The following is a 115,343-nucleotide window of genomic DNA, read 5'->3' on the forward strand; positions in this document are numbered from 1 at the left end:
TGATCGATGAGGGCCATCTCAATTCCGGCAATCTCAGCATAATCAGACAACATATCGACCGATACAGCCTGACTGTACACCGTGTGGTGTGCTCCGCCGCCATAAATCCAGGCTGTCGCAGCCTGTTCCAGACTCGGATGTGGTTCCCAGAGTGTATGAGCAACCGGCAGATTCGGCAGATCCTGCGGTGGTGTTACGGTATCCACTGTATTCACCAGCATCCGGAAACGATCGCCCAAATCAATCACGGAAACATTCAGAGCCGGGCCAGCTTTCCCCGAGAAAATCATCCGGGCAATCGGACAGTCACAGCCAATCGTATGGCGATGGATCTCAATTTTCGGCCGGGCTGCCGCAATCGACGGGCAGACTTCCAGCATATGCGCTCCCAGAACCTGACTACGCTCACCGAAATTGTAAGTATAATCTTCCATAAAGGAGGTTCCGCCGGGTTTACCCTGTCCCATGACTTTCATAATCCGGGCCATCGCCGCAGTCTTCCAGTCACCTTCACCGCCATAGCCATAACCTTTTTCCATCAGGCGCTGTGTCGCCAGTCCGGGCAGGTTAGTCAGTCCGCTCAGGTTTTCAAATGTATTGGTAAAGGCTCCTGCACCTTTCTCTGTCAGGAACTGTTCCATTCCCAGTTCCAGACGCGCTTCCTGTTGCAGAATTGCCAGAGAATCCCGGTCATTAAGCAGGCTGGGAGCGACTTCATAATTTGATGCATATTCATCAACCAGTGCCGCAATATCACTGTCAGTCACCGCATTGACGCGCTCACTCAGTTCACCCAGACCATAGCCGTGAACTTCATAACCAAACTGAATCTGAGCTGAGACTTTATTCCCTTCAGTCACAGCGACCTGACGCATGTTATCGCCAAACCGGGCCACTTTAAGCTGCTGAGCTTCTGCAACTCCGACAGCTGCACGACACCAGTCATCAATTTGCCGGTGAACCGATGCATTCTGCCAGTGACCGGTCACGACCTTCCGGTTAAGGTTCAGACGAGTTCCGATAAAACCGAACTCCCGACAGCCATGCGCACTCTGATTGAGGTTCATGAAATCCATATCAATGTCTTGCCACGGCAACTCTGCATTAAACTGAGTGTGCAGATGAAGAAAAGGCTTATTGAGCTGGCTCAGGCCGGCAATCCACATTTTGGCCGGAGAGAACGTATGCATCCACAACACCAGACCGATACAATCCGGATCATTGTTGGCTCTCCGACACACTTCCAGAATCTCATCCGGTGTTTTAACGGTTTGCTGTTCGACAATCGACACAGAAATATCGGCAGACGCATTCAGCCCTGCAACCATATCATGACAATGGTGAGCAACACGCTGTAATACCTGAGGTCCGTATAAATGCTGGGAACCGGTGACAAACCAGACCTGTTTTTTATCGAAAATTTTCATCGTGTATCCTTATTTCTCATTATGTTCCTGCTGCCCGTAATAAGCATTCTTGCCGTGTTTACGCAGATAATGCTTATCCAGCAGTGTCTGATTGATTGCATGGACATCCGCATTGATTTGCAGCGTTTTCAGTGCCATGGCTGCGACCGTTTCAAGGACAACGGCATTATGTACTGCCTGATCCGGCGTTTTCCCCCAACTGAACGGACCATGTTCTTTGACAATAATCCCCGGAATCGCCAGGGGTTCCTGCTGTCCGATGGTTTCTACAATGACTTTCCCGGTATTCAGCTCATAGTCCTGCTGAATTTCTGCATCGGTCAGAGAGCGGGTACAAGGCACATGGCCGTAAAAGTAGTCAGCGTGAGTTGTTCCCAGTGGCGGGATCGGCTTACCGGCCTGCGCCCAGGATGTTGCATTCATTGAGTGGGTATGGACAATTCCGCCAATCTGAGGGAAAACCCGGTATAACTCCAGATGAGTCTCCGTATCCGAGGAAGGGTTTAACTCGCCTTCAATCCGCTGTCCGCAGAGATCCACTACAACCATATTGGCCGGAGAGAGGTCTTCATACGCGACGCCACTCGGTTTAATCACCACAAGACCGGATTCCCGGTCAATTCCGGAAACATTGCCCCAGGTAAAGGTCACCAGATCGTGTTTTTGCAAATCCATATTGGCCTGCCAGACCTGCTCTCTCAGCAAATCCATCCGGGTCTTCCATGCAGCATCAACGACAAAATCGGGTGTAAAAGAAACATCAGTGGTCATGCGTCCCCCCTTTGAGAAGATTCTGTGTCATTCGAACGTTCTACAGACAGTTGCTCCAGCGACTGTCCTAACGTACGGTACATGGCGTAGCGGCTTTCCCGTACGCCGGGTATTGCTGATTCAGGCACATAAGTGCGGCTGATCGGACTCGCCATTTGCTTTTGTGCTTCCTGAGCTGTCGGATAGACTCCAGCGGCCACGGCAGCAAAAATTGCAGCACCCAATGCACAGCACTGCTCTGATTCAGCCACGACAATTTCCCGGCCAATCACATTGGCGCAGGTCTGCATCACATAAGGCGATTTTTGCGAAATCCCGCCAATCGCCACGAGCCGGTCAACGTTAACCCCCTGATTGACAAAACAGTCCACTATTGCTTTAGCACCATGAGCCGTCGCCTCGACCAGCCCGGCAAACAGGTCGACGGCTGTCGAACCCAGATTCAGTTCAGCAATTGCGCCTTTAAGACGCTGGTTGGCATCCGGCGTCCGGCGTCCGTTATGCCAGTCCACCGCCAGCGCCTGATTTCCACCTTCATCCAGTGCAGCGGCTGCCTGAGTCAACTGCGGGATCAGGGCATTTTCAAAATCGGTCAGATCAAAACTGACATCCGGATGTTCACTCAGATATTGCTGAACCGGCCAGAGCAGCAGACGTTTATACCAGGCATAAATATCACCGAATGCCGACTGTCCGGCTTCCAGCGCTGTCATATCCGGTAATGCACTGCCCAGAACCTGCCCACAGATTCCTGCAATCGCTTTGTCCGCCACCTGCGAAGGCTCAACCATCAGAATGTCACAGGTTGATGTCCCGATAACTTTGACCAGATCATGAGCACCGGCACCGGCACCGACGGCGCCCATATGGCAATCAAATTCACCAACAGCGATGGCAATTCCTGCTTCCAGTCCCAGTTGCTCAGCCCATGCTTCGGTCAGATAACCGGCAACCTGATCTGCGGTATAAACGTCGTGATACATGCGTTCCCGCAGACCAGCCAGAGTTGGCGACACGGCGGTAAGAAATGCTTCTGAAGGTAATCCGCCCCATGATTCATGCCACATCACTTTGTGTCCGGCAGCACACATGCCCCGGCGCAGAACATCTGGGTGCTGATTGCCACTCAGTACCGCAGGCACCCAGTCACACAACTCAACCCAGCTATAGGCATGCCGGGCAACAGCTGCATCCTGTTCACTCACCCAGGCTGCTTTCGCCCAGAACCATTCGGAAGAGTAAATACCGCCGACATAGCGGGTGTAATCAGGGAAATCGCTGGAGTGTGCCAGTTGGTTAATTCGTTCAGCCATCGGAACAGAGGTATGATCTTTCCAGAGGATAAACATGGCATTCGGGTTATCGGCAAATTCCGGACGCAGCGCCAGTATTTGCCCGTCAGCATCAATCGGAGCTGGCGTTGAACCGGTAGAATCGACACCAATACCAACCACAGACTGTGCGATGTCCGGAGTTACCTGTGCAACCGCCGCCTGTATCGCCTGAGTCATCGACTCCAGATAATCCAGCGGATGATGGCGAAACTGCGACTGTGCCGGCTGACAGTATCTGCCTTCTTTCCATCTGGGATACTCCGCCACCCCCGACGCCAGCTCGGTGCCGGAACGGGCATTGACCAATAAAGCCCGGACGGAATCTGAACCAAAGTCCAGACCGATCACACAGGGCTCACTCTTCTGTCTCTTCTCCATAACTCTCACCATTTTCAAGTCACCAGCACCATTCAAAGATTGCCATCATTTAAAAGTGCAGCGAGTTCACAGCTCATATTCAGTGTTGTCAGTTATAGCGATGGAATGGACGAGGGAACATGAACGCCGTGGCTAAAAATATGGATAAAAACGCCACAACTCTTTTTTTGAGCTTTAGTTTAAAAAATACGCAATTATGCACTTTATGTCGAAATATTACGGAAACGTCATGTATATAGGCATTAAAAGCCTACTTAAATCGAGGATAATATCATTTTGAGATCTGGGTCATGTTGTCTCACGCTATATGCATGGACAAAATAGCTACCTTTCATTGCTGTGATTTTCATCACTTCAATCCTTATCTGCTTGTACAAATAATGTCCCCGAAACAACCCTACAACCAGTGGATGGAATAGCAACATGAAGACGATAAGAAAAACACTCGCTGTCGCCGCTCTAGCAGGTACTGCATTACTCAGTGCCTCTGCTCATGCTTTTTTCGGTAACGATGATGACACACTCAAACTGGGTTATCTTGTAAAACAGCCAGAAGAACCCTGGTTCCAGACCGAATGGAGTTTTGCTGAAAAAGCCGGAAAAGAGTATGGCTTTGAAGTGATAAAAATGGCGATTCCCGATGGCGAAAAAACCCTCAATGCGATCGATACACTCGCAGCCAGCGGTGCCAAAGGCTTTGTTATTTGTACACCGGATCCTAAATTAGGTCCGGCGATTATGGCAAAAGCCAAAAGCTACGATTTAAAAGTAGTTACCGTTGATGATCAGTTCCTCAATGCCAAAGGCAAGCCTATGACCAACGTACCACTGGTCATGATGGCTGCCAGCCAGATCGGCCAGCGTCAGGGTCAGGAACTGTATAAAGAGATGACCAAACGTGGCTGGAATCCCGCCGATAGTGCTGTCATGGCTATTACCGCCGATGAGCTGGACACAGCCCGCCGCCGGGTTGACGGTTCAATCAGCGCCCTGAAAGCTGCCGGATTCCCTGCCAATCAAATCTATCGTGTCCCAACCAAAACCAACGATATTCCCGGCGCACTGGATGCAGCCAACTCTCTGCTGGTGCAATATCCGAATGTCAAACACTGGCTGGTTGTCGGTATGAACGACAACACTGTACTGGGTGGTATCCGGGCAACAGAAGGTCAGGGTTTCGATGCACAGAATGTCATCGGTATCGGTATCAACGGTGTTGATGCAGTGAATGAACTAGCCAAATCTAAACCGACTGGTTTCTATGGCTCTCTGCTCCCCAGCCCGGACGTTCATGGCTTTAAGAGTATCGAGTCACTGTACAAATGGGTCAAAGATGGTGTTGCACCGAAGAAATTCGTTGAAGTCACTGATGTTGTCCTCATTACCCGGGATAACTACAAAGCAGAACTGAAGAAAAAAGGACTGTAATATCTGGCAGGTGGCACGTCGTGCCACCTTCTGAACCCACAGGAGGCCACTATGGCAGCATTGCCCTCTTCTTTAGAGTTTTGTCAGATTTCCAAGCACTTCCCGGGAGTGAAAGCCCTTTCGAACATCAGTTTTCATGTTCGCAGCGGTAGCATTCATGCATTAATGGGAGAAAATGGTGCCGGAAAATCGACCTTGCTGAAAATCCTCAGCGGACTCTATCAACCCACAGAAGGACAGTTGATCATTGATGGTCAGTCCGCTGTGTTCTCTTCAACCGTCGATGCACTGGATCACGGCATCGCCATTATTTATCAGGAACTGAATCTGGTCCCTGAGCTCAGTGTCGCTGAAAATATTTATCTGGGTCAGTTACCGACCAGAAACGGCTCCGTTGACCGGGAAACACTTCACCGCAATGCACGGGAACAACTGGCCCGGCTGGGAGAAGACTTCGATCCGTCCCGTCCGCTGAAGGAATTTTCTATTGGCCAATGGCAAATGGTCGAAATCGCCAAAGCGCTGAGTCGCAATGCACAGATTATCGCCTTCGACGAACCCACCAGTAGTTTGTCGCAGCGGGAAATTCAGAATCTGTTTAAAGTTATCCGTGAACTACGTAACGACGGCAAAATTATTCTTTATGTATCACACCGGATGGAAGAAATCTTCGAACTGTGTGATGCCATCACCATCTTTAAAGACGGAACCCACGTTCAGACTTTCGATACACTGGACGAGCTGACTCACGACCGGTTGGTTGAGCTGATGGTTGGCCGGGAAATCAACGATATCTATAACTATCGCGGCCGTGAATACGGCGCCAGTGGCCTTAAGATTCATGAACTGATGGGGCCGGGACTGAGCAAACCTGTCTCTCTCGACATCCGCCGGGGAGAAATTCTTGGGCTTTTCGGTCTGGTCGGAGCCGGACGAACCGAACTGACCCGGCTGATTTTCGGTGCGGATAAAGCCACTTCAGGTGAGATCTATGTTCAGGGTGAGGCGGTCCGTATTCAGTCTCCCGGAGAAGCGATTCGCAATGGCGTCACACTCTGTCCGGAAGATCGCAAAGCCGATGGTATCGTGCCGATTCTTTCCGTGCGGGAAAATACCAATATCAGCGCCCGGCCGGACTTTCTCAAATCGGGTGGACGGATTGATTTTCGCTGGGAAGAAAAAAACGCGGTCCTACAGTGTGAAGCACTGAACGTCAAAGCAGCTTCCCTCGACCAGCTACTGGGTGAACTTTCCGGTGGTAACCAGCAGAAGGTCATTCTGGCCCGCTGGCTCTCTACAGACATGAAAGTCATTCTGCTGGATGAACCTACCCGGGGCATCGACGTCGGGGCAAAATCTGAAATTTACGAACTGATCTTCAAGCTGGCAGAAAACGGCGTGGCCGTTCTGGTTGTTTCCAGTGATCTGCCGGAAGTCTTGGGTATCTCCGACCGCTTGCTGGTCATGAAAGATGGCTCAGTTACCGGAGAGCTGCAACGCCACCAGTTTGATGAACAAACCGCATTACGTCTGGCGATGTTGGGTACAAGCAACCCTGTCGCAGCATAGAGGAAATCAGTAATGGCAATTACAACCACCAAACCAGAGACCACTGAGACGAAGAAACCGAGCATTGATTTATCCCACATCTGGGATAAATTCGGCATGCTTATAGTTTTTGCAGGACTGTTTCTGCTCTGTGCTTTTTTCGTCCCCTACTTCGCCACCTTTATCAACATGAAAGGTCTGGGACTGGCGATTTCCATGAGCGGCATGGTCGCCTGTGCCATGCTATTTTGTCTTGCCTGTGGCGATCTTGACCTATCGATCGCTTCAGTGATTGCCTGTGCCGGTGTCGTCACCGCCGTCGCAATCAATGCTACCGGCAGTGTCACACTGGGAATTATCGCCGGGCTACTTTCCGGGGTATTCTTTGGTCTGATCAACGGATTCGTCATCGCGAAACTTCAGGTCAATGCACTGATCACCACACTGGCAACCATGCAGATTGCCCGGGGGCTGGGTTATATCATCTCTGACGGGAAAGCCGTCGGTATCACCGAAGAAAGCTTTTTTGCTCTGGGGAACTCTTCCATCCTCGGTATTCCGACACCAATCTGGCTCACGATTATCACTTTCATTATCTTCGCATTCCTGCTCAACCGGACAGTCTATGGCCGCAACACACTCGCAATCGGCGGTAATGAAGAAGCAGCCCGCCTTGCCGGGGTGAACGTAGTGAAAACCAAACTGATCATTTTCACGGTGTCCGGATTCATTTCTGCACTGGCCGGAGTAATTCTCGCCGCCCGGATGACCAGTGGACAACCGATGACTTCTGTCGGCTTCGAGCTGGTAGTGATTTCAGCTTGTGTACTGGGTGGTGTTTCGCTCAAAGGCGGAGTCGGAAAAGTATCCTACGTGATTGCCGGGGTCTTGATTCTGGGGACTGTCGAAAATGCGATGAACCTGCTCAACATGTCACCATTTGCCCAATATGTTGTCCGTGGGTCAATCCTGCTGGCTGCGGTTATCTTTGACCGCTACAAACAGGCTTCAAGAAAGGTTTAAGTGGTGCTGTTTCATCTTATGAATCATGACATTTGCTAAATGTGATTCGATGAACTGATGAAAGAAAGCCCCCGAAAGAAATCATACTTTCGGGGGCTTTGCAGTGGAAAAGTTTTAAAACAGTATTACCGCATTACCACTTCATTTCACCGGTTGCGACTTTGGCACCGATATCAAGACCACCGGCAGGAAATTCCGGATAAGCTTTCTTCATCGCTTCAATCAACTGACCGGAGTTTTTCGCTTTCGCCAGTTCAGATTCAAATCGCTGGATATAGTCACGGGTAAAGACAGCAGCTTTGCTACCTTCAGGCTCAGAGCCGACAAAATGGCCCGGAATAACACGCTCAGGTTGCAGCGCGATCATTGCGTTCATCGTGTCGATCCGGTGCTGTCTTGCAGCTTTAGTCTGGCTGTCCGCCATCCATACATGCAGGCCGTAAGAAACGGCAACACCACCAAATGCTGTTTTCACGGAAGGTGCCCATAAGAAAGCATCATCGGTATCCAGCGCTTTCACTTCGATCGCCTGACCTTCCAGCATGATTTTATCGCTATCCATCACTTGAGGAACAAAGACTTTCTCAGGTGCACCATCACCCAGAATTGGTCCCCAATAAGCAAGTTTGGCATCTTTGGTAGCTTTAATATGGTCAACAACATGCTGGCTGGCCATAATTTTTACATCAGGAAATGCCGCGACAATCGGTTCTAATCCGAAGTAGTAGTCCGGATCGCCACCACTAATATAAATAGCGGTCAGCTTTTTACCGCTTTTCTTGATCATATCAACCAGATTCTGGCCGTTTTTAGTATCAAACTGAGCATCAAACAGAATAGCGTCATGCTTACCGCTGACCAGCTCGGATGAAACCGGGAATATACCGCCATGCTGGCTGGCGTTATATGCCTGAACGTTCAATGAAGCTGCCTGAGCAAAACCACTGGCAACAACAGAGAGCAAAAGCATACCGAAAAGTGACTTTTTCATAAGGAACCTCTTTATATAAACTTTACCTGAAAACTGATGTAATCCAGTATATTCGAATGCTATTCGTTCAAATACATCATATTATTGACATGACTGTAGCATAAATCGAGCAAATCATATGGACCGCTTAACTGCACTAAAAGTATTCGTGGCTGTCGTTGAACAAGGCAGCCTGACTGCGGGAGCCGAACAACTGGATATGTCCCGCGCGATGGCTTCAAGATATGTGGCAGAGCTGGAAAGCTGGATGGGAACCCGCTTACTGCACAGAACCACCCGTAGTCTGAGTCTGACCGGAGTCGGAGAAGACGTTTTGGCTCAGGCCAGAGCCATGCTGGCTCTGGGAGAAGAGATGGAACAGATGGCAATTCATCCGGACAGTGCGCCGAAAGGATCGCTGCGGGTGACCTGTAGTTACTCATTCGCCGAAGACTTCCTGATGGCAGCCGCCGATGAATACCTGAGTCAGCACACTGGTGTAAGTGTCGATGTACTGGTTGTTGACCGCGCCGTCAATCTTGTCGAAGAACGGATCGATCTGGCGATTCGTATCACCAATGACCTCGATCCGAACCTGGTTGCCAGAAAACTGGGCACATGCCGCTCTGTGGTCTGTGCCAGCCCTGAATATCTGGCAAAACATGGTACACCCAGAACCCTTGAAGAACTTTCGTCTCACAACTGTCTGACTTATTCCTATTTCGGTAAAAGCTTATGGCGTTTTACCGGGCAGGACAGTCAGGATGCTATTCCCGTCGGCGGGAATTTAAGTGCCAACATTTCTAACCTGTTACTGAAAAATACCTTGCTGGGAGGCGGTATCAGCCTGCAACCTTATTACTCGGTCGCTCATGCGCTGAAAGAAGGAACACTGATACCACTGCTGACAGATTATGAGCCGAATCAACTGGGAATCTACGGTCTGTATGCAACCCGCAAACAGATGTCACCACTGCTGAGAAGCTTTATCGACTTTCTGGTTGAGAAGATGGAAAAAGACACCATGTGGCAAAAAACCGGGCCAGCTTAGATACGCTGACCCGGCAAACAAGAAGCAACTGACCGGCTTATCCGCCTGATACGCAGGTCAGTGACAAACTCAAATCTGACTGTATGCCTGCGCAATCGCCGCGCCAAGGCGGGCATTGTTCAGCACCAGCTGGATATTGGCATCCAGACTGTTACCACCGGTCAGTTCGCAGACTCTTGCCAGCAGAAACGGCGTCGATGCTTTTCCGACAATCCCTTGTTCATTTGCCTCATCCAGTGCCTGTTCAATTGCAGCATTAATGGTCTCAACCGGCATCGCGTATTGCTGAGGAATCGGATTAGCAACCACAACACCACCCTGTAAACCCATTTCCCACTTCGCTTTCAATGCCGCAGCGATTGCTTCAGCACTGTCTAAACGGTAATCCACACTCTGTTCGCTTTCACGGGTGTAGAAAGCCGGCAGACTATCGGTCTGATAACCGACAACCGGCACACCCTGAGTTTCGAGATATTCCCGGGTCAGCCCGAGGTCGAGAATCGATTTCGCTCCGGCACACACAACGGCAACATTGGTATTCGCCAGCTCCTGTAAGTCGGCAGAAATATCAAATGTTTCCTGAGCACCGCGATGCACACCACCAATACCACCGGTGGCAAACACTTTGATTCCCGCCATCTGCGCCAGAATCATTGTTGCAGCAACGGTTGTTGCTCCGTCCTGCTGACCGGCAACCATGAACGGAATATCCCGGCGGCTGACTTTCGTCACTTCGGTTCCGGCCTTGCCCAGATACTCAATCTGCGCCTGACTCAACCCAACCTTTAAACGCCCTTCGATAATCGCAATCGTCGCAGGTACCGCACCGGCTTCCCGAATCGTCTTTTCGACCATCAAAGCGGTTTCAACATTACGCGGATAAGGCATTCCGTGAGAGATGATCGTTGATTCCAGCGCCACGACCGGTTGATGAGCTGCCAGCGCCGTTGCGACTTCCGGCTGAATATCCAGATATTTTTCTAACATGTTGATTCCTCAATCAGGCGCATCACCGCCTTATCTGACATCATTGAATTGATTGTGGTTCCGGATTGCAGAGTCAGCCTCGCCGCTGCCAATGCAAACGCAACACGACGTTCCCATGCCCACTCATGCAGATAGCCATGCACCAGCCCGGCCATCAGAGCATCTCCGGCTCCCGTAACATTTTGAATTTGTGTTGCTGTGGCCGGGATGAATTCTCCTTTCCCTTCCACACTTGCATAAGCACCCTGCCCGCCGAGACTAATCAATAAATGCCGTACACCTTGCTCATGCAGTCGTCCGGCAATTTCCGGCAACTGTCCAACCCGCTCAAAACGGCAGCCGGAGAGTAACTCGGCTTCGGCAATATTGGGTTTAAGGGTATGAATCTGAGCCAGATAAGGTGCAATTTTCCCGGCTTTGACCGAGGAAACCGGGTCGACGAACAAGGGTTTGTCGGCATAGGTATGAAACAGATAATCGAGTGCCGATTCGCTGAGATTGGCATCAATAACCAGAGCTGAGGCCCGATTCAGCGTACCACTGCGTTGGGATAATTTTTCCATATCCAGCGCTTCGATCAGTGCCATATCGTTGAGAGCCAACTGTAATTCACCCTGCGGGTCATGAATGGACAGATAAGTACTGCTCGCCCTACCGGGAACCACCAGACAGTGATCCACACCGACATTGACGTCGCGACAAGAAGTCAGTAGCTGTTCTCCCCACAGATCATCCCCGACCGCTCCAATGAACTGGACCTTACTTCCCAGACGTCCCAGATTCTCAGCAATATTGCGTGCCACCCCGCCCGGACCACAGGCCAGAGCGCCCGGATTCGAATCTCCCATGACCAGTGCGGCGGCAGAACGGCCACACAGATCCATATTCGCTCCACCAAGGACTGCCACATATCGCTCCGGTGCAATAACATAGCCTTTGCCCTGAATATATCCTTTGCGGGTCAGATTCATAATATGTCCCGCAACAGCACTACGACTCAGCCCCAGCATCTCTGCCAGTGCACTTTGTGCAATCATCGGATCTTGTTGAATCAGTGCCAGTATCTGCTGCTCACGCTCAGTCACAAACTTTTGTCCGGTTAACAAACATAAGTTTGTATATTGCATATTTTACATACAACCCACAACAAATTTTCGCCAACAGAACAGCGATATGACGACAGGATCACAGCTTCATCAGGTATTCAGCTCCCGCAGAGCTGCTCAGTCTGCCTGATAAAGCTGCTGTGCGAGAGAAATGAACGCTTTCACAGCCGGGCTGGATTGATGGTTATCCAGAACAGCCAGACCAATGCTGCGCTTTACCGGCGGAGAAAGCGGGCGACGAACATAACGGGTCGAATCACTGTCCGGCAGCGATGACTCCGCAACGATAGAAACGGCATCTCCGCTTCCGACCAGAGAAAGAATACTGAGCAGTTGAGAAGTCCGGTAACGAATCTGCGGCCGCAGTTTTTCAGCATGAAACAGGCGTGTCACCAAATCTGCCGACCCGGCACCGGTCAGCACAAATGGCTCATAACAAAGAGAAGACAAAGTCACAGACTCTAACTGACTCAGTGGATGGTCCGACGGGAGCAAAGCGACCATCTGATCTTCCAGCAGCGGAAAGACATCCAGATCGTTTTCCGGCAGAACCACAAATCCCACATCGATCCGGCGCTCTCTCAACCACTGGATAACCTGCGCATCCGGACCTTCATCAACATGAATTTCAATCCCCGGAAACTGTTTCTGATACTGGTGGATCATATGTGGCAGCAAGCGAACAGATGAAGTCGGCCCGAACGAACCAATACGCAATGTTCCCTGTTTCATCCCCTGAGCATCAGCGGCTTCCTGACGCATAGTTTCTGCCACACCCAACAAAGTCCGTGACCGTTCCAGCAGGCGGATGCCGATATCCGTCAGCTCAACCCGGCTCTGATGACGGTGAAACAGCTTCACGCCTAGTTCATCTTCCAACGACTTAATCGCATGTGACACTCCGGACTGCGAAATTCCAAGCCGTTGTGCCGCAATTGTGAAATGCAGGCTATCAGATAAAACAGAGAAGATTTCCAACTGGGTTAACGTCATCATTCGCCCTCATGAGTAAATGCTCATTTCCCTATGAGCAATCATATCGTTGAATATATAAAACCATATGAATCAGATCTTTTCTATGATCTTAAGAACTCACGGTTCTACAACTAAAACACAATTACAATGATAAAGGAGTGACAGGAATGGTTCATAAGTCACAGCTCTCCACGGATGGCATCTCATCATTATGGCCGGAAATTAACGGCTATTTTTTATCTTTTCAGACAATCCCTGCCAGTTGCCGTCCACAAAACGAGACTCAGTACACTTACCATCAGCTATTATCCGGTTTCGACGGCACTATCAGTTGTGAAATCAGAGAATTTTACCGCTTCAACCTGAATCTTGCCCAGATGAACTGGCGCGAAACCCAAAGACCGGAATTCAAACTAATCTATCAGGCCTGTGAAGCCTGGTCACGCTTTCAGTACGAGCAGGCTTATACGCTGATGAGAACTCACTTAAAGCGTTTTCCGACCGATGTCATTGCACTGTACATCCTGCATATGTTTGAGTTTTGCACGGGCCGCACAACCCGTTTGATCGATATTCTGGAACATTGTGATGCCGCCCTGCCCCGAACGCATTACCTGTATCCTTTCTATCTGGCAATCAAATCTTTTGTCTTCTGTGAGTGCGGACGATACGAAGAGGCGTTGGTCACTGGCCGGGATTCGATTGAGACCTGTCCGGAAAATATTTACGGCATCCACGCCATCGCACATGCACTGCACGAGACCGGGCAGTGGGATCAAATCATTGCGTTCTTAAATCAACATATCGATTCATGGATTCACAATCCCGGCATGCGCATTCACGTCTGCTGGCATCTTGTGATTGCTTACGAACAGAACCACATGCCGGAAAAGGCACTGGATACTTTCCGCACCTTGTGTGAATTAAAAGAGACGCCCTTTGCCAAGCAAGATCTCGATGCAGTCGGTTTTCTCTGGCGCCTGCATCTGAAATACGCCGATCACTCTTTTCAGAAACAGTGGCAGAAGCTGGCAACACTCTGGACTGGTGTGATTGAAAATTCGGTCTCTTATCTGCACAAACTCCATGCTGCACTCTCATTTGCCGCGACCGAGCAGCCTTTTCTGATTGAGAAACTCATCGCTGAAAGTGATGGATTCGGCATTGATCCGCAGACTCATCGTACAGGTATCGCAATCCTAAGAGCCATTCATCAAATGACTATCGGACGGTATCAAACCAGTTTATCCGAACTGGAGCAGAGCCAGCAGCTCTGGCACCTCATCGGTGGCAGCAATGCCCAGCGGGATATTCTCCGCCTCACCAAAGAATACGTTTATCAACATGTTCAACTCTCCGTTGAAAGAGCGAGTTAAAAATGAGCCACACCACTGAACTAAACAATCTCCCGGCAGTTGCCGGGCCTCGTAATCTGGGGACATACCTGAAACTCGCACTGGTCTCCGTCATCTGGGGCGGAACCTTTGTTGCCGGTCGGGCCATCAATCCGGAAATCCCGCCACTGGTTTCTGCAACGCTCCGTTTCTTACTGGCCGGAGGCACGCTGGCACTGGTGTTAATCCTGACCGGAAGAGGCTTTATCAGAGTCACCAAAAAGCAAATTCTGGTGCTGTTCGGCCTGGGCTTCTGCGGGATCTATACCTACAACCTGTTTTTCTTTTATGGCTTGCAGCACATCAGCGCCTCACGGGCCTCGCTGATTGTTGCAGCCAACCCGGCGATGATCGCCATCGCTTCTTTTCTGTTCTACAAAGAGCGCTTTTCCGCCACCCGCTTGCTGGGCATCATTCTATGTATTGTCGGCGCAGCAACGGTAATTATCAGCAAATCACCTCAGCTTTTACTGGATGCACAGCAGTCAGGCATCGGTGAAATCATGATTGTTGGCTGTGTCCTCAGTTGGGTCGCCTACAGCGTCTTCGGCAAAAAAACCGTACAGGCCATCGGCCCGCTCTATACGGTGACTTACTCCGTCTTAGCCGGGGCAGCAATGCTTACGCTGACCACTCTTTTCAGCGGCCAGCTCCACAGCGCAACATTTGCCGCGATTCATGTTCAGGACATGTTCAGCCTCAGCTATCTGGGCATGATCGGTTCAGCGCTGGCGTATATCTGGTATTACAGCGGAATCGAGAAAATCGGCTCAACCCGGGCCGGCGCATTTATCGCACTCAACCCCATCGCCGCCGTCTCCCTCGGCGCAATACTGCTCGGCGAACGCCTGACGTTCCTGATGTGTGTCGGCGGCCTGCTCGCCATACTGGGAATTCTGCTCTGCAACCGCCCGGAGAAAAGTAAGAGCAAGGTTCAGCACAAAGTGGAAGATGAGTCAGTGTTGTTGACGCAGGGAAGGTAAAATGGTTTGGCCCGAGGTCAGTTAGCTATGGTTTTGGATGTGTTTCTTCTGTCATTTGTTGACCTATTTTTGCTAATGGCAGAATATGTGTTTAGTTTTGCATGATGTGTTCGGCAGAGAATATTTAAAAGAGATTCCAGGTCCAGCCAAACCTGGAGGCTTATTGCCAGAGAAGCTAATGAATATGTACGAATCAGGTCGCTCTCATTATTACAACGTAATCAAATAAACATACAACAATTTTGTTCAGGAGAGATTTCATGGACTCCCTCTTTTGTCAACAATAGTTCGTTATGTATCAGTTAAGAGTTAAGAATGAATAAACTACTTTTATTAATTTGCATTACTTCATTCAGTGCTTTCAGCAAAGATGTCAGTCTTGAAAGCATATTTTCTAAGTCTCCTGTAGAAGGCACTATTGTCGTTGAAAACTTGGACGGCTCTGAAAAATACGTATTTAATCCAGACAGAGCAAAAACTAAATTAGCAGTTGCTTCAACATTCAAAATTCCGAACACGTTAATTGGCGTTGAAGAAAATATCGTATCAAGTGAGTCCAGTGTTTTCCCATGGGATGGAAAACAATATGATATCCAAGCGTGGAATCATGACCAGACGCTAGCATCTGCCTTCCAAGTCTCATGCGTCTGGTGCTATCAAGAAATAGCAAAAAAAGTAGGTGCCGAAAAATACAAAACATACGTTAAAGCCATACATTATGGCCACCTGCCAAACACCTTCGATTTAACTCAATTCTGGTTAGACGGTACGCTTAAACTAAATGCTTACGAGCAAGTTGCATTTCTCAAGCAGCTATACCACCAAAAACTTCCATTCAGCACTAAGTCTTTTAACGTGCTCAAAGAAGTCATGCTTGCAGAAAAAACTGAAAATTACTCAATGTATGCTAAAAGTGGCTGGGCTAGGCGAGTGAAGAATCCTGTAGGCTGGTATGTCGGCTACCTAGAAACCAAAAATGGAACTTGGTTTTTTGCTACGAACTTAGCAATCAAAGACGTAAAACAATTAAATTTAAGAAAAGAAATATCCATGGAAGTTCTTGAAAAAATCGGGGTTATTTCGAGTGCATTTGAAAAAATTTAGCAGGGATGCAGCATATGAAATTAGTAACTGGTTTCCTACTGAGCAAGAATCACTTTTATGGGGCGGGCACAGATTCGGTTGGCCAGTTCGGGCTAGTGCAATAATCGACCGTAGTGAGTTATCTAATATTGAGTTTTACACGTTAATTGAAAATTGTAATGTTCTAGGTTTTATTGAGCTTCAGAAAATCAATGAAACTGAAATGCGTTTGTGCCGGATTGCCGTCTCACCTCATCACCGAGGACAGGGTTTAGGCAAAAAGTTGGTTCAGTTATCATTGAATGAAATTAAGCATAGAAACTCATATAAAACAGTAACATTAGCTGTGTTCACGAAAAACAATGTGGCATATCACTGCTACCAATCTTTAGGTTTTACTGCTGTCGATAAAGAGCCAAAATGCAAAGAGTTCAACGGTGAAACATGGCCTTTGGTACAGATGGAAATCACTTTATAACAAGCGTTATATTCCCTGTAAGTTCTCAAAACAAATCGCTGTGGGAACCAATTCGTGCAAGTTGTAATTGCCCATCAAAAATGCGGTAAATAAGTACTAAATCTGGTTTTATATGGCAGTCACGAAAACCGGCCCAACTCCCAGTGAGTGCGTGGTCAACGTTGTGAGGTGCAAGAGTTTCACCTCTTTGCAATTGTGAAATAATATTGCCGATCTCAATGATGTCTGGGATCGGCATTTTGGTCATTGTCTTAAAGTCTTTTTTAAACTGGGTTGAGTATTCAAGGCTATACATTTTTTGCTTTGCCTTCGGTCAGGTCGTTGAGCATCGCATCAACGGACTCGGCTTTATGACCTTTACCTTCGACCAGCTCTTTCATAGCTGCAGCAGTGACCTCGTTAGGCTGTGCCACACGGAGTTCGAAAGGAATACCACCGTGGTTGATGACTGCTTTGGCAAACAATTTAATAGCTTGTGAGGTGCTTAAACCCATTTCATCACAAATGCTGGTAAACGCAGCTTTGGTGTCATGGTCTATGCGGGTGCTCAACATTTCTGTTCTCATATTAGTACCTATTTGCATACAATGTAATACATAGTCATACAAAAGTATAAATGCACATAACAAACGAGTAAAGTACAAGCCAGCTCTGGTGGGTTTGGTGCGCTCAACCCAAATCAATTTCAATAACTTCATCTTTTATTCGCTCCTGCTCATGCCTTTTTGTTAGGGAACAACTAAAAATTTCTCCATGAATTTTTCCCTGAGTTCTGCGGGTTCAAATTCTTTCTGTAGTTAGAAAACCAACGAGAACCTCTGCTCTAAGGAAGAAATCCATGGACGGATTTCTAGGTTTTTCTGAGTCAGGACGACTCATAAAAACCGTTCCTGACCCGCAAGTGCCCAAGCCAAGCAAAAAAGATTTTCTGGTTCCTCTTCCATCTTTGAAAGAGGAACTGGCGCACATAACACTGAGACTACTGAAACTGAATAACTAAATTGTGCGTCATATTCCGGAACCAGAAGCAGGGAGAATCACCAATCAACAACCAAAAAATAGGCCGCAACAATTGCGGCCTATTTCAATCACCTACAGAGATCAGAAAATCCTTTCAGATATCCGTCACCAATGCTTTAAACGATGGATTCAGCACCTCAGTGATCACTTTAACGAACGGCGCTCTCAGCAGGCTGAAATGATCTGCCCGACTGGGGATACAGTGAAGATTGGACAGTTGTTCCTGCCATGCTTCTCTGACACCGCTTTCCATATCTTGTGTCATCACCAGATTGACCTGCACTTCCGGCAGAACTGCCGGCTGATATGGTGTCCGGAGATTGGTGACGAAGACATGGAAGATGCCGTCTAAATCATCAACACTGGCATTTTTGGTCAGAATGCCCTGCTCAACCAGATAACGATGGACCAGTGTTAAACGCTCTCTCTGCTCCATACCTTTCAGGTCTTGTTCTGTCAGGCCTAAAGCAGCGCCCTGTTTCTCAAACTGTTCAATGAGAAGCATCAGTGCCGACAAGTCACTGTATTCCTGCGGTGTCGCATCCGGTGCTTCAGAGTCAGCCACAGTCAGAGACGCAACTTTGATACCTTCGGCTTCCAGTAATGCAGCCAGTTCCAGCGCAACCCAGCCACCAAATGAGTGACCGACGATATGGATCGGGCCGACACATGCTCTGGCTTCAAGCGCCTTCAGGTAGAAAGATGCCGCCGCCTCAACCGTTGTATGCGGAATATCACCACCTTTCAGGCCGCGAGGCTGGAAGCCGAGTACTGTCCAATTGGCTTCCAGTGACTGAACCAGCCCCAGAAAGGCACAGACATTATCACCGGCTCCCGGAATACACAGTACTGTCGGGCCGTTACCATAACCTTCCTGTAAAGTGACGATCGGATCATACTCGGCATTGCGCATCACTTTCCCGGCTGCATAGTTTTGCTCCCGGTCATGTAGATCTTTTGAAATCGCCTGCCCCAGATAACCAATATAAGGTTCAACAATCAGGTGGTAATGGGTTGTTCCCTGAATTGTCGTCGGCCGGATGGATGTTTCAGGTAAGAAACCATTCCAGCGCAGATAAGGCACAACATCGGCAGCCTCACCTTCCGGACGCAGCTCGGCAACGTACAGGTCGATATCAACCGGCAGATTTCTGTACTCATATTCAGCCCGGATCAGCGCCTCCCGGTGCAGCATCCAGTTCATGAAGTAAGTATCTGTCCAGCCAGCGGGCAGCATGCCCATATCTTTGGCCATCCGATAGTGATCTTTCCAGGTCATCCCGTCTTCCAGTGTACTTTCCGCTTCTGCCAGACCATAGATGTCATAGGCAAGACCATCGTAGATCTCCTTACTCATCAGCAGGATTTTCTGCTCTTCGGTCAGCACTTCCTCACCGACATGACGTGGTACGATCGCTTTCTCTGCGGTGGTATCAATCACACCAATGTATTCAATCTCCTGATCTTGTCCCAGCAGTTGCAGCGCAACTTCATAAGCCAGTGTTCCTCCCAGAGAAATTCCCGTCATCCGGTAAGGACCTTCCGGCTGGGTTTCACGGATAATCCGCACATACCGGGCGGCAGCGCCCTGAACGGTATAGAACGGCGGAGTGCTGCGATCCGGAGCCACCAGCCCGTAAACCGCGATATCCTTATCGATATAGGAAGTCAGCAGTGGCGAGTAAAGCATTTCCCCGCTGGCTTCCGGTACGATAAACAGTGGCCGCTGATCACCGGTGACCGGACGAAGTGCAACCGCATGTTCAATCAGCGTTGCGGAACTCCGCTGGATGTAATCGGCAATATCAGCCAGCCGGGACGCGGAGAACAGTGTCGATAATGTCAGCTCATAACCGTGTTGGCGGGCCTCATTAAGGAACTGAACCGCGACCAGCGAGTGTCCGCCCAGCTCGAAGAAGCTGTCGTTACGACCAACTTTCTCCACCCCGAGCAGACGTTGCCAGATCGCTGCAATGGTTTCTTCCACCTCACCTTCCGGCGGAATATAGACCTGAGTGACAAAATCAGCGGCATCCGGTTCGGGCAGTGCTTTGTGATCCACTTTACCGTTCGGTGTCAGCGGAATGTGTTCCAGTTTCACATAAGCCGCAGGAACCATGTAATCCGGCAGACGGGCAGCCAGATAAGCCCGCAGTGGTGCGGTCTGAGCATTACCAACATAGTAAGCGACTAAGCGCTGATCGTTATTCTGCGTTTTGGCAGCTATGACGATCGCTTCATCAACGCCATGATGGGTGCTCATACAGGTACTGATTTCGCCCAGTTCGATCCGGAAACCACGGATTTTCACCTGGCTGTCATTCCGGCCCAGATACTCCACCGTACCATTTTCTGACCAGCGCCCTAAATCGCCGCTCCGGTACATCCGGGCTCCGGCTTCAGAAGAGAACGGATCATCGAGGAAACGTTCGGCAGTCATCTCAGGGAGGTTCAGATAACCTCTGGTGACACTCTTGCCACCGATATAGATTTCCCCTTTCACGCCCATCGGCACCGGTTGCCGGTATTCATCCAGAATATAGATGCTGGTATTGTCGACCGGTTTTCCGATATGCAGTACGGCATCTGTCGGCAGCATGGTTCCCGACGTTGCAACCACAGTGGTTTCCGTTGGTCCGTAGTTATTCACCAGCGTAAACGATGTCTCCGGATGCGGATGATGATTGAGGCGATCGCCACCAACCAGCAGTGTCCGCAGTGTCGGATGGTCAAGTCGTCTTGCCAGCACCAGTTCAGCAATCGGTGTCGACAGGAAACCGACTTCGATCGGTTGTGACATCCACCACGCCAGCAGTTGTTCCGGATCGCGGGAAATATCGAGTGTCGGCAGCATCAGATGTGCACCGGTGCAGAGTGGCGGCCAGACTTCCCAGACTGTTGCATCGAAACCAACCCCGGCCACACTGGAAACACAGGTTCCGGGCTGAATACCAAAGGACTGATTATGCCAGTGAACCAGATTCGCCAGATTCCGGTGTTCAACCATGACGCCTTTCGGTTGTCCGGTCGAACCGGAGGTATAAATAATATAAGCCAGATGATCGGGGCGGATATGACCAGACTGCGGATTGTGTTTCGGATAGGCACTCCACAGAAACGCATCGGTACACACGTTAATCACCTGAACTTCTGTCTTACCGATAATCGTTTCCGGCTCAAGAATACCATCCGACAGAATCAAAGTCGGCTGACTGTCAGAAACCATGTACTGCAAACGATCAGCCGGATAGGTCGGATCCATCGGAATGTAACATCCGCCCGCTTTGAGCGTCGCCAGCATGGCAACCATCAGGTCGGTGCCCCGGTCAAAACAGAGACCAACCCGTTGATCCGGTGCAACACCCTGAGCCCGCAGATAATACGCCAGACTATTTGCTTTGCGGTTCAGCTCGCCATAGGTCAGTTGTTGAGATTCACTGACGGCAGCCATGACATCCGGATATTTATCAGCCTGCTTTTCAAACAGCGTATGCACACACACTTCGGTCACAGCAGATGTCTGCGTGGTATTGAATTGTTCGACCAGCCTGCGGTACTCATCTTTCGGCAGTACATTCAGTGAATGAATCGCCCGCTTCGGCTCGGATTCCAGTGCCGTTGCCAGCTCACGCAGAGCACGCATCACCATCGCTCCGATCCGCTCACAGCCGATACTTCCGTCGACCTGAATGTCCAGAGAGAATCCCTGCTGCGGATTATCGTTCACAGAAAGCGTGATCGGATAGTTGGTCCGTTCTTCAGTAAACAATAGGTTCATCGGTCCGGTATCAAGACCCATCTGACTGTTTCCACCATCGTAGCGATAGTTCAGCAAACTACTAAACAGTGGTGTCTGCGGTGCGACAGCACTACATTGTTGTGCCAGAGACAGAGAACCATGCTCGTATTCGAGAATATCAGCGAGATGTTTGTGGGTGTACTGAACTGCTTCCGCAACCGCTTCATCAGAAAAAGATAACCGTAACGGCAGGGTATTCAGGAACATCCCCAACACCCGGTCAGCACCTTCCCCGCCGGCCATACGACCGAACAGAACCGTACCGAAGACCACATCATCACGACCGGTTGTTGCCCGGACAACAAGTCCCCAGGCCAGATGGAACAGGCTGGCAGCACTCACACCCTGACGGCGTGCCTGCTCACGTAACTGCTGCGCAAGGTCATCGTCAACCGGGAGATGCAACTCATGAATCTCATGACCGTCGCCCTGAACATTCAGCAACCCAAACGGAGCGGAAGGCTCATCAATATCGCCCAGACGTTCTCTGAAGTAAGCGGCCTGTTTTTCCGGATCATTATCAATGCGGCTTTCAAAGACAAAGTTCCTGAACGGGAGCGGTTTCGGCAATTGATCGGCCTGATTCAGCAGATGTGCCTGAACCTCTTCCATCATCAGTTCCAGCGTGGTGTGATCCAAACAGAAATGGTGCATCAGCAGACACAGTAGCCAACGATCTTCAGCAGCATCTTCAACCTGATAGGTTTCAATCATCGGAGCCTTGTGAACATCCAGTCGAGTACTGGCCGGATCAAACCGCTGCTGAATCGCTTTGACGATATCATCCCCTTTGAGCGTCAGTTGCGTCAGTGGTAACACAGCATCCCGCCATACCACCTGAACCGGCACATCAAGCTGATCCCAAACGATACTGGTCCTGAGAATATCATGGCGTTTCACCACCGCCTGAAGCGCATCGACAAATTGCAACAACTCATGCTGAGTGGAGAACGCTTTGATCGCCCGCGTAATATAAGGGTCACCTTTCTCTTCCAGTAAGTGGTGGAAAAGAATGCCTTCCTGCAATGGCGCTAACGGATAAACATCCTGAATATTGGCGGCACCTCCGGGAACGGTCGCCGCAATGGTATCAATCTGAGACTGACTCAGTTCAACCAGCGACAGCATGTCCGGCGTGATCTGCGTACATTCCGCCGGAATCAGATTCTGAGGTACCAGAAGCTCGGGTTTCGCCGATGCCTGTTCCAGCGTCCGGGCAAGACCGGCCAGCGTCGGTGCGGTAAACAACGATTTAATTGCCAGATGATAACGGTGATGGCGCAGCCGCTCTATCAGCTGCACCGCAAGCAACGAATGCCCGCCCAGTTCAAAGAAATTATCGTGGCGTCCGACCCGGTCAACTTTCAGCAGCGACTGCCAGATCACTGCCAGTAGTTGCTCTACACCTCCCCGTGGTGGCTCATAGTCACGATGGACAAATGCAGATGCATCCGGCTCCGGTAATGCTTTATGATCAATTTTACCGTTTGCTGTCAGCGGAATCGCATCCAGCCCGACAAAGGCAGCAGGAACCATGTAGCTGGGAAGCGCTTCGCTCAAACGCTGTTTCAGCAATTCAATCGCAACCGACTCATTTTTCTGACAGGTGTAATAAGCGACCAGACGTTCGGCATTCTCACCGGCACCTGAGACTGTCACCACGGCGTTCTGTATTCCCGGACAGGCCTGCAATGCCGTGGCAATTTCGCCCAGCTCAATCCTAAAGCCCCGGATTTTGACCTGACTGTCGTTCCGGCCCTGATACTCGATAGTGCCATCTACTCGCCAGCGCGCTAAATCGCCGGTCCGGTACATTCTCGCTCCCGCCCGTTCAGAGAAAGGATCAGCCAGAAAACGTTCCGTCGTCATTTCCGCACGATTCAGATAACCCCGGGCAACACCATGCCCACCAATGTAGATTTCACCGGTAACACCAACCGGAACCTGCCGTTGTAGTTCATCCAGAATATAGATGCTGGTATTGGCAATCGGACTACCGATATGCAGGACTGCATCTGTTTTCCGTACCGTAGCCGATGTCGCAACCACGGCTGTTTCCGTTGGTCCGTAGTTATTTACCAGAGTAAATGTGGCATCTTCATCCGGATGACGAGTCAGTCTGTCCCCGCCAACCAGCAGATAACGCAATGTTTCCGGGGCAATCCGGCGGGCAAATGCCAGTTCAGCGATCGGAGTCGGCAGGAATCCGACTTCAATCGGCTGCTCAACCCACCAGTTGAGTAGTTGCTCGGGATCCCGGGACATTTCCAGCGTCGGCATCGTTAATGTTGCACCGGCACTCAGCGGTGGCCAGATTTCCCAGACAACTGCATCGAACCCTAAACCAGCAACACTGGACGCATAAGTTCCCGGCTGCATATTGAATGCCCGGTTATGCCAGTTCACCAGATTCAGCAACTGGCGATGTTCAACCATGACACCTTTCGGCACACCGGTTGAACCGGATGTATAAATGATATAGGCCAGATTATCGGGACTGAGATCACCCGGATCCGGATTTGATGAAGGCTGCTCAAACCATAATCCCCGGTCCTGTTGCAGATGAATCACCCGCGGACCTGCGGTCAGCACATCTCCCACCAGTGAATCCAGATCAACCACACCATCAGTCAGAACAACAGCCGGTGCGCTGTCAGAGAGCATGTATTGTAACCGCTCAGCCGGATAGCCCGGATCCATCGGCACATAACCACCCCCAGCTTTCAGCGTTGCCAGCATTGCGATCAGCAGATCCGGTCCCCGTCCGCAACAGATACCAACTCTGGTTTCCGGACCGACACCGATAGAACGCAGATAATGAGCAAGACGGTTGGCACGAATATTCAGCCCACCGTAGTTCACGGTTTCACCGGCACAAACCAGTGCGGTATGTTCAGGCTCATCGCTGGCCTGTTGTTCGAACAGCTCATGAACACATCGTGCTGCCGGAAAAGTTATCTGGGTCCGGTTCCATGAATCAACCAGTGTCCGCTCTTCCGGCATCAGCAGATGGTAACGATTGATTGCCGTCAGCGGAGATTCAGATGCGGCGGCAGTGAAGAAATACATCAGACGGTGGAAGTGAGAAGCCAGTGTCATTTCACTATACAGGGCGGCATTGGCATCCAGGCACAGTTCCAATCCCTGCTGAGGACCACGATCACAGATATTAATCGACAGATCATCAATCGGACCCAGTGTCAGATTATTCACATTGACCGGTGCATCCCCGAACTTCATTTCGTATTCAAACGGCAGGATATTGATATGCGTCGAAAACAATAAATCACTCTCGGTAATCATTCCCAGATCTGCGGCCAGATCTTCTCCTCGATAGCACTGATGCCGGACAGCGCCCAGAATACGGCGTTTCACCTGAGCAACAATATCGGTCAGAGTATCCTCAGATCCAATCTGAAGCCTGAGTGGCAGTACATTCGAAACCATACCGGGAAATGATCGCAGTGTTCTATTGGTTCGGGCAACCATCGGGCAGCCGACGACCAAATCTTCTTCTCCGGTAACCCGGTTCAGATAAATCGCAATTAAAGCGATGAGCAGTTGCGGAACCTGACTTTTACACTCAACAGCAAGATTCCGTAGCATCCGGTTGGTTGATGCCGGTAAATACATTTGCTGACGAATAATATCCGTACAGGTCGCTTTTGTATCAGCCAGGCTGACAGGAGCAGGCCTGTCTTGCAGGACATCCATCCAATATTCTCTGTCCCGTTGATAATTTTTCGACGTCTGATATTCACGTTCGATTTCCAGTGCATCAGACAACGAAATAAAATTGCAGGCAGGTGGCTCTTCTCCGGCTACGAGTGCTGAATATATCTCAGCAACCCGACTGGACAAAAGCACGCCACCAAAGCCATCCAGAACCAAATGGTGAACACATGCGTAATACCAAAAACGTTCCGGACCAAGTTGCAGCAATGCAAAAGAAAACGGAGGCCCTTGCCGGAGATCAAAAGGCCGGGCCAAATCATGATTAATCCACGCTTTAGCAGCAAATTGCGGATCTACTTCTGTCTGAAAGTCCAGAATCGGCAACTCCCAATCAGGAGCAACACCAAAGCGCTGCTTTGGCCCCTGAGCAGTCAGTTCAAAGACTTGCTGAAAGGTTTCGATCTCTTTGGCTGTCCTGCGGATAGCGATTTCGAAAATATCTGGCTGTACAACACCTGTTATTTCCAGATATTCGGTGATTTTAAATATTTTTCCATGAGCATCCGGATTTAACTCCTGAGCAAACCAGATTCCCCTTTGAGCCGAAGATAATGGAAGCGCCAAATGACTTTCTCCCTCTAATTGAATAGAGGATTTATGGTTATCATTCATATTAATATTCACTCACACATTCTAATGAAATAATTCTCAACGCACAGATATAAAAATGACTAATGTCAAAACGATGACAAATTTAATTAAATTGCCATTGCTTTACTTTGTATAATAAATCAACATCCAATTCAATCATGGTTATTTGAGTAAAATATTAAATAAGAAATAGGCAATAAATATAAAAAACAAACAAAAACAACCGATAAAACATGAAAATCAGTATTAATTTGATTTAATTTAATGAAATACTCAGTTATCAGTGTGATTTTTCTTTTTTATTTTTTGGTAAAAAATCAAATTTAGTAGAAAATTAACTGATAATTGAAACATTACTAGAGCATTAAAAACATCGTCCAAATACAGAAATAACCCAATAAAACATATACATAAGTCACAAAAATAAAATAGTCTCAAAATTAATACAATAATCGACGTGGTCCAATTTGTTTCAGATAAAAACCCATATATTATAAGAAAAAAGCTGGAAAATTTTTATACAACAAATTACAACAACCAGACATGAGATTTATTTAAAACATTAATTAAATAAACAAAAGCAAACAAAAATACGACAGTTATTTTTTAATATAACTGTCGATTGATAGATTGAAAATTCAATATAAAATTGAAATGATTAATTTGTTTTATATAGTCCTAGAAATACTATCTATTACAATGAGAACAATATATTCCCTTTAAATAATTTAATCTCTTCATAATACAACTTCTATTAATTGAGGTCCGGAACATTGCATTGCCTCCCGAAAAACCATATCAAATGACTTGCGGGTTTCAGTTCTCACTGCCCGGACTCCCATACCAGATGCAAGACTCAGCCAGTTGATCGATGGATTTTCAAGACTCATTAGAGATGCAGCAGATTGCCCCTGATGCATTGCACCAACCCGTTTCAGTTCATTATCCAGAATGTTATATGAGCGATTGCTATACACAACCGTCACAACATCCAGATTTTCTCTCGCCTGCGTCCAGAGAGACGGTAACAGATACATCGCACTGCCATCTCCCTGTAAATTGATAACTTTACGCTCCGGGCACGCAATTGCAGCACCGATTGAAACCGCCATCATACTGCCCAAAGCACCACCGGTCAGATTGAGATAATCGTGTGCCGCCGCAGTCTCCGTAATATCATAATAAGGAAAACCTGAAGATGCAGACTCATCTGTGATAATCGCATTTTCCGGCAAATACCGGGCAATGACCTGCATAACAAACTCCGCGTTCACATCTCCGTCAAGCGCATATTCGGGAGCCTTATGTCTGGTCCGGAATGGTTCGGTTTGGGTAGCACCGCAGGCATGAGCCAAATCTTCAAGCGCCTGGAGACTGTCTTCATGGGCTTCAGTCAAGCGGGTAAGGCGGCAACCTTCAGGTGTCAGCCAGCTTGGTTTATCCGGGTAGGCAAAAAAGCTGACCGGAGGCTTTGCTCCGACCAGAACGATTAACTCGGTTCCGGCCAGAAAATCAACAACCTGTTCAGAAAAATAGGGTAAACGCTCAACCGCGACCCGCCCGGCACCACGCTGAATACGGGGAGCAAAAGTATCACACAACAATCGGGCTCCGGTTTTTTCAGCAATCCGTCCGGCAGCAGTTAATCCCGGTTCCAGCAGTGCGGCGCCACGCATCAGAATCGCAGTTTTCAATCCACTGTTGAGCAGCTCCGCCACTCGATGAACAGTTTCAGCAGAGACGGTTGCTGGCGTTGACGGTGCCAGACACGAAGCGACACTTTCAGCTTCGTTCCATGCAATATCTGCCGGTAAAATCAGTGTTGCAATCTGCCCCGGAGACTCCGAAGCAACCCGAACGGCACGCGCAGCATCTGCTCCAACCTGCTGTGAAGAGGAAGAGGTATACACCCACTCAGAAACCGGGCGGGCAAAGCCATGAATATCAGAAGTAAGCGGCGCATCATACTGCAGGTGTGTTGTCGCATGATCTCCGACAATATTCACAATCGGAGAATCAGCACGTCTGGCGTTGTGCAGATTTGCCAGACCATTTGCCAGCCCCGGACCTAAATGGAGCAATGTACAGGCAGGCTTACCAGTCATCCGCCCATATCCGTCTGCCGCACCGGTAGCGACATTTTCCTGAAGCGCCAGAACCGGACGCATACCCGATACACGATCTAAAGCTGCAACAAAATGCATCTCTGACGTCCCGGGATTTGCAAAACACACTTCGACACCGTTTTCGACCAGTGTACGCAACAAGCTCTCAGCACCATTCATAGGACAACTTTTGACTACATCATTCATTGATGAAGACTCCTGATTGTATCCTGCAAGAGAGGTAAGACATAAATGCACCTCTTTATCAAAATTAATACATTCGATGCATGTTATTTCATAAATATGTGTCTTTACACCTATTTTGCACTGCTCAGAGCTGCAACCAGTTTCTATAAAAATACAGACCTATTCTTTGGATAAATAAAAAAGCCTCCCTACAGTAGGGAGGCTAATACAATCATGAACTTATCTTTTTAAATGTTACTGTCGGTATTCTCGTCCGACTGGCATTTCTTCTTCGAAATCACTCCGGAACGGGTTGATATCCAGCCCACCCCGGCGCGTATACCGGGCAAATACTGTGAGCTTTTCCGGCTGACAACAGCGCTTGATATCAGAGAAAATACGCTCAACACACTGCTCGTGAAATTCATTATGTCCCCGGAAAGAGATGATATACCGAAGTAGTTTTTCCCGGTCAATCTCTGCTCCCTGATAACGAATATAAACACTTCCCCAGTCGGGCTGATTGGTTACCAGACAATTCGATTTCAGCAGATGAGAACAGATTCTTTCCTCAACCACGGTCTCAGAAGCCGCACCTAAAAGCAGATCCTCATCGTACTCATAACTATCAATTTCAATATCAAGATCATCAATACATACAAAAGACCGATCCGAACGAATATCCTGTTCTTCATCAACCCGGCTCAGTTTCACCCGGACATCACCACCCGATGTTGCACTCAGATCCTTCGTCAGGGTTTCAATCAAGACTTGCTCTGAAACAAATGGCGTCTGATTCAGACTGTTCAGATACAATTTAAAAGATTTAGACTCAATCAGGTTTGGGCTGGTACATGGAATCATAAATTCCGCGACAGCAACCATCGGTTTGCCTTTCGTGTTCAGCCAGGAAAGCTCATAGCCGGTCCACAGATCGTATCCGGTAAAGGCATCACTGTCACAAGCAGTGATATTGCCACGCCCACGAGCCCGGGGAATCGGATCCAGCAGTTCCGGTGTATAGGTAGAAATATAATCGGTTTTTTTCCCGAGATTTTTAGAATAAGTTGTATCCATAATAATCCACTAACGTTGTCGTTTATTTATCGATTGATATATTTATTGAACAGAGCTCTGGCACCATATATTGGACCAACACCGATAATTGCATAGACACTTTTCACGACAACCTGACAGATAAACATACTCCATAGAACCGTTGGGCTGAGAATGTGGCTGAATGCCAGGTAGATGAAAATAGCACTGTCGATCAATGACGCAAAAAACGTACTGAAGAAGACCCGGACAACCAGCCGCTTTCCGTTAGTCAGCTGTTTGATTTTCTGCAACAGGTAAGCATTGACGTTTTCCGAAACAAAATAGGCGATCATTGAAGCCAGAAAAACTGAGTTAATACTATGAATAATCGATTGATAGCTCTCATTCACTACTTCCCAATCGCTGATCGTTGGTGCATAACCAGAAAGATTGAGCATAAACAATAGAAAAGCGTTGGTTACCGTCGACAGAAGGATTGCAGCCCGGGCCATACGCAATCCATAAAATTCGTTGAGAATATCGACCAGAATAAATGAGATTGGATATAAGAAGATAGCGAAGGGAACAATGAATCCGGAGTTTGCAATTTCAATCGGCTTTACACCGGTTACATTGGACAGAATAAAAACTGCTGAAAGAATCGTCGCAATGACGGCAAACGTAATCCAGTAAGATTCTTTCCTATCTTTAATGTCATAAGCTCCCTGAAATCCTTCAGCACTATATAGCTTACGGCAAATTTCTTTCGTCTCTATCGGGCTGAGATCCTCTGCGACTGTACTGTTGAAAATTTCATTGAGTGGTATTGATAACTGTTTACCTGTCGCCAGAACCATCACATTGGCAACATGTTCAGGATGACGGCTGAACCCGATCAGCTTGTACTTTCTATTTTGCATGTAATCGTTCCTCTCTGACACACCCAATCAATACTTCACCATTTCTGAGCACATAATTTTCAGACTCAATTTTCAAAGAATTTCTGGATGTTAAAATAACAAGATCATCAATATCGTTCCGTTTAAAACGTTCAATAACCAACAGCGCACCAATTTGATACCGGTGTGTAAATGGTGTTGTGATACTTAACCCAATCATGTTCGATTCATCCGAAAAATAATATGTTGTCGGATGACTGACAATTAACTCACCAATATATTTATCTAAGGAAGCTATTAGCTCTTTCTCATTAACAATGGGAATACATAATGGATTTTTATTCCCATCCGGAGATATCAGTTGATTCCGGTACTCGATCGCTTCCAGATTACTCTCTTCAATGACATTGCAGGTTGTACCGAAGAAACTGGCAATTTTTTCAACTGTCTGAGTCTGAATGCGGTCAACCTTACCATCCAGGATATTGTAAATTGTCGTTCTGGTTATTCCCGTACGTTCAGAAAAGGACTTCTTCGTTTCATTCCGACTTTTAATCGCATAAGAAATATTGTTTTTAATATTATCTATTTTGTCTTGTTTACTTAATTTCATGCACCGCCCAACCATACACCGAACAACAAACACAAATGAACAGCGAAATAAATAGTGTGATATAGATCAACATTAGACAACCAAACATTGAACATATTTGCCCGTTATTTGTAAAATAATCATAAGACTCCACTTCTTATATAATAAACAGCTAAGTTTCATCTATTGATTAATTCGCAAATTTATGATCAGTAATTATTAAAATCAATACAATATTAACAACAAAGCATTAATTACATAAATATCAATTAAAATAATGGTTAGGATATTATGGGTACAATGTCAGAATTAAAAGAAAATGAAAGTGGCGTTGATGATGTACTATTCTGGTGTCATGTAGTCAGCCAGTGCAGTGTGCCGATGGAAGGAGAACTTTCACCAGCCGAAAAAGATGCACTACACCGAGCAATCATGGCGCTACATACAACGACCACACTCTATACCAACAGTACGACAGAAACGGTCGCAACAGAGGTATAGAGATATTTTCATTGGCATGGGAGTGCTACACACTTCCAGAGCTTTTGCATACTCAAAAACCTACTGATATCTTCCACGAGATTAGTAGGTTCTTCCCAGCCTCACAGCATACTCACACAATATCTGCCATTTACCGTTCAGGATGCAATTTCCTGTTGCGGTTGTTGTTTCCGGGACCGGTAAGTCGCCACAATCATGTAAGTCACGGGGATCAGACATGCAGCATAAATTACTTTAAACCCGTAATTATTAATAATTTTGACAAACAGGTCTGTACTCGCGGACGTGCCAAAGAACAAGCCAATCCAGATAATCGTATACGAGATTTGTCCGATGGTTGTCGACACAATGCACCGGAACCACAATGGCGCAACAGCCAGCCGATAACGAATTGTTCTGAAAACCAGATTGTTGGTCTGATCCGCAACCAGCAGGCAAAGCGCATTGATCAGATAAAGTTTTGGCAGCTTGGTAAACACTTCCTGATAAGCAGGAGCCATATCAAAAACATGCGTTGTCAGATAAACCAGTGCTGAAGCAATCACCATGATGGCAGCGGCAACAAAAGTCAGCATACGTGCATAACGGTACTGAAAGATTTCATTGACTGAATCCAGAATGATGAAGGTCAGCGGAAAAATGAGAATCCCCGCTGGCTGGAAGGTACTGAGTACATGTACTGCATTTGGAGACATCGGAATAGCCAGCAGCAAAAAGCTCAGGTAGAGCGCAAATAATCCACCCAGCCAGAACAGATCATACTCCATCTTAGGGGGAATATATGCTGAAGCCAGCTCACGGATCCGTGCCCTGTCTTTTCCGTCAAACAACAACAGTATATTTTTTTGCAACATTTCGTTGGGTGCAGCTTTGAGAGTGGTTCCCGATTCAGACTGATAAGTAATGGAATCCGGTGAAGATTTTAAAATTTTAAGCTTTTTCATATTCATACATCTCTTGAGCAAGGATTGCTTCGATTTTTCCCAAAACTGACGGTTGAGAGAGTGTCATGTTTTCCAGACTGAGCCATTCCAGATGTGTTACCCGATCAATTCTCTGGGCAAGAACCGGACCACGCTTCCCCTGAACCAGATAAAAACCATCGCCCTGTTTTTTCGGAGCAATAAGCACAAGTACACCTGGGGGAAATGAGGGAATTGAAACCATTCCGAAATGTTCATCAGTAATACATATCCCTGTAGGTAACGTGCAATGTCCGGCGATACATTGCAGTTCAGGTAATGCTGCGTCATAAACAGGAAATACAGCCTGCTCAGCCTCTTCTTCCGGTCCCCCTTTCCCGGTGAGTAACCAGGCGTATGAGACTTTCAGATAAGTTGCTATTGAAGGCAGGTGTTTCTTCGGTGTTTGAATACGTCCCGTAATAATGTTGCTGATGTGTCCTTTACTGAGACTAAGCTCCTTTGCCATTTTTGAAGCATTGACTCCCCGCATCAACATCACTTCTCTGAGCCGTTCTCCCACATGTTCCATTTATGATACCAATTCATATTCCGCATATAAAACAGTTTTATATTAACATAAATGCATTGTATTTTAAAAACGTCGGATTAGAATTCAATTATCAGTATTATTTTTTAATACCAAACTTATAAATATAAATCAGTACTTCTATGTCAATGGCTATCAAACACAGTTACTTAAATACACTTGCAGCACAAGTACAATGTATTAATGAACAGTTATCGGGGGTGAAGCGGGAACGGCTTTCTCTGGTGAATACTGATCATGGATACCGCATCGAAAAGATGAATCCGAGTGCACACAACTCTACCATTCTGTTTCAGGGGAAGGGACGAGCATGCCATGTCTTTCTGAATGGCTATCAATCATTCTTTTTTACAGAGTAACGTTCCGTTTGAAAGAATGAATTGATAGCGAAAGGCTAACCCCGGCTATTGAGGCGGACAACAGGAATATCTTTTCTCACCAGAGAGCGGCTATTGATCGCTTTCATTGTGGTGCCTGCCAGAAAGGTGTCCCGGTGCGTATAATAGCTGTTGAGTGGATGGTTATAGGTTTGCGGTGCTCTCGGTGGAACACCGACAGACGCTTTTTGTCGCGAATGGGTGATCTGAGACTTAATATTCAGTATGTCTCCGATTTTCAGAGTCATCGGATCGATATGGTACTGAGGGTTTAAATCCAGCAGTTCTTTCGCCGACAATCCATAGCTCATAGCAATTTCAAGCCAGCTTTCCCGCCGGTTTGTCCCGGGAATACGCTGCACAGTATGAAGCACTTCTGCCGGGGCTTCCGTTTGTTCAGCCAGCATCTTCTCTGACGGACGCAACACAACCGGCTCACGTGTTATTTCCAGTAAAGCCTGAAGATCCAGTCTGACCGCATGTTTATCCAGCCAGGTCTCATTCAGAGCATCAAGCTGCGCCCGGGTGATTGGTTTTTTAAGGTAAAGCAGATGTTGATTATGAACATCCCGACAGCCAATCTTCCAGAAAACCAGCAATGCATCATGGGCACAGGGACAACCTCTGGCCTGATTGAGTTTTTCATGTCTGGAAAGTGTGGCATAAAAACTTCCCGACCCGCCCGGCATCAGATGATATTCCTGCACAAGTCTGGCCTGATGAAAATGGTAAATATATCCTTCCGTCGGCAGCCCCAGATGGTCACCAACCTGAACCGCTGGCTGCACCGGAATAAAAGCCTCCCGGACAAAGCCAGAACCAATCGGTTTCACCTGAATCGGGTGCGGAACGCTTACCCCTAACGGGCTGAGATCGTTAAACGCCATAATCCGCTTCGGATCATTATAAGCCGTATAGTAGGTATAGCGGGTTCCATACTCCGTCGTATACTGATTCTGCGGGCTGGTCGTCAACTCGGTCTCTTGCCCTTTCAACGCAAACCCATAACGGAGCATCGAACGCCGGGATTCATCCGAACAGGCGATTTCCAGATGATATTCAAACCTGACATTCGGTATCTGATCCGGACGTTCAGGAAGAGTCGGTGCTGCACTGTGAGAAGATGTTGAGAAAGAAGACTGAAGATGATTCGATTCTGCGAGGATATCGGCATTAATTTTTGATTGAATCATACGGGTTCACTGACGTTTCTTATTGATGAGTACTGTGTCTATTTTTAACCAACGCGAATGAAACGCTACAAGATGCTTATTCTACACAAAAATAAACCTATGTGTATGCAATGCTCAGTTGCAATTGCAAAACCTTGAACCAATGTAGCGATTCCGCGCTATTTCTATCAAACGTATCAATAATAACGTCAAATTGATTGATAAAGTCAAGCCAAAGCAAAATAACAACCGCTATGTAAAGAGATGACTGGTTCAGGACATCTCATGTCCTGAACCGGAAAACAGCATCATTTGAACAGGTGAAGGAAGCTGACACATCATCGCATGCGCAATCGTCTCAAAATCTTCCTGCGATATTTCAAACAGACCATAGCGAAATTTTGCGCCCCAGGATCGGCTCCCATCATGAAAATGCAAGACCGGTAAGAGCGGATAGATATCCGCCTGACAAGCCTCAAACCACTTCACATCGCGGCGATACGGGAGAAATCCGTTGCCCATATCAACCTGATATGGCTGTCCTTCCAGAACTTGCCCTACCGCCGTAAACGCCTGACACTTTTCCGGATAGCCAAAACGCTGCTTCGGTGAATAGTACACAACACCATCTCCGGGAGAGAGTCTTCTAAGCGGCGAGCCCTTACCGTGACAAACTTGCATGATTCCCCATTCACGCCCATTCCTGACATGATCGGCCGATGCAACCGCTATCCAGTAACGGCTCATTTGCCAACCGCATACCGGATTCGGTAACCATCCGGGTCGGAGACAGTAAATGCCGTCGCAAAATCCATCACTGCCGGTTCCTGAATCAGTGAAATATCATGAATCAGACAGTGCTGATACGTTTGCTGGAATGTATGCTGATCTGCAACAAACAGACACAACTCTCCCTGAGAGCCAGATGATAAGGCTGATGTTGGAGTTATTGGCGGAATCACAGCACTCTGCTTCCAGAGACCGAAAGATAAAGAGTCATGCACCAGATACAGCACAAACTCATTGGAAGCCTGAATCGGCTCACATCCGAATAGTGTATTGTAGAATGACTGACTTTTTTCAATATCGGCTACATAAAAAACCACTGTACTTCTTAAAACTGACATCATATCGCTCCTGCGCTCTTCATAAGTTACGCATAGCTTACTCAGACACAGTGACAGTTTTTGTCAGTAGCGGGTTTGCTTGTCAGCCACACCCTGAGTTGCCTGCCATGTTTTCAGTAAATCTCTCTGGCGGCGGGGATAACGCTGCTCCGTATCATGGAAAGTTCGGATCCGATCAACGCGAAAATGGCGGAATGCCTGACGGTTTTCACACCAGGCAACCAGCATATAGCAGGCTTCAAAAAAGCCCAGCAGCACCGGCCAGACACGGCGTGTCGTCAAGTTCTCCTGCTGATCGACATATTCGATTTCAATGATAGATTCCTGACGGATTGCCTGACGGATTTGAGCTAACTCCACCAGCAGCGGAGGCTTTTCTACACCCGGACCAACCCGAATCATTTCCCGCTCCAGCCGCCATTTCAGAGTATCGGGCAATATCGCAGATATCTTGGCAATTGCATGTTGGGCTGCCTGAGTCATGGCTAAATCATCCTGCCTTGTCACCCATTCCGCCCCCAGCAGCAAAGCTTCCAGTTCTTCGTAACTGAACATCAGCGGCGGCAGCATAAAATTCGGCTTGAGAAGATAACCCAACCCAGCTTCCCCTTCGATTTCAGCTCCCTGAGACTGTAATGTCGCAATATCCCGATAGATAGTCCGGACACTGACTCCCAGTTCACCCGCCAGTGTAGCCGCAGCAACCGGATATTTATGGCAACGGAGCAGTTGGAGTAAATCAAACAATCGTTGGGTTCGGGACATAAAAAGCGTCTTTCGTGGTTGTCGGATAGCAATATGCTAACCGACAACCTATCAAACATAAAAAGATTTAGTGATGAAGGAACTTCAGAAGGTCGGGCTACATTTTTCTATTGTGGCGACACATGATTCTCCTCCAATACGATTTCCCATAACTCTTCATCAAGCGGTACAACCTGAATGTTCACACCAGTCATCTGCCGGATCACATCAATATTGGTCAAAGTGTGCTGACTGGGCCGGGTTGTCGTGAACCTTCCGCTACCGGCAACGATCATCGGTAGCAATAATTGATCTGCGAGATGCTCTTCGATCGCAGCTCCGGAACGCAAATAACTTTGCAGCTTTCCGGCACTTCGTCTGGCAACCCGCTCAGCCGAGGTACCATACTGACCGACCGCTTCAAACATACTCAAATACGTCCCACAATCGATACTCAGATGCAAACTATTACCCGAACAACTGGACGTGACCCAGTGTATATCTGCCGCTGTTTCATCCCATCCCAACTTCTTTCGGGTGGCCTCAATCTCTCGTTCAGCAATATGAGACGGCAAATCACTCATTATGACCCTGATCCTCCGGTGCCCCGGCAATTGTGCGAAGTCGGCACCGGGCTGTTCAAGCTGAAATGGCTCAAGATGGCTTGTGGGAAAAAGAGACAGGCGCCATCTGCCACCTCCGGCCGGATTAAAACCAAGTGATGCCACCTGTACTTCACAATGTATTCCCATTTGCTTTAATACTGCGAGAAAAGCATCCTGAAAAAAAGTAAGCGACGGAGATAAACCATTATGTGTTCCCCCTTCAAACTCAACCGTAGCACTCTGTCCGGTCATTACCAATGGCAGTAAAATGGTCTGGCAGACCAATACCGTACTACCGGCACTGCCAACCGCAAACTGATACTCTCCGGGACAAATGGCTCCGGGAGCAAAACGAACAGATGTTGAACCCAGGCTGTCTCCTTCACATCTTGCCTGACTGATATCCTTCGCAGCCTGTACACAGGTCAGATGCTGGCGCAGTAAACCCGGCTTCTTCCGCCCGGCCCTGATATTACGAATTTCTACCGGTTGCCGGTACAACATCGATAATGTCAGTGCTGAACGCAACACCTGACCACCACCTTCTCCCTGAGAACCATCAATTTCAATCCACTTCATTCTCTAACCTTTCACACAAACAACCTGTTTCAGGGTATGAACGACTTCCACCAAATCATTCTGAGCTGCCATTACACTGTCGATATCTTTGTAAGCATGCGGGATTTCATCAATAACTGCGGCATCTTTCCGGCATTCCACACCTTCAGTTGCAGCAATCTGATCCTGTACGCTATACACTTTTTTAGCTTTGGTCCGGGACATGACACGACCAGCGCCATGGCTGCAACTATTAAAACTTTCCGCATTTCCCAGCCCACGAACAATAAATGAACGGGCTCCCATACTACCGGGAATAATTCCCAATTCTCCTTTCTCCGCCCGAACAGCACCTTTCCGGGTTACATAACAATCTTTGCCAAAGTGATGTTCCCGTGAGATATAGTTATGGTGACAGTTCACGGCTAAATCCGCCGTTTCAAAAGGAACCGGGATCGACTTCCGCAATGCCTGAATCGCGTTAAACATCATGATTTCACGGTTTTTGGCTGCAAAGTCCTGAGCCCATTCCACCGCTTCAACATAATCGTCAAAATATTCACTTCCTTCTTCCAGATAAGCTAAATCCATATCCGGTAAATTGATCTGATGACGTTGCATTTCTCTACGGGCCAGCTCAATGAAATAAGTCCCGATTCTGTTCCCGACTCCCCGACTTCCGGAATGCAACATAATCCATACCGCATCATTCTCATCCAGACACAGTTCCAGAAAATGGTTCCCGGTTCCCATTGTTCCCAAATGCTTCACATGGTTACTGTTGCGAATCGCCGGATGTTTTTCACAGATTCGCTCAAAACGCACTTCCAGTTTTTTCCATTCTCCGGCAACGACATCCGGGATATTGTGCCAGGAACCTCTGTCATTTTTCTTTCCCCGCCGTCCGGGAGTCCGGCCATGAGGAATGGCCGCTTCAAATGCATGCCGGACACCAGCCAGATTATCCGGTAACTGACTGGCTTTCAGCGTGGTCTTCGTTGCCACCATGCCACATCCGATATCCACACCAACCGCAGCCGGAATCACGGCTTTCACCGAAGGGATAACACTGCCAATCGTCGCACCTTTCCCCATGTGAACATCCGGCATCACAGCGATATGTGAGTGGACGAATTCAGTTCCGGCAATATTCATCTCGGCAACATTATTGAGCTGTTGTAATGCCTGATCTTCAAAAGGAACACCTTTCGTCCAGGCCTTAATCGTCGTCTTATTTTCTTGTTTAATAATGTTGAAATTCTTCTCACACATTGCCTTATTTCCTTAATACTGATATTCGACCAGCCGACCGAAAAAGAGAAACATCCGGTGACCGGGAATACTGCATAACCGGATAGGATACACTACAGCGTTATCCTCAGAGATGCTCCAATCACCACACATCATGACTATTACAATTGATATGCCAACTTTAAAAACAGAAACAAAAATAAACACAATGCATTGTTATTTAACAATTTTAATAAATTCAGCCTATTTTGATTTTTTTGTTATTAGTTTACGAACATATAATTTATTGATATATAGATATCAATATATCTATTTGGATAGATTAATTATGAAGAAAACAATCGCTGTCAGTTTGCTGGGAACCAAACTGGATTTTGTCGGGAAAGGAACGCATCGCTGGTCAAAATGGCGACCGAATATTTCGCTGGTCTGCCAACCCGATTTGGTCATTGATGAGCTATACCTGCTTCATGATAATCACAGCACCCGCAGAGCAAATAATCTCGCCGTCGATATTGAGACGATTTCGCCGGAAACTTCAGTACATCTGGTACAAGTCAACTTTGCCAATCCCTGGGATTTTGAAGAGGTCTACGCCAAACTGTATGACTTCTGTCAGAACCAGCATTTCGATATCGACCATAACGATTACTTGTTCCACATCACAACAGGAACGCATGTTGCCCAAATATGTAGCTATCTTCTGACCGAAAGCCGTCACTTTCCCGGCCGGCTGATTCAAACAGCACCGGACAGCACTCAAGAAGATAAGTCTGCCGGACGAATTCAAATCATTGATTTGGATCTGTCAAAGTATGATCAGCTTGCAACCCGTTTCGACAATGAGCACCTACAGGGGAAAGCGTTCCTCAAAGGAGGAATAGCCACAAAAAATGAAGCGTTTAACCGATTAATCTCCCAGATAGAGAAGGTGGCCATTCGCTCTAAAGAGCCTATTCTTCTGACCGGCCCGACCGGCGCAGGTAAAAGTCAGTTGGCAACCCGGATTTATCAGTTGAAAAAGAAGCGGGCGATGCTTTCCGGACAGTTAATCGTCGTTAACTGTGCCACGCTGAAAGGAGAAAACGCGATGGCCGCACTGTTCGGGCATACCAAAGGAGCTTTTACCGGAGCCGCCACGGCCCGTAACGGTTTTCTCCGTGCAGCGAATCAAGGTTTACTGTTTCTGGATGAAATCGGAGAACTGGGACTGGAAGAACAGGCCATGTTATTACGGGCAATTGAAAATAAGTCATTCCACCCGGTCGGCAGCGATCTGGAAGTTGAGAGTAATTTCCAGCTTATCGCCGGAACCAACCGTAACCTGAAAGAAGCCGTTGCACAGGGGCGATTCAGAGAAGATTTACTCGCCCGAATCAACCTCTGGACATATAACCTGCCAGCGCTGAAAGATCGTAAAGAAGACATTGAAGCCAATGTTGATTTTGAGCTGATTCAGTTCAGTCAAAAACAGGGAAATCATATCCGGTTCAATAAAGAAGCCAGGAATACTTACCTGTCTTTTGCCCATTCACCTCAGGCAACATGGCAGGGAAACTTTCGCGATCTGGGGTCATCCATTATCCGCCTCTGTACTCTGGCAGACTCGTCAAGAATATCTGCACAGGATGTAGAAGTAGAAATCATGCGCTTACTGTCAGACTGGCAACCTGATGAAAAAAGACAAAATCTGCGGCTACTAGAACGATTTTTCTCTGAAACACAGCTCAGTCAGATCGATCAGTTCGATCAACACCAGTTAAATCATGTACTGCAAGAGTGCCTCTGTCATCAAAGTATGGCATCGGCAGGCAGAACACTATTTAACGTCAGCCGAACGAAAAAAGCAGTCGCAAACGATTCAACCCGCCTGCAAAAATATCTGGCTAAGTTCGGGCTAAAATGGCAGGACATCCACATCAGTCATGATCCAGAGTAACCACTGAATGAGATAAACGGGCCGGAGATCTCCGGCCCTGAAAGTTAAAATACCAGCTTAGGGGCTAATCAATAAAACAGCCGTACTGTGCCAGTGTTTCACCACGTTCACCGATGATTAGCATACGATGTCCTTCGGTAAATGAAGGGTACTGCAGGCTTTCCATCTGTCCATTCAAAATCTCATCTCCAACAGTATGACGGCGATTCCGGTCATTCTTCCGGAACGTTTTTTCTTCTATGTGAAAAACCACCAGAGTGATCAATGCTCCATAGCTTCTGCCAAAATCACCGATAATCTTGCGAAAGTCATATCTCAGGTTCGTGGCATCCCAAACCACATCCTGTCGCTTAGCCAGTGCTGATTTCAAACGGTTACGAGCCAGTTGTAAAATCTGGCCCAGATTTTTCTGACTGGCCCGGCGACCATTGATCTCTTCCCGAATGTCATCCAGAGAAATCACCTGACAATCGGGCAGATTCTTTTTAATCCAAGTGCTTTTTCCACTCCCGCTAATGCCACACATGACATAAAGATTACTGTATGAACCGCAGTGGGCATATGTTTTGGCAATGGCTTCTTCCGGCTGGGTAATTTCTCCCCGGGCCAGCAGACTCACAGCATATCCATTCAGATACACCTGAGCCTGCTCAGACTGATGCGTCTGAACCGACTGCCAGATCGACTGAACCGGAGATACTTCCGTTTGCCACAAATCATAAGTTTCATTAAACAGACGAAACTGCGCCAGCAGATCAAGCTGCTTATCCTGGTCATCACAAGACCTGCCCAGCATGTCAGCCATTTCCATCCAGTACATCAGCTCAGGATCCACATCCAGTGCCAGACTCAGATAAGCCGCATAGTCCGCATTCCGGACAACCAGTAACTTCGGTCTCTGATGATAACCGACCAAGCCAAGTATCTGGTGAGCCACCGGGTAATTCAGCCCGAGTTTCGGTAAACGGGGAGCCAGATATCCGGCCCCTCGCTCTTCATGACCAGGAGACACAATCCGCTCCTGGCCGTTAATCACTTTCGTCCGTGTGGTTAAAGGCTTGGCGATATCATGAAACACAGCTCCCAGAATTAAAGCCTGACGCTTCTCTCCATCAATATGTTGCGCCTGTGACTGCAAAAGCCGGTATAGCGATTGCAGCACCATTTCCGTATGAATTGCGACATTACCTTCACCATGCCATTGTGAATCCTGAGGTGTTTCAGACAAACGGGACAACAGCGGGAAAAACACGCCCAGCCAGTCCAGACATTCCTCAAAATCCGGGGTTGCATCTTTGGTCAGCCCATTCAGCCATGACTGAAGTTTACTCATCCTGACCTCCCAATAACTGGTTAGGAATCTTCTCCTGATGCATCCAATGCTGTTCGGTCACAACATGATCTGTTCTGACCCATTTCGCCACACTATGAGCAAAGTTTTGATAGGTAAACCCCTCTGCCAGACGGACGACATAACCTTCCTGAGTCTCGGTATCCAACGGCAGCGACCGAATCAGTGATTCGTCCCATATGCCCTGATACAACACCTTAGGTGTCACGAGTCCCAGTCGTTCAAAAAACTCACAACTTTCCTGCCAGCCAAGACATATGTTTTCCTGATTCCACAGCGAAAAAGCCAGAAAATAATCGGGCAAAGATTCATAGGCAATTGAATGTCTGGCATAGACATTTTCACCACAGACCCGCCATCCCTGCGGAATCATATAACCAATCTCCGCCTGCAATGCTTTCACCCGGCTTCTGGACGGATGAAAACGGCTATCCAGTGAGCGGGCGTGGAGAAAATCCCGGTAGATTGTTGTGTTCTCTCCGTCCATTTTTTCGGTGACAACCACCTGCCGGTTTTCAAAACCAGACGTCCCCGCCTGAAACACATCGTCGTCAGTTGCTCCCGGTGACCACGGTAAATGCGGTGTCCGGGGATATTTATATCTCATCATCTTTTCCTTCATTCCTGTTCATTACATCGACAGTTCATGAGGCACAGCAAACCTGCTTAAGAATACAGGCGATTAATTTGCCATGCAGAGATGGTATTACATGGTTTGGCCCTCTCAATATCCGTAAGCCATATATACAGGCTGCGGATAGTTTGTACAGGCGTAGCATAACGGCATCTGCCTGAGATTCAGTTCAGATATATATCAAGAATTCAATTGTCAGATCCGACGTTCAGACAAACGCAAGAGATGTTTGAAAAGAGTGTGCTGTCAGTTTGCTTTTGCCAGCTCAGCAGCCCAGATCTGCAAAGGATAAAGCTGTGATTGTCATATTTTGTCCTCCGCATCGTTGTGAATGGTTGAATGAATGGTGTACCAGCGTGGATGGTACTCGACGCTGTAATAGAAATCAACCTCCAGAGAAACCGTGCATTTGCACGGTCGTTTATTCTCTGGCTAGTCAGGCCTCAAGCTCCTCAGCCTCTAAAATTTCGTCACCCACTTCAGTTTTTTATCACCGACGGGATTACCTTCGTTTTTCAGATTACAGAACTTATCAATCGTAAATTCCGGACTTAACCCGCCAGTATAAGCAACAGGATGTTTGTTATGTGTAGTGACATCCATCGTCGTCGCATCTGTTGCACCAATTTTTCTCACCTGCCGTGAATTAAAATCTTGCAGGCCTTCAATACTGGCATTAATTTTCACGTGGTATTCACCAGCTTTCTCAGCCGCCGTCACAGCAGTGCCGCGCATTTCTGTTTTCAGCCGGACCGGGAAATTTTTCTTATCCCATGCCACATTAAAGTCCAGCCACTCAGAGGCAGAATATGTGACAAAATCATTCGCAGCCCCGGTATCAGCCATCCCATCAGGAAGAAAACTATTCAGAGTCTCCAGACTTTCTCCGACAGCCTCTTTGTATTTTCCCCAAATTTCCTCTGCATTCAGACTAAGAATTGAGTCCCATTTCAGATAATCATCCATCATCAGGTAAGAAGCCCTGTTGGGCTGACCCACCGTATTCACCCGATCAACAATGAATTGATCGCCGCTGCCACCATGCAGTGCCGCGCCATGAGCACCTTCATCATCACGACTGCCGGCAACAAACCGCTTAAATTTATGGAACCAGTCTGCCGTATCCGATAATTCTGAATGCGTCTTTCCTTTCAGTTCAGCCTCATAAAATGCATTCAGTTCATCGAGCTGATAAAGGTTACTGTCATTATGAATATCTATAGCAATCAGCTCCAGATTATCCTGTACCATCTTCTTACTTGATTTTGTCTTCGCCCAATTTGCCGCAGTCCCCATACCTTCAACCGTTCTTTGTACAATGCCGGAAGTTGTATTTCCGGACTGAGGTACGCTCATTGAAGGTGCAGAATACTGAATTGCTGACCCGCTCCGTCCTTGCTTTTGCTGGATGACAGGCGCAGCCGAATCCCGGTTATCTTCAAGTACCATCTGGCGTGTCTGACGCCGGGCCGATCGTCGCTGTGACACATTCTGCTCACGTTTAAGGTTCATCCGATACATCATTATTTCCTTCTGTATTCAGTTCCGGAGACCGATCAATACTTCGATTCCAGTTCCTTAATCATGTTGTAGAGTGTTCTGACTACATACAGATTGTTATCGGATCCTTTATCAATGGTTGATATTTCTTCCGACATTTTATGGGCAGTTTCACCATAGACTTCCAAATCTTTCTCTTTTTTCTTCGCAGAGTGGCTTATTTTCTGGTAAAGCGTTTCTTCCATTTCAATCAGATCCCGGGCTTTTTGTTCCAGAAAATCAACTTTCTGACCTTCCGTTGTGAATGTCTCCCACTTCGTCAACCACCCCTGAGTGCGGTCCATACCATACGAGACCCGTTTCGCGCCGGGATGTAAATTCTCGTGCATCAGGACGTTGTGATATTCCAGCAGCAATGTCGTGGTGTTATCCCCGTTAAACCCTGACATGGTATTCTGCTTATGGTGCCCCAGTTCATGCAGAAGATTGCGTTCATAGTTCACCATACCTGTCGTGATAATCACAGCACCCAGATGGTGATTATAAGCAGCACCGCCAAGCAGACTCAGTAATAACTCAGCAGTTGCATCAACATATTCAGACTCTTTACCCGCTCCCACCTGAATCGATGTAAGAGATTCATCCTGCTCTTCTGCGCTTAATCCGATCACATGTCCCGGCGGATAATTCTTAAACTTGGTATTCGCCATCACGCCGGGTGGAACTTCAACTATTTTATGACCGGAATCCGGGAGGCCTAATCGTTGACAGGCAGCCCGAACCACAGCCGGATCGATGACCCGCTGGATAACAAAGGATGACAGCTGCATAGGCGCTTTTGTCTGATAAGCCGGTAATACATCATGATGCTGTGACACTTTGGGTTCTGCCGGGTGTCTTTGCAAAGCCATAGCTCCCATCTGATCGGCCTCATGTTCCAGAACCGGACTATCATTCACCGCGACCTGACCAACCGAAGTGGTTGCCTGAATCTGCCCTTTCGCCTGCTGAACCACATGCCCCAGCTCGTGAGGAAGATGCTTCTCCTGCCCGGAAGCAAGATGGATTTCACTCCCCTGCGCATAAGCGTGCGCCTGAACAGTTGCCGGTTTATCAGAGTTATAGTGCACTTTGACATGATCCAGACTCATTCCGGACAAGTTCTCCATCCCCGATTTCAACTGATCCGGCAGGCCGGTATGGTTCGGTTTCTGCTGGATAACCGGCACCTCGGGTTTCCGGTTATCTTCGAGTGTGGTCCGGTGTTTCTGCCGCTGTGCAGCCTGTTGCCGGGATAACGTCTGTTTGGATTTCAGTTCAGCATGACGCATACAACCTCCTGCTCAGTTGAGCTTGATGGTTTTATTATCTTTGAGAAATTCCTGCCGGATGCTGCCCAGCAACTCATCCAGATGGACAATGCGTTCTCCCCGGCGAATCGCCTGAAGTGCACACTGGCGGAGAATATTAACAATCTGTCCGCCGGTAACTTCGAACTCTGCCGCTATCTGCTGCAAATGAATCTCCGGACTCAGCTCGCAAACATTATGAAAAGCATTCCGCCAGAGCTGTAAACGCTCCTCAGGTCCGGGAATGGAAAACTGGATCATACTCTGGAAACGGCGGGTGAAGGCTTCATCCATATTAGCCTTAAGGTTGGTTGCCAGAATCACCGTGCCGGGAAAATCTTCGATGCGCTGCAACAGATAACCGGTCTGCTGGTTGGCATGGCGATCATTGGATGAGTTTGCCTCGGTGCGTTTACCAAACAATGCATCCGCCTCATCAAAAAACAGAATCCAGTCTTTATAGCTGGCCGCATCAAATACTTTGGCAAGGTTCTTCTCGGTTTCACCGATATACTTGGAAACCACCATCGAAAGATCGACCCGGTAAACCTCTCTTCCGGTCGATTTACCCAGCAGTGCTGCCGTCAGGGTTTTTCCGGTTCCGGGCGGGCCGAAAAAGACGGCACAAAACCCCGGTTTTACTTTCTGATCCAGATGCCATTCATGCATCAGGGTTGAACCGTAGGCCAGCCATGCCCGGATTTCTTCAACCTGATTCATCACCCGGTAATCAAGCACCAGATCATCCCATTGCAGTGGTGTTTCCAGCACATGAGCCGGAAAACTCATACTCAGTTCCGGGCGAATCTGCTCACCGGTAATCAGATAATTAAGCCATGACTCACTGACCTTAAAAACCCCGGCCCAGGCAGGTAAAGCCGGATCTGCCGGCAGAAGTTCGGTGACCTGCTCTGCCATCAGGCGGTGATGCGGAGAAAGGATATACATCACTTCCAGCCGCCACTGCGGATCATTGGCAGCAATCAGAAAATTCAGGGTCTGCCCGGTCGGAACAAAACCACCGAATGCCTTATCCGTGATACCGCCAAACTCACTGAATCCCCGCTCAATCAGTTGATTCATCCCAAACAGAATATCCAGCACTTCCGGCCGGATTGCAGGAGCCATTGCCAGATCGAGTGCCAGACGCTCGAAGGTGTTCAGTTCCCATTCCAGAATCAGGTTGGCAAACAGGCTCTCGTTGGGCTCGAGCGGCGGTGGCGGGATCTCCAGCCAGTGATTTTCGTGTCCGTCCTGTTTCAGATAACTACAGATCACCTGATTGATCACGGCCGACAACCATGCCATTTCCAGATAGAGTGCTTTTAAATTACGTTCCGGCGGGATAATCATCATCCCCTCCTTGTTGAGTACAGTCACAGAGGCTGGCCCTTAACCAGCCAGTTACGACAAATACATCATCCACAATTTGCCCCCTGAACAAACGGGCGGGTGACGCGCACCCGCGCAGTTCAGGGACACCGGCATCCCACTTCAGCCCGGTTATGCAGCGTAAGCAGCCGCTTTAGCGGCATCCAGTCCGGCTTGTAGTGAATTGAGTTTTGTCGTTGCCCGAGCCAGTTCAGCCTGCGCATATTCCAACTGAGTATTGGCCATATTGCTTGCTTCAAGTGAACTCTGATAATGGCTGACCGCCTGATGATAAGCTTTCTGAATCAGGGTTAGTAATGCCGTATCCTGCTGGCTCTGAGTAATGGTATTGAGCCGGGCAATATTCATCTCGGACTGCAGAGAAATATTGGCCAGTATCATTTTGACGGCCTGATACTCTTTCTTCGCCTGCACAACAGCCAAACGAGCCTTGACGACATTTTGCTGCGCCTCGGATGCTTCATCATCGCTTTTCGCATTTTCAAATTTATCCACCATGTCGGCATGATTTTTCTCAACGGCCAGCATGTCACTCAATTTGGATTGCACCTGTTTCTGCACACTCTGCAACTGAGTCATGGACTGTTCGACACTTTGCAATGCAGTTGACGCACGTTCGAAGAGTGTATGACTCTGCGCCTGATCAACATCACCACCGGTCAGCAGTGATTCAAGGTGAGCGGATTGCTGAAGTTCAAGATCTGAAATTGAGTAGGATTCACTGGCAGAAGAGACCGTGGCATAGCAGCTCTGTAAAGCTGTCAGTGTGGTTGCGATCGCCTGATTCGCATCGGTTGTTGCCTGTCCGAGCGTACTGACCAGTTCATCGGGAATCGCCTTATTGACAGACTTCTGCCGGTTGACAAAGTCGGTCAGTTTTTCAATCACATCCACAGAGAAAATCAGCTGATTGATCAGATGGGCGACATTCTGAGAGGTCGCGGTTACTTCTCCTTTTGTGGTTTTGGTCTGTTGATTGACAACCAGAGAATACTGTTTCAGTTCTGCAACCTGAGATGCAACCAGTTTGACCTGATTAAACTGACTCAACGCGGTGTTTTTCTTTGCTTCAGCGTCGGTGAGTAACTGGGCAAAGTGGCCCTGCTTATCGGTGAGCGAGTTGACGACGGCATTCATCTCATCAATCTGATACTGAACATTGGCAACCTGACTGGTCAATGACTCAATTTCAAGATTTTTTTGCTCGGCGATACCAACTTTCATTGTTGTTTGCATAGAATGGTTCTCCATATTATCGATTATTCCTGATCATCATCGGATTCAGATTTTTTGTTGGCCCGGCGAGCTTTCTTATCTTCACCGTCGTCTTTTTCAGCACTGACCGGTGCCGGTTTATCAGCCGTTGAAGATTGTTCCTGTGCCAGATAGTTTTCATTCGGAATAATAAGAATCGGATCAATGTCGAGCGCAGACAGTGATGAAGCATAACTACCCTGCGCAATGCCAGGAGCCGGTGTCACCAGAACTACAGGGATGTAAAGCATTCCCGCAATCAGCGGATTACCGAAGTTATCGGTCATATCACCGGACAAATCAGCGCTCATCTGATGGACAAGTTTGCCGTTTTTCAGTGTGGTTGACTCGATATGAGCCAGTTGATAGTTCGCACTGGACACCTGCATTGCAATCGACTGGTTAAAATAGAAATTCAGTGCACTGGTGCTTGCTGTCGGTAAAGGTGCAACCATCAGCCCACCGGTCAAAGGCTGGTAAGCAGGTAACAGCATGACCCGGAACTCAGGTTCCTGTTTCATGTTCATCGTGACATTAAAGGTGATCTCCCGGGAGTCTTCATCGAAGCTGATATTTTCTGCGACAGGAAGTGGCGTCAGTAATGTCACAGCCGGAGAAGCACTGGAAAGTACATTACTGTATGAACCGATGTATTTCTGATACGCCAGATCCAGCACAGCATACATATACACCAGATAATCACGTCCCCGTTCCAGAGGTTTCCCGCCGAAATCCAGACAGGTGTCGCATTTGAGAACGGTCTGATAATTCCCTTTGGCATCTTTGCTCAGAACTTCGGTAAAACGTTCTTTCTGGAATTCGGCAAATGTCGATTCAACCTGCTCCAGTTTAACGCTGGACTTTTTATCGGCACTGACAATGAAGACAAAATAATGTGGCGCAGGAGCCGGTAATGAACCATCGGTTTTGCCTAACTGTGCAGCACACTGCTCCGGTAGCTGACTGAATGCCGGGGTAAATGGCTGGAAACTCACCGTGATCTGCTGATCGCCCTGAGCAACCGCAGCCAGATTAAAGTTCAGCGTATCGTTGCTGGCCTGAACGGTTCCATCGATCGCACTTTCCGCCGACTGTGCATCTTCCAGAGCACCCTCGGCTTTTTTCTCGGTCTGTCTGGCTGTGGATAATGCCTCCTGATCTGCAACTCTGGCAGACGACAGCGCTTTGAACTGGGCCTGAGAAGCCGCCAGCAGCTTTTCCAGTTCGGCTTTAGAACGGGTTGCCGTTGATTCCAGTTCTTTGGCAATTACTTCTGAACTGGAAGACGACGCTTCCATTGCTTTCTGGGACGCGTATTCAGCCTGATTGGCGGTTTCCCGGATGAACGCATTGGCTTCCAGTGTTTTTTTGTAAATGTCCGTACCGTAGCAGGCAGCGGCGGCAATATTCAGTGCGCTGCCGATATCAGCAGCCAGTTTGGCAACTGCGGTGGCCGCTGTTTGAACATTGGTTGCTGCTGTCGCACTATTGCTCACTGTTGTTGCAGAATTGCTCTGAATCAGATGCGTCGATGCCACCAGATTGTTCATCAGATTGTCGTTTTTTACTCCCTGTTGGTTAATCAGCCGGACAGACTCCAATTGTTCACTGACTGTGTCCAGATTATCGGCCGCCGTCAATTGTGCGCCCTGTGCATAATACAGACTGTATTGGGCGCTCCGTCGCTGTGACGCCAGCTTCTGTTGCTGGGCATACAAGGCGTCAAGGGAAGTCCCTACAACTTCTTGCAAATGTTCCTGATACGAGTTCATAAGTTCACCTTGTCCTTCGTCGGTTCATTGATGATTCACAATTCACAGTACAAACGGCCAACCCGAAGGTTAAGTTGGCCAGGTGACGTAAATCGGTTTCTTCATCCAAGGTAACCTGATGATCGAATAAGACAGCGGCGCTCGCGTAATCAGAATATCGTAAGGCCGTTTTTCAACGATCAAGTCCCAGTGGTCCTGTGATTCGGTCAGGGTGCCATTCCTGACCAGCCAGTTACCGCGAAATCCGTCAATCGACGTTTTTCCGATAGCCGGCCAATAGTTGATCACAGCCTCGATCAGACTGTGAACAATGTCCGTTTCCTCTGCGGAGAGATGAATACCGGCTTCCACCGGCTCAGATAAAGACAGCCCACACAACACTTTATTCAGCAGCAGAAGATGTTCCCCGGATTCCTGAACTCCGGTCGCCAGGACTTGCAGGCAGTGGACAGCACGCCGCTGCATTCCGGGGGTGATGAATTGATTGTCCTGTGTCAGGTGCAGCCGTTCGAAAAAAGCCGGAATGAAACTCTGGATCAGCACCAGACCGGCATTCAGTACAGCCATCGGAATGGTCCGGAGCTGCTCTGGCTGTTCATCGGTGACTTCCCTCAGTTCTCCATCCCAAAGACTCGTCCGGGACAGCCCGGAAACAGAATCAGAAACTGATTCCGAGAGATGCATCGGTGATGCAGCGTTGCTTTGCGGAGCATTGCGTAACACATCGGCGAACTCCCGGACAGAGACTTCCAGAGCATAGGTTGTCGCCAGCCCGGATCGGGATAACTGCTCCACCAGCAACTGAGGCGAAACGGTTCCGGACTGCAATATTTTCCAGAACAATGCCGCCACCAATGCATCACCAGTCAAATCCTGCCAACGCTGACTGAGCCAGACATCCAGTACACATGACAGCAGATGCTGCTGCCGCTCAGCAACACTCATCTGCGGCAGATTCAGCTGCAATAACAGTTGTTCCAACACCTGAATGGTCTGGATCTCAACCTGAAGTGATTTGGGCGACCGTTCCATGACATCGAGCAAAGCCGCCAGTGATAAGTGCATCAGCAGGCGGTGATGAACCACCGGGAAGCGGGATAATCCGGAGATCCGCTGCCGGAAAGACTCCGGATAAAAGTGCAGCCAGTCCAGCAGAGCCTGTTGCCAGTCAATGTAGCGAGCCTCGGAAACATCCACCGGCAACTGACCTGATTTCAGCCATTCGGTCAGCCAGTAGGTCCATGCTGGCTGCCGTAAATACTGACCGGCGCTATCCTGATACCATTCTGGCATCTCACCCGTCATTTGAGTCGGCGTTTCAGTGCGATGATGACCTGCGGATATTTCAGGATGTCCGGGAGCTTTTACCTGCGGCATTGTTTTGGTCCGGACATCGGACATCTCAAATTCAGTGTCGTTTCTCACCGTATTCAGTTGTGCCAGCACCAGCATCCAGTCCAGACCTGCGGGAGCATCCTGAGGTCGTTGTTGCCGGATTTTCTGCGCCAATACCGACCATCGGACATTGCGCTGCCGGGCCCAGAGGCGTAGCAGTGACGTAACCCAGCCGGACAGCTCAACAGCAAATCCGATGACATGGTGGTGCAATGCCCGGTAAGCCCGGATTTCTCTGACCCAAATCTGCCAGAAACTCCGCTGAAGGCTCTCTGCCAAACCGCTCGGGCTTTTCCCGCACACCTCGCTGACACACTCCATCAGTGCCTGCAATAGTTGCCGGCGGCTTGATTCACGCCGGAGAGAAACCGGCAGTAATGGTGCCAGCCACCGTTGTCCTTCCGGATTGTGACTCAGGCGGATCAGCAAACTGACCGCATCTGGATGGTCAATGATTGTGGTCAGAATCACATCCTGAACCGGCTGATGCCCTGACGAAGGCTGCAACAGTTGCATCAGTGTGGCGAACACTCTCGTTGATGACTGACTCAGAGCCGGAAGTATCTGACCGGAATCGGATCTCCGGTCGGACAACTCCGCAGCCATACCATCGGCTTCAAACCATTGCCCGGATTGTCCGGTCTGAGATTTCAGTTTTAAATGAACAAATAACTCACGCCAGAAATGAGACGCCAGCCCGCTCTCCCGCTCTAAAACCACCAGAAACTGCTCCTGCCAGCGACTGACCTGCCCCGGCCGTTTTAACGGTTCCAGCAATGCTTCAACCATCAACGTCGTCAGCCACTCCATCGGGTCTGATGGTGGCAGATAAGCCAGATATCCCTGTCTGTGGTGCTGATGCAGCACTGTCAGCAGTTCAAAAGCCGGAAAGCCATCCTGTGGTGCTAACACACTCAGCAATGCCTGAATCTCACTCAGATTCAACCGGTCACAGGCCGCAAGTGACTGAACCAGAAACCGGCTCAGCTCGCCTGGTGCTTTTCCCTGCCATCCCTGTTGCCGGTACAGATGCAGGAAACTCCGGTGACGAATCTCTGGGTGCAGATGTAATATGGCAATCAGTATCCGCATCGGATCGACATCAGACTCACCACTTATCTCCTGTTGCAGGCGGAGCACACTACCTGCGTCGTGATCACTCAGTGTTGCCCGTTGCAATTCCTGAAGAATTGCCAGTAGTTCAAAATGGTGCGGAGTCAGTTGCCACTGGACCGAAGCCCGAACCAGCATCGCCAGTAACAGCGCATAATCCAGATGATACTGACGACTTAGCCCGGTCAGAGTAGTCTGCACCAACTGACGCCGGTTAAAATAACTGCCACTACTGGCCAGCAGATAATCCAGCAGAATTCGCCAGATGAGCTGCGGATCAAGATGCTGCTCCCGCAGCATGGTTTGCGTATGCCGGACATGGGTCCGGATAAAAAGCTGATCTCCCGGCGCAATTACTGCAACCAGCGTTTGTAGCTGTTCCTGATCGAATTGCTGTAGCAGGTGCAGCCGCACAGCTTCTGAGCGTCCTTCTGCCCGGATAATCCGGGCCGTTCTGGCGGCATCGCTACCGGCTAACCGGGTAAATAACTCATGCAGGTAAACCGGTCGCATTCCCTGTTGGTGATTAGTCTCCCGATGAACAGTCTCCCTGTGGTGCAGCATCTGTTGCAGCAGTTGCCACAGATCTGGCTCTTCTTCCGGTACCGTTGCTTTCCCGACAGGCTGTTCATGCTCTTCCAACAGGACCAGAACCTGCAAAAACCTCGGCCCCATCAGTCCCAGTGACAACATCTGGCGGGCAACATCACTGAGATTGTGCAGTAGAGCGGAGAAATCCAGCTGATAATGCTGAGCCATCTGGAACAATGTCGAGCGAACAAACTGTAGCGTATTAAACAACGTTCCCCGCTCAACCAGCAGATGAGTCAGAATCCAGTACCAGATATTGGATTTCAGCTCCCGGAGGTGTACGCCGGTAAATGGCTGCTGTTGCTGACTCAGCGCCAGATTATCCGCGTACCGGTGAATGAAATCGGCATGCCAGGGTTCCAGAATCTGGATTGTCCGGCGAATCCGGGATTCTCCCCACTGCCAGACAATCCTGCGCCGGACCACTGCTGAGCTTCCGACCTGACGCAACAGCTCAGCGACCGCATGCGGCTGTTGTTCAATCTGCTGATCAACCATGAATACCGGATTACCGAGTCCCTGCTCCCACCAGGGCAAAGTTCCGTGTAATAAGAACCAGCGTAGCTGTGTCAATGCCGACATATGCAGATCAAGTATCTGTAATCCCCGGGCACCACCGGAATACGGCAGCAACCGGTGCTGCCGGAACAGTTGCATCAATGCTTCCTCAGCTGCTTCTCTGACCCGCTGAGGCAACTCACGATCCAGATCCTGCAGGGCAATTGTTCCCAGATTTAATTCCAGCCGATCAATCCGCCAGATTTGAGCTGCCGGACAATGCTGTTCAAAACAGCGGCTCAGAATGCCGGGCAATACCTGATTACTCCACTGACTGAGAGCATTCTGCAAGGCAACCGCATCGTCACGATCATCAAAGCAGGTTTGCCACTGACACTGGGCAATAATGTGCTCATGCCGCGCCATAGGTGACCTCCTGTAATGCTGACAACGCCTGCTTCAGTGCCTGCTGACCATTCGGCTTGTCCGTTCTTGCCGGAGCCAGCGCATTACACAGTGAAGTATTGGTCTGATGAATCTGGCGGTTATACCAGGCGCAGTAGCGGGTAATCAGTGTCGCCATCTGCTGATAATTGCCCTGACGCCACTGCAAAACGACATGAGCGGGCCAGTGAAGCTGTACAATGTCGGCAAGAAAAGTATGGAACTGACGCTGCTGAGTCAGCACGACATAATCAGGAAATGCCAGAACCGCCTGTAATCCTTCCCCTCCATATCCGGCTGTTTTGGCCGCCTCCGCTGGTTTTGAAGACGATGCTGAAGCATCAGTTTCAGTCGGTGTCGGATCTGGTTGCAGCAAAGTTTCTTCAACCAGAATAAATCCCCGCCGGACCCGACCGAGCCAATCCAGTTGATCGATATACTGCTGTAACTGTAATGAACCGAAACCTTCTTCGCTCACCGGCAATACCAGCACCGGCTGAGTTCCGATCTGTACCACCAGCGCATCGGATTGTCTGAGTACCGAGATATCACGCAGGGCGTCCGCCATATCCGATGCTGTCCGTTGTTCCGGGAAACGCTCACCCTCTTGCGGATTCCCCGCCAGCCAGCTGAGAAAGTCCGGTACCTGTTTCAGGCGGACCAGCGTCACAGCCAGTGTTTGCAGGTGGCGAGCCACGCCAAGTAAAATGGCGCACTTGAGTTCAAATACGGAAAAGTCTGCATAATCCTGTTCGGTCAGTTTCACGAACTGGTTCAACGCGTTAGCGTCCAGCACGCCATCTCTCATCAGGGTTTTGTATTGCACCTGCTCATTTTCCAGCAGTTGTCGATTTCCGTCCTGCAACGGCAGTGATGCCGCAATCGCCTGACAACGCTTCACCACCTGATCATGATGAATTACCTGCTCCGGCTGCCCTTGCTTCGCGAGCATGGCCCGTAAGTGGGCTACTCTGGCCTGAGCCATCGCCGCAACCAGTGTCTTCTGATCAGCAAATCCCCGGTGATGAATCCCCCGCAGTAACGGAGCCAGTACGGCCGAATGCCGGGAAGTCATGAGCTGACGGTAGGTTTTCGCGTCTAACCGGTAGCGCCCCGGCGAGGTCAGCGGCTGTGCCCGGGAAAAGTCTCCCGCCTGATTGCGCCGGTAAGATAAAGCCTGCAAGTTTTGTAGCCAGACACCTTTGACGATGATCCGGGTTTTCAGTCGTCCACCGTACCACTGGCATCCGTCGATAATCTCATTATATTGATCTGCCGGTTCACCGTGACGGGCCAGTAAGTGACTCAGCATTGCATCCCGGCGCTGTTCCGCCTCTGCTGTGGTTTCAGTACAACGGGTCAGACCGTAATAATAGGTATTAAACGGATCACGCCGGAAACGCTGCCACACCAGTTTTTCCCGCTGTTTCGGGTCTTCCGGATCATTCGGATAAAAATACTGATAGCGGTTTTTTCCCTGCAATAACGCCTGAACATCCGGCACATCGTAGAGTGGCTGATAGAAGTAACTGCGGACAAATGTCTGGACGGGAATCGCCATACTCTGCGGGTCAGCATTGTCCGGGGTGTAACGCTGAATCAAAGCATTTTCCGCCGTCATACCCGTACCGAAACTGAAGGAAAACAGATGACCGAGATTCGCCAGTTGAGAAAACTGATTCGCGATCACCTGATCGAACAGTAGCAAATAACCTTTCAGCTGACGGGACTGAGCGATCCGGTAATCCGGTGTATCGGACTGCAATGAGTTGGCTCCGACACCATAACTTTCCGGAAATGTATTCTGGATCGAGTAGTAGCTTTCAATATTCCGGTAGCGTCCTTGCGGCTGTGGCGGTGCTAAATCTACACTTGCATCCACCGGACTTGCCTGATGGCTGGCGTATAACCGGGACAGAAAATGGGGAGAGTCGTTTGTAGCAGAAATATTCAGCGAAACCTGATGCCTTTCCATCTGAAAAGTATCACTTAGTGAAATCACTGCAATGTTGTCTGCACCGACAGAAACCGACTGGCGAGCCGGATCATCACTAAACGCCAGTTGCTCCACCACCGCAACACCGGGAACTTCACTGATCAGTAACATCAGGTCGACCAGAAGAACCTCCTGACGCTTATCGTCCAGTTCCGTTCCTGACGAAACAGATTCTGACGGCCCATTCCCGCAAATCCAGCCATGTTTCAGCAACGGCCCGTTCAGAATCGTATCAGTTGTATAACCAGCCGCAGTCAACTGCTGATATCCCTGCTGCCGGAATCGGGGGCTGACATAGTCAGCCAGTGCCAGTTCGATCTTCCCGCTGACTTCCTGCGGGTCGGCATCCTGCGTCAGCAGAACCTGTCCGGAAAGAGCAATGGCCTGCGGTTGCAACAGTACCGGTAACATAAAGTATTCAGACAGGTTGCGGTGCTGATTGAGTAAACGGTGAACCGCACGAATCAGGTTATCGGCAGCGGTCTTTTCAGCATTATTTCCCGTATTGCTACGTTTAGCGGAGTCCGTTCCAGACAGGATAGTCCCGGCATACACAGCAACCTGATACAACCCCGTCTGTTGTTTATCGAGAACCAGAGGTGTCAGATAGAGATTATCCACCGCATCGATCCGGTCCAGTACCAGTCGCCGGTAATCATCCACGGTCACAGGCGCGGTAGTCAGAATCTCCTCAGCCCGGAAAAACTGCTGCGCGTAATCGATTTTACCGTCAGCCTGAGTCAGTACATCGGCAATCGGAAAGCTATTCACATAGCCGAGTTCAGTCAGGGCATAACACACCTGATCGAGAATCGTCACACCGGGATCGCTTTCGTTGAAGTTACTCCAGACATGTCCCGCCAGAGATTTCAGCTGTTTGATACCTTCCTGCTTCAAAAAGGTAAAATCCTGCTGTGGCGGCAGTGGCCCGGCAGAAATACTGTTTTCCTGAACCAACTGCTGTAACGTTGGCTGCGAATTCATCTCACTCATGAATAAGCCTCCGTCAGTTGGTTCTGCGCAACACCGGACGATTCGCTCTCCGGAGAAACTGTTCCGGCCCGGGTCAGTTGAAAGGTGTGTTTCAGAGCCGAAACAAAAATCCGGTCCGGCGTTGCGGGCATCATTCTTTCCGGTGAGGATGAATCAGACGACGGTGTTGCGGTAGTTTTCCCATCCGATGATATTTTTCCATCGGGTGGTGTTGCACCATGAATGATCAGTTGCAAAGACGGTACGGCAACAATTCCGGTGAATCCGGCCAGAAAACGAGTCACTGCCGTCCGGCTCAAACCTTCTTCGATGCTATATTGCTGCTGCGGCGTATCAATCCAGGGAGAAAGATAAAGATTCATCCCTTCATTGAGGGTATTCAGCAGCTCACTGGCATTCGTTGTTGCCTGAATCACCAGTGTGGCAACTACTGACACGGGTTCATGTACGAGATTACTGACCCGGACCTGTGCCATCGCCGACGTCCGTTTTGTCAGTGCCGCCATCACCCGTTGTATCTGATCACGTGGTACTACCGGACGAAATGCATGGGCAGTCAGGGAAGACGAATAAGACTGAACCACACCCAGATGCACACTTCCCGGTAAATCTCCCGGAAGGCGACACACATAAAACAGCGACGGACATGCCTGTCTTGCCAGCAAAGCATAATCCCAGCAGGCAACCGCACGATCTTTGGTTTTCAGACGCTTGCTGACCCGCTCCCGGAAAACCGATGCCGATTCTTCGGCCCGCCCACCGAAAGAAGCAAAAGGCTGAACCACAGTAGCTAAAGCGGGATTTTTGACTGCCGGAGCGCTGATTTTTCCGGCATTCAACACCGGAGATTCTCCCGCAGGTAAAGGAATCGGTGTCTGCCGGGCCACTTCTATTCCCTGCGTATTACAATAGACGCAAGCCACCCGCCGGTCAGAAGACTGTGTCATCAGCAGCCAGACTACGCCTTTGGTTTTAGCATCGGCATCAGGAAACTGAGGCGGGTTCAACACGACATTCTGAGGTAAATCGATCTGTACAATACCGGAGCGTGTCAGACCACCAGTCTGATCCAGCAATACGGAAAGTGACTGCCATCCGTTTTCTCCCCAGCAATACAGTTCAACTACACTCGGCTGCGGCTCACTGTCGATATCCTGAGCCAGTTCAATAAACAGATTCACCCGACACGGCAGCAAAACCTGAGTCAGTTGCACATACAGACTATTGGCCGGACGGCTGACTCCGGCATACAGCGCCAGCCCCGGCAGAGCCGAATCGGTTTTATCAGGAGAAGATGGCTGCAATCTCAGATGCCGTAAATCGGTGCCCGGTGCATCCTGCCCGGCCGGACGGGAGAAATAGGGATATGTCGCCAGCGCACCGATATGCAGTAGCGTAAATGCACTGCTATCCTGAGTTTTGCCGGTAAGAGCCGATGCCGGGTCGGTAAAATCCAGAGAGAGTTCGGCCTGATAACTCAGCGTTGCCTGTTTTGCTTTCACCGCCCAGGGTAATGACGGTAATGGCTGCACAACGCCCAATGATTTCAGACCAACCAGATGCCCCAATCCACGTAAAACTTTGACAACCGGTCCGAGTAATCCGGCTCCATTCATCAGAACTTTAGCATTGTCCAGACTGATCGCCGAGACCAGCCGGGCATAGATTGCATGACCGAATCCGTCAGCCGGAGCCATCAGTGTCATTCTGATCTGCGGCTGTCCGGTCAGTGGCGCAGCAATACACTGCTGTGGCTCGGAAAATGTCAGTTGATAACGGGTTCCCGGTGCATTTTCCTCGGTTGTTTTACGCTTATGCGTTACATGCTGCTGAGCGAACAAACCATCATTCTGCTGTTTGATCGGTTGAGGCTGGGAAGGTTTCCGGTGCCAGAGGCGCTGCCACCAGTGAGGTTTGCTCTTCGGTTCGCTGTGCTGAGAGTCGGCAGCTTCATCTTCATCGGGAACAGAAAATATCTGCGAAGAAACGGGCTGCCATCCGTCTGAAGTATGGACTTGCCACTTCACCAGAAAGGCGGTGTTATCAAAGGTCTGCTTAGCGCCACCCTGATGATGGAGAAAAGTATTGTAGGCCGAATAATACTTGCTGAAATCAGCGGGTATTTTCTCCCATAATAAAGAAAAATCAAGTTGTATCAGCGGTTTCCCGATAACTTCTGCATCGCTGAGATAACAGTGACTGCCGGTTTCCGGTATTGCACCAAGGACCGGCATCGGTTTTCCCGCTACCAGCGGACCATTATCACTGAGCAGCAAGAAAGAATGACTTTGGGTCACAGCAACCTGAAAATCCAGTTTCAGCAAACGGGGAATCCCCTGCAAATCAACCGTATCCGGCAACATGACCCGACAGTAAGGCAACATGCCATCATAACCGGCCGGTGGTTTGGCAAAAGCCGCAACCGCCGGTTCATCGGGTTGTAATGTCAGAATCAGCCGGAGCTGATGAGCCGCTTCTCCTTGTGTCCACTGCACCTCCGGGACGGCAAACCATTTTTTTGCACTACTCAGCCAGCACTCGGCTCCCTGCCATGCTGCCACCTCAACTGGCTGATCCAGTGACAATGTGATCGTGACTGTCCGGACACCACTACCCAACATCAGCATCGGACTGGCGAACACAAATCCCTGCCGAATCTCTTGTGTCTGCTCTCCGCCGAACCAATCACTGGCTAAGACCTGCTGTGCGCTGTTCCGCCGGATCTGACGGCTATCCGGTAGTATCTCTATTCTCTGCTGGCGAGAAACAGGGAGTTCGGCAGGTTTTTTCTGTTCAGTGTTCTCTGCTGGCTTTTGATTACTCTCCTCTGCCGATACAGCTTCAGCAACCGGTGATTGCACTTCTACGGGACAATAGCTGCTACTAATCAACTGCCCCATCTGTGCCGTATTGATCTCACAGCCACCAACCGATGCAAACAGAATCGGAGATTTATTGGCATAGCTTCCGCCGACAAATGTGGTTCCGTCCGGCAGGTTAAGGCTGGTATGTCCCGGTGCCAGCGTCAGACAAAGATAAGTGCGATCCGGTACCGCAGTACGAATCTTCTGATGCAGAATATCCTGATAGTAAAATTGCAGATGCCGGTGGCTATACTGATTCAGCCCTTGCTGAGAAAAGGCTAGTAAACGGTGGAATGCAATCAGTAATGCCGTATCCGGGAAATCACAGGGCTGCTCGCTGAGCTGCTCAAATGCCTGCCGGGCTGAAGTAATCACCTGAACATAACAGGAAAAGACCTGTTGATAGATTTGCTCCAGCAGGTCCATTGCTTCAGGGACAGAACCGGGATGAACACGCTGAGCCGACTGTTTTTCCCATTGGGGTAAAAAGCCGTTCAATGACCGCTCAGAAACCGGTGCTACACAGTCTTTCACTGTATTTGCAAGGTAATTCTGTACATCGACCCGCTGCCACAGAGCATCAGCAAGTGAGTCACTGATTTTCTGTTCGAGAAACTGACGCAGGTGGTAATCATTCTGGCCCTGCTCCATCACGTTCATCCACTCATTGAGCGACTGAAACATCTGATCCAGCAGTCCCAACAGCTGATGGATAGTACTTCGCAACATTTCAGACCAGCCGGATGTCTGAGACGAATCGGCCGTTTCCGGTTGTGATACCCGCTGTTTAACCAGACGGAAAGAAGGTTGGATCCGGCTGAAGTTCTCATAGAACCCCTGATAGGATGTTTTACTGATTACCGCCAGCAGAATAACCGGATCTTTGATAACAAAGGCCCGCCAGTTACCAGCCGGTTGATTGTGTTCATCATAAAACACAATCAGCTCAGCGAATGCCGCGATAAAGGCCAGCCGATCCCGAATACTCCGGTCATCAACCAGAATATTATCAGGGTCAAGTCTGGCACTGATATCCCGCAACAGTGCATCCGTATCAGCGTGGTTCCGCACCTTTCTGTCCTGCTGTTAAATTGGTCCCTTCCAGTAAAGAAAACGGAAAAACATGGTTGTGCCGGGTATTGGTTTTCCGGATCGTGTAATTCACCTGAATCACCACCAGTTCATCCGACGCCGTCATATACATGACTTCCACCTGATCGACATGAATCCTCGGCTCATCATTGAGCAGGGTCTGCCGGACCGACTGGGCAATTTCATCTTTGAGCGTGGCATCCCGGTTGCGAAACAGAAAACTCCGCAGGTCTCCACCATAAGCAGGTAATAAGCTCCGCTCTCCCCGGTAAGCCTGAAGAATCAGGTCAATCGACTGATTGATATTGGCTTCACTTTCGTTCATCACCACCTGATGTGTTGCAGACGAAAACTCGGGAGGAAATTTCCATCCCCGGCCGAGAAACTGATTCGGTTCCATCATTAGCCTCCAATCATCACGGTGAAATCTCCCAGAACAATACTGCCGCCATGTGCGGTTGAATCACCGATACGGGCTGCCGGCATTCCACCGATCAGAACCGTTGCCGAACCGGCGACAATCGTATCCGGAGGGCCGACACAAACCAGCATGTCACCGACACGGGCCGCAGGCAGACTGCCGATCAGCACCGTCGGACATCCCGGTCCGGAAACCGGGCCGCCGACATGAGGAACCGGCGGCACGCCGGGTGTCACCATCGGGCATTCATGAAAATCGGTTAATCTTGCTGCTGGTGGCATCATTTGCTCCTTATCACGCTTCTCAGTTGATCATCACGATGCCGCCTTTCAGCGTCAGTTCAGCACCGCCCTGAACCTCCGCCGTGGCACTTCCTTTGGCACTGAACTGCATATCGGCACTGGCATCCACATTCAGGCCCGACACTTTGACATCCCCTGAGGATGCTTCAATTGAAACGCCCAATTCCCCTTTAATCGTGACATTCTGATCCGCCTGAATGGTGATACTCGAAGGGCTTTTCATCTCAATACCGGAAGAAGACATCACCAGCGAGTTGCTATTCTGATCTTCAATTGAGATTTTCTGGTCCTGATCGCTGAGCGTGATCACATTGTTATTCTTGGTAGTAATCGTCATGACACTATTCTGGTCATCGAAAACAATGCGTAACTCACTTTTGGTCACAATGGCTTTTTTCGAGTTCTCCGAATCCGGAGACAACTCGCTGTATGGTTTGCGGTTTTCACTGTACACACTGCCCAGAATCACCGGGAAACGCGGGTCCTGATTGAGAAAACCGACAATGACTTCATCTCCGACTTCCGGCAAAAAGAAAGCGCCAAACCCACTACTGGAATAGAAGTTGGTCAGGCGTGCCCACAAACCTTTTCCGTCATCATTAAACAACGGCAACTCAATCAGAATACGGTAAGCATTGTCCGGGTCCTGATCGATCTGCTTCACCGTGGCATTAAACAGTCCTTCAACTCCCGGCAGCAGACCGGCAGCCGGCGGTGCCATCACTTCATGTTCCTGAACAAACCAGAAGGGTGAAAGCCCGATATCAGCGGTGGTGAACCAGTTGCCGTCGGAATAGTCGTGTTCGATACCGGAGACAAAATGGTCACCGTCAAAACGGCTGCCCATCCCGTCAATGGTCAGATAGTTACCGACAGCAACACCGGCATCGCCCTGAAAACGGACTTCACCGGTGATTTTCGCCAGTTCGCTTTTCAGCATCTGAGCTTTGGCCCACTGCGTCAGATTGTCTTCGGAAACAGCAGCCGTGGTCTGTAATTCAAAGTCAGACAATCCCACTACTTCCGACAGTTTCTTACTGCTCAGATTACCCGGCCCGCTCAGACTATTGCTGGCCGACTCCGATATCAGTTGCTGGTTTTTATAGTCCCAGGCGCTGGACTTCACACTTGCCAGTTGAGTCACCGCATCCATCTGTGCATTAAAGTGGTAGAGATTATCGCCATAGGTCACCGTAAGCACCGAACTGGTTTGCGCCGTCGGAGAAAAAACCGAGACTTTGCCACTGTCGGTCGATACCACCAGACTGTTGATTTCAGCCCGGCTCAGCAGAAAATCCCAGTCGCTGGTGTAATACTGAACCAGCTCCGGCAGTGACACCGACGTACTGGTGACCTCAGCGCTCAACCCGCTATACTGGCCGATCAGTGTTGACATCACATCGCTGTCGGTTTGGTTCTGATAGGCCGAGCTTTTGCGGCCAACTGTCATCTGAATCGCTTTATCCCGGCATTCAACCCGTAACATCGGGCCAAATCCGGGATTCACATGCAGCGACTGTTTAGTCACAATGCCAGAAAAAACTTTTTTATTGGTGCCTTCGTAACCCAGATTAATGACGACCTCAGCGCCGGGAACAAAAGTGTCCGATGCACTGATCTGAAAACTTTCAGCAGCAGGATTTCCGTCGAGAATTTCCAGCATCGCCCGGCCAATCCGGTTCAGATGCTGCTGAACCTGAATACTGTGAACCTGATAATCCCCGGGAATCGTACTGCCATTGGCCGTAACTTCTATGGTTGCCACAGCACCATTCGGCTCGCTGCTCATGACTCACCTCCGCGTTTTAAAGGCGGCACCACGATCTGGCTTCCGGCAGCCAGATGGCGGAATTTATCCAGTTGGTTAAAGGCTGCCAGTTGCACATAGAGATTTGGGTCACGATAAATCTGCTGGCTGATCTGCGGCAGACTGTCTCCATCGACCACCTGCACCAGATGCGTCAGATCCGGAGACTGTTTATCTTCTTCCTGTGCAGCGGTTGCCGGGTCCAGATAGGAAGTAAAACGCAGAGAGACTTTTGCCCGCAACGCCGTACCATCCGGCTTGAAATAGGTATAGTTGGTATCCATTCCGGTCAGTACACCTTTGAATGAAAGTCCCTGCCCCCAATAAACCGCAACATAGTTAGGACGATGAATACTGCCCTGATAGTCATAAACCACATTCTTGAGCTGTTTGATTTCCGTCGGCATATCGGTCCGGGAGCTGTCAACAACGCCACTACAATCGATCACCAGCTCAAAACTCAGGCGTTCTCCCGGCGTAGAACGATATTTCGGTGAGCTTTTTCCGGCATCGGGTGCCTGCTCCTCGTTATAGTTCACCCCACGGTCAATCTTGAGCGATTCCGGATTCAGCATCACTACATATTCCCCCGATTTACTGGAGAATTTTTCGTCGCTGTAGGCGACGATCCGCATTTTCTTCAATCCGCTCATTCATTCGTCCTTGTGTTGGCTGGTTCCGTCACCGACATTCAGATCACCCGACTGCTTTACCGCTCCAACGGAGAATTCCGGGAGTGGTGGCGCAACTGTTTCAGACATTCCTGAATAATTTGCTGTTTCAGCGCGTTCAACTGCTGTTCATTCATGGTGTCCTGCGCGGATTCCGGCTGGCTCTGAATCTCGGTCTTGATCACCAGTTCCCGTATTTCTACCGGCATATCTATTTCTCCCTATACACAATCCCCTAAATAGGTTCATGAAACAGCCTAACTAAACAGATCGGTCTGTGATTCCCGGCTGTCATCGATCTCGAAATACTGATAAGAAAATTCCAGTGTTTCGATAAACACTTCGCTCTCCTGAGATTTCAGATCGCTGGCTGACCATTTCACCGGATATGCGGAGACAAAACTCCAGCTCATGCTGATATCTCCGTTTTCATCCAATAGCTGGACTTTTATGTCTTTGGTCTGAACCGCCGTTGCCAGCCCGTCATCCAGCGTATCTTTGACCCAGGAAATCAGCGACGACTCCGCAGAAGTGACGCCACGTTTCAGCACCAGATTCTGAAACGTGGCAATGGTGGGAAGCCGGTACTTAAACCGGTTTTCTCCGCCACACACAACCTCTTCCGTTCCCAGTTCTTTACTCAGCCCCGAGACTTCCTGAAAGGCCGCATCACTACTGCCGGTGCCGGGAACGGAGACCCGAAAGTAAAAACTGGTCTGAAGGTTATAAGTCATCGCGACTCCTGTGTTTAACAGTGCTTTTCATTGCAGACGATCCATTTCACCAACGATTCCGGTTACGAACCATTGGTGACGATCAACTGCTCATGCGCGATTTCCAGCGTATCGACCGCAACTTCATTGGCATCCGATTTCAAATCAGTACCGGTGATTTTGGTCGGCCAGGCGTTATTCAACTGCCACTGCATGGTCACAGAACCATTCTCATCGAGCAGTTTGATCAACACCGTACGCCGTTTGATAGTGTTCATTTTGATTTCATCCATCCACTTCCAGAAGTTGTTGTCATTGACGAACACACCCCGTTTCATGGTGACATTGTTGTATTTCGCAATGCCTGGCATTTTGATCGTGGAGAACAAGGTGCTGTTACTGTGGCGGTATTCGATTACCTGAACTTCCTTGTCCATACCGGACACTTCCTGAAAGGCGACACCTTTGAGTTCCGTACCCAGATCCACTTCGAACCGGAATTTCGGCATGGGCCATGTGCTGCCTTCTTTGCTGCCGTCATCTGCCATGATATTTCCCCTTACGTTTATTCAGTCCCGACCGAATGCATGTCTGATCGATTCAATTACGAGTTTTCAATCACGTACTGTCGGCTCACCTGATGTAAGTCACGTGAGAAACGAAAACGAAGCAGCTTAGCCAGACTTCGCCATTTCCTGCTCAAAGGTGATCACAATAAATTCTGCCGGACGAACGACCGCAACCAATACCGTCACTTTCAGGAATCCATTGAGAATATCTTCTGCGGTCATGGTTGAACCCAGACCACAGCTCACCTGAAACGCATCCGAAGCTTTGGCACCCTGAAGGCCGCCTTCTTTCCAGATGTCGGTCAGAAAACTACTGATTTCACTTTTGATTGCTGCCCATGTGTTGGCAGTGTTGGGTTCAAATACATAAGCCCGCGCCGCCAGCTTGACGGACTGCTCCAGGAAAGTCATGGTGCGGCGCACTGAAACATAGCGCCAGTCCTGACTGTTACCATCCAGAGTTCTTGCACCCCAGACCAGAATTCCCTGACCGTTGAAAAAGCGAATTGCATTGATCGATTTACCGGAGACCGCATCTACGTTCAGATCAGCCTGTTGAGAATCCGTCAGACGGATTGGCAGATGAGCCGCCCCAACAATGCTGGTATTCGCCGGTGCATGCCAGACGCCATTTTCATTGTCATTCACGGTATACACACCAGCCATGCCACCACTCGGCGGTAACATATTGGCATCGGACAATACATGCTTGATGATTTGACTGTAGGTTTTCGACGCATTGAGCAGCGCGGAATTGAGCTGAGAATTGGACATCGGATTGGCTGGCGGTTTCTCAATCATGCCGATAATTTTCTCAACGGCAGCATTCGGGGCCGCTGGCGGATTGAGTAATGCTCCCAACTGTTTTGTATCGCCACCAAACAGATTGGTAAAGTTGATATCCGAGTTCTGCATGATGGTCGTACCGATAAACGGATAGTAAGCTGTACCGAATTTCAGGCCGTTGCTACCGGTATTATTGCGGAATGTTTCGATATCATTGGTGTACATAATCGGATCAGGCGCATTGCCGCCAATGATGTCAAACAGACAGACTGCCGTCTGCATTTCTTCTGCCTGTAACAACATTTCCTGCATGAGCGTACCGTTATTGTCCACAGAGAGCAGTGTAGCTTCCGGACAGATATACATGGTCGGTTCCTGCTCATTTTTCAGCAGATCCAGACCTCTTTTCAGATCGGCCAGCTGAACATTCGGATTCACAATCGGGACGCCGATATCCCCCGGTTTACCACTAGACGGACCATAAGTTCCGACAGAAACGATATAACAGTCTCCGCCACCATTCTGAAAAAACAGGCGAATGCTGTTATAGAGGTAATAGATGGTATTCGGATCAGGAACAATCGAGTAATAACTACCGCCAATCATCAGGTAGTCACCTTTGGTCGGCTGCTCTTTCTGCTCAACCAGATAGTACTCGGGGCTGTACTGAGAAGTCGGGTCAGCAGGCGGAGCAGGATTAGGCTTCATGTAGATCGCCTGAAACTCAGCAAAAGAAGTGATTTTCTGTGGCCGGTTATAATAAGATTTCCCCTGATATTCAGCTGTCGGGGTATAGCCAATAAACGCTGGCACAGCGGTTGCCACCGGCACCACTGAGTTCGGAAATGCATTGACTTCATCAATGTACACTCCCGGTGTTTTTATATTGGAAGTTATCATATCATGGTTCGCCTTTCGTTCATGTAGTGAGAATATCCCGCTCTCCCTGTGTAACGCTCCGGAAAAGACCTGCCCGGCGAAGAGAACGCTTTGCAACATCAGCCGACAGCACACACTGCCGACCATCAGTTAAATCCGCATCCAAACGATGCCGCTGCTTTAATAAAGAGCAGCCTTTGTCCCTCATTAACGGGTTACCTGATCTGCTACATCCCGAACTGCGACCTACTCAAAGATATACATACATCACTGAAATCAGATCACCCTCCTCTTGTTCCATACAAAACTGATCGGTTCCCGGCGCCGGCAGCGCTGGTAAAATCGTCCGTTGAATAGTTTGTCCTGCCTGCGCATCAATGACCTGTTTATCGATCAATTTGAAGCGCTGCTCCGGCACTTGTGCCAAAGGCAGACGCTGTGAACCACTGTTGACCCGCCAGCCGGATTCACCAGCTTCCGTTTCATAACGCACAGGCTCCGGAAAGTTCAGTGTCCCGGATTCATCAACCACCTGAGGCTGATGAAGTTTGAGTTGTCCCCGCTGAATCACCCGATATTCCCAGCGGGAAGAACGACTCTGCAATGTAATGGCATAGCTCTCCTGAACCATAAGCTTATCCGGATAGAACAACACCTCAGCGACCGCTCCGTCCGGGGCGTGATTGAAAGGCACATGAGCTGCCACCAGCTCTGACTGTTGCTGATGTTCTGCTTGCTGTAAATTCCCGGATGTTATCTGTCGGTTGTCATAATGGAGCAGCCCTTTCCAGTTCACCGGTAAGTCTGTCAGCATGACAAAGTTTTCCAGCGGCTGGCAGATCCAGAACCGTAACGGATTTCCCTCTGTCAGTTGGGTTAATCCCTGTAAAAACGCGCTTCGTCCCGGGATTGCGTATCCATAAAGCGACCAGCAATTCAGGTTTGATGTCAGTTGCATCTGAAAATGAGACATCCACTGACGAGTCTCCCGGTCCGGAACCAACTGTGCTCCCAGCCATTGAGCCTGACAGAAAAAGTGATGCTGAAGCAGCAAAGAAAAAAGCATGAACATCAGGGAGCCACCTCACCGGATGTTTGCTGAACGCGGGCTGCACTCCCGGTTACCTGATCGGCCTGAACGATGACATGTCTGATTTTATAGATGATCGAAGGCTGGTATTTAGCACCAAGTGCACTCCATAAATTATGGGTTCGTTCGTAGGGAGAGTTTTCGATTTCAAACTGAAGCTGTTCCAGAGATGGCGGCATATCCGGGAATAACTGCCGGGTCATTGTCGGATGAGCCTGAAAGAAAGCAATGGTCGCCGATAGAAATTTCAATGCTTCACTATACACATCGAAGTGTGCAGTCATCAGAATGTCCAGATTAAACCGGATCGCAGGCTGAATCTGCTGAACGGTATTAGTCGAGTAATCCGGACGGGCACCGCCGTAAAACTGTTTGGCTGTTTCATGCTCAAGATTAATCAGAGTCAGTACCATTTTGTTCTGGTTACTGAGAGGAACAGAGCCACCGGATTCGACCAGATGATTCATAATCACCGGTTCGCCATCCACACCAAACTGATGACTCAACTGCCGGCTCAACACATTCCTGACATAGTTCAATGCTTCATCAATCACCTGAACATCCTTATTCAAGACGAGTATTCAAGACGTACAACACCCCATAACATCATATCGATGTATACCCAAAAAAATGTGCTTAAATGTACTGATTAATATGCTTAAATGTGCCGATTGAGGTGAAGGCATCTGGAATTCAGAACACTGAAATCGACTGAAAATCAATGTATAGGCTTCAATTATGAAACCTAGCACAGTGCTACGCTTTTTCAAATTTATCATCATTTTTTTGCTGGCTCTTATATTCGCCACAATGCCCATAAATCGAGGCAGGAAGTGATGCTCAGAGTAATTCATGCAAACTCATCTCATCATGCAAATGACCCGCAGCCGGAAAGAACATGAGCAAGCATCTATAATGAACGCAGTTTCATGAATACACTTATTTTTAAGACAAATAGTTTTAAGATAGATCGTTTGAAGAGAGGAATCTTATGGCAACACAGCGTCATATCGCTATTGCAGGAGCATCAGGTCTGGTCGGGCATTCTATTTTGCTGGATGCACTGGATGATGCTTCGGTTGAAGAAGTTCATGTCCTGTGTCGCAATCCGGTCAAAGTCAGCCACCCAAAACTTGTAGAGCATCTGGTCGATTTTCAACTGATTCCACCATTACCGAAAATCAGCGAAGTCTATCTGGCTGTCGGCACAACCATGCATCAGGCAGGTAGCCGGGAAGCTTTCCGGAACGTTGATCTGGAAATCAATCTGGCAGTCGCCAGAGCAGCCGTTGCAGCTGGTGCACAACGTATCGGACTGGTCAGTGCGATGGCTGCTAACCCAAAATCATTTTTCTTTTACAACCGGGTAAAAGGAGAGCTGGAAGAAGCCCTGACAACATTGGCTCCGGAAGGTCTGGTCATTGCCCGGCCTTCACTACTGCTGGGTGACCGTGAAGCGCTGGGACAACCGATCCGGCTCAGCGAAACCCTCACCATGTATGCCGGGAAAGTGCTTGGTCCGCTCGTCCCACAGAACTACCGTCCGATTCAGGCTCAGAACGTTGCCCGGGCACTGTTGCGCCATGTTCCCAATGCTGACCGGAAAATTGTTTTATGCTCCGGAGAGATGCAGCCAACCTGAAACGCAGTCCGGATCCAGAGCGAATATCAGATTTATTGTCATCCCCAGAGACCTGAATTCAGATGTCTCTGTGATCTGCTCGGAATAAATTCATCGGTCATACTGCAAATTTCAACACTCAGGGTATATTCGGATCAGTCAGTCCGGCCAAAACCACAACAACATAAAAAGAACATCAAAATTCCAGTCAGAGAATCAAAAGGAAAACTATCCCCAGACCACTTCAGCTCACCGCTTTATTTAGTTTGCTGTTGTCTGGGACTATGAAACATATTGAATATGCAGTTAAATGTTAGCTGAAATCAAATCTTCAATCCGATGATTTGGCTAATAATGTATGCTTCGTTCTGTCTGGAGGTAAGCCGTGACAATTGCAAAAAAAATGATCCTTTTAGCCGGCGCATTTATGGTGGTTCTGTTCACCGTTTCCGGTATGGGTCTCTCCGTCTCCCAAAATAGTCTGGATACGGTCAAAAAAATTAATGGAAGTTCGATTCCTTCTTTAAACCTTCTGCACGAACTACGTTCTGATCAGCAGGAAGTCTCCATCAATCTCTTCAAACATACATTCTTGCAAGACAATCCTACTGTCCGCAAGCAAATCGAAGAAAGGCTGAGTCAGTTGCATGATCAACTCAATGACAATCTGGTGGCTTACAAAAAATATCTGATCGATCCCACTGAAACGCAAATGTATCAGGAAGAGCAAAAACTGCTGCAAGAGTATTTGCGCATGCTGAACTCTTATTTACAGGAAGCCAAAGCCGGGAAAGTTGCGAGCGAATTAGCAGCCCCCATGGGTTTAAAGCGTGCTGAACTGACGAAAATTTTTACCCGTCATCTGGATTTCCGTCTGGAGAAGGCCCACCAGTATGCCCGTCAGAATGAAGAAAAAATTAACAGCCAAATCTACTGGTCGATTCTGGCTATTATTGCCGGAGCTATCCTGATCGGTGGTATTAGCTTCTTCATCATTACTAGCGTCCGCCGTTCTCTGAACGGAATCCAGCAAGTGATGCAGTCATTTGAACAAAATCAGGATCTCAGTATCAGAGCGGATGCCAATGGCAAAGATGAGATCTCACATCTTTCCATCGCGTTCAACCGCATGCTGGAAAAACTGCAACAAAGCTTCGCCGAAATATCCGGTCAGTCACATCAGTTAACTCAAACAGCATCGTCCATGTATAGCTCTGTTTCTCAGGCAGCGGCGATCTCTGCCCGTCAGAATGATGCCGCATCCGGTGTTGCAACCGGCATCGAAGAGATGACGGTCAGTATCTCGGATGTCACCGAACGATCCGGTGAATCACAGCGGCTGGCTGCTCAGACCGGAACACTGGCTCAGGAAGGCATTCATGTCATTCAGGAAACCGTAGACAACATCCATACCATTGAAAAAGCGGTTGGCGATGTTTCGGTCAATGTCGACCAGTTAGCAACCCACGGAGAAAAAATTTCGTCTATTGTTTCCGTGATTAAAGAAGTTGCGGAACAAACCAACCTGCTGGCGCTCAATGCAGCAATCGAAGCAGCCCGGGCCGGAGAGCAAGGACGCGGTTTTGCCGTGGTTGCCGATGAAGTCCGGAGTCTTGCGGAGCGAACCGCCGATTCAACAACTGAAATCGCGACCATGGTTGAGGCAATCCGGGAACTCTCATCAGAAACCGTGATGAAGATGAAAGATGCCGAGTCGATGATTCAGAATGGAGTAATTTGTGCCGGACAGGCCAGTGAAACTGTCTTACGGATTAGTGAAGCCAGTGAACAATCCATGTCGATGGCAGAAGAAATCGCTCATGCCATGCGAGAGCAGGAAAGTGCCAGTAAAAGCATCGCTGTCCATATTGAACAAACCGCACAAATGGCAGCCGAGAGCGATTCACTGAGCAGAAATGGGGAACAAACAGCCTCAGAACTGGAAAACCTGGCCAGAGTGATGGATCAGGTTGTTGGTCAGTATCGGCTTTAAACGTAACTTCATACGGAATGAACCGTTGATTCTGTATATCAACGGCCTTTCCGCTTCCGGAAAGTAAATGAAAAAACGCATATATCCGGTTTATGAAATAATTGTTATTACTTCCAAATCATATAGTTATAAAGTTGATACATTCATCACTATCAGATAACATCCTATTTTTAATGAAATAAGTTGGTAATAAACATGACTCAATACAAAGAATATAAAGTGGTTCATATCGTTGAAGGTGGTTGTGGCACCATTCTGCTTGGCGCGAGTGGTTTACCTGTACAGAAAATGGAAGCCGATCTGAACAGATATGCTGCCGATGGCTGGCAGGTTGTGTTTCAGGTCATTGAACAGAAACGCTTTATGCTGTTCTGGAAACGTGAAGCGATTCTGCTGACTTTAGGCCGCTGAGTTGCTGAAGTTTGTCTCTCTTCGTCTGATCCGTCTTTACCAGCGTAAAGGCGGTTCTAAACAGTTACTCAATATTGAATGTAACTTCGAACCGACCTGCTCGGAATATACCAGACAGTGTATTCAGAAGTACGGTGCGCTGAAGGGCTGGAAGCTCGGGCTTTCCCGCATCAAGCGTTGTAATCAGCCGGATCTGGTCGAAAAAATTTATGATGAGGTTCCATAATGAGTTCTCTGATGAACTGGCTTGAACCCCAGGAACAACTCGAAGCCAGAGAAGAACAACTGCGGCAACAGGTCAATGCTCTCTCAGATGCAGAAAGAAAAGCGTTTTATCAGGAGCAGTCGAAGCTCATTAAAGATCCCGATACTTACGCCACACTCAACTATTTCTTTCTTGGCGGCGTTCACCATCTGTATCTTGGCCGCTATAAACGTTTCATCGCAGAATTGATTCTGCTGGTGATTGCCATCCTGAGTTTTCTTGCCGGTAGTAACGGGCTGGGAATTGTTATTCTGGTGGCTCTGGCTCTCTATGAGCTTCCTCAACTGTTTCTCTCCCAGAAAATTGTCCGCCAATATAACGAAGCCAAATCCAGAGAGATCTATGAGCAGATTATCAACTCAGGTTCGCCCTATCGCCAATAATCTCTGAGAGTTTTGCCGTCACATCAGTTTTAACCCTGATGTGACTGGATTTTCAATCACTTCCGCTTGGCTTCATTTCATTCTGTCAGTAAAGTAATGCAATTATTCCAATAACAGTGATGTTGCAAGATATGGCAGAGACTCAGGCTCAAAACTCCCCGGACTGGCAGGAAGCCCTCGAGCGAATTCAGCAGGTACGGGAAAGTGGTGATACAAGGCTCGATTTAAGCAGTTTAGACATTCCAACCTTACCCGATGAAATCACCAGTCTCGCCCGGCAACTTACAACCTTAGAGCTGAGATTTTGTGAAAATCTCAGCAGTTTGCAAGGAGTGCAATCACTCCGACGGCTCACGTCTCTAAATTTAACATGGTGTGAAAGTCTCACTATCCTCACTGAAATCGAATCACTCACACAACTCTCCGAACTAAATTTAAGAGGATGCGATAATCTCACCAGCCTCTCAGGGATCGAATCACTAACGCAACTCACCGAACTAAATTTAAGCAGGAGTGAAAATCTCACCAGCCTCACTGAACTTAACTCCCTGAAGCAATTAACTGGACTCAATTTAAGCAGGTGCGAGAATCTCACCAACCTCTCTGGAATCGAATCTCTACAACAATTAACCGAACTGGATCTAAGCTGGTGCGAAAATCTCACCAGTCTCGCAGGAATTGAATCTCTACATCTACTTACCCAACTGAATTTAAGCTGGTGCGAGAATCTCACCAGTCTCTCGGGAATCGAATCTCTACAGCAGTTAACCAAGCTGGATTTGACAGACTGTAATGGCCTGAACGACCTCGAAAGTATTCAACACTTGCAACAACTCACTGAATTGGATTTAAGCTACTGTGAAAAACTCACCAGCCTTAAAGGAATTGAATCATTACAACAACTGACTGAACTAACACTTAATGGGTGTAGCAACCTAACTAGCCTGCAAGGGCTAGAATCCTTGCAACAACTGGTTAGACTCTGGTTAGACGACTGCAAAAACCTGAATGACTTCGAGGCTATTTATCAACTAGAACAACTGGGTAACTTATCTCTTGAACAGCTCAGATTTACAGATGTAAATCGATTTAAATGCTTTCAGAATCTGGAAGTACTCTATCTGAATGATAATAAACTGAAAGATATTTCTCCGTTAAGCCATTTACCCAACTTACAACAACTGTATCTTAAAAATAATGCCATTCAGGATGTTGCTCAATTTCGCCAATTCAGGCAGTTAGAAGATATCCAACTATCCGGCAACCCGTTTGCCAGGCAGTATAACCTACAGTTACCGTCTTCATCCGGTGACTTTCTTGACAATGATTTAGATACCATCCAGAACCTGCTCTTTCGCTTAGATGACATCAGGGCCGATATTCATCTGCCGGCTAAAGTTTTGTTTCTGGGTAATCATGCTGCGGGGAAATCGAGTCTGGTTCATTATCTGCAACGTGGTGAACTTTCGGAGCAAAAAGATTCTACCCATATCCTGGATATCCAGCCTTATCAATTAGATAAACCGGCTTCAGGTAAAAAACCGGGAAAACGAGCCAGCACTTCCCGACTGCCGGATGCACTGTTTTATGATTTTGGCGGTCAGGATTACTATCACGGGATTTACCGGGTATTTATGAGCCAGCAGGCAATTACCTACTTATTGTGGCACGAAGAAAGCAACCATAACCGGCTGGAACAAGATAGCTGTCAGCGCCCGAACCGTCATTTTACACTCAACTACTGGCTCGGTTACTGGCATCATGCCCATCGTGATTATCAAACGCTTACCACGGATGTAACCAAGAAAACACCCGCGCCAACAGCAGTAGAACCGTCTCAGGAGACGAACGAATCCCCTTTAGTTTTAATCCAAACCCGGGCCGATCAAACCAAGGCTTGTCCGATTGCAAATACTCCGGCCACCAATCAGCACTTTATTTCTCTGCGGGCTCACGAAAACTCCCGTCTGCAACAAACCGGGCTGGATTACTTGCAGGCACAACTTGATGCGCTAATTCAGGACAATCAGAAAACCGTACCAGGTGCTACATGGTACGGAGAGTTTCTGAAAAAGATCCTGAAAAAACATCGTCTGAGCCCGAAAAACCACTGGAAATCAGACGCTGTCCAGAACTGGATTAATGATTACAAACCAACAGAACCGGACCGGGCACTACGCGAACGCCATCTGAAAACGGAATTCTCCCAGCTTCATGAACAGGGACTGGTCCTGTATTACCCGAATATCAATCCGGACAAAGTGTGGCTCAATCCGATGGCATTTGCCCATTATGTTCACCACAAAGTTCTGCAACAGGACCAGATCGAGCAGGATAAAGGTCAGGTTCCGGAATCAGCCTTTAACAGTTACGATCCGGACATTCTCAAAGTACTGGAGCAGGAAAAAGTGATTTTCTTGCATCAACACGGCCAGCCCAAATACATCATTCCCAATTATCTGCCGCTGGTTAATGAAGACTCCGCAGAATACCGGTTGCTGACCTTCGGCATACAGGAGTCATTTTCCTTTAATCTGTGGTTTAAAAACTATTTACCGCTTGGTTTAATCAATCAGCTCATCTGCCATTTCGGTAATCTGCCGGATGATAAAAAATTCTGGCGTGACCAATTGTTGTTTACGCTGGGACGCAATCATCAGCCCGAAGGGCGAACTCCCAGTCAGGTGCTGATCAAACTAAAATTTGACGATCAGCTTCAGGTACAGGTTTACCTCAGTAATCCTGATCCGGAACAACGTCTGCTGCATACACGCTATATCTATTATGTAATTTCGTCCCTGTACTGGGATTTAAAACCCTGTGAATCCATCAGTGATTTTGAACCTTACTATCAGGAGTTTCAGCGTACAGGACAGATCCTTTTATCACAGGAACAACTTCAGGATTCCAAAGGCTCACAATCAAGAAAATCGGAGCATAAAAGCGAAATCGATTCTCAGAAAACCGCAGAATTCCAGCGGATTTATCATGCGCCACCGGCAGATTTATTGATTTCTCTCAACGGCCGGGATTTTATCACTGCCACGCAGCTCTCCCGATTAAAAGATGAAACCCGTCTTCCCAGTGTACAGTTTTCCGGAGAACCATCATCGGGTCAGAAGCTGATTGCAGTTGCACCTTTTTCACCCTTTACCCATCGCAGGTTACACCGCATGTTAAAAGTCTTTATCTCGTACTCTCACGACGACATCGATGCACGTCGTGAACTGCAAAAATATCTCATCAACCTTGAACGTGACGGACTGATCGATATCTGGCAGGATGGCATGATTAACACGGGTGACGACTGGCATCAGAGCATTACCGGGGCGTTAGAACAGGCTGATGTCGTGATTATGCTGGTCAGTCAGAGTTTTATTGCTTCCAGCTATGTACATCAGGTCGAAATGCCCAAGGCCATGACTCTGAAAGAGGAAGGAAAAGCGCAAATCTTCCCGATTCTGCTCAGCCAGTGTGATTATCAACACTGGTCAATTATTCCGGAATCGGTAAGAACGCATATCACATCAGGCAGCGGTCAGCAGGCCAATTCCGTCCCGATGGGGCGTTTTCAGTTTTTCCCGATGAATGAAGAGGAACAGCGTTTAACGCCCATTAACCGCTGGCAGTATCCTGAAGATGCCTGGACACAGGTTGCCAACCGGCTACGGGCGTTATCAAAACCAGCCTGATTAACCCTGAGTCAGCGCGACAGCCTGCCGGGTCAGTTGGGTAACGGTTTCCCAGTCACCATTTTGAATCGCATCGGCAGGTAGCATCCAGGTTCCGCCAACCGTCGCTACACAATCCAGTTGCAGATATTGGGCGACATTGCCGGGATTAATCCCTCCGGTCGGGCAAAAACGGACATCCGGCAGCGGTGCTGAAATAGCCTTCAGTGCAGCGGCACCACCATTAGTCTCTGCCGGGAAGAATTTCAGATGGTCATAGCCGGAAGCCATAGCAGTCATCACTTCACTGGGCGTTGCAATGCCCGGAATCAGCGCCACATCACTCTGACGCCCGTGAGCCAGCAGCTCAGGGCTGAATCCCGGAGAGATCACAAACTGTGCACCGGCATCGACCGCCAGATCGTATTGCGCCGGTGTAATCACCGTACCTGCCCCGACTAAAGCCTCCGGCATCTCTTGAGCAATCAGCTTAATTGCATCAAGTGCACAGGCAGTTCTGAGCGTGATCTCAAAGACATGGATGCCACCTTCGTAGAGCGCTTTTGCCATCGGCACCGCGTCTTCCAGTCGGTGAATCACCATGACAGGTACAATCGGAGAAGCCGCAAAGACGGTTTCAGGTAAAACTTTCCAGTTCATGTGTGAATTCCTTATTAAGCTGGATATTGAAAAATAGAAGCGCCCTGCTCCGCACTGGAAACATGTTCCCGGAACAGGTTGAATAACTCCCGGCCATAGCCCTGAGCAGGAACGGACTTATGAGGCTCTGATGATGGCATCAGTGGATCCAGCACCATCATCGCACCTTCATTGGCATTGATACGGACCCGCATTCCATCCCGAAGCTGACTGAGTGGTCCGCCGCAGTGAGCCTCCGGCGTGACATGAATTACGGCTGGCACTTTTCCGGAAGCTCCGGATAACCGGCCATCAGTCACCAGTGCAACTTTCAGCCCATCGGCCATCAGATTGCCCAGAATCGGCATCAGTTTATGCAGTTCCGGCATGCCGTTCGCAGCCGGTCCGTTATAACGGACAACAATAATCACATCATCCCGGAATTCACCCTGCTGATAAGCACTTTCGACATCGTTCTGATCATCGAATACACGTACCGGCGCTTCAATCACCCGATACTGCTCAGCAACAGCACTAATTTTAATCACTCCGCGACCAAGATTTCCCTGCATAACCCGTAAGCCGCCCTGAGCACTGAATGATTCCCCTTTTCCTGCAATCACTTCAGAATTAGCAGAACTTCCGGCAGGATGATAACAAATTTGTTCACCTTCAAGCTGTGGATAGCGGAGATAATCGCTCATCTGCCCGGAGATCGGCGTTGCATCAAGGTGAAGCAATCCTCGCTCAGCCAGCAGAGTCAACAAACACGGCACACCACCGGCCTGCTGAAATGCATTGATATCTGCCGGACCATTCGGATAGATCCGGGTCAGCAACGGGACAACCTGAGATAATGCATCGAAATCATCCCAGGTGACAATCCACCCGGCGGCTCTGGCCACGGCAATCAAATGCATGGTGTGATTGGTGCTGCCTCCGGAGGCCAGTAGTGCCACCAGCCCATTCACCACCGACTTTTCATCCACAACATGGGCCAGAGGGCGGTAATCGGCAACACCCGGAGACTGACGGGCAATCAGTTGTGCAACCTGTTCTGTCAGTTTCTCCCGCAACGGGTCATGAGGAGGCACAAACGCTGAACCGGGCAACATCAACCCCATTGCTTCAAAAACTAGTTGATTGGTATTGGCGGTACCATAAAAGGTGCAGGTTCCTTCACTGTGATAAGAGCTGCACTCCATATCCAGCAATACTGCTTTATCTACTTCTCCGCTGGCGTATTGCTGACGAATCTTCACTTTCTCATCATTGGCAATCCCCGTTCCCATCGGACCGGCAGGTACAAAAGCACCCGGCAGATGACCAAAAGCGAGCGCCCCGATCAACTGACCCGGTGCAATTTTATCGCAGATTCCTAACAACAGAATGCCATCGTAAGTAGCATGACTGAGCGATAATGCCGTCGCCTGAGCAATCAGATCCCGCGAAAACAGGGAAAGTTCCATCCCCGGCTGACCCTGAGTCACGCCATCACACATTGCAGGAACACCACCGGCAATCTGAGCGGTATGCCCAAGTTCACGCAGACAGGCTTTAATTTTTTCCGGATAATCCCGGTAAGGTACATGTGCACTGAGCATATCGTTATATGCAGTTACAATAGCCAGATTGGAGCGGGTAAAGTCGAGAATGGATTGCTTTTCCGTTGTTGAACAGGCGGCAACCGTGTGCGCTAAGTTACCACAGGACAGCGCAACACGGTGCTTTCCCCGACTTGCCTGCGCAGCCACCATGTCCAGATAATTCTTTCGGGAAGTACGACTACGTTCGACAATCGCTTCAGTCACCCGGGAAAGGATATGATCAACAGGAACCGAACTCATCTACGTCTCCTTTATACATCTGTACGTTGATGGATCGCAGCAAGACAACGTTCGATGACATCCTCGAAGTCACCTTCAATGCTGACCTGAATCACATCCGGCTCATCTGTTGGCATTTCTAAAGTATCAAACTGACTTTTCAGTAATTCGATTGGCATAAAGTGGTCTGCCCGGGACTGCATCCTTGCTTTAACCAGCTCAAAGTCACCATAGAGATGGATAAACGTCACTTTGTGATTTCCCCGACGGATCTGCTCCCGGTATATTTTCTTCAGTGAGGAACAGACGATCACACCTTGCTCATTTTTCTGTTCAATACTAAATGCTGCATCGTTAATTCTTTCCAGCCAGGGAGCACGATCATCATCATTCAGCGGTTGCCCGGATTTCATCTTAATGATGTTAGCCTTGGGATGCAGATCATCACCATCGATAAACTTCGCACCTAGCAGCTGTGCAACTGCGGCACCAATCGTCGACTTACCGCAACTGGAGACGCCCATGAACACATAACTGTTACCTTTTCTGTCATCAATCACTTTATTGACTCCCGTCTCATTTTTAAACATTTCTATCTTTTACTGGTTTTCAGTTTACCATGTTACCCGTAACATGTTACCCGTAACTTTTAAAAATGTGAACAAACTAACAAGGAATAAAAAGGTATCTCATGTCCGATCTCTCTCTGATCCTCACTGCACTGGGATCAATTGCCCTATTACTGTTTCTCGTCATGAAAGTGAGACTCCATGCTGTTGTTTCACTGATTTTAGTCTCTATGCTGGCGGGACTTTTTTCTGGTATGAACCCAGCCGATATTGCTGACACCATCCAAAAAGGAATGGGCGGCACACTCGGGTTCGTTGCTGTGGTTGTTGCCCTTGGCGCTATGTTTGGCCGGGTAATGGAAGAAACCGGCGCCCTTGATCAAATCGCGCATACCCTACTTCACCGCTTCGGACACAATAAAGCCCACTGGGCGATGACACTCACCGGTTTTATCTGTGCCCTACCGCTGTTTTTTGATGTTGCTGTCGTACTGTTGATCGGTATTGCCTTTGCAATTGTGCGCCGCGGCGGTGGCAGTGTCGTCAAAATCGGTATCGCTCTGCTGGCCGGTATTGCCACCTGTCAGGCATTCCTGATCCCGGCTCCGGGACCGATTCTGGTTGCTTCACAGCTGAACGCAGATTTCGGTTATATGATTATTTTTGGTCTGATCGCTTCGATCCCCGCCATGATTCTTGGCGGGCCGCTTTTTGGCACTCTGATCGCCAAAAAAGTCCATGTAGAACTTCCCGAACATGCGCAAAGCGACAGTGATCAGCGTGAGGGCAATGGTGTTCCCTCATTTGCATTATCCTTCGGTATTGTTATCTTTCCACTCTTGCTTATTGGTCTGAAAACTATCGTTGCCCGCTTTATTGATGATACTTCGTCACTGCACGCCTGGCTGGCATTAATCGGTCATCCGTTCACAGCCATTCTGATCGCCTGCTTAACCGCTTTCTATCTGCTGGGCGTGAAACGGGGCATTCCCGGAAACCGGGTGATGGAAATCTGCGGCAGTGCGCTTCAGCCAGCTGGCGTAATCATTCTGGTGACAGGTGCCGGTGGGGTTTTCAAGCAAGTTCTGATCGACTCTGGCGTAGGTTCTGCACTAGGAAATATGCTGTCTGACTCAGGCCTGCCTCTGGTTATTCTGGCCTTTATCCTTGCAGCGGCAGTCAGGGTAATTCAGGGCTCGGCAACCGTTGCAATGCTGACCGCGTGCGGCATCATCACCCCAATGCTTGCACCGCTGAATCTGGATGGCGCTCAGCTTGCAGCAATCACCATTGCTATTGGCGGCGGTGCGATTGTCTTTTCTCACGTTAACGACTCAGGATTCTGGCTGGCTAACCGCTATCTGGGACTGACCGAAAAACAAACACTGCAAACCTGGACACTGATGGAAACCATAATCGGCACCTGTGGTGGTCTGACTGCGCTTTTAATTTCGTTCTTCCTGTAAACAGGTCGCTCTGCTCAAAGTACGCTCTGTTGCGGAGCGTACTATTCCGCCCCTCGCCGACTCAGTGTTTCACCCAAATCAATCGTATATCCCAGATCCAGAGCACACTGTTGTGACGGAATTCCATTTAAGCGATCCAACAACTCGGATGCCGCAACCTGACCAATCTGTTCACGCGGAGTCAGTACACTGGCAAGCTTTGGTGTCATTGACTGACCAATATCGTGACCGTGAAATCCCGCAACACCGATCGTTCCGGGCACATCAATTCCCTGCCGCTGGCACTCAAAAATCACACCGGCAGCCAAATCATCATTGGTACAGAAAAAACTGTCAGCCTGAGGATATTCAGCCAGCGTTTGCTGCAACAGACTTGCCCCCAGAGAGAACGATGACGCGACATTCGTGGTCACCATTTTCGGTTCAAGTCCGGCCTGACGCATTGCCGATTCATATCCCTGCATTTTAAATTTGGTCCGCATATCCATCCGGGCACCCAGATAAACGATATGCCGGTAACCCTGATGAATCATCGCTTCAACCATGGCATGGGCAGCAGCATGGTTATCAAATCCGACACACTGCTGTATCGCATCGGAAACACTGTCCATCATTTCAATCACGGGGATGCCTGCCGTTTCAATCATCCGCACAGTTTTCGCTGTGTGATAACTCTCTGACAATAACAAACCATCGATGTTATAGGAGAGCAACGATGCAACCCGTTCTTCTTCCACTTCAGGGTGATAGCCGTAATGTGCGAACATGGTCTGATAACCATATTGTCCGGTTACGGTTTCAATCCCCCGAATTACTTCAGCAAAAACCTGGTTGGTCAGTGACGGCACCAGAACACCAATTGCACGGCTTTTGGATTGCGATAAGATTTCCGGAGCCCGGTTAGGAATATATCCCAGTGTGTCCAGTGCAACAGCGATTTTGTCCCGGGTAGAACCGGAAACCAACTGCGGATTTTTAAGATAACGGCTAACCGTCATTTTGGTCACACCAACCTGATCGGCTACATCTTGCAGAGTCGGGCGACGTTTTTTATTCATCATGCTTGTTTATTCATCATGCTTGGTGCGCTGTTTTTATGTGTTGTTTCTGTATAAGAAAATAAACGATAACTCGACGGACTGAATCGCCGGCGACCTGCAAATCCTATAACAGTTCACGCAGCGCTGCCAGTCAAAGAAGCAGGCAAAAGCAATAATTGGGAACGAAACCAACAGAATAGTTTCCTCAAAATAGCTGCAATATATCGTTTAAACACCAATTATCGGAGGTCTGATTCCCGGCATCATCAAATGACTGGGTATATACTGAAAACATCCCGATTCTGATCCGTCTGGAGGCCGATATGGCATCAACCGGCGTTCTGATTCTGATATTTGTGATATTGTCTCTGCTGGCCGGAGCGTTCATCAAATCACTGGCAAAAGTTCTCCGCTTCCCTTACAGCGTTATTCTGCTGCTCATTGGTCTGCTTGTCGGCCTGTTGAGTCGTACAGATTTTGCCCTGCTTTCCTATCCCCAACTCAATCAGTCTCTGATGACGCTTTCTGAAATCAATCCACACTTGATTTTATTGCTGTTTCTGCCAACTTTAATTTTTGAATCTGCCTTCGGTATGGAAACTCACCTGTTTAAACGGATGTTCAGCCAGATTGCACTTCTGGCTGTACCCGGAATGCTGTTAGCCTCGGCTCTGACCGCGGTACTGGCTCACTACTCATTTCCCTGGAACTGGTCCTGGACCGTCTGCTTCCTGTTTGGAGCTCTGATTTCCGCCACTGACCCGGTTGCCGTTGTTTCACTGCTTAAAGAGGTCAGCTCCCGCAAAAGGCTGGAAACCCTGATTGAGGGAGAATCGTTGTTGAATGACGGAACAGCGATTGTTCTGTTTACTCTGTTCTATGGCATGCTCACGCTGTCAGGGCATACTGACACTGGATTACTTGCTGTCAGTTCTCAGTTTCTGATCGTGGTTCTGCTGGGATTCGCTGTGGGAGTTGCTGTCGGTTCGGTTATCCTGTTCTGGATTAGCCGACTGTTCAACCAGCCGTTAGTTGAAATCACCCTGACAATCTCCGCCGCTTATATCGCCTACTTTATCGCTGAAAACCTGTTTCATGTTTCCGGTGTAGTTGCCGTGGTTGCACTCGGATTGATGCTTGCCAGTTTTGGTCGCACCCGAATATCCCCTGAAATCGCTGACTTCCTGCACCACTTCTGGCATATGATGGCTCATATTGCCAATACGATTATTTTTGTACTGGTCGGAATTATTATTGCGACCCGAATCCGACTCGATGTCCCGGACTGGTGGATATCGCTGCTGGTGCTCTATCTGGGGATTCAGTCAACCCGGGCGCTGGCGATTGCAGCACTGATGCCTCTGCTCAAACGTATCGGTATTGGCATTAACCGGGAAAAAGCCATTGTTCTAGTATGGGGCGGATTACGTGGCGCAGTCTCTCTGGCACTGGCATTAATCATTTCCCAGGACACATTCATTGACCCGGAACTCGGCGATCAGATCCTGTTTCTGACTGCTGGTGTAGTGGTGTTAACTATCGTGATTAACTCGACGACAATGAACTGGATCCTCAGCCAGCTCGGACTGGACAGGTTACCACCGGCTAAACAAGCTTCATTAGACAAAGCAAAATATACGATTAAGCAGCAGATGCTGGAAGAACTGCGACGGCTGCAAAACAATACCTTTCTCCACCGAGCCAACTGGATAGCACTACGCCAGCCAATTGACGAGATTCAGAAGCCCAAAGAAATCAGTCTGTCAGATGGTGTCAAAGAAGAAGACTTGAAGATTGCTTTCTACCGCCGGTTACTGGAAAGTGAACGTCAGTTCTACTGGTCACAATTCAAACATGGTGCTTTGACCGGACCAGCCACCGCTCAGTTGGTAAATGCGGTTGAAATTGCTCTGGATGGTAATCCGGAACTGGCTCCGCGCCACAGTTTATTCCAGTTCTGGAAAACTCCGCCTTACGTCCGCTTCTTCCGGAAAATCCCGGTATTCAGGCATCTCGTCATTCATTTTGCATTTGAACGTCTGGCCCTGAGCTATGATACGGCAAGGGGGTTTATTCAGGCGCAGGAAGAAGTTGCCCGGCACATTCATGATCTGGCCCCCAGTGTGCTGGATGCTCAGGAAGCACTCAAGGATATTGAGCTCAATACATCTCAGACCAAAACTCACATTGACGCATTACGTGAATATTTTCCGGATCTGTCATACAGTCTGGAAACTCACGCAGCCCATCGTCTGCTACTGAATCTGGAACGGGCACATCTGCAAACCCTGATTGATGAAGGCATGTTAGATGACAGTGAAGCACAGAAACTGACCCATGAAGTGGAATATAAACTTGCCCATCTCAAGCGTCAGCCTCATCATGTCAGCTCAGGAGAAATCTCCGATCAATTGCGCCAGATGCCATGGGCAGCACATATCAAAGATAAGTCGCTGATTGCGTTAGGTAAGATTGCCCAACGGCAAATTTTTAACGAAGGTGAACTCATCTATGCTCAAAATCAGCACGCAACTGCTCTTGCAGTCATTATCCGTGGCAGAATAGGAATATTCAGCCTCAAAGGAGAAAGAGTTGCCGAACCCGGAACATTAATCGGTTGCTGTGCGTTTTTGACCGATACCTACAGAACAAATGCAAAAGCGATCACACCCAGCGAACTGATTTGGCTGAATCTGCCTCAGCTAAAAATCATTGCATCTAAAGATAAACAACTGGAAGAGGTTCTGGCTGAAGAACTGAATAAAGAAGTCCACAAAAAGTAGTCAGTGATGATGGAACAGAAGTCCGGAAAACTGTGGGATAAAAGTGGCGGCTTTGGTCAAGCCGCCAGCAATAAACCAGATTAGTTACCGTTTCGGCTAATCAGTTCGTTATACCAGTGGAAACTTTTCTTCTTCGAGCGTTTCAGCTCTTTCAAATCAAATTCTTCCCGGTCAACGTGAATAAAGCCATAACGTTTACTACAGCCCTGATGGGTACTGATCAGGTCGATTGCAGACCACGGGCAGAAGCCAAAGATATCGACACCATCGGAGATCCCCAGTCGAATCTGATCAATATGTTTCTGGAGGAAGTCGATACGATAATCATCATTTACAGAGCCATCGTCTTCAACTTTGTCAAAAGCACCTAAGCCATTTTCCGTAACAATCAACGGCAAGGCGTAGCGGTCATAAATTTCACGCATGGTGTTACGGAAACCGGTCGGGTCGATCTCCCAGCCAAAAGCATTTTTGCTGAGGTTCGGGTTTGTGGCACCTTTGTAAACACCGGCTTCACCAATAACGATCTGCTGATCGCCGTCAATTGATGAACGGTCGGAAGCATCGCCGGAACTCGCTGCGACAGTCTGACTGGAATAATAGTTGAAAGCGATGAAATCCGGCTTGGCGCTGGCCATGATTTCCATGTCTCCTTCCTGAATATCCGGAGTCGCGTCACGCTCTTCCAGAAATGCCCAGGCGATATTGTTGTAACGGCCATAAACCGCCATATCCAGATACAGCCAGTTACGAATAGCTGTACAGTTACTGGCCGCCAGAATATCTTCCGGTTTTGAGGTTTCAGGATAAACCGCAGCAATATTCGGAGCCGGTCCAATCTTCGCCTGCGGTAACATTTCGTGGCAGGCAACCATGGCTTTCGCCTGTGCCAGCAACATGTGGTGGTTTTGCTGATACAAGTCTTTCATCGGGTTTTCAGCAGCGACATGCAATGTACCGATCGCATCACCATGCAGAATCATCATGTTCTGCTCGTTAATCGTCAGCCAGTATTTCACCCGATCACCGAATGCCTCGAATAGTGTCTTGCTATAAGTTACAAACGCATCGACAGTAGCGCGATTCGACCAGCCACCTTTTTCCTGCAAAGCATAAGGCAGATCGAAGTGGTACATGGTAACAATCGGTTCGATATTATGTGCTTTCAGTTCATCGATCAGGTTGCTATAGAATTCGATTCCTTTTGGATTCACCTCACCATCCCCATTAGGGAAGATACGTGTCCAGGCAATCGAGAAACGATAAGCTTTCAGGCCAAGCTCGGAAAACAGCTTCACATCTTCCTGATAGTGGTGGTAGTGATCACTTGCGACTTTGAAATCTGTCGTTCCGGGAACAACGGATCCCATATCAATAATAGAAGGCCCTTTACCGTCTTCATCCCATGCACCTTCAACCTGATAAGCTGAAGTGGATGCTCCCCAGAAAAAGCCTTCCGGAAACGGTTTCAGTTTTTTATGTAGCATTATCTTCTCCTTAAAAAATTCCTCCCGTAAAGGAAGGAAGTCAGAAATTTTCAGGGGCAAATATGACCCCAAACCGGCAGTGGTTTAATCATGTCGTGAATGAGAATCCGACCAGAAACAGGACACCATCTTTATCGGTATAAAAATCGTGTCCTCTGAGCATCAAATCACGACAATATCATTGAAATAGAAGCTTAAGATGCAACTGTTTGTTGTTTTCCGGCTCCTTCACCTTGTTTCTGGTTATCTACCGCAAACATCATGCCCAGAATTACCGATAAGCCAAAACCGAGTGAGATACCGATAATATATGGAACAAGCGGATCAAACAGTGGAATCGTAAAGATATTATGGAATCCGAATGCCGTCATCTTGGTCTGGAAATATCCAACTACACAGCCACCGGCTGCGCCAGAAATCATTACGACAGGAATCGCTCTGCGGTAGCGTAGAATCAAACCGTAAATAATTGGTTCAGTCACCCCAGCCAGCAAACCTGTAATTGCAGCTGGCCCCGCAATAGCTTTGACACTCGGATCTTTTGAACGAAGGAAAAATGCAACGGCAATCCCCATTTGAGCAAAGGTACATGGCGCCCACATGGCCGCAATCGGTGAACCACCCAGAGCAAGGTTGGCAACAACAATCGGAACCAGTCCCCAGTGTAGCCCCAGAACCACCATAAACATAATCGTTCCGCCAATTACTGCACCGGTCAACGCACCACTATGCGCACTCAGCCAGTTGATACCTGCGGCAACAACATTACCCAAATTCACACCAAATGGGCCAAAAATCAGTACCGTTAACGGCACAATGACTAACAGACAGATCATCGGCACTAAGAACATCTGAAGATTCTGCGGACAGATTTTCTTCAGTTGTTTCTCTAAAAATGCCAGCCCTGCAACGGCAATAAAGATCGGGAACACAGTAGAAGAGTAGTTAATGGCAACCACTGGAATACCAAAAAATGTTGCATCTGCATTTCCGATCAGGCCGGTGAAATTCGGTTCCAGCAACGCTGCGCCGATAACCCCGCCAAGATAACCATTTGCTCCCATCTTGATCGCAGCAGAAATACCAAGAAAAACGGGTAGAAAATAGAACACGGCATTGGCAATTGCCGACAAAATCAGATAACTAGAACTGGAGGCATCCATCCAGTTCATTAGTGAGACAACAGCCAGTACCGCTTTTAGCATACCCGCACCAGCCAGAGGTCCGAGTAATGGTGTGAAACTTCCTGAAATCACTTCGAAGATACGACTGCCGATGGACGCTTTATTCTTCGCTGTATTTGTAGAGTCAGTAGCAGCCGGAGCTGACGAAGCACCGCCCATTTGGCTCATCAGCTCACTAAATACCTGTGAAACGTGGTTGCCGATAATCACCTGAAACTGACCACCGCTTTCTACAACACTTAACACACCGTCAAGAGACTGGATTTCTTCTTTATTCGCCCGTGCATGATCATTTAATTTAAATCTTAAACGAGTTGCGCAATGCGCTAGTTCAGCAACATTTTCTTTGTCACCAACCAAACGCAGTATGGTTTTGGCAAGATTGGAGTAATTCACTTCAGCACCTCAATATTTGTTTCGTTATCTGTAGTCCAGAATCGCTATTTTTAGCCAATGACGAGCATCTGTTGTTTTTCTACACTCTAAAGCGCAACCGGTTGTCCAGATAGCGATGATTCACGAATTCGTGATAATATTCACAATTAAAATCCGGAAACTGTCTCATCACGCACAAATTTAATTTTCATTGAGATTTATCAAAAAAGACACTCACAAAACAATTTATTCATATTTATCAAATACATAAAACAAACCCCTTAAAGTTATAAATAATTTCTCTATCAACACATTATTGGTTTTCCTGCCGAACAAATACTGATTTGATGAAGTCCAAAAGAGAAATCGATTTCCAGAGTTCTCTTTGTGGAATGAACCATGCCAACAAAAATATAAACAGAAGCATAAAACAGTATGTGTATCATTCCTCAACCATCATTTTTGCCTCTATCCACGCTGAAAACCTGCTGTCTATAATACAAAATCGAATAAAAAAACACCCAACACTGTACACTTATCTCTCAAATTCAGCTTTATCAGATATCACTCCGGCAGATTTAAGGAATAGCAGCGAATTTTGTGAAACCGGTTGTTCTTTTAACAAAAAAATCAGCATATATCAGTATATGCACATCATATCAAAAACGGAAAAATTAATATTATTGAAAAACAAATAATATTTTTTGAAGAATTTAAATCCAAAAAAACTAATAAAAATCAATTTAAACAGAATAAATACCCATTTGTGGTTTATTTCAAATTTATCAGCAGCCCTGAGTGAAACCGATTTCTCTCTCATATAGACTCCTCCTCGATGTATCAGACACCACCCCAAAATAAGGAAGAACTAGACATGAGAATAAAAGATTCACAGTTCAAAAATCATTCTCTGGCAGCAGGTATTGCATTAGCAGTGGCATGTATCGCTACGCCTGCACAGGCTGTAGATTTTCACGGCTATTTCCGGACAGGTATTTTCAGCTCGACCAATGGCGATCAACAACCATGGCTCCCTGGGAAAATTGGCCGGTTTGGTAATGAAACCGACGGCTGGTATGACATTACCCTATCACAAGACATCTATCAGAATGATCAGGATCAAGTCTTTGGGGTGGTTGCTAACTTCGACGGAACACTTGGACTCAAGCGTACCTGGGAACCGTTTGACTCCGGTGCAAAAAATGGCAACGTATTACAATTCAGTGATCTTTATGCAACAGCCAAAGGCTTTATCCCCGGCGTACCTGAAGCAACACTATGGGTTGGTAAACGGGGCTATGAAAAGCGTGAAACCCAGATGTTAGACTATAAGCCAATCGGTGTTGCCGGTAACGGTATCGGTCTGCAAGGAATTCAAACCGGTCCGGGTGAACTATCTCTGGCACTCATCCGTAAAGATGCAGATGCAGCTCTGATGGATGACAACAATCCGCTCAAAGACGATAGCACTTATCAGGCAAACTCCCTTTATAACGTCAATTATCTCGATGTTCGTTACGCAAAATTACCGGTTTTCAGTGATGTCACTGTTGAACTGATTGCTGACTTTGCTTTCACCAATAAAACCGGAACTCAAAAGGGATATGAAGCCGACGGAACAATTCACCCTTCGGAAAAAACAGCATTTCTTCCAACGGCAATTTTCACCAAACCATTAGACAATGGCTTTAACGAAACCACAATTCAGACGACCAAAGGCACTTTTGCCAATAATCTGGTAAAACTAGGTTATAACGAAACCAGTTTTGATGTGGACAACGATTACTCTGATGCCAAATCTTTCCGGGTGATTAATACTGGCGAAGAATATCTCAGTGATAATGTTATTATGGCTCAGACCTTCGTTTATGCGATTGGTAAAGATATTACTCCGACACTGAATGATGTAAGTTTGTATACTGCGGTTGTCCGTCCTGCCTACGTCTGGGATGAGCACAACAAAACAGCAATCGAACTGGGCTTGTTCAAACAAACCAATGAAACAACAAGTGGTGATAAAGTCGAGTCAGGGCATAAAATCACGCTGGCCCATGTCATTACTGCTGGTCCAAGTCTGTTGACTGTCCGTCCGGATTTCCGTTTTTATACAACTTACATAAAAACGACCAAAAACCAAATCGACGGTCACACATTCCATGATGGCAAAGATCACCAGATCAGCTTTGGTGTTCAGGCTGAAGTTTGGTGGTAACCATAAAACCATGTAAACACGAGGCTGCATGGAAATGCAGCCTTTCATCTCACAGAGAGGTTTAGTGATGAGCAAAAACAGTATTGTTGCACTACTGGTCGCAGGGATCATTTCTGGTTGTACGACAAAATATGATGCAATAGAGCAATCCGATGTAGCCGATGCCCAAAACTATCTGACCACAGCAACAATTTGCTGTACTGACTTTTCAGCAGTTCAGGCCCATCCACTGACTTCAGCAGTGATCACCATTGGTGGAAAGTCTCCGGTCATGAACTTCCCATCCGGAAGAAGTGCTTTTTATCTTGGGGAAATTCCACAAGAATCTTATGGCGCAGATATTACAATTTCTTCAATTGTCTCTGATAGCGTAATGCCGATACAGGCCATATTACTGGATGCACAGCGCTCTCCGACCAGAACCGTTGCAAGTAGTTCATTTCAGTTCAAAGAATCAACATTGTTATATCCGAACCGCTTTAGCGGCACATTCAGATTACTATCAAATGAACGCTACATTGTCATTTATGCGGATACATCTAACTTGCAACAAACGCTGTCATTACCACATCCTGAAGTTCTGAAGGCCAGAGCAAGAAATATCGTGCCGCCCCCTTATTCGGATATACAGGTTCCCTATTCACCCTGGGGACATGTCGAGCTTGAGTTTTCAAATACCTCTGGCGCTGTACTTTCATCAGTACAAAATATGCTTTTACCAGAGAAAAAATCTGTCACACCTGCACCTGCACCTGCACCTGCACCTGCACCTGCACCTGCACCTGCACCTGCAAAGTCAGTTCAACAGAAAACAAATATTATGATTAGTTCTGAAACACAGAAATATTATCAAAACGCTATACAGCAGAGCGTAAAAAACAATCAGATTGAACATGCAATGCAGCTTGTTTCAGAGGCAGAAAAATTAGGATATTCAGATGCAAAGAAAGTATTTATTCAAGCTGTAGAAATGAAGTAATTATTGCCTTTTTATTTTAAATCAGCGTTATGCTCCTTGATTACCCCGCACATTTTATTGTGCGGTTTTTTTATATGAAAACATATAAAACCGGGCTATCGAGTTGTCGATAGCCCGGCCAGAGAAAATAACTAAGTCATAATCTTCATATAAACATGAAAATTATTTTAGTTTTTTTACCGAGTTCCGAAGCACTAATTCACCACAAATTGCATGGGGCTCAAGGTGGAGAATATCTGTCTTATTTAAATGTGAAAATAATAAATTGGCTGCATAATCAGCTATTTTTTCCACTGGCAAAGCAACAGAAGAAATTGATGGGGTGATATAATCCAAAACAGATTCATTATCAAAACCAAACAGTGATACATCTTCCGGCACAGAAATACCATGTTCATTCAGTGCCTTCAGCGCGCCAATTGCCGTCGTATCATTGAAACAGCATATTGCCGTAAAATCGAGCTTACGCTGAATTAACTGCTTACATGCCGTATAACCACCGTTATAGTGTCCGTCCCCTTCGGTAATCAACAGAGGATTTAACTCGATTCCAGCATCTTTCAGAGCATCCTGATACCCTTGCATCCGCAAGCGGGACGTCCGTATATTCAGGGAACCGGAAATATAAGCGATCCGTCTGTGTCCCTGAGCAATTAAGTGCTCGACAGCAAGCCTGCCTGTTGCTACATGATCAAACCAAACACAATTATCCGGCTTATCCGGTAGACAATAGTTTAATACCACCAGCGGAATCGGAATTTCATCAATTAAATTTTCCAACTCTCTTTGAAAATGCTCACCTTCTATATGCGAACTCTTATAATACAAAATTCCATCACAACGACGATCGACTAAATTTCTGATAGACTTCAATCCGTAATCACCTTCATGCATATTTGCCTGAGTGATCATCAGAAATTTACCGGATTCATCAGCAAGTGTCTGAGAAACTTCAATCAACTGTGATATATACTGAGAAATATTATAGCAACGTGGAATGATTAATCCGATCGTATCAGTTGCTTGTTTTGATAAAGACTGAGCCAATACATTTGGACGATAATCAAGCTCTTCAATTGCTTTAAAGACTTCCCGCCTTGTTGCTTCTGAAACTCTTCCTTTCCCATTCAATACCCGGGAAACTGTCGATTTAGAAACACCAACTTTGCGAGAAACATCCAGCATCGTTGCCATAAATCATTTTGCTCCAAAAATAGTCATAGGTAAAAAGCATACACAAATAAGTATAGCTGTGGAACTAAAAAAAACTAAAAATAAGATTAAATGTAATTCATTGAATTCAATTGAAAAATAGAATAAAAGCAGCCTTCTTAATTCTCCCTGAAGATCCGATAAAAACGACAGAAGCCAGTGCAATTTATAAAATAACAACTTACTTCAAAAGCAATTAATTACATATGATCACGACAGGGGAAACTCTTCTCTATTTTACATGACTTCCTCAGGCCAATGTAACAAATATTGACCTGAAGACAGTTCTCCCATCACGATACAAATTCATGATTTCCTTTCCCTAAAGCCAATTACTCTGTTGTCATGCCAGCAATCGCCAAAGATTCATCACCTTACAATCCATGCTTCTAAGGCTTGGTAAGGCATTAATTATAAGCATTTTACATACCTTATATGCAATGAATATACTATTTTCAGAGAAATAATGACGGCTAAAGCAGCTGTCCTTCACAGACAATATCTCCAAATCACCTAACACAAGACTCAGAGTGTCTTCAATGCAATAGGTATAATCATGACAACGTCAAATAATACAGTGAACTTTACATACGACACACATTACACCGAAGGAGAGAGAGTTTCCTTTAAAAAACAAGGCCTGAACATCGCTGGGTTATTATTTTTTCCTGATAACTTTAATGCAGAAAATCAATATCCTGCGATCGTCGTGTCACACCCGGGCGGTGGTGTAAAAGAACAGGCATCATCACTATATGCTTACCATCTGGCAAAAGCCGGTTATGTTGCACTGGCTTTTGATGCCTCTCATCAGGGAGAAAGTGAAGGCCTGCCCCGATATCTGGAAGATCCGACATCCCGGGTTGAAGATATTCGCAGTGCTGTCGACTATCTTGTAACACTCCCTTATGTTGATGAAGAAAAAATCGGTGCGATGGGAATTTGTGCCGGAGCCGGATATACCCTGAGTGCAATTCAGACAGAGTACCGAATCAAAGCCGCAGCAGGTGTCAGCTCCTGGAACACCGGACACAGTGCCAGACACGGTAATCCGGGATTGGATGATCCAAACAATATGCAGAATGTTCTGACTCAGGTTGCTCAGCAAAGAACCCGCGAAGCCCGTGGTGAAGAGCCGCTGATTATTGGCTACGTTCCTGAAACCGAAGAAGAGTTCCAGAAGAACTATTACGGTAAGTCCGTGATCATGAAAGAAGCATATGAGTACTACAAAACCCCACGTTGTGCTTATCCGACTTCAGTGAATAAAGTGCTGTTTACCAGCCTGGACAAACTCGCAGCATTTGATGCATTTTCTCATCTAGATACCGTATCTCCACGCCCATTACTGTTCATTGTCGGTAGTGGAGCCGATACGATTTATTTCAGTGAAATGGCTTATGAAAAGGCACAGGAGCCGAAAGAGTTATTCCGGATTCCGGGCTCAACCCATATCGATCTTTACGACAAAACTGAATATGTCTCACAGGCAGTAGATAAACTGGTCGATTTCTTTAATCAGGCAATCTGATTTATCGAACAGGAATCATCCGTTCGGTTAGCCCGATAATACTGAGCCTGAGTTGGTCTGGATCAACTCAGGTTTTTTCGTGAAACAGGCAGAGAAAATATACGATTATGTGAAGGATTGGCAGGCAGCCTTTAATCGCCCGAGAAAAACCTCAGCAGCCTTAGAAAGTGTCCGGTACTTCTTCCAGACAATATGAATATCGACCCCCAGCTCCGGAGATAACGGCCTGTAGCAGAGAAGACACTCTTCCGATGTGCTCACCAGCCCATCCAGACACAACGCATTACCAATCCCATTCTCAACCATCAGGGCTGCATTGAATATCAGATTGTATGTAGAAACGATATTCAGCTTCTTATAATCCACTCCCACCCACTTAGTGACTTTCTTATCAACATCCCGTTGTCTGGCACAAATCAGAGGCATATCTAACAATATTTCCGGAGTGATGCATTCCAAACTAGCGAACAGAGAGTCTTTTCTCATGAGAACGCCCCACTTATTTTTGTTCGGCAGGCGCAACGACTCAAAATTGGTTAGATCTTCGGGACTGATTAACACGCCGAAATCCAGTAAACCTTTATTGATACGTTCAATCACTTCATCCGCATCACCACTATAGATATGGACCCGGATATTTGGATATTCTTCCCGCATCTCCCTGATAATCTGAACCACCAGTGACATGGCGTGTGTTTCACCACAGCCGACGTAAATATCACCATGCACAAGTTCCTGTGCAAACAGAAACTCCGCCTCGGTCTTGTGGACCAGTTCCAGTATTTCCTCGGCTCTTTTGCGTAACAACATTCCTTCGTCTGTCAGGGTAATCTTGCGGCTGCCTCTGATAAACAGAGTCACGCCAAGCTCCTCTTCCAGAGCGCTTAACTGACGGGATAATGTCGGTTGAGTCAGATGCAGAAACTCAGAAGCTGCGGTAATGCTTTCCTCCCGCACCACCGTTAAAAAGTAACGTAGAACTTTCAGATCCATATTTATCTCTCAGTGAAACGAACCACAACGAGCCTTCTCAACAAAGAACTCAAATAATCAACAACAAGCATATTATATGAGAGAAAAATGCCAAACTTGTCAAATGGTTGCTGCTGTGGTTATTGTAAAGAATCGATACGGTCTTTTGATAGGAGAAATGTGGTGCCTTAGTACAAGTGATCCAAAGGATACCCAAAAAGCTTTAAGCAATACTAGCTAAACAAAGCTTTTTGGGGTAGAGACGAATTTTTGTAAGCTATATCATTGTATTGGAATTTTAACGCCATTAAGAACGGGGATATTATTAGATTTACAAGCACTCACATAAATTTGTACTTTTTGATTCTGAGCCTGAGCAGTTAGCAGCATTGACAGCCAAGTCTGAGAGTATGCATTGATATCATTTGGATCATACACAGCCAACTTTTCTGTGGCTACACATACAGAAGTTGAGGGTGATTCGTCAAATGTAGCTCTAAGCTGAACCCTACCAAATGTCCCTTCGTTATAACTCAGTGACACATCTTCAATTGTCAACGGTTCGGTCCAGGCTCCGGCAAACACAGTCGAGGAAAGCAGCAGTCCGCCGAGAAGTAATGTTTTTTGTAATTTCATCATGTTTCCTTGCTTTATCATCAATCAGTGGCCACTTATAGCTGTTTGCCCGGGCCTATTTTTACAAAGTGTCTCTTGTTATATAACGGCAATCCTATAAGGAATGCCGCCAAAACAGTTGTTAGCATTTACCATAAGCCGAACAGTAAGGATGATTTTTGTCCAGTCTTATGATTGGTGGATAGAACCCGAACTTACTATAAGGGCTGGAAATCAGTGAGCCGGGATTAAAGATTCCCCCGAGGAAACCACCGCTCACTCCATCATGCATACCGTTGGTTACCATCACTCCCGGCCCACCAATATTGGTTGCAGGCAACGCATACACATGAGCGCTTGATGCGAAACCTCGACGAACCAGGTTGGTCGAACGCAGAGCGCCGAGACTATGACCAATACTAATCCGCTGCCCTTCAGCCTGACGGATAAAGCTACGGCCCACAGCATCGATTTCGCCCTGATAGCCAAGAATTGTGTCGTTTACATCCCAGATAACACCCCACATACCATGTTTATCCCGGGTGGTAAAACCATAAATCTGGACACCTTTATCATCAATGTGCACCGTATCTCCCGCGATAGCTAAACCAAGCTCTGAATTCAACTGAAGCAACACATTCGCTTCATAAAGGCTCAGGCCTAATTTGTTCGCATAATGCTCAACCCGGGTCTTCCAGTAATAGTTTTTCGCTTCAATTACTGCATTCGCAGCAACCTGCCCGAAACTGCCGCCCAAGCCATATAAGGCGAAATTCACAACGGTAGATTTCTCACGACTTAATGTGGCAGAAGTAACAAAGGAAATCGTTCCTTTGACGGAGCTCAGTGGATTGCCTACCCCATAGATCCGGGCTCCGGCATATGAGAAAGCTCCGGCACGAAAAGCATCACTGTATGAGCCGGTATATCCCAGAGTTGATGCAGCAGCATAACCGGCGCATCCAGCCGGACCACCGATAACACAGGCAGCTGTCTGTAATACCGTGTTCAGATACTTAACTTTAGCGACCCCTTTGAACACTTCCCTGGTGACTTTTTTCAGGCCCCGGCTGATCGCTTTTCTGATCTTTTTCCAGAAATGACCCGACGGATCGTAATACTTCATCGGGTTATTCAGCACATAGCTGTACCGGTTATAGGACTGACTGTTATCAGATGCCTGAATATAGGTGTCCGCACTCAGGAAACGGGCCAAGGTCGGATCGTATACCCGGGCATTCATATGGATCAGCCCCACTTCGCCGATATGCTCATGACCGGTGTAACCACGATTCTGCATTAAAGCTTGTGCGACATACTGCGTTGGCTTACTCCATTCGAATGGTCGCTCTTTACCCCAGGCATCGTAGTTTTTCCGCTCAACCACATTGCCCCACATATCGGTAATCAGGTCGATAGAATGGAGCGCATCACTATGACTGTAACGAATCTGGCGATCGACCGATGCATAGTTTCCTTCTCCATCGGTTTTGGTGACATCAACATTGAGCGCAATTAACCGGCCATCAGCATAAATAAACTGTTTGTGCTGTGTGTTTCCGTCAGCATCTTCAACCCGCTCATAAACTTTACCCAGATACCAGGTTGTTTCACCATTGTGATTCTGCTTAAAGTAGCGCTGACGTGCAGAGTCATATCTGAACTCAACCCACTGCTCACCTGATTCAATCCGCTCTGGCTTGTTGAAGGCATTCCAGTCAATAACACGCCCGCCACCGGTTACCATATTACCGTTGGCATCATACATATAAGTATTGTCGCCTGCGCGTGTCACAGCATGCGCATGATCGGGATCGGCATAGATATAGCGACCGACATCTGACTTATAGGTAATATTCCCTTCAGAGTCATATCTGACCGTATAATCCTTATTAAATAACGGATTATCCAGATGCTTATTATTGGTTCCTGTGAGGCGATTGGTTTTCAGACGATCCAGCTGGTCATAATAATACTCTTCGCGAATATCATTAATGGCATCATAACGAGAGGTTACGTTATCCATCCGATCATAGGTATAGTGAAGTGACCGAATCAACTGATTTCCCTGAAGGGTCGTAATATTGAGTAACTGTCCGCTATCTTCCTGATAGTCGTACTGGTTACTCAGACCATTTCCGTAAACTTCCGCTGCAATTCGGCCTTCAGCATCCAGATCACTCAGCTTCCAGTAGCTCAGTTTACCTTTTGTCGGACTCGCATCTTTCAGTTCCTGCAACAGTAAAGACTCAGTTCCGCTTTCCTCACCTAAAGTCCGGTATCTCTGTGAAACTAGTTTTACCTGTTTTACCAGCTGAACCAATTGATTAGCAGCCTGTAGGTAACTGGTTGCTTTACGGTGAGTATGATCTTCAACGTATTCAAGACGATGGATATCATCAGCCAGAACAGTCAGTCGCCCAAACATCTCCCGGATTCTCTGGTCGTAGAGTGGATCATCCCGATCTAAAGTGAAACTAACCAACCCGGCACTGTTGTTATCAGCATAGTGACCATAGTAAGCAATCTGATTTGCCGCCGTTAAACCAGATTCAACACTAGCCCATTCTTCTAAGCTGACTTTCCGTAATAGATTTCCGTCCAGCTTCAGATGGAATTTAGGTTTCTGCACCACAGTAATCGTAACAGGAGCAGGTATCAGTACGGTCCGGTTCGGAACCTTAAAGTACTGCTCGCCATATTCATCGTAAAAAGCTTCCAATGCCCGGCCATGAAGTTCCGAATACATTTGCTGGGCAAACAGCTCATTCTCAGCAACACCATCAGCCGAAATAACATGGTCTTTTAACTCCAGATATTCTTTTTCACGATCCTGATAGAAATATTGCTGTCTTCTGAGCTCTTTCGCTTTACGCAGGTAATCACTCGCACGAGCCAGAGCTTGATTGATCAATGGCTGAATGACCTGATCATATTCCTGATCGCTAAAGTTAAGCTGAGCCTGACTAATGTCGCCCCAAATCTCCGTATTGATCCCGGTCTGATCATCACGTTGATAATTCAGCGTGAACTGGTTCGGCCGATGCTCCGCAACCAACTGGCCGAGGTTGTTATATTCGAAACGACGGCTAAGCGTCTGATCTTCGGTAATCAACTCCTCTTTACTGGCTCTGCCGACAGCATCAACATAAAAGTTTTTAATCAGTTCGCCTTTGACTTCACTTTGTAGTAACGCACCATTCCATTTGCGAATACCTGTTGCCGTCGCTACTGAGTCATAATGCCAGGTTGTAGTCCGGATCTGCTTTTGCTGCCCCTGAGCCGTATCTTGTATGGTCTCTTCATTACTTTCTGTCATCCGGCCAAGCGCATCATACTTCATCGTTGTCCGTTGACCTTTAGCATCTGTCTGGCTTTGCAACAGACCAAAACCATCATAGACATAAGTCCAGAGACCTAAATCCGGATCACTGTGATAAACTTCTTTCCCTTGCACGTTATAACGGGACTCGATCGTATTACCGACTGAACTCGTGACCGATTTCAGCATTCCATCCGCATAATATTGCTTAGTGAAACTCCCGCCTTCCGGCTCCAGTTTCTGAATCTCCCATCCCATCACGTTGAGATAAGTCGACTCTTTTCTCCCCTTCGCGTCGATTTTGACTGTCACAAACGGACGGTACTGGTAAGAGACCCAGCTTTGCTCTTTTCCTGCCGGTCCCGGCTGAGAAACGGTATGAATACGGCCCAGACGGTCATAAAGGGTATATGTATACTGAGGGACATCACCAGCGTAGTAAGGACGGGTGACGGAGCGAATCTGGCCCAATGCCGTATACTGGTTATCAACCAGAACCCACTGACCATTCAAAGCCCTGTGTGCAGTACGAACCTTACGCTGCAACATATCGTAAAAAGCAACTTGTGTTGCCAGCCCCGGAGTATCGGAAACAACACAATAAACAGCATTTGACGGTTTAATACCACACCGGTTATCTGATGCCGGCAGGTACAGATATTGAGTCTTGATAAAACCAGTTTCAGCCTGTTTCCAGGACTCAGTTTGACGTCCCAGACCATCAAGATATGTCCGCGATTCAAGACCATTCGGATCCCAGTTGGTCATCACACCGAGTAACCGATCTTTGACCGTCCGGCTTTGATGGCCCAACGGATTGGTATTGATTGCCGTCGTCAGGTTTTGTGAATATGTCAGTGAATGCTCGGATTCTTTGCTGACAAGCACGCCATTCTGTTGTGCAGAAGTCGTCTCTGATTCGACAAAACCTTCGCTGTTATACCGATATTTCTTGGTCACAGCCAGAGCATTGCCGGGATCACTCACTTCTTTGATAACTTTCCCTGTTGCAGGATCGTAAGTAAACTCAGCAACCTTACTTATCCGGCTCCCATCAGCATGAACCTGAGTTGTCTTCGAATAAGTCAGTCGTCCCAGTAACCAGGATGAAGAATGATTGCTAAACTGATTTTCAACAGTTTTACTGTAGGCCTCAGTTAATCCGGTCACCGGATTTAGTCCCTGAGTCAGAGTCGTCGTTTTTCCTACATTACCATAATCATCAATCTGTTCATGGCTGACAGTCGTTGTCATCAACAGGTTTCTATCTAAATCATAGCTTTTATCAGCCTGTTGCCGCCCATAAACCTGATAGCTATCATGATTGGTCACCACTGGTTTGTTATTTACCAACTGCTGATACTGATCGTGCTCGATGATATAAGTCGTTAACGTTTTCGGCTGAGCGGCCAGTTTCTGTTTCAGATCATCATCCACCGGAGACAAAATCGCCTGAGAGCCCTGCTCCAACTCAGATACCGGCTCTAAATTTTCTACCAGATAGTATTGATGGCTCGGTTTAATAATCGTGATAATAACCGGTCCCGATATGAGGACAGCGGAATCCGGCTTTTTGGCATAAGTTTTATCCTGATAGCTGATCAGCTCATATCGTTGGGCAAGAACTTGGGTTTCCTGCCGAATCTGAGCCTGAGACTTCGGCCGTTCCAGTCCCTGACGAGCAACTGACTTATGGTTATAGATAGCTTCAGACTCATTCAACAGCGTCAGATGACGGAAATTCCAGAAGTTAACTTCATTACAGGAACTGCAGTTTTCATCCAACGTGCTCTCATCACCAAGAAACTCTTGCTGACGCTTTTGGTTCTGGCTGTAAGGAAACTCGGTATAAAACTCGATATATCGGTTCCGATAATTGTCACCATTGACGAACTCACGTTGTTTAACCCACTGAAAACCACCGGAACCTTCGCCTCGGGTATCATAGCTATACGGACCATACTGGAACAGGTAGCTGGTCGTTCCACTACCATTGTCACTATCCAGCCGGTAAGCGACCGGATGGTCAAAAGAAAGATTTTGTTTTGGTAGCGTAACCGGAGTGATCGCCGACCGATCGGTGTGCTCTCCGTACGACCCAAACCATACCTGGGATGTATGACCGAGTCCGTTGGTCACTTTAGACAATAATAATGATCGGTTGATGAGATTTTCAGCGGTCTTGCAAATCAGCTGACCTGCTTGATCCGTACAGAAATCCAGCTGACCGTCCTGATTCAGATCAGCCCACCAGCGCTGACTGCTTCCCCAAGAATCTACTTTAAACTGATAATTTTCTTTATTGATATTGGTACAGAAAATCTGAGAACCACTACCACGACAGAAATCAATAACACCATCCTGATTCAGATCCTGCCACCAACGTTTATCAGCATCTCCCCAGTCACCATTCCAGTCAGGTCCACCGACTAAAACCAGATCGTTACTCAAACTGGAAACATCACCGTGGGAACCATAAGAACAGGTCAGATTTTTCTCCTGACCGGCCTCATTCTTGGTCGCACGGCACAGATCAGTTGCACCATCGCCATTGATATCAATCCACCAGCGCTTATCTTTAGTCCCGGCATCCGTCAGAGAGAAAGTACGCACCTGTTTCCCTTTCACTTCAGTGGCATTAAATAGTGTGCACTTGACAAGATTCGAGCTCACCTGGCATAAATCCAGACTACCGTTACCATCCAGATCAACCCAGTCTGTTTCACTATTCGCATCCCAGACCAGATGATTCAGATGTACAGTTTCCTGCCACGCATATACTGAGTCGTTTTCCTTCAGTTGGCTACAGACTAAATCATCATCTATCCGGCGACAGAATTCAGGATAGCCGTCCCCATTGGTATCAATCCACCAACGGTAATCTTTCAAGCCAAGCTTAGGTAATGGGTAAGAATGAGAAGTCTGCTGGCCATCCGGAGAAAATTCAGTACATACAAGCTGGTCATTATCATCGCGACAGAACTCGCTCTTGTTGTTGCCATTAAGATCCAGCCACCAGTGAGAATCACTGTCTCCCCACTTCGTCAGCGGATACGCAACAGCTTTGTTTTTACCGGCAACACTGAAGTTACAGCTCAGTCCTCCTGTTGCCGTTTTACACAAGTCCAGCTCACCATCACCATCTAAGTTAATCCACCAGGAACGCGGCTTATTCTTCCAGGAAGATGGAATACTATTATTACCCCAGTTGCCAATATTACTATTGACAACCTGCCGGTTAAAATAAGTCGTCTGTTGTCTGGGTTTTGGTACAGAACGCCAATTGAATTGAGTCTTGGGTAAACACAAATTATCCTGATCACAATACTGCACAGAACGAACGGTATGAGCATCAATTGAAGAGCTTTGTTCAACAGTAGTCTGCTGATAAGTAAACTGATAATAGTTTGCCAGTTGGCCACTGGTTTTCAGCTCTATTCTGGATAAGCGATCACCCGATTCATAAATCTCACCGCTTTCACTTAAGCGGGACAATTTAAATTGATCATTTGCCATCGCTTCGTAGACAAATACCAGTGAGTAAATATCATAATCAATCCGGGCGATCTCACCATGAGTCGTATAGCTGTATTTGATCGGATTCGTTCGGGTGGTATTCGTAACTTCACTCAGTAACCAGGAGTGGCTCCTTTCGTGATAACGATAGGTCATCCGCTCACCACTCTTACTCTGTGAAATAAAGTAGCTGTCGGACTCTAAAGCATTACCGGTCAATGATACCCGGGTAAAATCATCCTGCTGTAAAAAATAGACGGAACCATCTTCACCGCGAATTCCATCTGCAACAATGAGTCTGTTCCCATCCATACAGAAATTATCCCGGCTACTGTTTTCAACCGGTCGAAGCTGATTGTCGGTAAACAGATTACTCCCACAACGATAAATAGCGGAGAGGCCAGAAATATTAAAACCCACACCAAATGCTGAGTTAGTTGCTCCCTGACTGGAATATTGAATAGCCAATTGTGGCGTATTCCCACCCCGACCTTCCGGTAATTCTATCGGGATCTGATAAGAAGCAATGCCCTGATGAACACTGAGTTCTCCCGGTAAAGTACCGACAGTTTCAGTGATACTAGTAGATTGCGCGTGTAACGTGGTTACAAAAAGACCTAGCAATAGGCCAATCAGTTTATTCATACTTAACCCATTTAGCATTTAGCGCTGAGCTATTTTTCTGTGCTTAGCTGTTGTAGCTCTTGCTCGAGTGATTCAATTTGCTGATCAATATCATCACCTGATATAGCTTCAGTCGCTGATAACGGTTCCTCATGAATCAGAGCTTGTCGTAGCTGTTTCACCTGAACCTGATGATTTAATTTCTCTACAGTCAGTGTTTCTGTTTTTGGCGGTAGGCTATTATTTTTTTCGGGGAGAGGTAGGTTTGACTCATTGACTGAATCACTGGATAACCAAAAATTTGCACCGGCAATCACCGCAACCAGTAATAAGATTATCAACAGCCAGCGAATCATCGTTGCTTTATTATCTGTCATGTAAAAATTATTAGTTCCTATTAGCCAAATCCGGAGCAATATATCACCTTATTGCAATAAATATTTGCGCATATATATGAAATAACACTCAAATCACAAAAAAACATTTATATCTATATAGGTATTAACATGATTAACAATTTGTGCTAGCGCAAATAAATTTATTTATATCAATAAGGTGGTAACGTGACAGATTACAAATAAAGACAGACTCATTTTGAAAGCAGGATTCAGTTTGAAGAGAGTAAAGATGTTGTCCCTCTGCAATAGAGCGAATGCAGAGGAACCGTAATAAGAAGAAAAGTAGTTTATTATGTTAACTCAACCATAATAAAAAATATCACACCCACTGCCCGGCTACCCAGCCTGAAGACCAGCACCACTGGAAATTATATCCGCCAAGCCAGCCAGTCACATCCATGACTTCTCCGACAAAAAATAAGCCGGGCACGGATTTACATTCCATCGTTTTAGAAGAAATGACATCAGTATCCACACCACCCAGAGTAACTTCAGCGGTCCGGTAGCCTTCAGTACCATTAGGTGCGATCTGCCACTGCCCTAATGCTTCAGCAAGGGCCGTCATTTCTCTCGGGTGGAGCTGCTTGAGGGGTTTATCCACCAGCTCTCCCCGATCGATTAACACTTCAATCAGACGCTTTGGTAATACCCTTGCCAAAGTATTCTTTACAGTTTGATTCGGATGCTTTTCACGGGAATGATTCAGAAGTTGTTCAATATCTTCATCTGGCACCAGATTCACTGTAACTTTTTCTCCCGGAGTCCAATAAGATGAAAGCTGTAATACCGCTGGTCCGGATAATCCTCTGTGCGTGAAAAGCAGCGCTTCTTTAAATGTGGTGCCATTTTCAGCAGTCAGTATGGCAGGTACGGCGATACCGGACAGGCCGGCAAACTGCTCTTTCTCTTCTTTATGCAGGGTGAAAGGCACCAGTGCAGCTCTTGTCGGAATAACCGACAATCCAAATTGTTCCGCGATTTGGTAGCCGAATGGGGTTGCTCCGAGTTTCGGCATCGACAAACCACCGGTTGCAACCACTAGTGACCGACATTCAATGAACTCCTGACCGACCTGAAGATGAAAACCTGACTCGGTTTTCCCGATGGTGTGTATTTCAACCTGATAACGCTGTTCAATGTTTGGTAAATCACACTCCTTCAGAAGTAGATTCACAATGTCTTTTGCACTATCAAGGCAGAATAGTTGCCCGTGTTCCCTCTCCTCAAAATCGATCCCGTACTGGCTGACCAGTGAGATAAAATCCCAATTGGTATATTGAGATAACGCCGATTTCACAAAATGAGGATTACGGCAAAGGTAGTTACCGGCCGATACATCATAATTGGTGAAATTACACCGGCCACCACCGGATATCAGGATTTTTCGTCCCGGTTTCTTCGCATGATCCAATATAAGAACCTGCCGTCCCCGTTTACCAGCCTGCGCAGCACACATCAATCCTGCGGCTCCGGCTCCGATCACAACGACATCAACCTGCTTGCCCATTCTTATTTCACCAATCATCTACGGAAAAGAAACACACGAAAAAAGGATGTGCCAGCTAGCACATCCTTCATCTATCGGAGGATTATTTTAACGGCAAGTCATCAGTTTTACCAACCTGATACCCACTTTTAACCGCCATCCTCTACAAAATAAATGCAGAGACCATCGTCAACCCCACAAGAGAAGACGAAAGAATAAAGAGCTGCCTGACCCGTTCACATTTCCCTGTAAACACTGGGTCATGATGATGCAGGTACTCTTTACTTTTAATGTAATGGAATAAACGGACCTGTTTATTCATATTACCGTGTGTAGTGAAAAAACCGGGGCCGTCTACTTGTTGATACAAGAGAGGATGGGCTTCGCGCATGATGTAAATCAACGCTCGAAGAGCTGTTAAATACCGGGCAACATTAACTAATGTAACTGCCATGAGAGCCAATAAGATCGTATCTCCGCTGATCATCTTTTCCTCCCTACATCTTCACTAGGATCTCAGAGAAAAAGACAATCAACAGTGTGATATATTTCCTGAGATTACCCGGCCTGAGTATCCATAACGGAAGATGAACCTTTATTTACCATGTCTGCTAAATCTTTGTCGACGAAGAACAAGGCCTTACCATCTTCACCGACCAGCTCTAACTTATCTAAGATCCCTTTAAATAATTTTTCTTCTTCATGCTGCTCAGCAACATACCACTGAAGAAAATTAAAGGTAGAGTAGTCTTGGGATGTGAATGCTACATGGGCCAACTTATTAATTTTTTGAGTTATCATTTGCTCATGTTCATATGTTTCGCGGAAAACCTCCCCTAAACTTGCATAATCGTGTTTGGGCGCATCAATCGCACCGAGAATAGGCAACGCTCCTGTTTCACTCACATAGGTAAACAGACGCTGCATGTGCTGCATTTCTTCCTGAGCATGAGAACGAAGAAATATCGCCGCACCTTCAAAGCCTTTATCTTCACACCAAGCACTCATTTGTAAGTATAGATTGGATGAGAAAAATTCGAGATTAATTTGCTCGTTTAATTGATCGACCATCGCCTGCGCTAACATAATTTTGTCTCCTGATTCACGCCCGTATTGACTGAAATATAACATGTTCAACACTTTATCATCTTCTGGCTGAGAAGTGGAACTGAGATCGCTACGACAAATTTTTTCCTGAGGCGATGCTACAGTGAGATAACCGGATATGAAACGGAGACGATACAATGAGCTATAAACATATCTTAGTCACAGTTGATCTGTCTGATGAAAGTAAAACCCTGATAGATAAAGCCGTTGCACTGGCAAAACCACTTGGAGCAAAGTTGTCTTTTATTCATATTGATGTGAATTATGCTGAATTGTATACCGGATTAATCGATGTCAATCTGGCAGAAACACAGCATCACTCGATGGAAGTTTCGCAGAAACATCTCCAGGAAATGGCAGAGCATGCGAATTATCCGATTCATCACACACTGGTCGGTAGTGGTGACTTAGGTCATGAAATCTGTGAAACGATCAAAGAGTATGAAATCGATCTGGTTGTATGTGGACATCATCAGGATTTCTGGAGCAAACTCCTTTCCTCAACCAAACTGCTGATCAACTGTTCCCCGGTTGACATGCTGGTTGTGCCACTCAAAGACTGACGAACAGAGCAAACTTCGTTAGACTCAGGGCCATTATTGATCATTACCGAAGTAATCATACATGGCTTATCTTTCTGCGATTACCCTGCTATGGGCCTTTTCATTCAGCCTGATCGGCGTTTATCTCGCCGGTCAGGTTGACTCCTGGTTTTCCGTACTCATGCGCGTTGTACTTGCCAGTCTGGTATTTCTGCCGTTTCTGAAATTCAGACAAGTCCCCAAATCACTCATTATCAAACTCATGACTATCGGTGGTATTCAGCTTGGGTTGATGTACTGTTTCTACTACAAATCCTTTGTCTTACTCAGCGTTCCTGAAGTTCTTCTGTTCACGGTGTTTACGCCCGTTTATGTCACGCTGATCTACGATCTGCTCAAAGGCCGGTTTTCTCCTTGGTATCTGGTAACCGCAGTTGTTGCTGTTTTAGGTGCCGTAGTCATAAAGCGAACAGGCGTTCAGGAAGACTTCCTGCTTGGTTTTCTGGTCGTACAGGGAGCGAACCTCTGCTTTGCAATTGGTCAGGTCGGCTATAAACGACTGATGGAAAACGATACGACACAACTCCCTCAGCACACGATATTCGGCTACTTTTATCTCGGAGCGCTGGTCGTCGCAACGATTGCATTTTTGCTATTCGGAAACCCGACAAGACTACCGACGACTTCACTGCAATGGGGAATCCTTGTATATCTGGGATTGATAGCATCCGGACTCGGTTACTTCATCTGGAATAAAGGAGCTTGTCAGGTCAATGCCGGAGCACTTGCTATCATGAATAATGCTTTGGTTCCTGCCGGACTGATCGTCAATATAGTAATATGGAACCGAAATGTTGATCTGCCTAATCTACTCTTAGGAGGCGCGATCATTATGTTGTCTCTCTGGATCAATGAAACCTGGGTAAAACGTAAAGTTGCCCGGTAATATTCACAGTTAACAGGATGGCCAGATAGCCATCCTGATTAACAGAAAACGAAAGTAAACACTAACAAACATTAGCAATTTATCTTTTCCAGTCTTTTCTGAATCTTTCCGGATTCTTTACGCAGTTTCTTCTGCTGTTTCATCAATTTCTTAATCTGTTTGCGGGCTTTCTTATCTTTCTGCTGTTTCCGGAATTGTTTGAGAGCCTTCTTATCCAACACCTGCATCATTGCACTCAAAAATGTTTGCGTTTTCTTCTGCACGATCGGTTCATGAACAACGGAAGGCATTTCGACCGGCTTACACAAACTGGAAGGATGATTCGCACTTCGGGCACAAGAAAGGCATAAGTATTTCGGGGCACTCACCAGATGATGAATATCTCCCAGAGTATGCCGGATTTCACGCCGATCTATTTTACACAGGCGCTGCTTGCTCATTCTTCACCTTAATAAAAATAATAACTATTCTTAATAAGATATACTAAGCAATGTACCGGGAATCAAGCAGAATAAGATAAAAATACACCATAAGGGTGATGAAAACCGACTAATCCACAGTCTGAATCATGGCCGCATTCACGTAAACATCAAAGCGGTTTTTCTTGGTTTCAATCGCCATTGTCGGCTTTTGTCCATCCAGCCACGGTGCATAATCAGGACGCTTGACCACAACCCGTTTCGTTGCCAGGCGCAATGCTGGTGCTAACAGCGCGTCAGCATCCGTATCAGCACCAACCAGAGACTGAAATACCCGCATCTCTTTTTTAACCAGTGCTGTTTTCTTTTTATTTACCGGATGTGGATACATCGGGTCCAGATAGACAACATCCGGATGAATCTGCCCATACAGGTTTTCCAGAGCGTCATGGCTGCTCTCGTGGAGTAATGTCATCCGCTGGCTGACCCACGCACCTATCTCCTCATCAGCACAGGCTCGTCGCAACCCGTCTTCCAGCAAAGCGGCGACAACAGGATGACGCTCAATCATTTGTACCTGACATCCTAATGAAGCCAGCACGAAGGCATCCCGACCAAGCCCGGCAGTCGCATCGAGTACCACTGGCGTTGCACCTTTATTGAGTCCGACAGCTTTCGCAATACTCTGACCTTTACCACCACCGAATTTACGTCGGTGAGCAACCGCACCACCGACAAAATCAACGTATATGGCTCCCAGCTTAGGCTCATCCAGTTTACGCAACTCCAGACGCTCTCCGGTGAAAACCAAAGCAAAATTGCTTGTCGTCGAATGTTCAAGCTGCCATCGCGTCGCAATCATATCTATCACTGACGGCCCATCAGGGGATTCGGTTAACAACTGTAGTTGCAAAAGGGCATGCTCCTCTTTATCCACCAGTAATTCCGGTGCGATTCATCAAATCAAATTGCGGTATATTTTACACCATCAGCTTAATAACAACCGAAAATGCGGCTTTGTTTTTTCTCTTCCTGATTCATTCGGAGAGAACAGCCTGAGATGAATTGGGTATACATCATTATACCATTTGAGTGATAGAATAATGAGATGCTCAGATAACCTCAAGATACAGAAACAGAGTGCCTTCAAGAAGCACAGAGACTGTATCTTGATGTCATATGGGTATACCAATAACGTTGTCCGGGAACTCCGTGGATTTCACAAGATCCCCCAAAGTTATCCGGACAGATATTTCATAAAATATAGAAGCCTGAACAAGGAACAACCATGCATCCCAATACGGTCAAATTAGACGATTTGGATCGCGCCATCCTGAAAATTTTAATGGATGATGCCCGAACTCCCTACGCAGAAATGGCGAAACAGTTTAATGTCAGTCCGGCAACAATCCATGTTCGCATCGAAAAAATGAAAACTGCGGATATTATCCAGAAAACAGAAGTCGTCGTGAACACGAAAAAACTGGGGTACGATGTTTGCTGTTTTATCGGTATCAACCTGAATGCAGCAAAAGACTATCACTCAGCACTGGAAAAACTAAATGCACTCGACGAAGTTGTCGAAGCATATTATACAACCGGCGCATATAATATATTCGCGAAATTGATGTGCCACTCTATCGAAGAACTTCAATATGTACTTATCGATAAGTTGCAAAGTATTGATGAAGTTCAGTCCACAGAAACTTTAATTTCACTGCAAAACCCCATCAATCGAAATGTCATACCATAACCCCCGACAGTAAAAACGGGGGAATATAGTTGAATTTTAGATGAGAAATTATTTTTTACTTAAATAACTCAGTAGCTCTTCAGCAGAAATACCCTGAGCCGCTAAATCTTTTGCCATCGTCTCAACTTGCTCATATTTACGGGATTCAATGACCTGTTCAAACTGATAGACCAAATCACGAAGAACCGGGACTGGTACTTGCTTAGCGGCACTTCGTATACGCTCGCTACTCTGGTTGCCCAATTCACTCAGCAACTTTCCAAACATAACCTTCTCAGGTGTTTCATCAAGCTGCTCTAAGATTCGAGCCATTTCATAAGTTGTCATCGACATATGTGATTTCCAAAAAATATTATAATGTTAAAAATATGCCTAAATAATCATCAGGGCGAACAATATACATAGAATAATACGGTTCGCAAACCATTGGTTACAAATTATTCATATAAAACATCACGTCCGATGTCCTATATGAATAATGATACCTATTATGCAAAATTGCGAGTCAGAAAAAAAAAGCGTAGCTTATTCCGACATGACTCACTCACCAATAGCACTTTATCATCTGCTACGATAAGGATAACAACAGATGCAAAATCATATACCTGAACGAATATCAAATATAAGAAGCTGGTTAAAAGAAAACCAACTTGATGCGCTGATTGTTCCTCACGAGGATGAATATCTGGGAGAATACCTGCCCGCCCATAATGAACGCCTGCAATGGATCACAGGCTTTACAGGCTCTGCGGGCGTTGCGGTGATTACCCAAGAGCACGCATCAATATTTGTCGATGGCCGATATACCGTTCAAGTCACCAAGCAAGTACCAGACTCTATATTCGAATATCACCATCTGATTGAAGAGCCATTTCTCGATTGGATAATAGACCATCTTTCCCCAAACAGTAAAGTAGGATTCGATCCTCGCCTTCATCGGAGTATATGGGTAACACATACTCAACAAACACTCTCGGGGAAACTAACGTTATGTCCGCTTCAGGATAACCCAATCGATTTACTATGGCAGGACCGTCCAGTTCCGTTTTATTCAAAGATGTGGTTCATGGATACAAAACTGTCCGGTCAAAGCAGTGAAGATAAAAGACAGGCGATTGCAGAAGTACTGAGAAAGAAACAGGCTCATTGTGCCCTGCTGACTCAGACAGACTCCATCTGTTGGCTGCTGAACATCCGTGGGCAGGATATCTCATGTCTGCCGGTACTTCTCTCCTACGCCATTATCTATGAAGATGCCACGGTCGACTTTTTTATCGATCCACAGCGCGTCATTAATGGATTCGAGCAGCACGTCGGGCCTGGTGTGAATATCTGTCCTCCTGTGACGCTCGAGGCATCTCTGGCAAATCTAAAAGGTAAACAGGTTCTCTTCGATCCCGCCACCTGTAATGCCTGGTTTAGCCTGACGCTACAGAATGCCGGTGTATCAACGCTCCATGTTGTTGATCCCTGCATGCTGCCCAAAGCTGCCAAAAACGCCAGTGAAGTGTCCGGCATGCAAGCCTGTCATATCCGTGATGGTGCGGCAATGGCGAAATTCCTATCCTGGCTGGATCAGGAAGTAGCTCAGGGTAACATGCATAATGAGGCTGCTCTATCCGATCAACTGGCCCGATTCAGACAGGAAGATCCAACCTTACTGGACTTTAGTTTTGACACCATATCCGCAGCCGGAAGTAATGCCGCGATGTGCCATTACAATCACCTGAATCAGATAACTCCCGGCCAACTGACTCCGGACAGTTTCTATCTGGTAGATTCCGGTGGTCAATACACGGACGGAACCACAGATATTACACGAACTGTCGCGATTGGGACGCCATCGTCGCTGATGAAGCAGCAATTTACTCTCGTTCTCAAAGGCCATATTGCACTGGCAAGTGCCCGTTTTCCACAGGGAACATCCGGCCACCAGCTTGATGCCCTAGCCCGCCAGCATCTATGGGCTCATGGTTACGATTTTGATCATGGAACCGGCCATGGTGTCGGACACTGCCTGAATGTCCATGAAGGGCCACAGCGAATCAGCAAAGCACCAAATACCGTGGCATTACTACCGGGAATGGTGGTATCAAATGAACCGGGTTACTACCGGGCTGAGCAGTTCGGTATTCGTATCGAGAATCTAGAGCTTGTTGTTCCGGTGGATACGGAAGGTGACTTTGATGTTCTGGGTTTCGAATCGCTGACCCGTTGCCCGATTGATTTGCGGGCTATTGACTTCTCATTGCTCACTGATGCTGAAATCCAATGGCTCAATACTTATCATCAGAAAGTCTGGAATGATGTTTCCCCTCTTGTCAGTGGCATGGTAAGAGAGTGGCTTCAGCAAGCCACTCAACCTGTCAGCCAATCATAAAACGGCCCCAATCCTTGCTTAAGAAATGTCAGTCGATATCATCGGCTGGCATTTTTACAAATCATTAAAAACTGGCAAATCACCCATTACACCCCTAAATATTTTTCTCATCACAATGCTTTGATTATTAAATAGAAATTATGAAAGCAATCTTAAACTGAAAATTAATTAATCAAAAACAATTTGAGATCTAACCTTTTTGTGTGTTAATTTTTTGTTAATTAAACGTTCAATCAAAAAAATATGGAGTCTTTATGCCCAAAATCGGCATGCCAGATATCCGTAAACCGCAACTTGTCCGGGCAACGATGAATGTGATCGAACGAGTCGGGTTACATGGAGCAAGTGTCTCGCTCATCAGCAAAGAGGCCGGGGTTTCCGCCGGAATCATCAATCACTATTTCGGAGGAAAACAAGGACTGCTTGAAGAAACGATGCGTGCAATTCTGCGTGAACATTCCCGAACCATAACATCAGCTTTGAAAGCGTTGCCGAAACATGCACATTACGAACGCATCAATGCCATTATTGATGGCAACTTCAAAGGATTTCAGGCCGAGAGCGAGGTGGTAAAAACCTGGCTGGCTTTCTGGTCCTACTCCATGCACGACCCACAACTCCACCGACTACAGAGGGTGAATGAAAAGCGACTGATTTCACACCTTAAAATTGAATTGAAAGCTTTAATTCCTCAACAACAAGTCTTACCGGTTGCTCTCGGTATTGCTGCATTGGTTGACGGCATCTGGCTCCGGGGAGCGTTGAATCCACTGGGCATTGACGCCGGGCTTGCCAGAACCATGATTAACGACTATCTGGATAAACAAATTTCATATTACAACGACTTACAACTAGGTTAGGCCTCAAATGGAAATAAAATCATTGTACATACATGGCAAGCGATGTGACGCCACTTCAGGAGAAACATTCACTTCGGTTAATCCGGCAACCGGGGAAGTTCTGGCAGTGCTCGGTCAGGCTTCATCCCAGGATATTGAGGATGCGGTCGAATCAGCCAAAAAAGGTTTTGCGCTCTGGTCATCCATGACAGCGGTAGAACGTAGCCGAATTCTGCTAAAGGCCGTTGATATTCTCCGGGAAAGGAATGATGAACTGGCGGAGCTGGAAGTTCTCGATACCGGGAAGCCATTGCAGGAAGCCATTACCGTAGATATCGCAACCGGTGCAGATGTCATCGAATACTATGCAGGGCTGGCTCCGACCTTGGTGGGAACCCAGCAACCTCTCACACCAAACCAGTTTTTTTATACCCGTCAGGAACCGCTTGGAATCTGTGCCGGCATCGGAGCCTGGAATTATCCGATTCAGATTGCAATGTGGAAATCGGCACCCGCGCTTGCCGCAGGGAACGCCATGATTTTCAAGCCTTCAGAAGAAACACCACTGACAGCACTTCAACTTGCAGAGATTTATACCGAAGCCGGAGTTCCCGCCGGTGTATTCAATGTTGTTCAGGGTGATGGTCAGGTCGGAGAACAACTGACCACCCATCCGGATATCGCCAAAATATCTTTCACCGGAGAAATTGAAACCGGCAAAAAGGTCATGGCAAACAGTGCCCGGACACTCAAATCCGTCACGATGGAACTTGGCGGTAAATCTCCGCTGCTGATTTTTGAAGATGCACCACTGGATCAGGCTGTCTCAGCAGCAATGGTTGCTAATTTCTATACTCAGGGCGAAGTATGTACTAACGGAACCCGTGTATTTGTTCACGAATCTATCTACGATGATTTCTTACAGCAGCTTAAAACACGTACCGAAAAACTGGTGGTCGGTAACCCGTTAGATATGGAAACTCAGGTTGGTGCTCTGATTTCCAGAGAACACTTCAACAAAGTCATGACAGCCATTGCTGACGCACAAAATAGCAATGCCAGACTACTAACCGGTGGATTTCAGGTTAAAGAAAATGGGTTGGAGAAAGGTAACTTTGTTGCGCCAACCGTCTTCTATGACTGTGACGAAGAGATGAACCTTGTTCAACACGAAATTTTCGGCCCGGTCATGGCTGTAATGAAATTTTCAGATGAAGACGATGCCATTCACCGGGCCAATGACACTTCGTATGGATTGGCAGCCGGTGTCTTTACCCGGGATATTTCACGGGCTCATAGAATTATCCACCAGCTTCAGGCCGGGATCTGCTGGATCAACACCTGGGGAAATTCTCCGGCAGAAATGCCCGTCGGAGGATACAAAAATTCCGGAATTGGCCGGGAAAATGGTCTGGAGACACTAACCCATTATACGCAGACAAAGAGTGTCTTTATCGAATTAGGTGACTTTGAAAGTCCTTACCAGTAAGTCAGGAGCCTTCAGATGAAACAGCAGTTTGATTATATCATTGTCGGAGCCGGATCTGCCGGCTGTGTTCTGGCAGACCGGCTGACTGAATCAGGAGAATACTCGGTATTACTTCTGGAAGCCGGAGGTAGCGACAAGAGTATCTTTATTCAGATGCCTACCGCGCTCTCTTACCCGATGAATACACCGAAATACGCCTGGCAGTTTGAAACTGTTCCGGAACGAGGACTCAATGGGCGTCAGCTCCATTGTCCGCGGGGAAAAGTTCTTGGAGGCAGTTCATCGATCAATGGAATGGTTTATGTGCGTGGTCATGCCTGTGATTTTGATGAATGGGAAAATCAGGGAGCAAAAGGCTGGAGCTATGCAGATTGTCTGCCCTACTTCAAACGGGCAGAATCCTGGTCCGGTGGCGGCGATCAATATCGTGGTCATGACGGTCCGGTTGCGACCTGTAACGGCAACGATATGCAGCTCAATCCTTTATATGCAGCTTTCATTCGGGCAGGCGTGGATGCCGGTTATCCAGAAACGAAAGACTATAACGGCTACCAGCAGGAAGGTTTTGGGCCAATGCATATGACCGTTGATCGGGGCGTACGGGCATCAACCGCCAATGCTTACCTGAAGCGGGCATTAAAGCGACCAAACCTGACCCTGATAAAAAATGTGGTTGCCAGAAAAATCCTGCTGGACGGCAAAAGAGCAACCGGGATTGAATTTGAACACAACGGAACCATTCAGACGGTACACGCCCATAGAGAGATTATCTCATCTGCCGGTTCGGTCGGCTCTGTTCAACTGTTGCAATGCTCAGGGATCGGCCCGGGAGATGTACTGAAAGCTGCCGGAGTTGAACTTCGCCACGAACTTCCCGGTGTCGGAGAAAACCTTCAGGATCATCTCGAAGTTTATTTCCAGTATCAGTGTAAGCAGCCTATCACACTCAACAGTAAACTGGGCCTTATCAGTAAAGGCCTCATCGGTACTCAGTGGATATTAACGCATCGGGGACTCGGAGCCACCAACCACTTTGAGTCCTGTGCCTTTATTCGCTCCCGTCCCGGACTGAAATGGCCGAATATCCAGTATCACTTCCTGCCGGCAGCCATGCGTTACGATGGA

Annotated in this window: 88 protein-coding genes (2 of these 88 cut by a window edge); 28 read left to right on the forward strand and 60 right to left on the reverse strand. The window is 47.6% G+C overall.

The window, feature by feature from the left end:
• The 3 genes in view from araA to OCU74_RS15710 are tightly spaced (at most 56 nt apart) and all read right to left on the reverse strand, a layout consistent with a single transcriptional unit that may run on beyond the window.
• Positions 1-1,427, reverse strand: the 5' portion of a protein-coding gene (araA, locus tag OCU74_RS15700) for an L-arabinose isomerase (RefSeq protein WP_087481954.1). Its footprint begins 76 nt before the window's first position; only the first 1,427 of its 1,503 coding nucleotides appear in the window; the start codon lies at positions 1,425-1,427; the stop codon falls past the left edge of the window.
• A 9-nt stretch (positions 1,428-1,436) separates the two neighbouring features.
• Positions 1,437-2,138, reverse strand: a complete 702-nt coding sequence (locus OCU74_RS15705; RefSeq protein WP_087482050.1) for an L-ribulose-5-phosphate 4-epimerase — start codon at positions 2,136-2,138, stop codon at positions 1,437-1,439.
• 56 nt (positions 2,139-2,194) lie between these two features.
• Positions 2,195-3,910 carry a ribulokinase gene (locus OCU74_RS15710; protein ID WP_087481955.1) on the reverse strand — a complete coding sequence of 572 codons (1,716 nt, stop codon included), beginning with the start codon at positions 3,908-3,910 and terminating at the stop codon, positions 2,195-2,197.
• A gap of 423 nt (positions 3,911-4,333) precedes the next feature.
• Between OCU74_RS15710 and OCU74_RS15715 the strand changes: the two genes are divergently transcribed.
• Genes OCU74_RS15715 through araH form a run of 3 tightly spaced genes read left to right on the forward strand, consistent with a single transcriptional unit; the run spans position 4,334 to position 7,909 of the window.
• Positions 4,334-5,338 (forward strand): arabinose ABC transporter substrate-binding protein, encoded by a 1,005-nt coding sequence (locus OCU74_RS15715; RefSeq protein WP_087481956.1) that lies wholly within the window; start codon positions 4,334-4,336, stop codon positions 5,336-5,338.
• Between the two features lie 51 nt (positions 5,339-5,389).
• Positions 5,390-6,907 (forward strand): L-arabinose ABC transporter ATP-binding protein AraG, encoded by a 1,518-nt coding sequence (araG, locus tag OCU74_RS15720; protein WP_087481957.1) that lies wholly within the window; start codon positions 5,390-5,392, stop codon positions 6,905-6,907.
• A gap of 12 nt (positions 6,908-6,919) precedes the next feature.
• A complete protein-coding gene (gene araH, locus OCU74_RS15725; protein WP_087481958.1) occupies positions 6,920-7,909 on the forward strand; it encodes an L-arabinose ABC transporter permease AraH in 990 nt (329 codons plus the stop codon).
• Positions 7,910-8,042: 133 nt separating this feature from the next.
• On the opposite strand, the gene OCU74_RS15730 is transcribed toward araH, so the two are convergent.
• Positions 8,043-8,900 carry an MBL fold metallo-hydrolase gene (locus tag OCU74_RS15730; protein ID WP_087481959.1) on the reverse strand — a complete coding sequence of 286 codons (858 nt, stop codon included), beginning with the start codon at positions 8,898-8,900 and terminating at the stop codon, positions 8,043-8,045.
• Positions 8,901-9,018: 118 nt separating this feature from the next.
• Between OCU74_RS15730 and OCU74_RS15735 the strand changes: the two genes are divergently transcribed.
• Positions 9,019-9,930: a LysR family transcriptional regulator gene (locus tag OCU74_RS15735; RefSeq protein WP_087481960.1), complete on the forward strand. Its 912-nt coding sequence runs from the start codon at positions 9,019-9,021 to the stop codon at positions 9,928-9,930.
• Between the two features lie 69 nt (positions 9,931-9,999).
• Here the strand turns inward: OCU74_RS15735 and OCU74_RS15740 are convergent, their stop codons facing one another.
• From OCU74_RS15740 to OCU74_RS15750, 3 genes are all read right to left on the reverse strand, one after another.
• Positions 10,000-10,917 carry a pseudouridine-5'-phosphate glycosidase gene (locus OCU74_RS15740; RefSeq protein ID WP_087481961.1) on the reverse strand — a complete coding sequence of 306 codons (918 nt, stop codon included), beginning with the start codon at positions 10,915-10,917 and terminating at the stop codon, positions 10,000-10,002.
• Positions 10,911-12,044, reverse strand: coding sequence for a PfkB family carbohydrate kinase (locus tag OCU74_RS15745; RefSeq protein WP_234993613.1), 1,134 nt, complete (start codon positions 12,042-12,044; stop codon positions 10,911-10,913). The genes OCU74_RS15740 and OCU74_RS15745 overlap by 7 nt, the downstream gene beginning before the upstream one ends.
• A 96-nt stretch (positions 12,045-12,140) precedes the next feature.
• Complete coding sequence (locus OCU74_RS15750) at positions 12,141-13,019, reverse strand: LysR family transcriptional regulator (protein WP_200807761.1); 879 nt, start codon at positions 13,017-13,019, stop codon at positions 12,141-12,143.
• Positions 13,020-13,165: 146 nt separating this feature from the next.
• On the opposite strand from OCU74_RS15750, the gene OCU74_RS15755 reads away from it, so the two are divergent.
• From OCU74_RS15755 to OCU74_RS15770, 4 genes are all read left to right on the forward strand, one after another.
• Complete coding sequence (locus OCU74_RS15755) at positions 13,166-14,374, forward strand: tetratricopeptide repeat protein (protein ID WP_087481962.1); 1,209 nt, start codon at positions 13,166-13,168, stop codon at positions 14,372-14,374.
• A 2-nt stretch (positions 14,375-14,376) separates the two neighbouring features.
• On the forward strand, positions 14,377-15,375 hold the full coding sequence (locus tag OCU74_RS15760; RefSeq protein WP_087481963.1) for a DMT family transporter: 999 nt from the start codon (positions 14,377-14,379) through the stop codon (positions 15,373-15,375).
• A 315-nt stretch (positions 15,376-15,690) separates the two neighbouring features.
• The gene (blaOXA, locus tag OCU74_RS15765) at positions 15,691-16,479 is read left to right on the forward strand and encodes a class D beta-lactamase (RefSeq protein ID WP_087481964.1); all 789 of its coding nucleotides are present in this window, start codon (positions 15,691-15,693) and stop codon (positions 16,477-16,479) included.
• A complete protein-coding gene (locus OCU74_RS15770; RefSeq protein ID WP_087481965.1) occupies positions 16,460-16,936 on the forward strand; it encodes a GNAT family N-acetyltransferase in 477 nt (158 codons plus the stop codon). The genes blaOXA and OCU74_RS15770 overlap by 20 nt, the downstream gene beginning before the upstream one ends.
• Positions 16,937-16,961: 25 nt before the next feature.
• Here the strand turns inward: OCU74_RS15770 and OCU74_RS15775 are convergent, their stop codons facing one another.
• The 7 genes from OCU74_RS15775 to OCU74_RS15805 form a co-directional block, all read right to left on the reverse strand.
• On the reverse strand, positions 16,962-17,231 hold the full coding sequence (locus tag OCU74_RS15775; protein WP_087481966.1) for a type II toxin-antitoxin system YafQ family toxin: 270 nt from the start codon (positions 17,229-17,231) through the stop codon (positions 16,962-16,964).
• A complete protein-coding gene (locus tag OCU74_RS15780) occupies positions 17,224-17,502 on the reverse strand; it encodes a type II toxin-antitoxin system RelB/DinJ family antitoxin (protein WP_087482053.1) in 279 nt (92 codons plus the stop codon). The genes OCU74_RS15775 and OCU74_RS15780 overlap by 8 nt, the downstream gene beginning before the upstream one ends.
• Before the next feature lie 548 nt (positions 17,503-18,050).
• The gene (locus tag OCU74_RS15785; RefSeq protein WP_159457448.1) at positions 18,051-26,054 is read right to left on the reverse strand and encodes a non-ribosomal peptide synthetase; all 8,004 of its coding nucleotides are present in this window, start codon (positions 26,052-26,054) and stop codon (positions 18,051-18,053) included.
• A gap of 764 nt (positions 26,055-26,818) precedes the next feature.
• Complete coding sequence (locus OCU74_RS15790) at positions 26,819-28,393, reverse strand: acetolactate synthase large subunit (protein WP_200807762.1); 1,575 nt, start codon at positions 28,391-28,393, stop codon at positions 26,819-26,821.
• Positions 28,394-28,627: 234 nt separating this feature from the next.
• Complete coding sequence (queF, locus tag OCU74_RS15795) at positions 28,628-29,449, reverse strand: NADPH-dependent 7-cyano-7-deazaguanine reductase QueF (RefSeq protein ID WP_087481968.1); 822 nt, start codon at positions 29,447-29,449, stop codon at positions 28,628-28,630.
• A gap of 26 nt (positions 29,450-29,475) precedes the next feature.
• A complete protein-coding gene (locus tag OCU74_RS15800) occupies positions 29,476-30,330 on the reverse strand; it encodes a queuosine precursor transporter (RefSeq protein WP_087481969.1) in 855 nt (284 codons plus the stop codon).
• The gene (locus tag OCU74_RS15805) at positions 30,320-30,922 is read right to left on the reverse strand and encodes a helix-turn-helix domain-containing protein (RefSeq protein ID WP_159457449.1); all 603 of its coding nucleotides are present in this window, start codon (positions 30,920-30,922) and stop codon (positions 30,320-30,322) included. Before OCU74_RS15805 ends, OCU74_RS15800 begins: the two co-directional genes overlap by 11 nt.
• Before the next feature lie 279 nt (positions 30,923-31,201).
• Here OCU74_RS15805 and OCU74_RS15810 point away from each other — a divergent pair, with 279 nt between their 5' ends.
• Positions 31,202-31,402 carry a hypothetical protein gene (locus OCU74_RS15810; protein ID WP_143693259.1) on the forward strand — a complete coding sequence of 67 codons (201 nt, stop codon included), beginning with the start codon at positions 31,202-31,204 and terminating at the stop codon, positions 31,400-31,402.
• A gap of 137 nt (positions 31,403-31,539) precedes the next feature.
• On the opposite strand, the gene OCU74_RS15815 is transcribed toward OCU74_RS15810, so the two are convergent.
• From OCU74_RS15815 to OCU74_RS15850, 8 genes are all read right to left on the reverse strand, one after another.
• A complete protein-coding gene (locus OCU74_RS15815; RefSeq protein ID WP_159457450.1) occupies positions 31,540-32,346 on the reverse strand; it encodes a VUT family protein in 807 nt (268 codons plus the stop codon).
• Entirely contained in the window at positions 32,333-32,896 is a 564-nt protein-coding gene (locus tag OCU74_RS15820) for a helix-turn-helix domain-containing protein (RefSeq protein ID WP_087481973.1), read from the reverse strand. Before OCU74_RS15820 ends, OCU74_RS15815 begins: the two co-directional genes overlap by 14 nt.
• A 412-nt stretch (positions 32,897-33,308) precedes the next feature.
• Positions 33,309-34,484 carry a LysM peptidoglycan-binding domain-containing protein gene (locus OCU74_RS15825; RefSeq protein ID WP_087481975.1) on the reverse strand — a complete coding sequence of 392 codons (1,176 nt, stop codon included), beginning with the start codon at positions 34,482-34,484 and terminating at the stop codon, positions 33,309-33,311.
• A gap of 252 nt (positions 34,485-34,736) precedes the next feature.
• Positions 34,737-35,210: an EVE domain-containing protein gene (locus OCU74_RS15830; RefSeq protein ID WP_087481976.1), complete on the reverse strand. Its 474-nt coding sequence runs from the start codon at positions 35,208-35,210 to the stop codon at positions 34,737-34,739.
• On the reverse strand, positions 35,207-35,593 hold the full coding sequence (locus OCU74_RS15835) for a VOC family protein (protein ID WP_143693261.1): 387 nt from the start codon (positions 35,591-35,593) through the stop codon (positions 35,207-35,209). The genes OCU74_RS15830 and OCU74_RS15835 overlap by 4 nt, the downstream gene beginning before the upstream one ends.
• Positions 35,594-35,653: 60 nt before the next feature.
• A complete protein-coding gene (locus tag OCU74_RS15840; protein ID WP_087481978.1) occupies positions 35,654-36,355 on the reverse strand; it encodes a helix-turn-helix transcriptional regulator in 702 nt (233 codons plus the stop codon).
• A gap of 107 nt (positions 36,356-36,462) precedes the next feature.
• Positions 36,463-37,518 (reverse strand): RNA 3'-terminal phosphate cyclase, encoded by a 1,056-nt coding sequence (gene rtcA / locus OCU74_RS15845; protein ID WP_087481979.1) that lies wholly within the window; start codon positions 37,516-37,518, stop codon positions 36,463-36,465.
• A gap of 3 nt (positions 37,519-37,521) precedes the next feature.
• Positions 37,522-38,769 (reverse strand): RtcB family protein, encoded by a 1,248-nt coding sequence (locus OCU74_RS15850; protein ID WP_087481980.1) that lies wholly within the window; start codon positions 38,767-38,769, stop codon positions 37,522-37,524.
• A gap of 307 nt (positions 38,770-39,076) precedes the next feature.
• Between OCU74_RS15850 and rtcR the strand changes: the two genes are divergently transcribed.
• Complete coding sequence (gene rtcR / locus OCU74_RS15855) at positions 39,077-40,687, forward strand: RNA repair transcriptional activator RtcR (protein ID WP_087481981.1); 1,611 nt, start codon at positions 39,077-39,079, stop codon at positions 40,685-40,687.
• A 64-nt stretch (positions 40,688-40,751) separates the two neighbouring features.
• Here rtcR and OCU74_RS15860 read toward each other — a convergent pair whose 3' ends face one another.
• The 21 genes from OCU74_RS15860 to OCU74_RS15960 form a co-directional block, all read right to left on the reverse strand.
• Positions 40,752-42,020, reverse strand: coding sequence for an AAA family ATPase (locus tag OCU74_RS15860; protein ID WP_087481982.1), 1,269 nt, complete (start codon positions 42,018-42,020; stop codon positions 40,752-40,754).
• Positions 42,013-42,648, reverse strand: a complete 636-nt coding sequence (locus tag OCU74_RS15865; RefSeq protein WP_234993614.1) for an RNA ligase family protein — start codon at positions 42,646-42,648, stop codon at positions 42,013-42,015. The genes OCU74_RS15860 and OCU74_RS15865 overlap by 8 nt, the downstream gene beginning before the upstream one ends.
• Positions 42,649-43,131: 483 nt before the next feature.
• Entirely contained in the window at positions 43,132-44,184 is a 1,053-nt protein-coding gene (locus OCU74_RS15870; RefSeq protein WP_261856149.1) for a hypothetical protein, read from the reverse strand.
• 44 nt (positions 44,185-44,228) lie between these two features.
• Positions 44,229-45,503 carry an eCIS core domain-containing protein gene (locus OCU74_RS15875; protein WP_200807763.1) on the reverse strand — a complete coding sequence of 425 codons (1,275 nt, stop codon included), beginning with the start codon at positions 45,501-45,503 and terminating at the stop codon, positions 44,229-44,231.
• A 12-nt stretch (positions 45,504-45,515) separates the two neighbouring features.
• A complete protein-coding gene (locus OCU74_RS15880; RefSeq protein ID WP_087481985.1) occupies positions 45,516-46,877 on the reverse strand; it encodes an ATP-binding protein in 1,362 nt (453 codons plus the stop codon).
• A 147-nt stretch (positions 46,878-47,024) separates the two neighbouring features.
• Positions 47,025-48,149: a hypothetical protein gene (locus OCU74_RS15885; protein WP_087481986.1), complete on the reverse strand. Its 1,125-nt coding sequence runs from the start codon at positions 48,147-48,149 to the stop codon at positions 47,025-47,027.
• Positions 48,150-48,172: 23 nt separating this feature from the next.
• Positions 48,173-49,939 (reverse strand): hypothetical protein, encoded by a 1,767-nt coding sequence (locus OCU74_RS15890; RefSeq protein WP_087481987.1) that lies wholly within the window; start codon positions 49,937-49,939, stop codon positions 48,173-48,175.
• Positions 49,940-50,008: 69 nt separating this feature from the next.
• A complete protein-coding gene (locus tag OCU74_RS15895) occupies positions 50,009-53,962 on the reverse strand; it encodes a contractile injection system tape measure protein (protein ID WP_087481988.1) in 3,954 nt (1,317 codons plus the stop codon).
• Positions 53,949-56,969 (reverse strand): hypothetical protein, encoded by a 3,021-nt coding sequence (locus OCU74_RS15900; RefSeq protein WP_087481989.1) that lies wholly within the window; start codon positions 56,967-56,969, stop codon positions 53,949-53,951. Before OCU74_RS15900 ends, OCU74_RS15895 begins: the two co-directional genes overlap by 14 nt.
• Positions 56,966-60,904, reverse strand: coding sequence for a baseplate J/gp47 family protein (locus OCU74_RS15905; RefSeq protein ID WP_087481990.1), 3,939 nt, complete (start codon positions 60,902-60,904; stop codon positions 56,966-56,968). Before OCU74_RS15905 ends, OCU74_RS15900 begins: the two co-directional genes overlap by 4 nt.
• Positions 60,888-61,328, reverse strand: a complete 441-nt coding sequence (locus tag OCU74_RS15910; RefSeq protein ID WP_087481991.1) for a GPW/gp25 family protein — start codon at positions 61,326-61,328, stop codon at positions 60,888-60,890. Before OCU74_RS15910 ends, OCU74_RS15905 begins: the two co-directional genes overlap by 17 nt.
• Positions 61,328-61,627 (reverse strand): PAAR domain-containing protein, encoded by a 300-nt coding sequence (locus tag OCU74_RS15915; protein WP_087481992.1) that lies wholly within the window; start codon positions 61,625-61,627, stop codon positions 61,328-61,330. The genes OCU74_RS15910 and OCU74_RS15915 overlap by 1 nt, the downstream gene beginning before the upstream one ends.
• Positions 61,628-61,649: 22 nt before the next feature.
• Complete coding sequence (vgrG, locus tag OCU74_RS15920) at positions 61,650-63,437, reverse strand: type VI secretion system tip protein VgrG (RefSeq protein ID WP_087481993.1); 1,788 nt, start codon at positions 63,435-63,437, stop codon at positions 61,650-61,652.
• On the reverse strand, positions 63,434-64,108 hold the full coding sequence (locus OCU74_RS15925; RefSeq protein WP_200807764.1) for a CIS tube protein: 675 nt from the start codon (positions 64,106-64,108) through the stop codon (positions 63,434-63,436). The genes vgrG and OCU74_RS15925 overlap by 4 nt, the downstream gene beginning before the upstream one ends.
• 56 nt (positions 64,109-64,164) lie before the next feature.
• Positions 64,165-64,335 carry a DUF5908 family protein gene (locus OCU74_RS15930; protein ID WP_159457451.1) on the reverse strand — a complete coding sequence of 57 codons (171 nt, stop codon included), beginning with the start codon at positions 64,333-64,335 and terminating at the stop codon, positions 64,165-64,167.
• 48 nt (positions 64,336-64,383) lie between these two features.
• Positions 64,384-64,860 carry a phage tail protein gene (locus OCU74_RS15935; RefSeq protein ID WP_087481994.1) on the reverse strand — a complete coding sequence of 159 codons (477 nt, stop codon included), beginning with the start codon at positions 64,858-64,860 and terminating at the stop codon, positions 64,384-64,386.
• A gap of 62 nt (positions 64,861-64,922) precedes the next feature.
• On the reverse strand, positions 64,923-65,387 hold the full coding sequence (locus OCU74_RS15940; protein ID WP_087481995.1) for a phage tail protein: 465 nt from the start codon (positions 65,385-65,387) through the stop codon (positions 64,923-64,925).
• 126 nt (positions 65,388-65,513) lie between these two features.
• Complete coding sequence (locus OCU74_RS15945; RefSeq protein ID WP_200807765.1) at positions 65,514-67,094, reverse strand: phage tail sheath family protein; 1,581 nt, start codon at positions 67,092-67,094, stop codon at positions 65,514-65,516.
• 19 nt (positions 67,095-67,113) lie between these two features.
• Positions 67,114-67,281: a hypothetical protein gene (locus tag OCU74_RS15950; RefSeq protein WP_159457452.1), complete on the reverse strand. Its 168-nt coding sequence runs from the start codon at positions 67,279-67,281 to the stop codon at positions 67,114-67,116.
• 42 nt (positions 67,282-67,323) lie between these two features.
• The gene (locus OCU74_RS15955) at positions 67,324-68,145 is read right to left on the reverse strand and encodes a hypothetical protein (protein WP_087481996.1); all 822 of its coding nucleotides are present in this window, start codon (positions 68,143-68,145) and stop codon (positions 67,324-67,326) included.
• On the reverse strand, positions 68,145-68,735 hold the full coding sequence (locus tag OCU74_RS15960; protein WP_200807766.1) for a DUF4255 domain-containing protein: 591 nt from the start codon (positions 68,733-68,735) through the stop codon (positions 68,145-68,147). The genes OCU74_RS15955 and OCU74_RS15960 overlap by 1 nt, the downstream gene beginning before the upstream one ends.
• Positions 68,736-69,154: 419 nt before the next feature.
• On the opposite strand from OCU74_RS15960, the gene OCU74_RS15965 reads away from it, so the two are divergent.
• The 6 genes from OCU74_RS15965 to OCU74_RS15990 all read left to right on the forward strand — a co-directional run bounded on the left by OCU74_RS15965 (position 69,155) and on the right by OCU74_RS15990 (position 76,528).
• Positions 69,155-69,805 (forward strand): Rossmann-fold NAD(P)-binding domain-containing protein, encoded by a 651-nt coding sequence (locus tag OCU74_RS15965; protein WP_087481998.1) that lies wholly within the window; start codon positions 69,155-69,157, stop codon positions 69,803-69,805.
• 364 nt (positions 69,806-70,169) lie between these two features.
• Positions 70,170-71,777, forward strand: coding sequence for a methyl-accepting chemotaxis protein (locus tag OCU74_RS15970; protein WP_087481999.1), 1,608 nt, complete (start codon positions 70,170-70,172; stop codon positions 71,775-71,777).
• 195 nt (positions 71,778-71,972) lie between these two features.
• Positions 71,973-72,188 carry a DUF4177 domain-containing protein gene (locus OCU74_RS15975; RefSeq protein WP_087482000.1) on the forward strand — a complete coding sequence of 72 codons (216 nt, stop codon included), beginning with the start codon at positions 71,973-71,975 and terminating at the stop codon, positions 72,186-72,188.
• A gap of 1 nt (position 72,189) precedes the next feature.
• Complete coding sequence (yidD, locus tag OCU74_RS15980) at positions 72,190-72,414, forward strand: membrane protein insertion efficiency factor YidD (RefSeq protein ID WP_087482001.1); 225 nt, start codon at positions 72,190-72,192, stop codon at positions 72,412-72,414.
• Positions 72,414-72,836 (forward strand): TM2 domain-containing protein, encoded by a 423-nt coding sequence (locus OCU74_RS15985; RefSeq protein WP_390623632.1) that lies wholly within the window; start codon positions 72,414-72,416, stop codon positions 72,834-72,836. The genes yidD and OCU74_RS15985 overlap by 1 nt, the downstream gene beginning before the upstream one ends.
• 131 nt (positions 72,837-72,967) lie before the next feature.
• Positions 72,968-76,528 (forward strand): leucine-rich repeat domain-containing protein, encoded by a 3,561-nt coding sequence (locus OCU74_RS15990; protein WP_159457453.1) that lies wholly within the window; start codon positions 72,968-72,970, stop codon positions 76,526-76,528.
• Here the strand turns inward: OCU74_RS15990 and OCU74_RS15995 are convergent, their stop codons facing one another.
• From OCU74_RS15995 to OCU74_RS16005, 3 genes are read right to left on the reverse strand one after another with little or no spacing between them, the layout of a single operon-like run.
• Positions 76,529-77,167: a bifunctional 4-hydroxy-2-oxoglutarate aldolase/2-dehydro-3-deoxy-phosphogluconate aldolase gene (locus tag OCU74_RS15995; protein ID WP_087482003.1), complete on the reverse strand. Its 639-nt coding sequence runs from the start codon at positions 77,165-77,167 to the stop codon at positions 76,529-76,531.
• A gap of 14 nt (positions 77,168-77,181) precedes the next feature.
• Positions 77,182-78,993: a phosphogluconate dehydratase gene (gene edd / locus OCU74_RS16000; RefSeq protein ID WP_087482004.1), complete on the reverse strand. Its 1,812-nt coding sequence runs from the start codon at positions 78,991-78,993 to the stop codon at positions 77,182-77,184.
• 11 nt (positions 78,994-79,004) lie between these two features.
• Complete coding sequence (locus OCU74_RS16005; protein WP_087482005.1) at positions 79,005-79,562, reverse strand: gluconokinase; 558 nt, start codon at positions 79,560-79,562, stop codon at positions 79,005-79,007.
• 101 nt (positions 79,563-79,663) lie between these two features.
• On the opposite strand from OCU74_RS16005, the gene gntU reads away from it, so the two are divergent.
• Positions 79,664-81,007, forward strand: coding sequence for a gluconate transporter (gene gntU / locus OCU74_RS16010; protein WP_087482006.1), 1,344 nt, complete (start codon positions 79,664-79,666; stop codon positions 81,005-81,007).
• 41 nt (positions 81,008-81,048) lie between these two features.
• Here gntU and gntR read toward each other — a convergent pair whose 3' ends face one another.
• The gene (gntR, locus tag OCU74_RS16015; protein ID WP_200807767.1) at positions 81,049-82,068 is read right to left on the reverse strand and encodes a gluconate operon transcriptional repressor GntR; all 1,020 of its coding nucleotides are present in this window, start codon (positions 82,066-82,068) and stop codon (positions 81,049-81,051) included.
• Positions 82,069-82,370: 302 nt separating this feature from the next.
• Between gntR and OCU74_RS16020 the strand changes: the two genes are divergently transcribed.
• A complete protein-coding gene (locus OCU74_RS16020) occupies positions 82,371-84,830 on the forward strand; it encodes a cation:proton antiporter domain-containing protein (RefSeq protein ID WP_087482007.1) in 2,460 nt (819 codons plus the stop codon).
• An 80-nt stretch (positions 84,831-84,910) separates the two neighbouring features.
• Here OCU74_RS16020 and OCU74_RS16025 read toward each other — a convergent pair whose 3' ends face one another.
• Both OCU74_RS16025 and OCU74_RS16030 read right to left on the reverse strand, forming a co-directional pair.
• Entirely contained in the window at positions 84,911-86,317 is a 1,407-nt protein-coding gene (locus tag OCU74_RS16025) for a glycoside hydrolase family 1 protein (protein WP_087482008.1), read from the reverse strand.
• A 194-nt stretch (positions 86,318-86,511) separates the two neighbouring features.
• Complete coding sequence (locus OCU74_RS16030) at positions 86,512-87,897, reverse strand: PTS transporter subunit EIIC (RefSeq protein WP_087482009.1); 1,386 nt, start codon at positions 87,895-87,897, stop codon at positions 86,512-86,514.
• A gap of 853 nt (positions 87,898-88,750) precedes the next feature.
• Here OCU74_RS16030 and OCU74_RS16035 point away from each other — a divergent pair.
• On the forward strand, positions 88,751-90,088 hold the full coding sequence (locus tag OCU74_RS16035; protein WP_159457454.1) for a carbohydrate porin: 1,338 nt from the start codon (positions 88,751-88,753) through the stop codon (positions 90,086-90,088).
• 67 nt (positions 90,089-90,155) lie between these two features.
• A complete protein-coding gene (locus tag OCU74_RS16040) occupies positions 90,156-91,067 on the forward strand; it encodes a MalM family protein (protein WP_159457455.1) in 912 nt (303 codons plus the stop codon).
• Between the two features lie 162 nt (positions 91,068-91,229).
• On the opposite strand, the gene OCU74_RS16045 is transcribed toward OCU74_RS16040, so the two are convergent.
• Positions 91,230-92,261 (reverse strand): LacI family DNA-binding transcriptional regulator, encoded by a 1,032-nt coding sequence (locus OCU74_RS16045; RefSeq protein WP_087482013.1) that lies wholly within the window; start codon positions 92,259-92,261, stop codon positions 91,230-91,232.
• A 574-nt stretch (positions 92,262-92,835) separates the two neighbouring features.
• On the opposite strand from OCU74_RS16045, the gene OCU74_RS16050 reads away from it, so the two are divergent.
• Positions 92,836-93,810, forward strand: coding sequence for an alpha/beta hydrolase (locus OCU74_RS16050; RefSeq protein WP_087482014.1), 975 nt, complete (start codon positions 92,836-92,838; stop codon positions 93,808-93,810).
• A 105-nt stretch (positions 93,811-93,915) separates the two neighbouring features.
• Here the strand turns inward: OCU74_RS16050 and OCU74_RS16055 are convergent, their stop codons facing one another.
• The 7 genes from OCU74_RS16055 to ftnA all read right to left on the reverse strand — a co-directional run bounded on the left by OCU74_RS16055 (position 93,916) and on the right by ftnA (position 105,829).
• Entirely contained in the window at positions 93,916-94,803 is an 888-nt protein-coding gene (locus OCU74_RS16055; protein ID WP_087482015.1) for a LysR family transcriptional regulator, read from the reverse strand.
• A gap of 261 nt (positions 94,804-95,064) precedes the next feature.
• A complete protein-coding gene (locus OCU74_RS16060; protein WP_143693265.1) occupies positions 95,065-95,421 on the reverse strand; it encodes a hypothetical protein in 357 nt (118 codons plus the stop codon).
• A 118-nt stretch (positions 95,422-95,539) separates the two neighbouring features.
• Positions 95,540-102,880, reverse strand: a complete 7,341-nt coding sequence (locus OCU74_RS16065) for an RHS repeat-associated core domain-containing protein (protein WP_159457456.1) — start codon at positions 102,878-102,880, stop codon at positions 95,540-95,542.
• A 29-nt stretch (positions 102,881-102,909) separates the two neighbouring features.
• Entirely contained in the window at positions 102,910-103,236 is a 327-nt protein-coding gene (locus OCU74_RS16070; RefSeq protein ID WP_087482018.1) for a hypothetical protein, read from the reverse strand.
• A 340-nt stretch (positions 103,237-103,576) separates the two neighbouring features.
• Positions 103,577-104,764, reverse strand: a complete 1,188-nt coding sequence (locus OCU74_RS16075; protein ID WP_087482019.1) for a BaiN/RdsA family NAD(P)/FAD-dependent oxidoreductase — start codon at positions 104,762-104,764, stop codon at positions 103,577-103,579.
• Positions 104,765-104,906: 142 nt separating this feature from the next.
• Positions 104,907-105,230 (reverse strand): universal stress protein UspB, encoded by a 324-nt coding sequence (uspB, locus tag OCU74_RS16080; protein WP_087482020.1) that lies wholly within the window; start codon positions 105,228-105,230, stop codon positions 104,907-104,909.
• 71 nt (positions 105,231-105,301) lie between these two features.
• Complete coding sequence (gene ftnA, locus OCU74_RS16085) at positions 105,302-105,829, reverse strand: non-heme ferritin (protein WP_087482021.1); 528 nt, start codon at positions 105,827-105,829, stop codon at positions 105,302-105,304.
• A 158-nt stretch (positions 105,830-105,987) separates the two neighbouring features.
• Here ftnA and uspA point away from each other — a divergent pair, with 158 nt between their 5' ends.
• The gene (gene uspA, locus OCU74_RS16090; RefSeq protein ID WP_087482022.1) at positions 105,988-106,413 is read left to right on the forward strand and encodes a universal stress protein UspA; all 426 of its coding nucleotides are present in this window, start codon (positions 105,988-105,990) and stop codon (positions 106,411-106,413) included.
• Between the two features lie 61 nt (positions 106,414-106,474).
• Positions 106,475-107,338 carry a carboxylate/amino acid/amine transporter gene (locus OCU74_RS16095; protein WP_087482023.1) on the forward strand — a complete coding sequence of 288 codons (864 nt, stop codon included), beginning with the start codon at positions 106,475-106,477 and terminating at the stop codon, positions 107,336-107,338.
• Between the two features lie 71 nt (positions 107,339-107,409).
• Here OCU74_RS16095 and OCU74_RS16100 read toward each other — a convergent pair whose 3' ends face one another.
• Positions 107,410-107,778: a hypothetical protein gene (locus tag OCU74_RS16100; RefSeq protein ID WP_087482024.1), complete on the reverse strand. Its 369-nt coding sequence runs from the start codon at positions 107,776-107,778 to the stop codon at positions 107,410-107,412.
• Positions 107,779-107,887: 109 nt separating this feature from the next.
• Positions 107,888-108,670, reverse strand: a complete 783-nt coding sequence (locus tag OCU74_RS16105; RefSeq protein WP_087482059.1) for a class I SAM-dependent methyltransferase — start codon at positions 108,668-108,670, stop codon at positions 107,888-107,890.
• A 375-nt stretch (positions 108,671-109,045) separates the two neighbouring features.
• Here OCU74_RS16105 and asnC point away from each other — a divergent pair, with 375 nt between their 5' ends.
• Entirely contained in the window at positions 109,046-109,510 is a 465-nt protein-coding gene (asnC, locus tag OCU74_RS16110) for a transcriptional regulator AsnC (RefSeq protein ID WP_087482025.1), read from the forward strand.
• A gap of 48 nt (positions 109,511-109,558) precedes the next feature.
• On the opposite strand, the gene tsrA is transcribed toward asnC, so the two are convergent.
• Positions 109,559-109,843 (reverse strand): H-NS-like global regulator TsrA, encoded by a 285-nt coding sequence (gene tsrA / locus OCU74_RS16115; protein WP_087482026.1) that lies wholly within the window; start codon positions 109,841-109,843, stop codon positions 109,559-109,561.
• A gap of 256 nt (positions 109,844-110,099) precedes the next feature.
• On the opposite strand from tsrA, the gene OCU74_RS16120 reads away from it, so the two are divergent.
• From OCU74_RS16120 to betA, 4 genes are all read left to right on the forward strand, one after another.
• Positions 110,100-111,890 carry an aminopeptidase P family protein gene (locus OCU74_RS16120; RefSeq protein WP_087482027.1) on the forward strand — a complete coding sequence of 597 codons (1,791 nt, stop codon included), beginning with the start codon at positions 110,100-110,102 and terminating at the stop codon, positions 111,888-111,890.
• A gap of 254 nt (positions 111,891-112,144) precedes the next feature.
• Entirely contained in the window at positions 112,145-112,750 is a 606-nt protein-coding gene (gene betI, locus OCU74_RS16125; protein WP_087482028.1) for a transcriptional regulator BetI, read from the forward strand.
• 7 nt (positions 112,751-112,757) lie between these two features.
• Entirely contained in the window at positions 112,758-114,218 is a 1,461-nt protein-coding gene (betB, locus tag OCU74_RS16130; protein ID WP_087482029.1) for a betaine-aldehyde dehydrogenase, read from the forward strand.
• A gap of 15 nt (positions 114,219-114,233) precedes the next feature.
• Positions 114,234-115,343 carry the 5' portion of a choline dehydrogenase gene (betA, locus tag OCU74_RS16135; RefSeq protein WP_087482030.1) on the forward strand. It continues 603 nt past the right edge of the window, so the window shows 1,110 of its 1,713 coding nt (coding positions 1-1,110); its start codon is at positions 114,234-114,236; its stop codon lies beyond the right edge, outside the window.

Source organism: Vibrio mangrovi, assembly GCF_024346955.1.
Classification (GTDB): Bacteria; Pseudomonadota; Gammaproteobacteria; order Enterobacterales; family Vibrionaceae; genus Vibrio; species Vibrio mangrovi.

Excerpts from the sequence above, each read along its gene's own strand:
- OCU74_RS15995 (WP_087482003.1), bottom strand. The coding sequence starts at position 77,167 with ATGAACTGGAAAGTTTTACCTGAAACCGTCTTTGCGGCTTCTCCGATT.
- OCU74_RS15730 (WP_087481959.1), bottom strand. The coding sequence starts at position 8,900 with ATGAAAAAGTCACTTTTCGGTATGCTTTTGCTCTCTGTTGTTGCCAGT.
- OCU74_RS15740 (WP_087481961.1), bottom strand. The coding sequence starts at position 10,917 with ATGTTAGAAAAATATCTGGATATTCAGCCGGAAGTCGCAACGGCGCTG.
- OCU74_RS15830 (WP_087481976.1), bottom strand. The coding sequence starts at position 35,210 with ATGAGCCGTTACTGGATAGCGGTTGCATCGGCCGATCATGTCAGGAAT.
- rtcA (WP_087481979.1), bottom strand. The coding sequence starts at position 37,518 with ATGAAGTGGATTGAAATTGATGGTTCTCAGGGAGAAGGTGGTGGTCAG.
- tsrA (WP_087482026.1), bottom strand. The coding sequence starts at position 109,843 with ATGTCGATGACAACTTATGAAATGGCTCGAATCTTAGAGCAGCTTGAT.
- vgrG (WP_087481993.1), bottom strand. The coding sequence starts at position 63,437 with ATGAGCAGCGAGCCGAATGGTGCTGTGGCAACCATAGAAGTTACGGCC.
- asnC (WP_087482025.1), top strand. The coding sequence starts at position 109,046 with ATGCATCCCAATACGGTCAAATTAGACGATTTGGATCGCGCCATCCTG.
- OCU74_RS15815 (WP_159457450.1), bottom strand. The coding sequence starts at position 32,346 with ATGAAAAAGCTTAAAATTTTAAAATCTTCACCGGATTCCATTACTTAT.
- OCU74_RS15890 (WP_087481987.1), bottom strand. The coding sequence starts at position 49,939 with ATGAACTCGTATCAGGAACATTTGCAAGAAGTTGTAGGGACTTCCCTT.
- OCU74_RS16020 (WP_087482007.1), top strand. The coding sequence starts at position 82,371 with ATGGCATCAACCGGCGTTCTGATTCTGATATTTGTGATATTGTCTCTG.
- gntU (WP_087482006.1), top strand. The coding sequence starts at position 79,664 with ATGTCCGATCTCTCTCTGATCCTCACTGCACTGGGATCAATTGCCCTA.
- OCU74_RS15810 (WP_143693259.1), top strand. The coding sequence starts at position 31,202 with ATGTCAGAATTAAAAGAAAATGAAAGTGGCGTTGATGATGTACTATTC.
- OCU74_RS16055 (WP_087482015.1), bottom strand. The coding sequence starts at position 94,803 with ATGGATCTGAAAGTTCTACGTTACTTTTTAACGGTGGTGCGGGAGGAA.
- OCU74_RS15710 (WP_087481955.1), bottom strand. The coding sequence starts at position 3,910 with ATGGAGAAGAGACAGAAGAGTGAGCCCTGTGTGATCGGTCTGGACTTT.
- edd (WP_087482004.1), bottom strand. The coding sequence starts at position 78,993 with ATGAGTTCGGTTCCTGTTGATCATATCCTTTCCCGGGTGACTGAAGCG.
- OCU74_RS15940 (WP_087481995.1), bottom strand. The coding sequence starts at position 65,387 with ATGGCAGATGACGGCAGCAAAGAAGGCAGCACATGGCCCATGCCGAAA.
- uspA (WP_087482022.1), top strand. The coding sequence starts at position 105,988 with ATGAGCTATAAACATATCTTAGTCACAGTTGATCTGTCTGATGAAAGT.
- OCU74_RS16065 (WP_159457456.1), bottom strand. The coding sequence starts at position 102,880 with ATGAATAAACTGATTGGCCTATTGCTAGGTCTTTTTGTAACCACGTTA.
- OCU74_RS15850 (WP_087481980.1), bottom strand. The coding sequence starts at position 38,769 with ATGTGTGAGAAGAATTTCAACATTATTAAACAAGAAAATAAGACGACG.
- OCU74_RS15780 (WP_087482053.1), bottom strand. The coding sequence starts at position 17,502 with ATGAGAACAGAAATGTTGAGCACCCGCATAGACCATGACACCAAAGCT.
- OCU74_RS15930 (WP_159457451.1), bottom strand. The coding sequence starts at position 64,335 with ATGCCGGTAGAAATACGGGAACTGGTGATCAAGACCGAGATTCAGAGC.
- OCU74_RS15950 (WP_159457452.1), bottom strand. The coding sequence starts at position 67,281 with ATGAGGGACAAAGGCTGCTCTTTATTAAAGCAGCGGCATCGTTTGGAT.
- betB (WP_087482029.1), top strand. The coding sequence starts at position 112,758 with ATGGAAATAAAATCATTGTACATACATGGCAAGCGATGTGACGCCACT.
- OCU74_RS15800 (WP_087481969.1), bottom strand. The coding sequence starts at position 30,330 with ATGCAAAATAGAAAGTACAAGCTGATCGGGTTCAGCCGTCATCCTGAA.
- OCU74_RS15805 (WP_159457449.1), bottom strand. The coding sequence starts at position 30,922 with ATGAAATTAAGTAAACAAGACAAAATAGATAATATTAAAAACAATATT.
- OCU74_RS16100 (WP_087482024.1), bottom strand. The coding sequence starts at position 107,778 with ATGAGCAAGCAGCGCCTGTGTAAAATAGATCGGCGTGAAATCCGGCAT.
- OCU74_RS16005 (WP_087482005.1), bottom strand. The coding sequence starts at position 79,562 with ATGTTTAAAAATGAGACGGGAGTCAATAAAGTGATTGATGACAGAAAA.
- OCU74_RS15825 (WP_087481975.1), bottom strand. The coding sequence starts at position 34,484 with ATGATTCAATCAAAAATTAATGCCGATATCCTCGCAGAATCGAATCAT.
- OCU74_RS15820 (WP_087481973.1), bottom strand. The coding sequence starts at position 32,896 with ATGGAACATGTGGGAGAACGGCTCAGAGAAGTGATGTTGATGCGGGGA.
- OCU74_RS15840 (WP_087481978.1), bottom strand. The coding sequence starts at position 36,355 with ATGTCCCGAACCCAACGATTGTTTGATTTACTCCAACTGCTCCGTTGC.
- ftnA (WP_087482021.1), bottom strand. The coding sequence starts at position 105,829 with ATGTTAGCGCAGGCGATGGTCGATCAATTAAACGAGCAAATTAATCTC.
- OCU74_RS15715 (WP_087481956.1), top strand. The coding sequence starts at position 4,334 with ATGAAGACGATAAGAAAAACACTCGCTGTCGCCGCTCTAGCAGGTACT.
- OCU74_RS16095 (WP_087482023.1), top strand. The coding sequence starts at position 106,475 with ATGGCTTATCTTTCTGCGATTACCCTGCTATGGGCCTTTTCATTCAGC.
- OCU74_RS16045 (WP_087482013.1), bottom strand. The coding sequence starts at position 92,261 with ATGGCAACGATGCTGGATGTTTCTCGCAAAGTTGGTGTTTCTAAATCG.
- OCU74_RS15935 (WP_087481994.1), bottom strand. The coding sequence starts at position 64,860 with ATGACTTATAACCTTCAGACCAGTTTTTACTTTCGGGTCTCCGTTCCC.
- OCU74_RS16040 (WP_159457455.1), top strand. The coding sequence starts at position 90,156 with ATGAGCAAAAACAGTATTGTTGCACTACTGGTCGCAGGGATCATTTCT.
- OCU74_RS15945 (WP_200807765.1), bottom strand. The coding sequence starts at position 67,094 with ATGATAACTTCCAATATAAAAACACCGGGAGTGTACATTGATGAAGTC.
- blaOXA (WP_087481964.1), top strand. The coding sequence starts at position 15,691 with ATGAATAAACTACTTTTATTAATTTGCATTACTTCATTCAGTGCTTTC.
- araG (WP_087481957.1), top strand. The coding sequence starts at position 5,390 with ATGGCAGCATTGCCCTCTTCTTTAGAGTTTTGTCAGATTTCCAAGCAC.
- OCU74_RS15955 (WP_087481996.1), bottom strand. The coding sequence starts at position 68,145 with ATGTTCATGCTTTTTTCTTTGCTGCTTCAGCATCACTTTTTCTGTCAG.
- OCU74_RS15900 (WP_087481989.1), bottom strand. The coding sequence starts at position 56,969 with ATGAGTGAGATGAATTCGCAGCCAACGTTACAGCAGTTGGTTCAGGAA.
- OCU74_RS15885 (WP_087481986.1), bottom strand. The coding sequence starts at position 48,149 with ATGCAAACAACAATGAAAGTTGGTATCGCCGAGCAAAAAAATCTTGAA.
- OCU74_RS15790 (WP_200807762.1), bottom strand. The coding sequence starts at position 28,393 with ATGAATGATGTAGTCAAAAGTTGTCCTATGAATGGTGCTGAGAGCTTG.
- OCU74_RS15735 (WP_087481960.1), top strand. The coding sequence starts at position 9,019 with ATGGACCGCTTAACTGCACTAAAAGTATTCGTGGCTGTCGTTGAACAA.
- OCU74_RS15775 (WP_087481966.1), bottom strand. The coding sequence starts at position 17,231 with ATGTATAGCCTTGAATACTCAACCCAGTTTAAAAAAGACTTTAAGACA.
- queF (WP_087481968.1), bottom strand. The coding sequence starts at position 29,449 with ATGGATACAACTTATTCTAAAAATCTCGGGAAAAAAACCGATTATATT.
- araH (WP_087481958.1), top strand. The coding sequence starts at position 6,920 with ATGGCAATTACAACCACCAAACCAGAGACCACTGAGACGAAGAAACCG.
- OCU74_RS15925 (WP_200807764.1), bottom strand. The coding sequence starts at position 64,108 with ATGAGCGGATTGAAGAAAATGCGGATCGTCGCCTACAGCGACGAAAAA.
- OCU74_RS15990 (WP_159457453.1), top strand. The coding sequence starts at position 72,968 with ATGGCAGAGACTCAGGCTCAAAACTCCCCGGACTGGCAGGAAGCCCTC.
- OCU74_RS16035 (WP_159457454.1), top strand. The coding sequence starts at position 88,751 with ATGAGAATAAAAGATTCACAGTTCAAAAATCATTCTCTGGCAGCAGGT.
- OCU74_RS15750 (WP_200807761.1), bottom strand. The coding sequence starts at position 13,019 with ATGATGACGTTAACCCAGTTGGAAATCTTCTCTGTTTTATCTGATAGC.
- OCU74_RS16075 (WP_087482019.1), bottom strand. The coding sequence starts at position 104,764 with ATGGGCAAGCAGGTTGATGTCGTTGTGATCGGAGCCGGAGCCGCAGGA.
- OCU74_RS15760 (WP_087481963.1), top strand. The coding sequence starts at position 14,377 with ATGAGCCACACCACTGAACTAAACAATCTCCCGGCAGTTGCCGGGCCT.
- OCU74_RS15870 (WP_261856149.1), bottom strand. The coding sequence starts at position 44,184 with ATGAACCTTAAACGTGAGCAGAATGTGTCACAGCGACGATCGGCCCGG.
- OCU74_RS16120 (WP_087482027.1), top strand. The coding sequence starts at position 110,100 with ATGCAAAATCATATACCTGAACGAATATCAAATATAAGAAGCTGGTTA.
- betI (WP_087482028.1), top strand. The coding sequence starts at position 112,145 with ATGCCCAAAATCGGCATGCCAGATATCCGTAAACCGCAACTTGTCCGG.
- OCU74_RS15745 (WP_234993613.1), bottom strand. The coding sequence starts at position 12,044 with ATGCAATATACAAACTTATGTTTGTTAACCGGACAAAAGTTTGTGACT.
- OCU74_RS16050 (WP_087482014.1), top strand. The coding sequence starts at position 92,836 with ATGACAACGTCAAATAATACAGTGAACTTTACATACGACACACATTAC.
- OCU74_RS15860 (WP_087481982.1), bottom strand. The coding sequence starts at position 42,020 with ATGAGTAAACTTCAGTCATGGCTGAATGGGCTGACCAAAGATGCAACC.
- OCU74_RS16070 (WP_087482018.1), bottom strand. The coding sequence starts at position 103,236 with ATGACAGATAATAAAGCAACGATGATTCGCTGGCTGTTGATAATCTTA.
- OCU74_RS15965 (WP_087481998.1), top strand. The coding sequence starts at position 69,155 with ATGGCAACACAGCGTCATATCGCTATTGCAGGAGCATCAGGTCTGGTC.
- OCU74_RS15895 (WP_087481988.1), bottom strand. The coding sequence starts at position 53,962 with ATGGCGCGGCATGAGCACATTATTGCCCAGTGTCAGTGGCAAACCTGC.
- OCU74_RS15880 (WP_087481985.1), bottom strand. The coding sequence starts at position 46,877 with ATGATGATTATCCCGCCGGAACGTAATTTAAAAGCACTCTATCTGGAA.
- OCU74_RS15705 (WP_087482050.1), bottom strand. The coding sequence starts at position 2,138 with ATGGATTTGCTGAGAGAGCAGGTCTGGCAGGCCAATATGGATTTGCAA.
- gntR (WP_200807767.1), bottom strand. The coding sequence starts at position 82,068 with ATGATGAATAAAAAACGTCGCCCGACTCTGCAAGATGTAGCCGATCAG.
- uspB (WP_087482020.1), bottom strand. The coding sequence starts at position 105,230 with ATGATCAGCGGAGATACGATCTTATTGGCTCTCATGGCAGTTACATTA.
- OCU74_RS15835 (WP_143693261.1), bottom strand. The coding sequence starts at position 35,593 with ATGATGTCAGTTTTAAGAAGTACAGTGGTTTTTTATGTAGCCGATATT.
- OCU74_RS15875 (WP_200807763.1), bottom strand. The coding sequence starts at position 45,503 with ATGCGTCATGCTGAACTGAAATCCAAACAGACGTTATCCCGGCAACAG.
- OCU74_RS15975 (WP_087482000.1), top strand. The coding sequence starts at position 71,973 with ATGACTCAATACAAAGAATATAAAGTGGTTCATATCGTTGAAGGTGGT.
- OCU74_RS16025 (WP_087482008.1), bottom strand. The coding sequence starts at position 86,317 with ATGCTACATAAAAAACTGAAACCGTTTCCGGAAGGCTTTTTCTGGGGA.
- OCU74_RS15915 (WP_087481992.1), bottom strand. The coding sequence starts at position 61,627 with ATGCCACCAGCAGCAAGATTAACCGATTTTCATGAATGCCCGATGGTG.
- OCU74_RS15755 (WP_087481962.1), top strand. The coding sequence starts at position 13,166 with ATGGTTCATAAGTCACAGCTCTCCACGGATGGCATCTCATCATTATGG.
- rtcR (WP_087481981.1), top strand. The coding sequence starts at position 39,077 with ATGAAGAAAACAATCGCTGTCAGTTTGCTGGGAACCAAACTGGATTTT.
- OCU74_RS15865 (WP_234993614.1), bottom strand. The coding sequence starts at position 42,648 with ATGATGAGATATAAATATCCCCGGACACCGCATTTACCGTGGTCACCG.
- OCU74_RS15985 (WP_390623632.1), top strand. The coding sequence starts at position 72,414 with ATGAGTTCTCTGATGAACTGGCTTGAACCCCAGGAACAACTCGAAGCC.
- OCU74_RS16060 (WP_143693265.1), bottom strand. The coding sequence starts at position 95,421 with ATGATGAAATTACAAAAAACATTACTTCTCGGCGGACTGCTGCTTTCC.
- OCU74_RS15910 (WP_087481991.1), bottom strand. The coding sequence starts at position 61,328 with ATGATGGAACCGAATCAGTTTCTCGGCCGGGGATGGAAATTTCCTCCC.